Source organism: Flavobacterium adhaerens, assembly GCF_040045115.1.
Lineage (GTDB): Bacteria > Bacteroidota > Bacteroidia > Flavobacteriales > Flavobacteriaceae > Flavobacterium > Flavobacterium adhaerens.
Genome location: NZ_JBDLZX010000001.1, coordinates 534,850 through 619,633, shown reverse-complemented (window position 1 = coordinate 619,633; position 84,784 = coordinate 534,850). Strand labels below are relative to the sequence as shown.

Below are 84,784 nucleotides of genomic sequence, written 5' to 3'. Positions count from 1 at the left end.
AACGTTCTGCTTTCCCTCGGCTCCCCGGCCACGTGTACCCTTGCCTCGCTCGATTTCCTTACTGGCCACCGAAAAGTAACCCTCATCCAGTTCTATCATCCCTTCCAGTGTATACCTTGCATCCCGGTTGCCCATCGCCCTGCGGAGTTTGTGTACCATCGCCCATACCGGTTCGTAACGCTTCAATCCTAATTGCTTCTGGAGTTCGTTGGTGGAGAATCCCTTTTTTGTGCAACTCATCAGGAACATCGTTTTGTACCACACCAGAAACGGCAGCTTGGAGCTCTCCATGATCGTACCGCTGCGCAACGAGGTGCGGAAACGGCAACCTTTGCATTCATAACTCCATTTACCCTGTAACCAATAATGGGAAGTGCCCCCGCATCGCTTGCAGACAACCCCTTCCTTATCACGCTGCTCCTTGAAATGCAAACGACAATCTTCCTCCGAACCGAAATGAGCCGTAAAACTGAATATGTTCATAATCCCTGCTTTTTGAGCGCTAATATACTAAAAATATTAGGTGTGTTTGCGGAGAATCAGATATTTAATTACAAAAACGATTACTATTTAAAAAAAATAATGAAATTTTCTTTCAATATGCTTTTTTGATTCTGTCCAAATCTCTTTTGGTATCTTGTTCCTTTAGCGATTCTCTTTTGTCATAGGTTTTTTTACCACGACAGAGGCCAATTTGTAGTTTTGCTAAGCCTTTTTCATTGGTAAATAATTTCAAAGGAACGATAGTGAGTCCTTTTGCTTGAACACTTCGAGCCAAACTTTTAAGTTCTCTTTTGTTCAAAAGCAATTTGCGTTCACTTCTGGATTTGTGGTTAAATTGATTTCCAAAACTATATTCCTCTATGTAGGTGTTTATTGCAAAAAGCTCACTGTTGCTATTGAATTCACAAAAACTTTCTGTAATATTTGCTTTTCCTAACCGAATAGATTTGATTTCTGTTCCAGCTAACACGATTCCAGCGGTGTAAGTTTCTAGGATTTCGTAATCAAAACGAGCTCTTTTATTAAGGATGTTGATGTTTTTTTGCATAATAAGGCAAATTTAGGAACTAATTAATGAAAGACCAATTGTTTTTTATAAAATACTATAAATTTGTACATATGAAAAAACAAGTTTCAAAAGATCCGCTTCACGGAATAACACTTCAAAAAATTGTTGAAAATTTAGTCGCTTTTTATGGTTTTGATACTTTGGGAGAACTTATTAAAATTAGATGTTTTAATATAAATCCAAGTGTAAAATCGAGTTTAACATTTTTGCGAAAAAATGAATGGGCTCGTAAGCAAGTTGAAGATTTATATGTAAAAACAATTCCAAAAATGAATTCAGAGAATTAAAAATTAAAACTGCACAATCGTTTTATAAACTTATTTGTTCAATTTTGAATAAATCAAAGTATTCAGAAAACGACCTTCGTAAAATTCATTTTCAAGCAAATGTGCTTCTTTTACAAAACCGTTTTTTTGCAATACTTTTTCAGAACCAATGTTTTCGGGATCCAAAACGGCTTCAATTGAATGTAATTTCATTTCGTCAAAACCATATTGAGCTACAGTTTGTAAAGCTTCTGAAATAATTCCTTTTCCATTAAACTCTGGAAAAAGCATATAACCAACTTCAGCTCTATAATGTTCTAATTTCATTCGATAATATCCAATAATCCCAATTACTTTTTCGGGCTCATCTAGAAAGGCTATCCCCCAATTAATGCCTGTTTTATTTTCAATCTTGTCATCAAAAACAGCAATAAGATCCAATGCTTCTTCTTCGTTTTTGAGAATAGGCCTCGGAATGTATTTCATCACTTGTAAGTTTGAACGTAAAGATAAAATAGTTTTGGCATCAATTTTAGTAAGTCTTCTTAATAGCAATCGTTTAGTTTTTAAAATAGGAAAAGGCAAAAAATTAACTTCTAGCATATTTTTTTGATTTTGATGGCTAAATAAACATTAGAAATCGTTTATAAAATTTCAATACTAAAAACGCTTTGAAAAACACTATTAGCTTCTAAAATTTGAATCCCTTCTTTATCTAAAAGTGTACCAGACTTAAGAACAGTGTCAGAATATCCAAACCATGGTTCTATACAAATAAAAGGAGCATTTGGTGGAGTCCAAATTCCTAAATCAGGAAAATTTGGATAATTTACCTTTAAAATGGGAATAGAATTTTCTAAAATGGTAATCGATTTAGATTGAATATTTTTTATAACCAAAGCATCATTTTCAAATAATTTGTAATTCAAATGTAATTGATCGTTGTCTAATTTTAAATTTGTTGTCTTATTTGAAATCAAACCATCTTCTAATAGAAAATAATCTAATGAATCCAAACGATCAAAGGCCAAACTGTAATTCTCAAAATTATTAGGTAAATTAAAAGCGGGATGAGCTCCTATAGAAAACGGCATTTTGTTATCCCCTTTATTATAAACTTTGTACTCTATTTTTAGGGTTTTATTTTCTAAAGTATAAATTAAATGCAAATCAAAATCAAATGGGTATTTGGCTTTAGTTTCCGATGTAGCAATCAACGAAAAAGTGGCGCTACTTTCTTGTTTATCTATTAATGAAAACTCCATTTCTCTAGCAAAACCATGTCGTGATAATTGATAGGTTTGGGTATCATAACAATAGGTGTTGTCTTTTAAGGTTCCGACAATAGGGAATAAAACAGGAGAATGTTTACCCCAAAATTCAGGATTTCCGTTCCAGATGTATTCTTTGTTTGTGTTATCTTTTAATGAGCACAATTCAGCTCCAAGATGTTTTATTTCGGCAGTTAAATTTTTGTTAGATAGGATTGTAGTCACAATATAAAAGTTTTTTTTGAAAGTTAAAAATAGTCACGTAAAGGTATTTTATTAATCTTATTTGAAGAAATAAAATAATAATTTAATTAAAGCAAAATTCAATCAAATTCTTATTTTTTTGATGGAATTCAATTTTTTTTCCATTAATTTGCTTGTAAGAGATAAGTTTTTTGAAATAAGCACAATGAATGTTTTCGATTTAGCGATTGTGTATTTTGTCTTATACTATTTAAAATTAAATATTTACTATATGAAAAACAATTGTTTTGCAGCCTTACTCCAAGTGGCTTTTTTAATGGTGTTCTGTATTTCATGGAGTCAAGAAACTTCAGCACCAGTATCGAAGTATAATTATCATGATGCTTTTGGTCCAATTTTTTATACAAAAGATGGTACTGCAACACGTTCTGCTAGTGGAGCACCGGGTCATGCTTATTGGCAAAATAGAGCTGATTATAAATTGACGGCAAAATTAAATGAAAATACAAACGAAATTGTTGGTAGTGGTATAGTAACTTATACGAATAATAGTAACGACAAAATGTCTTTTGTTTGGATGCATTTGGATCAAAATTTATTTAAATCCAATTCAAGAGGTAATGCATTAATACCGCTTGAAGGTAGTAGAAATGGGGCAAGAGGTGAAATTTTTGATGGAGGTCATAAAATCAAATCTGTCTCGATTGTTGCTACAACAAGCAAAGGCAAAACAGTTGAGAAAGAGGCTAAATATATCATTTCGGACACCAGAATGCAAATATTTCTTCCAGATGATTTGAAACCTAAAGGAGGAGTAGTCAAAATTAAAATTGATTTTTCATATATATCTCCAAAAGAAGGTTCTGATAGAACAGGTGTTTTAGATACCAAAAATGGTAAAATTTTCACTATCGCACAGTGGTATCCTCGTATGTGTGTTTATGATGATTTAAGAGGATGGAATACAAATCCGTATTTGGGAGCATCTGAGTTTTACTTAGAGTATGGGGATTTTGATGTTAGTATAACAGCGCCATCCAATCATATTGTGGTATGTTCAGGAGAGTTATTGAATGCAACTACTGTGTATTCAGCTACTGAACAGAAAAGACTTCTGGAAGCCAAACAGAGTGAAAAAACGGTAATGATTCGTACTGCAGAAGAAGTTGCTGCCAATGCATCAAAAATGGTAACTACAGTGAAAACTTGGCGTTTTAAAATGAAAAATGCAAGAGACGTTTCTTGGGCATCATCAGCTGCATTTATTTTGGACGGTGCTAGGATAAATTTGCCAAGTGGAGCAAAAACATTGGCTTTATCTGCATATCCAGTTGAAAGTGCTGGAAATGAAGCTTGGGGACGTTCTACTGAATATACCAAAGCTTCTATCGAAAATTATTCTAAAAGATGGTTCGAATATCCTTATCCAGTAGCAACAAATGTGGCAGGGAATGAAGGCGGAATGGAATATCCCGGAATTGTTTTTTGTGGCTGGGAATCTAAAGGTGAAGATTTATGGGGTGTAACGGATCATGAGTTTGGACACGGATGGTTTCCAATGATTGTGGGATCGAATGAGCGTTTATTTGGATGGATGGATGAAGGTTTTAATACTTTTATCAATTCTATAAGTTCAGATGAATTCAATAATGGAGAATACAAAAGTAAAGTAATGGATATGCATAAAAATGCAGATTATTTTACAAATCCAAAGACAGAACCCGTGATGAGTTCACCAGATAATATGAAAGAAAAAAACATTGGTCTTTTGTGTTATTTCAAACCGGGTAGCGGGCTAACTATGTTAAGAGAGCAGATTTTAGGGCCTGAACGTTTTGATTTTGCATTTAAGACTTATATCGAGCGTTGGGCATTTAAACATCCTGCTCCAGATGATTTTTTTAGAACAATGGAAAATGTAGCTGGTGAAGATTTGAGTTGGTTTTGGAGAGGATGGTTTATAAACAATTGGAGATTGGATCAAGGTGTAAACTCTGTTAAATATGTAAAAAATGATCCAAGCAACGGTGCTGTAATTACTATCGAGAATTTTGAAAAAATGCCAATGCCAGTCATTATGGATGTGAAGACTAAAAGCGGAAAAGTAACTCGTGTAACTTTGCCAGTCGAAATTTGGCAGCGTAATAACGATTGGTCTTTCAAAGTAAATACGACAGAAGAAATTGAAAGCGTTGTAATTGATCCAGCTCATGTGTTTCCAGATGTAAATGAGAGCAATAATACTTGGAAATCGGGTAGTGGAACAGTAGAGAAAGATGTTATTTTAGATGGATATTTAGGAAAGTTCTCTACAACTAAAGCTCCGTTGAAAATTGAATTCACAGAAAAAAATAGTGTTCTTTTTGCAGAAATAACCGATTATCCAAAATTTAGTCTTACTATGATCGGAAATGATAAATTTGAATCTAAAGAAGCTGGAGTAATCTTCGAATTCAATGAGGCTAAAAATGCCTTTGATATGATTATTAGTGATAATCAAAAAATCCCTTTTACAAGAGATAAGTAGAACAATTTATATAGATAAAAAATGGCTGTTTCAGAAAAGAAACAGCCATTTTTTTTTATCAGTTTAATAAAATTTACTCAGGTATTTGTTGACTTAAACAATGAAGTGTTCCAAATCCCCAAATAAAATCAGTCGCACTAATACCAATAATTTCTCTATCAGGAAAACATTCAGATAGAATATTTAGAGCAACACGATCATTAGAATCATTAAATGTTGGGACTAATACACAGTTATTTAAAATTAAAAAATTTGCATAACTAGCAGGTAAACGCAATCCATCAAAATCTATGCGTTTTGGCATGGGTAAAGTAACAATTATTGGAGATTTACCATCCTCAAGTTTTGCATTTTGCAGCCTTTTTAAATTATCTTGTAAAGGCTTGTAATTACTATCATTAGGATCTAATTCTACTATAGTAACAATTGTATCTTCGTTAATGAAACGACACAAATCATCTATGTGACCGTGGGTATCATCCCCTTCGATTCCGTCACCTAACCAAATTACGTTTGTAACTCCTAAATATTCCTTGAAAACAGCTTCGTAATCTTCTTTGGTAAAATTTTCGTTTCTCACCTGAATCGTTGGGTGCATTAAACACTCTTCAGAAGTTAACAAAGTTCCTCTTCCGTTTACATCAATTGCACCGCCTTCAACAATAACTGGTTTTCCTTTGTACATTACTTGAGTTACAGGAATATTTAAAAATTCTCCGACTTTTGCAGGAACATGTTTGTCTAAATTGATGTTTTTGTATTTGGCCCAACCGTTAAAATTAAAATTCAATGCTTCTCTAGTGGCACCTCTTTTTACAATAATTGGTCCAGAATCGCGCATCCAACTACGATTGGTTTTATGGATAATGAATGAAACCTGTCCCATTTTTACATGAGCCATTTCTAGCATTTCATTCACTTTTTCTTTTTGATTTTCATCGGCAACTACTAAGAAAACCTGTTCGTAAGTTGCTACTTTTTTGATGAATTCTACAAATGCCCATTGTACGGCTTCATATTTTCCAGGCCAATCTTTTCCATTATGCGGAAAACACAATAAAATCCCTTGTTGTTTTTCCCATTCTGCAGGAAATCTTCTGCTGTTTGTATTCATGCTTAATCTATTGCTCTTTTAGTAATATCCCCAAAAGCATCCACTCTTCTGTCTCTAAAGAAAGGCCAGTTCTGACGAACATTCTCTTGTAAATCCAAGTCAACTTCGGCAATTAAGATTTCTTCTTTATCGTGAGATGCTTGCGCTAAAATTTCACCTTGTGGACCTGCAATAAATGATGACCCCCAAAACTGAATTCCTGCGGTATCTGGCAAATATTGTTCTAAACCAATACGGTTGGCAGCAGCTACATAAACACCATTTGCAACGGCATGACCTTTCATAACATTCATCCAAGCACCGTGTTGGTTTTCACCATATTGTTCTTTTTCTAATGGGTGCCATCCAATAGCAGTAGGGTAGAATAACACATCAGCTCCTTGCAAAGCTGTTAATCGTGCAGCTTCTGGATACCATTGATCCCAACAAATAAGAGTTCCAATTTTACCTTTTTGAGTAGGAAATGCTTTGAAACCTAAGTCTCCAGGTGTAAAATAGAATTTTTCATAAAAAGCGGGATCATCTGGAATATGCATTTTACGATACAAACCAGCCTCTGAACCATCGGTATCAATGATGTAAGCGCTATTATGGTAAATTCCAGCCATTCTTTTTTCAAAGAAGGGAACAATGATTACAACTCCTAATTCTTTTGCTAACTCGCTAAAAGCAACAAATGAAGTACTGTATAATGGTTCTGCCAATGCAAAATTTTCTACATCTTCACTTTGACAAAAATAATGACTGCTATATAGCTCAGGTAACGAAATCACCTCTGCTCCTTGACTTGCTGCATCGCGTACCCAAGAAATGCATTTTTTAAGGTTATTTTCAGCTACATCATTAAGATTTAACTGAATAACGGCTATTTTGTATTTTTTCTTTGACATGTTAAAAAAATTAGACTGCAAAATTAGTTATTTTAAGGAGAGTTGAAGCATTGGTTTTTGGATTTTTTAACTAATATTGAATATAAAATATTAAATAAAAAGCCTTCAAAAGGGTTAACTTTTATAGGCTCTTTATTATTTGAATATTTTTGTGATGCGATTCCTTATTTTAATTAACAACTTTAAGGCTAAATGTACCGCTAGTGGAATTCCAAATTCGTAGCCATAACAATACTGTTGCTTCTGTTCCTCTAGAACCTACAATATCACCCAAATCAAGAATGCTCTCATCTTTCCATCCAATTTCTTTCAATAATTTTTTTACTGTGGTTTTGGCTTCTTCATCATTACCACAAATGAAATTAGTATGATCACCATCTTTAAGCATGGAAGGAAACACCATTAGTGTGCTCCACATTGTATTTAGAGTTTTTACCACTTTGGTAAAAGGGAATTTTTTTTGAATTTCTTCTCCCAATGAATTGGTATTACAAAGTTCAGGAATAAGGCTAATTGGAGCTCCATGACTAGTATCAACAGGAATAGAAATATCAATTAGAATTTTATTTTCAATTCCACTTTTTGCTGATTGTAAAGCTGCTATTGAAAATTCTCCTCGAACACAATTAAAAATAATTTCTCCAAAATTTGCTGCTTCTTCAAAAGTTCCCAGAGCAACATTTTTCTCATACTTATTTACAAATTCCAGGCCTTTTTCATTTGTATTTGTTTGTGAGCCCAACATGATTTGGTGTCCTAATTCGATTAATTTTGAAGCTATTGTTTTTCCAACAGCTCCAGTCCCTAAAATTGCTATTCTCATTTTGCTGAATTTTAATGGTTATGGTGAAATATAAAATTAAATAATTAAAGTTTAATTTTTAACTATTAGAATGACAAAATATTGTGCTTGTTTTAGCAATATTTAAATGTTGTTTATCTTGATTTTGATGGGGTTTTTAGCAAAGTTTGAGATTTAAAATTATAATTGAATTAACATTTTAGGTTTCAATGAAAGAGATGTTTATGGTTATTTTTGTGTAAATTAAAGAACAATATGAAAAGACCGATACCTATATCTCTATTAGAGTTAGCCATAATCACACAAGACAGCAACGCTACCGAAACGATGCAAAAAACCAAAGAATTGGCTCATCTAGCTGATGATTTGGGTTATAAAAGATTTTGGTTAGCCGAACATCATAATATGGCTCATGTAGCGAGTACAGCAACGGTAGTTTTGATTGGGTATATTGCCAGTTTGACAAAAAATATTAGAGTAGGATCGGGTGGGATTATGTTGCCAAACCATTCTCCTTTGATTGTTGCAGAGCAGTTTGGAACTTTGGCAACTTTATACCCAAATAGAATTGAATTAGGATTAGGAAGAGCTCCTGGAACCGATTCGTTAACGGCTCAAGCGATACGAAAGGATTTTTTTGAGGAATCGCAAAAATTCCCAAAGAATGTGTCTGCATTGCAAGAATATTTTTCTGTAGAAAATGAGAATGCAAAAGTTCGTGCATTTCCAGCAGAAGGGACTAATGTTCCAATCTGGATTTTGGGATCTAGTATGGATAGTGCTACACTAGCTGCTGCCTATGGATTGCCTTATGCTTTTGCTGGACATTTTGCTCCTAGACAAATGTTTCAGGCTTTTGAGTTTTATAGAGAAAATTTTAAACCCTCTCAATATCTAAACGAACCCAAAACCTTAGCTTGTGTCAATGTGATTGCAGCTGATACTGATAATGAAGCAGAGATTTTATCAACCAGTATGTATCAAATGTTTCTAAATTTGGTTCAAAATAATAGAAAACCACTTCAACCACCAGTTGAATCTTTGTCGGATTTTATGAATGAAATGAGTGAGGAAGCTCGTTTTCATGTAAATCAGATGACGGCCGGTTCTTTTATCGGAAGCAAAGAAACATTAATTAAGGAATTAAAAGATTTTATAAATCTATCTAAAATTGACGAATTGATGATTAGCTGCCCTATTTTTGATCATCAAGAGAAATTGAAAAATTTGAAATTGATTAAAGAAGTAATGGAAGAGATTTAATTTTTTCTCCAAATTTAATTTAAATTAAAATAGTAAATCCAATCATAAGCTTCATTTTCGAAACACATGATTGGATTTTATCATTAAATCTTCTATTATCTTTAACGTTATTTTTTAGGTTTTTTTACCATTCTTTCAACTGTATCAATTTTGTTTTGCAACAAATAGCTAGCCATTAACTTTTCTATTAATTCCTCTTTTGTGAGATGATGAAATATTGTTTTGATTTTAGTTTTCAACTCAGCATCAACTTCATGGTTGGGTTTGGTTTTGAAGATTTGTTTAGCCCACAAAAGCATATTATTTTCTTCAATACTTGTTTCAGTTGGTTTGTCGTATTTAATGAATTTAATACCTAATTCTCTTTCAAAATCATCAATTTCGACTACTTCTTCTGGTTGTAAAACAGTTAAAGAAAGTCCTTTGGCTCCAGCTCTTGCAGTTCTACCGCTTCGATGTACATACGTTTCATATACATCTGGCAGATGGTAATTGACTATGTAAGAAATTTCTTTTACATCTATTCCTCTAGCAGCCAAATCGGTAGCAACCAAAATATTAATATGTCCTTCACGGAACTGATTCATGATTCGGTCCCGAATTCCTTGCGATAAACTTCCGTGCAAAGCACCAGAAGAAAATTTATTTATAGCTAGATTTTTTGCTAATTTGTTTACTGCTGCTTTGGTTTTGCAGAAAATGATTCCTCGTTCCCCTTCTTTAGAATTCAAAAAATGCATCAAAACATCCAATTTTTCAATTGGTTCTACAACAATATAATTATGATCAATTCCTTGATTTCCTACAGTTTCCATGCTAGCGCTTACCTGAACAACATTTTTATTCAAATAATTTTGGATTAACTGCTTGATTGTTCCAGGCATTGTGGCCGAAAACAAAAAGGTTCTGTATTTTTTGGGCAATTCGGCAATAATTTCGTCTAATCCTTCTTTAAGAATTGAAACCATTTCGTCTGCTTCATCAAGAATTAAAAACTTTGTATCTTTTGTATTGATGGATTGACGTTGCATCAAATCTATTAATCGACCTGGAGTTGCAACGACAATATGTATTGGCGATTTTAATCTTTCTATTTGAGGTTTAATTGGAACACCCCCACAAATAGAAGCGATAGAAACTTCTGGAAGATATTTGGCAAAATTCTCTAAATTATTAAAAATTTGTTGACCTAATTCTCTGGTAGGAACCAAAATTACGGCTTGTATGCTTTGCAACTTTGGGTCTATCAGTTGTAAAATTGGCAGTCCAAAAGCAGCTGTTTTCCCAGTACCTGTTTTGGCAAGTCCAACTACATCAGAATTATTCGATAATAGTATCGGAATAATTGCTTGTTGAATTTCTGTCGGATTAACAATTCCCATTTCGGTAATCGCTTTTAGTAAAAGTTCTGAAACTCCTAAATCTGAGAATTGTTTTGACATAATTTTTTGTTTTTTATTGATTAACAAATGCTGTAAACTGTTTCTTTTTAATCAGCTTCGTTCATGATTTTTTCACGATATTTTTTCCCAATTAACAAAGTCAACCTTTGTTTGTAATCATCTAAAAGCCATTCTCTATAGTTTTTACTACATTGGCTAAGACATTTTGAAAAACGTTTAACACGATCTTCGATATCAGCTTCCAATTCTTTTGAAAGTGCTTTGGCTTCAAACAATTCTTCAGTATTATCTACACACATTGCTGCGTGTTGATCGATAGATTTGTCTAAAACTACTTTAGATCTAAGATTTTGAGCTATAGCAAGTTTGTGCTCTTCATCTACATCAAAAGTTACATCAGCTGTTTTGCTGAATTTGGCCCTCAACTCTGGAGGCATACTATATTTGAAGTGCATTTCTATTTCATTATCATCGCGCAAATTCTCTAAATAGAATTCTGGAGATTTAAAAATATGTTGCCAATTTACAGGGTCACTCCAAAGACCAAAACGAGCCGCATTATTTCCTAAATCGATTACTGTAAATTCGTCTTTTCCTGGTAATTTTCGTGAGCCACGTCCAATCATTTGAAAATATAAAGTTAATGACTTTGTTGCTCGATTTAATATAATGGTTTCAACAGTTGGCTCATCAAAACCTGTGGTAAGAATCCCTACCGAAGTAAGAATAGCATCTGGGGTATGTTTGAACCAATGAAGAATTTCTTTTCGCTCTTCGGTGCTACTCGTATTGTCAAGGTGTCGAATACCATAACCCGCTTCTCTAAAAGTTTCATAAACATATAAAGAAGTATTGATACCATTATTGAAAATTAATGTTTTTTTGCCCAAAGATTTCTCTGTGTATGCATGCAATAATTTTTCTTGCATGACCAGATTGGTGTACAAGTCATCTGAAGATTTTACTGTGTAATCCCCATTAATACCAACTTTCAGCGAGGTCAAACCTACGTCATAACTATAAGTTGTGGCTCTTGCCAAAAATCCATTTTCGATTAACGAATTAATGGTATCCCCAACAATCAATTCATCGTAACTTTGATGCATTGGCAATTTGATATTGGAACTCAATGGAGTTGCTGTAACCCCAAGAATAAAGGCATTTTTGAAAGATTTTAATAGTTTTCTAAATGAATTGTAGTGCGCTTCATCTATAATAACCAAACCAATATTGTCTAAATGTAATTTTTCGTCATTGATACGGTTTTTTAGAGTTTCAACCATAGCTACAAAACAAGAATAATCGTTTTGATCGGGAAGCTCTTTTACTTTACTGTTGATAATTTTGTTTTTAACATCAAATCCTTTCAACATTTTTGAAGTCTGCTTACACAACTCGATACGATGCGTTAATACAACCACTTTTTTATCGTGTTGTGATAAATATCGACGAACTATTTCAGAAAAAATTACTGTCTTTCCTCCACCTGTAGGCAATTGATATAGCAAATGATGCTGAGGAGGAGCATTGTCTATACGATCAAATATAGCATCAATATCTCCTTGCTGATAAGCGTATAACTCTTTTCTAGTTTCATTTTCTATTTCTAAACTCTCTTTATGCATCTTGTATTTTTGGATTTTTGCAAAAATACGCCTAAAAAACAGTTATCAAGTCTTTTTTTTTTAAATTATTGCTTGGAATTGAACTAAAATTATTTTTAACGTTGATTTTTAATCTTCTAAAAGAGTTATACTGACCTTAAAATCGTAATGATTTTTCCATTTTTGATCTAAAGTCTCTTGAAAAATGGCCAATATTCGGTTTTTAAACTCTCCTATAATACCTTTTGTAATGATGAAATTTAATGCTTGATCGAAAGAATTGTGCATACTTTTATAAAACAAATCCTGTTTGATAAAATTTTCAGAGGCAAAAGTTTGGGCAATTTCGATATTATAAAGCATCACATCTGCAATCACAAAAGGATCTACGCCCAAGAGAATAAAATGTTTGATGTATTTTTGAGCTACAGAGCGTCTCATTTTGGGTTTCTTCTTTTTCCCTTTGGCTTGAATTGGAAAATATTCATGTGAAATTTTGAGCTTGCATTCCTTCAATAAAGCATCTTCTTTTGGATTAAAAACAAAATCATAATACACTTTTACGGGACTGAATTTGTCATACAATTCTAGAATTTGTTCTTCTAATTGCTGCTTGTTCAGTTCGTTCAAATATTTTTTTAGATCTCGTTTGCTCATTGGTTCAAAAAATTATAAATACAAAAGTAATTTCTTTATTTGGCAATACCACAATTACCAATGTTATTACTTAATTTTGCTCGAGTATTAGTTTCTTTTACAACTTATACATTTTTTATTTATCATTTATTTATTCATTTTTTCTCATGTTAAAAATTTTTAAAGTTACCGCTATTTTAGAAGGAATCTCTTATTTAGTTTTAATGGCAAACATGCTCTTTCTCAAATCAAACAATCCAGAACTTTATCATATTATCGTGAAGCCATTTGGTTACGCTCACGGTATATTATTTATCGGATATATTGTATTGGCATTCTTGCTAAAAAGCCCTCAAAAATGGGATTTAAAAACATTTGGTATCATATTAATCGCTTCCTTAATACCATTTGGAACTTTTTATATCGAGAAAAAATATTTGTAGAAAATGGATAAAGCCATACACACACTTTTTACATTCCTTTATCCTATTTTTAGGGATTGGGGAATAAACCAGACGATTGCAACTTATATGAGTTTAATTTTAAACTCAATTTTGTTGTGTATTTTGGTGTATGGTTTGTATAAGCTCTTTCGATATTTATTGGTTCGGATTTTAATAGCGACTTCGCGAAATACCAAAACCAGATTCGATGATTTGTTGGTAAGAAACAAAACTGCAACATATTTGTCGTATCTATTTCCTTTGTTTTTTGTTGTAAAATCGGTTCCTGTTGTTTTGGATAAGTTTGAATATTGGGAAAATATTTTCGGACAAGGAGTGAGAGCTTATCTGATATTGATGATTTTATGGATAATTCGAAGTGTTTTCAGTGCGCTACGTGATTATTTAAAATTAATTCCAAGATACAGTGATAAGCCAATCGATAGTTTTATTCAAGTAATAATGATTGTGCTTTGGATGATTGGTTTAACATTTGTTGTTGCTAAATTATTTGGTATAGATCAAAAAGAGTTGCTTACAATTTTAGGAGCTGTTTCGGCAATTATCATACTGGTTTTCAGAGATACTATTCTTGGTTTTGTGGCCAGTGTTCAGGTTGCTATAAACGATATGGTTCGAATAGGTGACTGGATAACTATGGAAAAATATGGTGCCGACGGAGATGTAATCGAAATTAATTTGGCTACCGTAAAAGTTAGAAATTTCGACAACACTACTACGACAATCCCAACCTATAGTTTGAGTTCGGACTCTTTTCAGAACTGGAGAGGAATGCTTAATTCTAAAGGAAGACGTATCAAAAGACACATTTTGATCAAAGCATCAAGTATTCGTTTTTTGGAAGCTGAAGAATTACTCAATTTGAAAAAAATTGAACTTTTGAGTGATTATATTGATACTCGAAAAACGGAGATAGACAATTACAATCTTACCCATGAAATTGACAAAAGTATTGCTATAAATGGGCGAAACATAACAAACCTAGGTTTGTTTCGCAAATACATTATTCAATATCTAAATCAAAATTCTAGCTTAAATAAAGAAATGACAATGATGTGCAGACAATTGCAACCTACACCTTATGGAATTCCTTTAGAAGTTTATACATTTTCCAAAGACAAACGCTTTGAAAACTACGAATATATAATGGCCGATATATTTGATCATATTATTTCGTCAGTTCCTTATTTTGATTTGGAAATTTTTTCAATGCCATCAGAATTGGATGTAAAAAAATAAAACATTCTTTGTTATTGATCTGTTTTCGAATCAATAAGAAAGAACGTTTCTTTTTAAATCTCTTAATTTATCCTGTTTTTTACGTACTCAATTTCGGTTTTTCCGTGTGCTTTTGGCTTTCCATCTTCGCCTAAATTGACCATAACAGTCTCATCAATAGTAATAATGGTTTCTCGGGTCATCATATTACGAGCTTCACATTTTAGCACTAATGAGGTGTGTCCGAATTTAACAACATCTATTCCAATTTCGACGATATCACCTTGTCTAGCAGAACTCCTAAAATTGATTTCGGACATGTGCTTGGTCACAATTCTAGGATTTTCTAATTGTACAATCGAGTATAAAGCTAATTCTTCGTCTAACCAAGCTAATAATTTGCCTCCAAACAAAGAACCATTCGGGTTTAAGTCTTCCGGCTTTACCCATTTTCTAGTATGAAATCTCATTTTTTGTTAATTTTATAATGCAAAATTAAAGCATTACTAAGAGTAAATTTCATATTTTTAATAAAAAAAACAAATGGACGATAGAGATAAATTAATCAGAGAAATTCGTGGAGAATCTTTTGGAGACATCAATATTCAATCCTTATCCGAAGAATTATTCCAGAATGAAGTAATTAGGCCAATTATAAAATTACAGAATGATTTGTTTATAGCATCATTTCTAAATTTCATTAGTAAATACAAAAGAGATTTTTATACCAAATCCATTGAAAACAAATTATTGATAATTGAAAATGCGATTCAAAAAGACATCAAATTTAGAAATTCGCTTAAAGGAATGATAATTGCCTTGTTTACAACCGAAGAATACGGACTATATATTAAAAACTCATCTAGTCTAAATAAAAGAATGATGAATTTAGTTATAGAAAGTTTAAAAAATCAAGTTCAATTATTTGATAATCAACAATTAGCTTGATATAAAAAGATTCGATAAAATATTTCTTAAAACGGCCATTAAAGCAAGTAGATGGCTTTTTTTTATTAAAATCAGACGTAAATTATTTAAATTGGTTCTAATTATTTACGCTAATTTAACTTGTTAATATTTTCGTAAAATATTCTTAATCTAAAAGTCATTATTTGAATAATATCTGTTAACTCTTTCACGATTTTAACATCATAGTTTTGTTGAAAAATAAAAAAAATATAAACTATGAAATTTAATTATTTAAAAACAGCAGGTCTATTATCTGTATTAAGTTTAGCTACATTCAGCTGTCAAAATGATGACAACAATTCTAATGAACCAAATGCTACTATTGATTTTGACAATGTTTCTTCAGTTCCAGCATTGGTTGTTGCCAAAGAAGGATTTGAAAACTTAAAAATTACAGCAATGATCAGTAGTCCTGATGTTTTATCTGGGTCACCTAGTTTTGTCTATGGAGCACAACCTGATGGAGCTGGATTTATGAAAGATCCAAATAGTGATGGTTATATTATGATTACCAATCACGAAATTCTTCAATCGGTATCAAGAGTTTATTTTGATAAAACGTTAAAAGCGACTAAAGGAGAATACATTTTGGATGGAACAGGAGGGATGACAAGATTGTGTTCTGCAACTTTAGCAACTCCAGAAATTCATGGTTTTTCAATGTTTTTAACTGCTGGAGAAAGTGGTGAAGAAAGTATGGTTCACGGAATTGATCCGCTAGGTTTGGTAACAGATAAAAGCAGAAAAGACAGAATTTTGCCTGCATTAGGAAAAGCTAGTATGGAAAACGCTGTGCCACTTCCTAAAGAAGCTTATCCTGGTAAAACAGTTATTTTAATCGGAGAAGATCAATCATACGGAACTTCACACGCAAGTGCTGGTCAGGTTATTATGTATGTGAGTAATACGGTTGGAGATTTGGCAAACGGTAAATTATATGCGTTGAAAAGAAATGACGGAAATCAAGTAGAAACTTCAATGAATATAGGAAGTTCTTTTGACGTGTCTTTCGTTGAAATTCCTAATGCTAAAAATATAACAGGAGCCGAAATCAATACAACGGTAAATAGTTTAGGTGCTATCCGTTTTTCTAGAGTAGAAGATGTTGATTACCGAAAAGGTTCTGCAAAAAACAACCGCGAAGTTTATTTTACAGCAACTGGTCAGGCAACAAACAATGCTCCTGTAGAAGGATATACAATGTGGGGTAGAGTATATAAATTGGTTCTAAACGATACCAATCCATTGGTTGGTAAATTAGAATTAGTAGTTGAAGGCGATTCTACTCCAGGAACTGGAATCATCAATCCAGATAATCTTTGCGTAACCGAAAACTATGTGTACATTCAAGAAGATGGTGACTCATTTTATGCTGATGCTAAACACGATTCATACATTTGGCAATACAATATTGCTACAAAAGCCAATAAACCTTGGTTAACAATGAATCATAAAAGAGAAGATGCAACTTGGAACGAAACGTACAACACACTTGGAGGAACAATGAAATTGGGAAGCTGGGAATATGGCGCAATGCAAGATATCTCAGATGTGATTGGAGTACCAAATACTTTCCTTGTAAATATCCATCCGCATACTTGGCAAAAAGACACTTTCCAATTTGCAGATGGTAGTAAAGTAAGCTCTAATAAAGAAGGTGGACAAACTGTAATTATCAGAAATGTTCAAAAATAATTTTTGAAATTCAATCCATAGAGGCTGTCTAAAAAGCATAATCTTGTCAAGCTGAACTTGTTTCAGCTTCTATAAATGCTTAATTATTTGACTGTTTTAGATTCCGAAATAAATACGGAATGACAAAACAAGACTTTTTGGATAGCCTCTTTGTTTTTTAAGTATCTAAATAAAAGAATGAAATTGTTTACACATAATTGGAATAAAAAAATAGCATTCTTCCTTGGTTTTACGATAGTGATTCTGATTGCAGGTTGTGAGAAAGAATATACAGAAGTAACTGTACAGCAGGAACTTATTACTGATATTCAGAAATTAAATCAAAAGGTAATTGATTTAAAAAAAATAGTTGAACAAAATAATATCGAAAAAGAAATACAACAATCCTTTAATGAAGCTCGATTAGAGTATAAAAAAATTGAATGGGCTGTTGAATATTTTGCACCAAATCCTGCCCGATTCATTAATGGTCCTGCCTTAGATGAATTAGAAGTCGCCGAAAATACTTTTTTCCCTCCAAAGGGTTTTCAAGTTATCGAAGAATTAATTTACCCTAATTTTTCTGTTGATAATAAAGAAGAATTAATCAGAGAAATTAAAATTTTAAGTGGGACTTTAAAACAAGTAGAACGACATTTTAGTGCTATCACGATTTCAAATTCACACATTATCGATGCTTCAAAGATGGAAGTCAATCGAATTATGGCACTCGGAATTACAGGTTTTGATTCGCCTATTGCTTTTCAATCCATTCCTGAAGCAAGTGTAAGTTTGGGTTCACTGCAAAATTTAATTGCTAAGGTAAAATTTGAGAATACGGAATCGGATAAATGCAAAAAAGAAATCGCCGAAATTATAAAAAAAGCAAAAGAATTTTGTTCTAAAAATACTGATTTTAAAGAATTTGATAGGCTTTATTTTATTAAAAACTTTACAATTCCGTTGAGTAAAAAGCTGCTTGCTTTTCAAAAAATCAACAAAATTGAAAACACTAATAGAAACACAGTTGTCAATCCAAATTCAGAATCCATTTTTAATAAAAATGCTTTTAATGTAAACGCATTTATTCCTTCAGATGAATATCAATTCTCCGAAAACAAAGCCACTTTAGGAAGACTGTTGTTTTATGAAAACTCTCTTTCGGATAACAACAATAGAAGCTGTTCGTCTTGCCACGATCCGAAAAAAGCATTTACTGATGGATTGAAAACCAATCAATCTTTAACTGGGATAAACTTGAATAGAAACACACCTACTTTGACTTACGCTTCGTTACAAAATGCCCAATTCTGGGATATGCGACAATTGGATTTAGAAAAACAGAGTTTAGATGTGATTCAAAATAAAGATGAAATGCACGGAAATATTACTAAAGCAATTGCTGTTTTGAATAAAGATGAAAAATATCAAAAGCTGTTTAAAAAAGCATTTCCAAAATCCAAAAAAATAGAAGAATGGCAAATCCAAAATGCGCTGGCGAGTTACATTCGTTCGTTGAATGCGTTTGATAGTAAATTCGATAACTTCATGCGAGGAGATTCGGATGATTTTACTTCAGAAGAAAAACTGGGTTTCAATATTTTTGCTGGAAAATCCAAATGTGCAACTTGTCATTTCATTCCTTTGTTTAATGGAACTGTTCCGCCAAGTTATCAAAAAACGGAGCAAGAAGTCATTGGTACCCCAAAAGATAAAAACGGAAAAAAAATCAGTCCTGATTTAGGACGTTATTTACAATATGAAATGCCACAATTAAAAAACGCTTTCAAAACTCCATCATTAAGAAATGTTGCTGTCACGGCTCCCTATATGCACAATGGAGTATTTTCAACTTTAGAAGAAGTTATAGATTTTTATAATAGAGGAGGAGGAGTTGGTTTAGGAATTCATGTTGAAAACCAGACATTACCTTCAGATGAATTAGAATTAACACCAAAAGAAACTAAAGCTTTAGTTGCCTTTATGAAAACCTTGACGGATAAAGAATATCAATAATTGCTATTAAAAACTATCTTTTATTTTTAAATTTTCAGCCTTACTCCAAAACAAACCTCGTTATAATTGTTTTAAACGAGGTTTGTTTTTATAATTTGTTGGTTAAGTTTATAAAAAAACTACCGCATTTCATTTTAGTTCACAGCTATCCGAAAGTTTTACATAATGATATAAAAAATGTCTGCAGCCCTTATAAACAGGGTGCGACATATAAATTATTCCTGAAAATAATCTAGTGTCTGTCTTTTATTGGCTTTGCTATTTTGATATACATGTCCTGTTATGGATTGTTGTAAAAATCTATTGACTTTTTTAGGCTAGCGTAAACAGATAATACGTTAGTTTTTAGTAACACTTTTGGCAGAAATTTCACTTTTTAAAGTATTCTGAGCAACTTACAATTCATCATATATAAGTCCTCTAAAGAATAATCATCTGTTTTTTTAATTATAATATTTGTAAAAAAGAGTATTAATCTTTTAATATATGTTTAAAAAGAATTATTGTCTGATTTTTGGTTAATTTTAAAATAATTCGTCTTTTATTTTCAAATTTGCAGGGTAAAAAAACTAAACCTAATCATCAAATGAAAGCGAACATATCAGAAGATTTAAGAATAAACGAAAAGCAGGATATTGAAAATAGCCAAAGTACCATCAAGCATGATTTTACGTTCACATTAAAGAGCACTCGTTTAGATGAAAACTATCATCCCACAGGTGGAACTCGTCTGACTACCAATTTTGCCAACTTGGCCAGAGGAGAGAATCGCCAGCAAAACTTACGAAATGCTTTAAATATGATTAACAATCGATTCAATGCATTGGCTCATTTGGATAATCCAAAAGGTGATCGTTACCTTGTTGAACTTGAAATCATGACAGTAACATTAAATATTGACCATAAGAATGGTGTTGACAATCTACCGATGATTGAAGTTTTAAAAACGAATATTTTTGACCATAAAACGAACCAGTATATAGATGGTGTTGCCGGAAATAATTATTCTTCTTACGTAAGAGATTATGATTTCAGTGTTTTATTGATTGATTACAATAAGGATAAACCTAGTTTTAGTGTTCCTGAAAATTATGGTGATTTACATGGTAAACTTTATAAGTGTTTTGTGGCTTCAGACACTTACAAAGAGCACTTTAAGATGTCACCTATCATTTGTCTAAGTGTATCGAGCAACAAAACTTATACTCGCACTGAGTATCAACATCCGGTTCTAGGTTTTGAATACCTACAGGATCAATATTCTCTTACAGATGAATATTTTGCTAAAATGGGCTTAAAAGTTCGTTTTTTCATGCCTGAGAACAGTGTGGCACCGATGGCTTTTTATCATTCAGGAGATCTACTTACAGATTACACTGATTTAGGACTAATCAGTTCCATCAGCACGATGGAAACTTTCCAGAAGATTTATCGCCCTGAAATTTACAATGCCAATTCAGTGGCTGCGAAAATCTATCAACCTAGTCTTAAACACGAAGATTATTCACTGACTCGCGTAGAATATGACCGTGTAGAGCGCAGCCGACTAGCTACTGAACAAGGTAAATATTGTGAAGAGTATTTCATCAAACCGTACAAGGATATTCTTGAGGAGTGGTCTGCTAATTTTGATCTTTAATTAACATAACTTAAAACTAATATATAATGAGTAAAATAGTATTACCAACCTCAATTGTTGGAAGTTTACCTAAACCTGCCTGGTTGGCACCACCCGAAAAACTTTGGTCACCTTGGAAATTAGAAGGCGATCAGTTAGTGGAAGGAAAACAAGATGCTTTGCGTATCGCATTGCAAGAACAAGAATTATCAGGCTTGGATATCATTTGTGATGGTGAACAAACACGTCAGCATTTCGTAACCACTTTTATTGAACATTTAACGGGAGTAGATTTTGAAAATCGTAAAACGGTGAGAATTCGTAACCGTTATGATGCGAGCGTTCCTATGGTTGTAGGTGATGTTGCCCGTCAAAAAGCTGTTTTTGTTGAGGATGCAAAATTTTTACGCAAACAAACTAATAAGCCAATAAAATGGGCATTACCTGGCCCGCTGACAATGGTAGATACGTTATACGATAGCCATTATAAAAGTCGTGAAAAATTGGCTTGGGAATTTGCAAAAGCACTAAATGAAGAAGCAAGAGAACTGCAAGATGCTGGAGTAGATATCATCCAGTTTGATGAACCTGCGTTTAATGTATTCTTTGATGAAGTAAATGACTGGGGAATGGCAACATTAGAAAAAGCCATTGAAGGTTTAAAATGCCAAACCGCAGTGCATATTTGTTACGGTTATGGCATACAAGCTAATAATGACTGGAAAAAGACATTAGGTTCAGAGTGGCGTCAATACGAAGAAATTTTTCCTAAAATCAAAAAATCTAAAATTGATATCGTATCCTTAGAATGTCACAACTCCAATGTGCCTTTAAATTTAATGGAGCTTGTTCGCGGTAAAAAAGTAATGGTTGGAGCTATTGATGTAGCAAGTAACACTATTGAAACACCCGAAGAAGTAGCAAATACACTGCGCAAAGCTCTTGAGTTTGTTGATGCCGAAAATCTTTACCCTTCTACAAACTGTGGTATGGCTCCTTTGTCTCGAGAAGTAGCAAGAGGTAAGCTAAGTGCTTTAAGTGCAGGTGCGGCAATTATACGCACAGAACTTGCTATTTAGCTCTTTAAGGATTAAGTTAAATTGATTGCTGATTTTTGATTGCTTCGCCAGTTCGCTATCGGCTCTTGTAGCGATTTTTGATTTCAGATGTAAAAACTCCTAAAATACACAAACTAAGTATTTAGCCAAATCGAATCTGAAATCAAAAATCGTTAATTTTCAATACAAAATTTTAGATAATATTATGCTTCTTTTCTTCGGGCCATTTTCTGAGCGATGATGCTGGCGGCAATCAATTGCAGGGCATGGTAAAGCATTAGTGGTAACAAGATAATTCCCGTAATCGTACTGTGTTGAAAGAGTACTTTAGACATAACTGTACCGTGCACCAATGATTTTTTAGACCCACAAAATAAAACCGTAATTCTATCTTCTTCTGAAAATCCTAACAAGCGACTTAGTAGTCCGACACAAAAGAATACTGCAAAAAATAAGGCCATCATTCCAACGGCTAGCCCCAAAAGTTCAAGGGCGGTGAAGCCTTCAAAAAGATTTTCTGAGAAGGACTTACAAAACGAAGTGTAAATTATGGTAAGAATAATTGCTTGATCGAACTGTTTGAGTTGTTTTTTATAGTTTTCGGCAATGGTACCAAAACGGGAGTTAAGACTTATACCAATAATAACAGGCAACAGGACTTGAAGGATTAACTTTATGACAATTTCAGAAACATCAAAATCACCTGTTGCAGAAGCAATGAATAACCCAGCCCACAGCGGTGTAACCACAACTCCTATCAAACTGGAAATACTTGCGTTGAAAATGGCAGCCGGAATATTCCCCTTGGCAATGGAAATCATAACCACTGAAGAAGAAACTGTAGAAGGTAAAGCTGCCAGAAAAAATATACCCAACCAAAGTAACTCGAAGTCGGTATTGATAAATAAAGGACGAGACGCTAGAACAATAAGAGGAAAAAATAAAAAGGTTGTCAACTGAACCACAATGTGCATTTTCCAGTTAGAAAGCCCGGCCTTTAGTTTCTCAACACTCAATCGCAGACCATAAAAAAAGAAAATCAACGATACGCCATAATTGGCAATCTCTTCTAGCGAAATAGGTTCTTTGATCATTCCTGGCTGTGGCAAAAAATAAGCTAACAAAATCATGGTAGCTATCATTAACAGGAAACCGTCGAAACCTACTTTATTTAATACTTCTAATAACTTTTTCAAAGCTCTTGTTTTTTAAAATTTTTATGCTGCAAAAATAAGTTTTGTAGGTCGTTAAATCTTCTATTGGGTTAAAAAAAGGGTTTTGTGTTGTTTTTTTTTATATTTGAAGATAAATATTCTTTATTGTAAATTAATTCAGCATTTTTAAAGTAAAATATTCTATGGAACAGATAGACGAAATAGATCTTAAGTTATTAAATATACTTCACGATAATTCTAAATACACGGTAAAAGAACTTGCCAAGATGGTAAATCTTTCGGCATCACCAGTTTTTGAGCGAATAAAAAGATTAGAAAACAACGGTTATATCAAGAAATATATAGCCCTGCTCGATGCAGAAAAACTAAACAGGGGGTTCATCGTTTTTTGTAATATCAAACTGAAACAGCATGATCGTAATATTGGGAATCAGTTTGTTAGTGACATTATGAAAATAGACGAAATTGTGGAGTGTTACAATATCTCAGGAGATTACGATTTTTTGATGAAAGTTTCTGCCAAAGACATGAAACATTATCAGGATTTTGTTTTTAATAAATTAGGATCAGTTGAAAGTATAGGGAGCACCCAAAGTACCTTTGTTATGGCGGAGATAAAAAATTTGTACGGATAGTTTGAAAAGCTTGCTTATTTGTAACAAAAAAAAAAAGAGACAACTATTTGCTAGTTGTCTCTTTAAGTGACGTTTAGTTCACAATTTACAAATCATTTTATGAACGATTTAAAGAAATTAGCTTATTTTCAAGTGAATTTGTAAGATAATTATTTTAAAAGTTTGTTGATAAGCGGTTTGTATGTATCGTAAGGGTTAAATGTTAAAAATCGTTAATTCAGTAATAGATGTGATTTCTGTCATAATAACTTATAGATTTAAGTTGAAGAGAGCGAAAAAAAATGTCATCAGTAAATTTAAATTATTATTCTTAAAATTTTATAATCAAAATTTGTATATGATAATCTATTGTCCATTAGAAATTATTCAATTTAGCAACATTTTTTATCTTGCTGAATTGGTGGACATGGCACAGTTCCATAACTGCAATATACACAGCAATCACCTTGATTTGGTTTAAGAGTTTGTTTGCAGTTCTCACATTCGTAAAAAAATTGGCATGCATCAGTTGGCATAGTTTCTTCTTTACTGTGGGAGCAAAGGGGGCAGGTTATTATTGATTGTAGAACGATTTTCATTTTAATTTTTTGTTAGTTACTGTATAGCCTGTTGAATTTATTGCTTTTTCAATTTCATTAATAGTAGTTTTGGAATTATCAAATTCTACAATTGCGTTACCATTAGTATAATTTACATTTGAATTTATTATTCCAATCAATTTATTCACTTCGTGATTCACGTGTTTTTCACAGCTGGCACAAGTCATTCCGCTTATTCTAAACTCAGCTTTTTGAGTGCTGGTCTTTTTCACGACCAAGACTTTCTTTTCTGTATTTGGATAAAAAATGCTTGAGTAGTAAGGAAACGAAAGCATGAGGGCTGCAATTACTGTAATTATTCCTAAAAACATTTTTGAATTAACGAATTTAGGATTTTCTTCTCTATCGCAGTTACAGTCTATCAGCTTTTTAGTTTTCAGCTTTTGATACCAAGATAAACCAATAATTATAACAGTCAGGCCGATGAAATAAGGCCTCATTGGTTCAAGCCATGAAAAAGCAGAAGCAATCCCGCTTGTTCCGGCAACTAATGCTAATATGGGAGTAATGCAGCACAATGAAGCAGCTAATGCTGTGAAAAATCCGGCTCCGATCATTTTATTCTCTGTTTTCATATTTTTTCTAAAATTTCATTTTGTGCTAAAATTTCGAAGAAAGGTTTCAGCATTTTTTCATATTCCTTTGTCAATGAATAGAAAATGGTCTGCGCTTCCCGTTTAGTTTCAATAAGTTTTCTGTCTTTTAGTTTCCGTAAGTGCTGTGAAATTGCAGAAATACTCATTTCAAGAATATCACTTATGTCACAGACACAGAGCTGTTTTTCTTCATAAAGTAAAAAGAGAATTCTTAATCTCACATTATTGCCAGCCAATTCAAGCCCACTTGATAAATAGTCAAATGAGGTATTGAGTTCTGATACTCTGTCTTTACAGCGGATTATTTGTTTAATATCTGCTTGCTGTCGTATACAAATTATATCTTCCATAATGCAAATTTATACTTTTTGCTTATTTAAGCAAATGCTAAAATACAAAATAATTGAATTAAAATTTTGAATGATTCCTGCCCATAAAAAAAGACAACTTTTTGAGTTGTCTTTTAAACAGTAAAGCGAAATATTACTTTTTGCAATCTTTCGGAGCACAAGTTCCCGAATCGTCACTACAGCAATGCGTAGAACATTTTTCAGTGCAGTTTTTCTTTGCATCAGTTTTTGATAAGTTCGCATAAGCGAAGATACTTCCAGCAGACAATACCAATGCTGCAAGAGTAATGTACATTTTGTTTTTCATAATTTTAATTTTAATGATTAATACTACTTAAGACGCACTAATCTAAAAATGATGCAGGCTTTGCTGATTTTTTTTTTTTTTAACAGCCTGAATTTTCTATATATGAAGTTTTCAAAAATGATTCGGTGTTATCAGCATTTTCCTCCGCTGCATGATTTTTTAGAGGTAACGTTCATAATATTTCCACGGCGGTCTAATTCAATACTGCAGCAATCCAGAAGCATTTCCTTTAATTTGGATCTGCCTCTTTGCACTCTAGAACGGATGGAAGGGTAGGCAAGGCTGTATTTTTCAGTTAAGTCTTTCTGTTTAATTCCATGTATTTCGCTATCCATGATAATGTCCCGATAGTCTTCCGGCAGCCGCTCAATGAATTTTATTAAACAGCAGTCCAGACTTTCCGAAGTATCAAAATCTGTTTCATGCATAATCTTTTGCATCATACATTCGGTCAGCTCTGATTTCTTATGATTGGAATCTTTTCGGTAATAATCAATAATGGAATTTCTTGTGATTGTGAAAATCCAGCTTTTTAGTTTGCCTTCGTCGGTAAGTGATCCTAAATTCTCGTTTATCTTTATAAAAACTTCCTGCAAAACATCGGATGCATCGTCGGTATCATTTATACGAGCCTTTATATATCTGCCCAAGATGATATAAAACTGATTGTGAATAGTATTTATTTCCAAATTTCTTATTGTTTACAGCGGCAATGAACTTTAAATATGATTTGAAATTTTTCCATCCCCACTTTTAAAAAATCGATTTAAAGACTCGAAGCTCAGTTTGAATAAAATCTTTTTCTGAACCAGAATGCAAGGTTTACGAGTGCTATAAGAGCAGGCACTTCTACCAGAGGACCTATAACTCCTGCAAATGCCTGGCCGCTTTTTATTCCAAACACGCCGATTGCCACGGCAATGGCAAGCTCGAAATTATTGCCAGTTGCCGTAAAAGCTATAGACGCAGACTTTGAATAGTCAGCCCCAAAATATTTTCCAGTGAAAAAACTGATGATAAACATTAAAGTAAAGTAAATCACAAGCGGTATTGCAATACGCACAACATCCATAGGGATCTGAACAATAAGTTCTCCTTTCAGGCTGAACATTACAATAATTGTAAAGAGCAATGAAATAAGTGTAATTGGCGAGATAAACGGCACGTACTTATTCTCAAACCATTCAGAACCTTTTAAAGCTATCAAAGCATAACGGCTTATGATTCCAAGAGCAAATGGAATACCTAGATAGATACCGACGCTCTCGGCAATCTGTCCAATGCTGATATTGACTTCAAAACCATCATATCCAAAATAGGGAGGGAGGATGGTTATAAAAATGTAAGCGTATACACTGTAAAGCAGCACCTGAAAAATACTGTTAAGGGCAATTAATCCTGCTGCATATTCACGGTTTCCGTCTGCTAAATCGTTCCATACCACAACCATTGCAATACAGCGTGCCAAACCGATCAGGATCACTCCAATCATGTATTCAGGATATCCGTTCAAAAACAGGAGTGCTAATAAAAACATTAAGACAGGGCCTACAATCCAGTTCAGGAATAAGGAGGCTCCTAATACTTTGGTATTTTTAAACACCTGTCCCATCTGCTCGTATTTTACTTTTGCAAGAGGCGGGTACATCATCAGGATAAGTCCTATTGCCAATGGAATATTTGTTGTTCCGCTGGAGAAAGAATTGATGAAGTCTCCGCTGGAAGGAATAAAGTACCCTATTGCCACGCCTAGTGCCATAGCAAGGAAAATCCACAGGGTCAAGAAGCGGTCAAGGAAGCCTAGTTTTTTGCGTCCGACGGCTGGTGTACAGTTATTTGCTGACATTTTATTTTTTTATTTGTGAGAATACGTAAAACATTTCAGTTCCTATCTGCAGGCTTCGCTCCAGATAAGTTCCTTTTTGCTGAGGCGTTCCGTCTGAAATCTTTGGATCTTCAAAGGTTATCGGTATTCTTTTCTCGGCGCCTGCTATAAAAGGGCAACCGCCGTCGGCCTGTGAGCAGGTCATTATTGCTGCAAATCCGCTTTCAGGATTGAAATCATCATCATAGGTTTTGGAAAAACCGATGACAGGAAGTTCATCAGCTGAATATTTTATGGAATAAACAGGGTTTGATCCCTCTGAAAGCGTTTTGATCTTAAATCCTGAATCCCCTAAAGTCTCCGCTGCCATTGGGAAAAGGGCAGTAGCCTCGGTTCCTCCTGAATAGCATGAGACGTTTTTGATATCGTAGTATGCAGCCGCAGTCTGCGCCCATACCTGCGAGAGATGGCTTCTTCTGGAATTGTGTGTGCAGATTAGGTTTAGTCTGGTTTCCAGCTTACTGTCCACTTTATCCTGAATAAAGTCTATTAATGGCTGCAGGACTGCTTTGCGATCTTCGGAGATCTGCTTAAAATCAAATGATTTAACGGTATTCTCAATTTGTGAATATAACATAGTTTTTTGGCTGTAAAGTCTTATTAATTATCTTTTTAATGATTAGCAGCATCCTCCGCCCGGAGTGCATGAAGAAGCATTATCAGCATTTAACTGAGATAGTTTTACTTTTGGCTTGTCAGATGGAATACCGCACTGTTCCTGAGCAAGGCAGGCTGTCTGTTTATTAAGCAGAGTGAAGTTTTTGCCGTTAAAATCCAAATCGTATTTACCGATAGTGTTGTTCTGGTATTCCACTTCAATTTCATTGTCTTCAATTCCAAGAACTTTTTCTGAAAGTTCGATTATGTGGATCAGCTTCTGTGGTTTAAGCCTGTGCTCGTAGTCGTTGGCATCCCAAAGCTGAAAATTTACAACAGTTTCTTTTCTAACTGTTCCTCCGCAGTCAATGAAGTTTTTGGTAACAAGACCCACTTCTGTTACGTGGAAATATTCCGGTACAAATGTTCCGTCCGGCAGTTCAAAATTTACAGCTTCTACTGTTTTAAGCACTTCTTTAATTTCTGAAAGTTTCATAATTTCTTATATTTAGTTATACTATATTTTTATTAAATAATAAGGGAGCTTCTTCTTTCAAGAAGCGCAGTATCTCTCCAGGTACCATTTTGTTTTCCGATTTTCTCCCTTGTTCCAAGTATCCTGAAACCTGCTTTTTCATGAATGCGGAGACTTGCCGTGTTCTCAGGAAAGATCCCTGCCTGAAGCGTCCAGATTCCTTCTGCTTCGCTTTGTCTGACAAGTTCATTTAAAAGGGTTAGCCCGATTCCTTTTCCTGAATGTGCGGGATCCACATATACGCTTACTTCTGCTACCCCTGCATAAACGCAGCGGGAAGAAACAGGGGTAAGGGCAGCCCAGCCAATCACCTTGCCATCTTCCTGCATTGTAATTCTGCAGGATGCCAGATGTGAATTGTCCCAGTCTTCCCATGAAGGGGCGCTGGTCTGGAAAGTGGCATTGCCGGTATCTATCCCTTTTTGGTAAATTATTTTTACCTGATCCCAATCTTTGGCCGAAAGTTTTCTGATTTCCATATCCTTTTAAATTAACAGCATTCGCTTTTCTTTTTGGCAAGATGATCTGATATGTGCTGAAAGAAACCTTTTATTTTTTCAAGTCCAGATTCATTGATGCAGTAGCAGATAGAATTTCCTTCGATGCTCCCTTTAATCAAGCCTGCATTTTTCAATTCTTTCAAATGCTGTGAAACCGTCGGCTGTGAAAGGGGAAGTTCATTTACAATATCCCCGCAGATGCAGGCATCTACTTTTAATAAATATTCCATAATTGCAATACGCGCAGGATGGCCTAGTGCTTTGGCTAAAACAGCCAGCTCGTTCTGGCTTTCTGTAAAGTGATCTGTTTTTGTTGCTCCCATCGTTTTATATTTATATTGCAATATTACGATATAAAATTTAATTATCATGCAGTTGAATAAGAAAATTTTCTAAAAGTGCGTTTGTGTGTTTTGCAACATATTGTATATCATATATATATGAAATAAAAAAGACCTTGGAATACCACTCCAAGGTCTCTGAAAATATGGCAATCTTTAGGCGTAATTCCGTAGTCCGAAAAATTGACTGCCACTGTATTTCGCTTTAAATTTTTATCTTTATTCCTGCATTCACAACAAATCCGTCCAGAGGAGCATAGATATCTTTGAAAACAGGATTTGAAATAGGACCTGTATATATGCTTCCAAATTTAGTTTGCCGGGTATCAGTAAAATTTTCAAAATTGGCATAAAGGGAAAAATTTTCCCAAAGCCTTTCTGCCATAAAGCCAAAAATCCAGTAAGCTGTTCCGGTCGTGCCATCACTTAATTTTTGATTGCTGTAATAGTAAGCTTCTAAACCAGCTTTCCATTTATCTTCAACTTCATACATTAAAACATTATTTAATCTGTGTTTTGCGGTAAGAGGATTTTCGGATTTTACTCCATTTGCATTTATAGAAGCATCAGTGAAGGTATACCCCAGAAATAATTTAAAATCTTTATATCCTAATTTCACATTTGTTTCAGTTCCTTTAGTATCCAAATATCCATTAACATTTGCAAACTGATAAAGGTCATCAGGAAGAGAATTTAATATAAGAGGATTATCAACATTCGTGTAGAAAAATAACTGATTCCATGATAAGGAAAGGTCATTGGTAATTTTAGTTTTATAGTTTATATCAAAGTTAACACCGTAGCTTTTTTCAAGTTTATTGAAATCGCTGTTAATAGGCAATACATTTCGATATTGGATGCGTTCGCTTTCTTCTGTAAAAATCGTTGGTGTTTTGTAGCCTAGGCCTCCTCCAATTCTGGATGTAAGCTTAGAATTGAATTTAAATAATGCCGAAATTCTCGGAAGGAGAGAATATCCGTAATCAATTACATAATCACTTCTGAGGCCTGTTTCAATTTCCAGCCATTCTTTTGCTTTTACGGTGTTCTGAAGGAAAGCCCCATATGTTATCTGATTATAATTTCTTAACGGAAAAGCGGTTGGACTGTTTTCAGTAAAGCTGTCCGTATATAAATTTACACCAGCAGCCCATTGAGCAATTTTGCCGTTTTTAGAATAACTGATTTCAGAAAAGGTACTATTCTGCAGACCATCAAATACATAATCAGGAATGGTGATGACACGGCTGAAATTATTAAAACTGTTTTTAATTGTAACCGATTCCTGCTCATTAAATTTATGTGTCAGGGAAAATTGCGTGCTTATTCTCTGTGTTTTATTCTTTTCGAAATAACTGTCAGGATATTTACTTTGATCTTTGATGTACTCAATATTTCCGCCTAAACGGTTTTCAAAAACGGTATTGATGCCGAAATTAAGTTTGGTATTTTCATTAAAATTGACAAAAAGTTTAGGGTTAAAATTAAAACGCTCAAATTTAGGAATAGCTGTAAGCTGTATATGAGCGGGATCATAAGGAGCGTTGCGATCGTGGGAAGCAAAGACAGTTAATCCAATTTTATCAAACTGCTGAGAATAAAATCCATTTATATCCAGTCCAAGAGCTGAAGTTCCATTAATTAAAAATCGCAGCTCCCTTTCTTCGGTCGGGGTTTTAGAAACAAGATTTACTAAACCAGCGATTGCTCCTCCACCGTAAAGAGTAGAGGCGGAACCTTTGATTATTTCAACCTGCTTTAAATCTAATGGAGGAGTCTGCAGTAACCCAAGTCCGCTTGACGCGCCAGAGTATAAAGGAAAACCGTCTTTTAGAATCTGGGTATATCTTCCGTCTAAGCCTTGAATCCTGATGGAAGAATTTCCTGAAGTTGCAGAAGTCTGCTGGGTCTGAATTCCGGTACTTTCATTAAGCATCATACGAATGTCTCCGGGTTTCATATTGGCTTTTTCTTCCAGCTCTTCTCCGGCAATGAATTCAACTCTGGTTGGAATATTGCTGATGGTTCTGGTACCTCTTGTTGAAGTAACAATAATTTCTTCCATTTCTTCAGCCTCTTCTTCCTCGCTCTGCAATTTTATTTCTATAAGACTGACAGTTGAAGGTACTTTAAAAAGCGTTTTATTTGGGGCAAATCCTTCTATTGAAATGGATAATGTGTAATCTCCATCTTTTAAATTTTCAATAATGATGTTGCCATCATTACCAGATAAGATAACGGAATTGGTTTCTTCAATTTTTGCTGAAGCACCTTTTACAGCTTCATTATTATCAGCATTCTTTATATGAAAAGTAATTTTATTCTGTGCCTGCGCAGTGCCAATAGATGTTATTGCCACAATCAGTAAAATATATTTGAGCATTTAGATTTTTCTTAATGGTTAATAGACATAATAGCCTTACATGATTAAAGAATCATGCAAAATAACACTGTTTTTAGACTAAGAAATTTTGGGAGGCTGCCAGATTTTGCAGATGAATGAAGAATCAACAAATTTATTGTAAGTTGGTGTTGGCGAAACATCGTGCAGAATAAATTCTAATTTTTCAGTAATAACTGCAGAGTTAAAATTTATTGTAAACCCCACACAAGTCCCGCAGGAATAAAAGGGGGAGCATTTTCCATTGCAGTCATTACCGCAGTCATGTGAATCATTACCGCAGTTTTTCTCTACTGTGCATTTTGAGTGTTTCACTAATGCAGAGCATGGTACTGTTGAAAGGAACAGTACTATAAACGATATTATTGTTGTCAATGCTTTCACACTGCGAATTTAAATATAAATTATGATTAAAAATATATTTTTATTATAGTCATTCTCCAAGCAAATGCATTAAAAAATACTTTAATTTAAGTGCTTTTTTTTAAGTGTCTTTAAATTTAGGGCATTAAAATTATACGAGACCATAAGATAGCTCCAAAGAGCCAGCTTATTTTCATCTTGTATTTTTGGCAGGTACTGCATAGCCCCTGATGACTTATAAAATGAAAAGGCATAATTTATTTCTATTTCTCTGACAGGCATGTATTTTATTGAAAAATCATTTTCAAACCCAAGAAACTTTGACATTTCCTGACCTGAATTATTTAAAAGGGGATATTGGGTGTAAAATAAGTGAAAATCGGAGCGAAGTGTTAATTTATTGTTTAGCGGAATTGTTGTAAACAAATAAGGATTTACCAACCCTTTTCCATTAACATCATTTGGAAAACGTGTAAATACATTCATGTTTCCATTGAATTTCCATGTAACCCCATACAATACATCAAAATCCCCAGACCTGCTGCTAGACAATTTAGATTTGCTTCCGCTAATTATTTCAGCACCTAAACGCCAGGTAGATTTTAACAGCGACAATTTAATCTCAGGCTGAAAATAGTACGCCAATAATTTTTGACCTTTAACATTACGGCCAAACTGCAGATAGGAATTTAGGGTATAATACCATTGCTTATTTCTAAAATCTATCCGGCCACCCATCGTTGCACGAGTATATAGTTGCTGCGAATTTGCGTTCTCTAAAAAATCAACTGCATTTAATGAGTTAAATGAAAATCCTTTACTAGTATTGTAAATAAGGCTATTTGCCAGCAGATATTTATATTTATTGGAAGCTACAGGTGAATAGGCCGGCTCAAATCCAGTATTGTAATCTCTGGTAAATAAAAAGAAAAAGTCATTAGAGAGATGTTTTGAATATTTCATTATTCGGATTCCTTCATGAGCTCTTCCTTGCTGTGCCCAGGGCGCATCAGAGAACAGTCTGCCATTATCTAATAAAATGCTTTGCCTTCCTAATCGTACATTTAACGATTTAAATTTAGTTTCAAAATACAACTGAGAAAAATTGATGCTTTCTACTTTGGAGGCCCTGTTGTTTTGGTCCCAAAGATGAATTTCCTGCAAATCAGATTTTATTAGCCATTTTTCTCTTGCATACTGCATAGAAAACCTATTTCTCTGCGTGATGTAAAAATAAGGATCGGCAGAGTCGTTTGGAGGCAGTACATAATTTGAAGTGTACTCGGCTCGTGGCCTTATTTCTATGTTCATTAAAAACTGCTGAGATATGGTGTCTTTTTCCTGAGCACTTAATTGAATGATAAATAAAAAGAGAAAAAACAGTAGGTGTTTTTTTTTTGCTGCCGTTTTAATTATCATACTTCTTATATCCTATAGAATTAGTATGTAAAAGTAATAATTGTAATTTTATTTCCAATATTCTTTCTCAATGTCTTATTGTTAATTTACTAAGTATTTTGTTAAAATAATTTTTAAAGATTGTTTTAATTCTTGAAGCGGCATATTTAAAGCATACTATCACAAATCCTCATCTTACTATAAAAAGAAGGATCTGTTTTATAGTCTAATAAAAGAATGCCAATCTTTAATTTAAGATTGGCATTCTTTAATTGATAAATAAAGTTGTGATATCAGCGGCACCTTCTAATGATCGAGTGTCGGTTTAATCCATTGTAATGTATATTTTTATATTCTAATCAGACAACATTAATAATTTAAAATAAAACCGGCGCCAAAGCCCATATCGCTGTCATAGTGGGAAGAAAGAGAACCCCATCTGGTGATTATATACCGTAGTCCTGCCATATATTCCTTGTCGGTGTTCCACATCAAATTCATTCTTAGCCTTTTGGAAACTGGAATGTCCTTACGTTCAAACTGTAATCTGACTTTACCGTCCGTAAAAACTTCAGCCTGTGCAACTATTAGCATGGGAAGGGTGTAATTGACCCCTAAACTTGCTACGGCACGTTTATCTTTAGTATTGTTTTGTCCAAAAAGGTTTCTTTCTTGTACATCTTCTCCCATTTTTCGATATCTCCAGTCAAATCCGACAAATGGCATTAACCATTGCATTTTTCCAATATATCGTCCAATATGCGTCTCGGTTTCATAACCATGCATCTCATTATATCCTAATCTCCATTCGGTTCCAATACTCCAGCGCGTACTTTGATACATTGCTTCACCATCATTTCCATTGGTTGCAAAGTCGTTCTCTGCCATAAAATGGAATTTTCTGTCATCGGCAAATAATTTTCGTTGTGCTAATTTAGGATCTGGTATTTCAGGATTGGCAGGTTGATTTTCATAGGTAAAAACCCTTCCCATTCCGCTCATCATATGGTACAAAATATGACAGTGAAAAAACCAGTCTCCCTCTACATTGGCATTAAACTCCAAAGTATCGGTTTCCATCGGCATTATATCAATCACATTTTTTAATGGTGCATATTCTCCCTGTCCGTTAAGGACCCTGAAATCATGCCCATGCAGGTGCATTGGATGGCGCATCATAGAATTATTATGCAAAATGATTCGTACATTTTCACCTTTTTTGATTAATATTTTATCTGATTCAGAAACTACTTTATTGTCCAGACTCCATACATATCGATTCATATTACCGGTCAGCTCAAATTTTAATTCTTTTACCGGGGCATTTTCAGGAAGTGTTGTTTTGGTTGGGGATTTTAGCATTGCATAGTTCAGGGTGGTAATATCTGAAAGCGCATTGGCGTCGTATTGTTCGGCACCCATTTTCATACCGTCCATCTCCATATTTTTTTTTGGTTTTAGCGCACCAGTAATTTCAGGATACATTACTACATTCATATCCATTTTATTGAGGCTCATGCTCATTCCCATATCATCCAGATCACCATTCATTTTCATCATGCCATTCATCATTTTCATTCCTTCAAAGTATTTGAGTTTAGGCAGTGGTGCTGCGAGTTGTTTAATTCCGCCGCCAATGTACAGGGAGGTAGATTTTGTTCGGTCCTCTGATGTTGCCAAAAATTCATAAGCGGTTTTATCTGCAGGTATGGTTACAATTATATCATAGGTTTCAGAAACTGCAATAATTAAACGATCTACATCAACCGGCTCTACGTCATTGCCGTCATTGGCAACAACTGTAATTTTTCCACCAGCGTAGGTCAGCCAGAAATAGGTTGATGCACCGCCATTGGCAACTCGCAGCCGGACTTTATCACCTGCTTTAAATTGGGAAAGCTGACTTTCACTTTTTCCATTAATCAAAAATTTGTCGTAATATACATCACTGACATCCATGGCATTCATACGTTTCCATTCATTTTTAATTTTGTCCTTAAAATATCCTTGTCTTACCGCTTCTGCATAGCTTTGCGTTGTTCCTTTCTTAATAGCAAACCAGTCTGATGCATTATGCAGCAGACGGTGTACATTTTCAGGTTTCATATCTGTCCATTCGCTCAGTACTATCGGAACAGTCGGCAGATCATCTATTCCTTTTCGGAAAGTTGGAGCATCGGTTTTTTTATTCATAATAAAAGAACCGTACATGCCAATTTGTTCTTGAAGTTCAGTGTGGCTGTGGTACCAGTGTGTGCCATGCTGAATAATAGGAAAAGTATACAGATGTGTCGTGTGCGGCTTAATTGGCATTTGTGTCAAGTTTGGCACACCATCATACTTATTGGGTAAGAATAAACCGTGCCAGTGCAGAGAAGTGTCTTCATTGAGTTCATTATGGACATAGATTTCAGCAATATCCCCTTCTGTGAAGGTCAGGGTAGGCATGGGTATTTGCCCATTAACAGCTATAGCTCTTTTGGGTTTTCCTGTAAAATTTACAATGGTATCTCTTACATAAAGATCATACCGGACTACACGAGGCTGTGGGTTATTTTCTCCAGCTGCTTTTTGAGTGTTTATATCATTGCTGCTGCCCTTTACTGGCGCTTCCTGTTGGCTGGCTTGCTTTTTGGAAACCTGTTTTTCATTGTCCTTATGGGATGATGCTTCTTTTTGTTTTTTTGTTTTTTCCGGTACTAGTTTCATGCCGCATTTTGGACAGTTTCCCGGTTTGGATTCGTGAATTTCAGGATGTATGGGACAGGTGTAAGTAGAAGACTTTGACTCTTCTGTGGGCTGTTTTTTATCCATCTCCATTCCTTTCATATCCTGGGCTTGGATTATGGCAGGGAAAATTATAACGATGAGCATTGTCAGTATATTTTTCATCTTTCTTTTTTTACAGATTGTCATTCTATTATTTTTTTTCCATTTCATTCAATTTGGCTTTCATTTGTGCAATTTCTGCTTGTTGCGCTTTTATAATGTTTTTTGCCAGCTGGCTTGTTTCCGGATCCTGAAGAACAGTTTTTTGGGCCATCAGTATTGCCGCTGCATGATGTGGTATCATTGATTTTAAGAATTGTTTGTCATCAACTGCTGCTTGCTGCCTGATGCAGGAAAAAAAAATCACTAGAGCAAGACTCCCAGCGGCAAGTATTACCTTGTTCCACATTTTATTCATATACATACTGCGCATTACCATAATCTCTATAATAAGCATTGGCATAGTCATAAGTGCTGCCATGTAAAACTGATTTAGATTTGGCATTACATTATCAAATACATCAACCATCGAATACATCAGCACATACATGGAAATAAATGATAGTGCAGCCATAAGGGCTAATTTTTTGTACATTTCTGAGTTTAACTCTTCTGAATGCTTAGTTGTATGTTCGCTTTTCATAATTTTTTATTTAAATTCATCGATTTACCCTGAACAAAGAAAGCTGAGAGATAGTAGCTTAAGAAGGTACAGGGGACATTATGTATGCTCTTAATATATCAATATGGCTTACTTAATTATTTTTAGCTAACAACTCCAATTCTGCGACCTGGTTTTTCAATTTCTCCACACTTTTCATTTTTTTCTGTTCTGCAATAGCTAATGCTTTCTTGGCGGCTTCTACGGCACCAGAATAGTCTTTTAGTTCTACAGATAGTTTTTGCCTTAAAGCCGGATAATAAAAATTCTCACGATCAAGTTTTTCTGCCTCCATCAGCCAGGATATTGCCTGGGTATTGGCTCTCCCGGTTATGGAATAATAATTTGCTGCCTGAAACAACAAACCGGCATTTTGACTTTTCTCCCTAACGAGATGCTTATCTATCAAGGCTAGTATTTCTTGGTCAGCTTTGCTTTTGATTGGAATTTTAACCAGGGTATTTTCCCATGCTATCTTCAGGAAACCTTCGCCTTTGCTGTTGATGTCATTTAGTTCTATAGTAAATGTCTCATAGAAGTTATCCGTTTTTTCTGCAGGAACTACAAAACGCATGATGTCCTTTTTTTCATCATAGCCTGTATCCCCGTGCAAGGCAGTATCAGTATTTATAATGATGGTCCACTGATTTTCTGATGGAATTGAGAATATAGAATAGGTACCAGCTTTTAAAATAGTATCTCCAAAAGTGATATCTTCATTAGTGCTTATTGTTGTACAATCGCTGGCACCTGTGCGCCAGAGTTTGCCAAAGGGCACCAGTTCACCAAATATTTTCCGCCCTCTGACAAAAGGTCTGCTGTAAGCCATTTTGACTGTTGAGCTTCCGATCTCTTGTTGAAAAGAGGCTGACGGACTTGCGGGAGGGAGTTTAATTTGAACTTTTTCCTGTGCAGAAAGAGATAATGATTGCAGGAGAATAAAGCTTATTAGAATTATTTTTTTCATAGAATTTTTAATTTTTAATTTTAAATTGATTTGGCTATTTTTTCCATTATCGAATGGTCGCTGCCAAATTTGCATATAGCATCACAATTGGCTCTTAATTCGGAAAAAAGAATATACTTTATGTTCATTCTTGAGTTTTTTATGGCGGGTCTATTTAGTTGGAGTATCACATCTTTTTCGCGGTTATTGGGTATAATTATGTAAAAAACTTCCTGTCCGCTGGAAATACTGAAATAAAGATCAGACAGGCGCAGTATGCCGGAATAGATACTGGTGCTTTTTTCTACTTCAAAGGCGCCTATGATTTTGTTTGTGCCTTTCTCGAACCAGAGTACATCAATAAGCCTGATAGTGTTTTGAGTGTCTTTATCGGTGGGCAGCTCAGGGAATTTCGCTAGTGATATAAAAGAAAAATTTTGGCCATTAAATGATTTACTTTTATCATTATTTGCCGGTGTAACATCAAAACCAAGAGAAATGCCAATTTTTAATAGGTGATATTGCATTTCGCTGTGAAGATTTTCTTCGAGCCTTTCTTCGAGTATTTCTTTTTGCCGCTTGTGAATGTTTTTCTCGAACCTTGAACGTTCCGCCTCGCTCAGATATTCATCGCTGCCGATTAGCATTTTCTGGGTCCCAATTTCAAAACACAATCCAGCAATGGCGCCAAGGTCATTTGAAAGCTGTGATTTATGCAGGAGATTAGTCTGGATAACAGTTTCTCTTATTTTTAAATATTCGGTCCAGCTGCCTAATTTTTTTTTGTCTTTAAAAAGAAAATTAAACCCGTTGACAATGGCAGTGTTAAACGGAGGGAACCAGGTTGGGTGCATGAAATACAAAATACTGGCTACTGCCGGCCCTAGGCCCTTAATTTTTAATTGATCAAGTTTTACAATTTCCTTCAGCACCTGTTCCTCAGATTTTGCATTGATGCAGTTTTCAAGGAACTGACCAAAAGCTGATTTATTGTTTTGATTTTCATAGATGTCAGGTATGCGCAATTTGGGTTTCCAATAAAACGGATGGGAAACGCCTACAAAAATTTGTTTCTGTTCTGCAATGCAGCTCAGAACAAATTCCAAACTGCTTCCTTTGAAATCGTTGGGGAAGGTTTGGTTTTTAATATCTTCAATAACTTGTAAGACACCGCGTCTGATAGTACGAAAAGCCTTTAATCTTTGGTCGTTATCTATAAACCAGGTATTATAGACACTTTCGCTGTCATTTTTATACTGCTCAATAATTTGTGCCAGATTGGTCATTTGTATGCTAAATTATATGTTATTTAGAGTTTTAAACTTCTTAAACGCAAGGCATTGACAATTACTGAAACAGAACTGAAACTCATGGCCAGGGCGGCAATCATGGGCGAAAGCAATATTCCGAAAAACGGATATAAAACTCCAGCTGCAACGGGAACCCCTAATACGTTGTATATAAAAGCAAAGAATAGATTTTGTCTGATGTTGCTCATTACAGCGTGGCTCAGGTTTTTTGCTTTGACAATTCCTTGCAAATCCCCTTTTACCAAAGTAATCCTGGCACTTTCTATGGCAGCATCTGTTCCTGTTCCCATCGCAATTCCGATATCTGATTGTGCCAAAGCAGGCGCATCATTTATACCGTCTCCTGCCATAGCAACAATTTTTCCTTCAGCTTGCAATTTCTCGATTACTTTTAATTTATCCTCCGGTAAGCAGCCTGCTTGAAAAGAAGTCAAATGAAGCTCTTCGGCAACAGCCTTGGCAGTATTTATATTATCTCCGGTAAGCATGATTACTTCAACTCCCTGACGCATTAATTCTTTTATGGCAGCGGCACTGGTTACTTTTATGGCATCGGTTATCGTTACAAATCCCACTGCGTTTTTATCCAAGGCGATGTAAGAAACTGTCTTTCCTAATTTTTGTTCGGCAATAATTTTCTCTTCTATGTCAGCAGAAACAGTGACGCCTGCGTGCTGCATTAATTTTTTATTTCCTAATGCGGTCTTTTTACCGTTAGCAGTCCCAATAACGCCTTTTCCTGCGATGTTTTCAAAATCATCGACTTTTGTCAAAGGAACATTTTTCGCTTTTGCAAATTTCACTACGGCTTGCGCCAGAGGATGCTCGCTGTACTGATTTAAAGACGCTATGTATTGCAGCAGTTCATCTTCTGAATATTGCAGCGCTACAATTTTTTCTACCGAAGGTTTGCCTTGGGTAATTGTTCCTGTTTTATCGGTAATCAGAACATTTACTTTGTTCATTTTTTCCAAAGCTTCGGCATTTTTTATCAGAATTCCCGATTGTGCTCCTTTACCAACCCCTACCATTACTGACATGGGTGTTGCTAAACCTAATGCACAAGGGCAGGCAATTATCAATACTGCAATAGCGTTGATAAAGCCGTAAACCATTGCCGGTTCCGGACCAAATTTTGTCCAGATGAAAAAAGTAAGAAGAGAAATTATAACAACAATCGGTACAAAATATTTAGCGATACTGTCTGCTAGTTTCTGAATTGGCGCTTTGGAACGGCTTGCATTATTGACCATTTGTATAATTTGTGAAAGAAGGGTTTCCGAACCTACTTTTTCTGCAATCATAACAAATGATTTGTTCCCATTGATAGTTCCTGATGATACCATATCTCCCATTTTTTTATCCACAGGAATTGGTTCGCCGGTAATCATCGATTCGTCTATTGTACTTTCACCATCATTTATCTTCCCATCGACAGGAATTTTGTCGCCGGGTTTGACGCGTAATAAATCACCTTTTTTGATATCGTGGATTGAGATTACCTGATCGCGGCCATCAATTACCAAGGTAGCTTGGGTAGGAGCCAGTTTTAATAATTCTTTTATAGCACCACTGGTTTGGCTGTGCGCCCTGGCTTCAAGTAACTGTCCTAACAAAACCAAAGTTAGAATAACTGTTGTAGCCTCGAAGTATAGAAGCACCGTTCCGTGTTCGGTCTTGAATTCGCTTGGAAAAATATCTGGAAAAAAAATACCGGCCAAACTAAATATAAATGCCACTCCTGTACCAATACCGATAAGGGTAAACATATTGAGATTCCAAGTAATTATTGATTTCCATGCTCGCACAAAAAATATCCTGCAGGCATAAAAAACCACAGGAAGAGACAAAACAAGTTGTACCCAGTTCCATTTAGAGGCATCCATTAGTTGAAGTAAAGGATTGTTGTGCACCATTTCTATCATTGCGATGGCAAAAATGGGAACAGTAAATACTACCGCTATTTTCATTTTCTTAACCAAATCCTTGTAAATTCTCTGGTCTTGGCTTTCACTTGGCTGCAGCGGCACCAGATCCATCCCGCAAATAGGGCATGAACCCGGCGAATCGGCTATAACTTCCGGATGCATTGGACATGTATACTGCTGAACCTGGGCAGCAGCTGGTTCTTGCACCAAATGCATTCCACATACAGGACAATCTCCTGCTTTATCATACATTTTATCTCCTTCACAATGCATCGGGCAATAGTATTTACCACCCGCATGATTATGTGCAACGGCTGTCGTTTTATGATCATCTTTGCGGGTATCATCCTTAGCAGTGCTACAGCATGACTTTTCCGCTTTTTTTTCATCCGAATGGGGCACATGAGCCATTTCAATGGTGTACTTTCCAACCGCAGTCAATGCTTCCTGGAGCTCTTGGACAGCAATATGTTTTTCCATTGTTATGGTTGCTAATGGAGGATCTAAAGTGACTTTTGCCTTTATTCCCTCTACGGCATTTAGCGTTTTTTCTACTTTTGTACGACATCCATCGCAAGTCATCCCCGAAATTGTATAGGTGTGTGTCATAAGGTTATTTTTTACAGTTTTGATGCGTTATTTTTTTGAACCTATTTTGAACCAATTGTTTAACACTAAAAAATAATCTTAGATTCTGATTATTTAATTATTTCTTTAACCTCGCCGCACTTGAGCATTTTTTCTCCAAAGTAGGGATTTCGTACTTCCTTGGTAGAACTGATCCATACTGCTCCTTTGTTGCCGAAAGCCATTGGACAGTATTCCACGTATAGCTCAGCGTCAGCCATTCCTGTTTTTTTCAGCAGGCTGACCAGTTCATTACTTAGATCAGAATAAGCAGCTCGCTGCTTATCGATATCTGGAGCTGAAACGATTGCTGCTGCATCTGCTGCAAGATTGCTGCTGCTGCGGATTTCCAGTGCTCCCGCCTCAATTGCATTGGCCGCCAGTTTTGCTTCCGCGACATTATCTTTGGCAAGGGCTGCTGTTAAATGGACATAATGGCTGTATATGGCGTTTAAAATATCGTCATTTATCTTCACTATGGATTCCTTTGGAATTACTACAGAAGTTTTGTTTTCAGGCGGAACCTCTTTCTTTTTGTTTTCACTGTTGCCGCAGGCAGTAAGTAAGAAGATTATTGATATTGGAATTCCGATTTTTATTAATTTTTTCATTGTCTGTGTGATTGATTATTACATTTTCATTCCTGACATGGGGTTCTTGCCTTTTTTTAATATAAATTCACTGTAAAGGAGATAGGCACCGGATGCAACGACGATATCTCCTTTTTTTAAGCCGCTGGTAATTTCGACTTCACTGAAGGTTTCTGAACCAATGGTAACCATTCTAGGCTGATATTTGCCTTTTTCGATTTCAATCCAGACATGTGTGCCGCTGCCGTCTCTGATTACCGCATCAACAGGCAGGGTCAGCTTCATTTTTTGCTCTGAGGAAGGAAGCAAAACAATCGCCTGCTGACCTGCCTGCCATTGGTTATTTGAATTGGCGATGGTACCGCGCAGCTGTATTGTCTGTTTGCTTGCCTGCAGGGCAGGATTTATAAAGTCGACCGTCATCGTTTGGGGCTGATCTTCATAACCTGGAACTATGACTTTCACTTTTCGGCCTGCTTTAATTTTACCAGCATCTGCGGGATAGACATCAGCTTCGACCCATAGGCGATTGTAATCTTCCAGTTTCATAATGGAAGCTCCTTCCGTAACATATTGGCCTTCTGTTATGGATATTTCTGCCACTATTCCTGAATCTGGAGCGTAGTAAACAACATAGGGTGATGCTTTTTGTTTTTTGAACAATTCATTAAGCTGCGCTTCAGACTGCCCATACAAGAGCAGTTTTTGTTTTGCAGCATTTTTTATCTGGGCAAAACGTCTGTCCTCAGAAAAGCTTGCAGCCTGTGCTGTGGCAAGGAGGTACTCCTGCTGAAGGGCTGAAAGCTGCTCTGAATATATTCTGTATAAGGGCTGGCCTTTTCGAATCGGAACCCCGGTTTCTTTTATATACAACTCTACAATCCTTCCTTCGACACGACTTGAGATGTAAATGGTCTGCTCGGGGTCAGTAACCAGACGTCCGTTGAGACGGGAAGAATTTGAAAATTCATTTTCCCTGGCAGTTATTGTAGTGAGATTGGCTAATGCCTGCTGGCTGGGACCCAAGGTTAGAAAGTCCTGTGCGTTGTTTTTTTCGAAGGGCACTAAATCCATGCCACAGATCGGGCATGAGCCGGGGCCATCTTTTACAATTTGCGGATGCATGGGACAGGTATAAGTTTGAGCTTTTTGCTGACTGACCTTTTTTTCTTCTTTTTGGGCACACGCTGCAAATAGAAGCGGAAAAACCATTGCAATGAGCAAAATAGTACGAATTAATATTTTATTGTTCATAGCCTATTTTTTTATTTATGTTCTGAAACTGTCTTGATAAAACTCTCACTGTCTATCATGTAGGCAGCATTACTGGCAATATCCCAATCACTTATGTCTTGATCGATTAGCACCATTCCATCAGCATTGTTTTTCGTTTTAACTTCTCGGGGAACAAACACGTCCTGCTCTTTTTTGAAAACAATGGACTTATTTCCCAAATTAAGAACGGCACTTTGCGGAAGCCACCAGCCTTTACTGACAATTGGAATGGCAGCAGTAACTAATTTGCCGGTCTGAAATTTGTTATCCTGCAAATAAATACGTGCTATGGTAAAGTTGCCTCCCTCTTTAAAGACGGGCTGAATAAGTCCGATGGTGCCGCTATACACGGTTTGCTTATCTGACGGTTCATAAAACACCAATTTTTGTCCTTTTTTAACCCGGGATGCCACCGATGGATCAAAAGCAAATTCGGCGATAAGGTTTTTGTTGGTATAAATTGTAAAAAGGGATTGTCCCGCACCAATATATTGCCCTTCTCTCAGGATAACAGCTGGTGCTGCAGGGGAAGATGCACTGCTGGCTGACGCTGCATTGCCACTTGAACCCATTGCGCCCATACCATCATCTGACGCGGCGCTTTGAGAAGAAGCCGCCGGAGCTGCTGCAGACGCGTTTGCCGCTGCACTGTTGTCCAAGATGTATCCGGAGGCGTTACTGTAAACCGGGATGCGATAGGAAATTTTAGCTGTTTTTAATACCTGTTGGATCTGTTTTTGCTGCATGCCTAACAAAGACAGCCTTTCTTTTGCTTTTTGAAGCATTGGATTGTGGGGGTCAGATTGATAAATAAACAACAATTCTCTTTGCGCGGCAGCCAGATCAGGTGAATAGATTTCCATGATCAACTGTCCTTTTTTTACGGGCTGATAATTGTACTTAATCAGCAGGCGTTCGATCCTCCCGCTTACCCTGCTGGAAATACTGGTCTGGCCGCGGCTGTCGTAGGTAATAATTCCTTGTACCTGCATGGAGATTATTTTAGTCCCTTTCTCAGGTTTTATGACAGATATATTAGAAACGACCTGTTCATTGACTGGTTTTATAAGGTGTTTCAGGCTGCTGTCTATAGCTGTTTCCGTACCAGGGGTATGTCTTGGAACCAATTCCATACCGCATATCGGGCAGCTGCCTGGCTTATCCAGAATAACCTCGGGATGCATTGGACAAGTATATTTCTGATTTGCACTATGCTGATGCACTGGCTTACTGTTATGCTCGGTTTTATTGTTACAGGCTGTCAATACTAATATAGAAACCAATGACAATGCTGCCAACTTAGCGATATAGTTCTTTTTCATAATCGACAATCATTTGATATAGTTTTAATTTTTCATCCAATAAGTTATTCTGCAGCATATTTAAAGCTTCCCAGGAATCAATTACTACAGGAATCTGCAGTTTGTTTTCCTGATAGTTCAGAAAGTTTACATCCAAGGATTTTTGCATAGAAGGGATTATTTTTGTTTCGAGGCCCTGAATCTTTTTTTGCATGGTCAGTATTTCATATTGCATGCCATACAGCATCCCCTGGGTTTCCTGCAGCATGGCAGATTTCTCTTTCTGCATTGCCTGTACATTATACTGCATTGCCTTGACATCTGATTTATACATTTTTGATGACCACGGAGCAATTGGAATGGACACCATCGCCATTGCAGAATAGGCTTTAGGCATCATTTTATCAAATGAATTCATATGGTCAAACTGAAATTTGAAAGAAGGATTTTTTTCAGCTTTCATTGCCTCTATGCTCAATTGCATTGATTCAATTCCGGCATTCATTTTTTTGATGTCTCCGCGTGCGGCAGCTATGCTTGTGGTATCGTGAAGAGCGGGATTAAAGACCGGAACAGCGGTTGTGTCTATCGAAAAATCGGCATTCCCGGGCTGGTTCATCAAACTGTTAAGCCAGGCCCTTGCTTTGGCTATTTCACCTTCCTGCATGCGGATCATATTTTTATTTTCTTCGAGCCGGGCATCAATCTTATACACATTGCCCAATTGAGACTGATTGTAGGGATACCTTACTTCCTCAATTTTCTTCATGGTAATCATAATTTTTTCGTTCCGATCCAAGACTTTGATGCGCTGTTCGGCCACCATCCAGCTGTAGTAGAGCTGTTTGGCTTTCGCCTTATAATCGTTAAGGGTAACAGCACGGGTAGCATTCTCAATATTTCCCTGGGACTGGATGAATTTTTTCTTTTTGTTTAATTTTCCGAAATTTGGGATATCCTGTTCAACTCTGAACATTAAAGATCCTTTGTCGCGGTCATCCATAACTTCCTGAAAAGGATAGGGCGTCATAAATGTCCCGACACCCACCATTGGCGCCATCCATGCCGTAGCGGCATCGGCGCTGTATTTGAACCCTTCTGCCTTTAAGTTATAACTCTGCAGCAGCACGTTTTTTTTATCAATCCTCTGAAGGATCGTATCAAGAGACAAGACCTGTTTGGTCTGGCTCAATAGCTGTAATGGCAGCAAAAGCAATAGTACTGCCAGTATTTTAATGTTTGACATCATGTACTTCAAGTTTTCCATATTTTCGTAATTCATATTCTTTAGACATTAGGAAAATAAGCGGGGTTACTAATAAGATATGTACGGCAGAGGTAAATACCCCGCCAATCATAGGCAATACAATTGGCTTCATTACATCCATTCCAACGCCATTAGACCATAGGACGGGAACCAGTCCAAATAATGAAACGCAGACTGTCATTAGTTTTGGACGAAGCCGTTTTGCGGCGCCATGCACCACATATTCCCTGAGATCCTCTTTTGTGATTGTTTCACTTGAATTTCCTTTGGCCCTGATGAGCTGCTCCATTGCATCATTGAGATAAATGACCATCACTATTCCGGTTTCGACAGCAATTCCGAACAGGGCAATAAATCCAACTGCTACAGCCACTGATAGATTGACATCCCAGAAAAAGATTATATAGGCACCTCCAATTAAAGCAAAAGGCACTGTTATAAGGCTCAGGAAGGCTTCTCTGAGAGAGTTAAAAGCAAAATAGAGAGAGAAGAAAATAACAAGCAATACGATTGGGGCAATGATTTTAAGGGTCTTTTCTCCGCTGATCAGGTTTTCATATTGTCCGCTCCATTCTATAAAGTACCCTTGTGGGAGTATTTCTTTGGCATTTTCTAATTTTTTCATGGCTTCCTGAACAGTTCCTCCCATATCACGGTCGCGGATATTGAACATAACGGCCCCGCGCAGGAGCGCATTTTCTGAACTGATCATAGGAGGGCCGTCTACAAACTTAATATCAGCAACAGCAGAAAGGGGAACCTCTCCAAAGGTTGGGGACTGCAAGGGGATACGTTTGATGCGTTCCACACTGTTTCTATAGTCCTGAGCCATACGCACACTGATTGAGAAACGTCTTCGCCCTTCAACTGTATTGCCAATAGATGCACCGCCTAAAGCAAATTCCACGGTTTGGTTTACATCATCCACGGTTAATCCATACCGGGCCAGTTCCGGGCGATTGACATTTACATCTAGATATTTGCCGCCGGTTATAGGATCCACAAATAAGTCGGAAACCCCTGGCGTTCCCTCTAATGCCATTTTTACTTTCTCAGATACACGTGCAATGGTGTCGAGGTTTTGTCCATAGACCTTAATTCCCACGTCGGTACGAATACCTGTTGCAAGCATGTTGATACGGTTGATAATTGGCTGTGTCCAGCCGTTTACTACGCCCGGAATCTGAAGTTTGGTATCAAGCTCCTTAATAATATCTTTTTTATCAATTCCTTCACGCCACTGTGATTTTGGTTTGAGCAATATTATGGTCTCAATCATGCTCATTGGGGAATTATCCGTAGCTGTGTTTGCCCTTCCGGCTTTTCCCAGTACGCTTTCTACTTCAGGAACCGATTTTATTATTTTATCCTGTACCTGCAAGATGCGCTTAATTTCTCCATTCGAGATATCAGGCAGCGTGACAGGCATAAACAAGATGCTCTGCTCATCAAGGGGCGGGACGAACTCTGTTCCAAGGCGCATCAACAATGGAATGGAAATCAACAAAGCCAAGATGTTAACCGTCAGGGTTGTTTTTCTCCATTTGAGAACCCATCTTATAATGGGCTCATATCCTTTTTCAAGAAAACGATTAACGGGATGGGAATCGGTAGGCCTGAATTTTCCTTTCATAAAAAAAGAAATCAGTACCGGTGCCAGCGTAAGTACAAGCAGTGCATCCACAACCAATATGAAGGTTTTTGTGTAGGCCAGGGGATGGAATAATTTCCCTTCCTGACCGCTAAGCATAAATACAGGCAGGAAAGAAGTGATTATAATAACAGTGGCAAAGAATACGCCGCGAGAAACCTGCTTGCTGCTTTTCTCAATTATTTGTATTCTTTCCTCTTCGGATATCCACTGTGGCTTTTTGCGAAATATATTTTTAATTCTTTTCATCTCGGTTTGTTTCATTTTTTTGTTCGGACTGCCATTGGGCGTAACGCTGTGATAGATGCTGATAAGCATTCTCGCTCATTATAATTCCATTATCGACAATAACACCAATAGCCAAAGCAATACCCGTTAATGACATTATATTGGATGAGATACCAAAAGCATTAAGCAGTATGAAACTTGCTGCAATTGTAATTGGGATCTGGATGATAATACTTAACGCACTGCGCCAGTGAAAAAGAAAAATAATAACGATAAGGGATACTACGAGCATCTCTTCAATCAAAGTTCGTTTAACCGAATCAATAGATTCTTTTATCAGATGCCCCCGATCGTATACAATGTTGAATTTTACTCCTTTGGGTAGCCCTTTGGCAACTTCCTTCATCTTTTCTTTGACATTATCAATAACGGCATCTGCGTTTTCACCGTAACGCATAACCACTATACCTCCAACGGCTTCACCTGTGCCATTATGGTCAAAGATGCCTAATCGGGTTTCCCCGCTCATCTGGACAGTTCCTATATCGCTTACTTTTACAGGAATGCCATTCTGGTTTTTCAGCGGGATATCCTCGATCTCCTTAATGGATTTAAGATAACCGGATGTCTTAATGATGTAGCCGATATCACTCATGTCGAATTTTCTTCCGCCGCTTTCATTGTTATTGGCACGCACGGCGCCTATGACCTCCGGGACAGACAGCTTGTAATACAGCAGTTTGTTTGGATCAAGTGTAACCTGATATTCTTTCTGGAATCCTCCAAAAGAGGCAATTTCACTTACTCCCGGAACATTCTGCAGAGCAAACTTCACGTACCAGTCCTGCAGGGCCCTTTGTTCTCCCAGATCAATACCTGGAGCATCAAGGGTATACCATAGTATATGACCAACCCCGGTTCCGTCAGGCCCCAACTGTGGGGCAACTCCTTTGGGCAGGGTGCTGCTAATAGTACTGAGCCTTTCCAGCACTCTTGATCTTGCCCAGTATACATCGACATCATCCTCAAAAATGACATAGATAAAACTCATGCCAAACATGGAAGCTGCCCTTACATATTTAATTTGAGGCAATCCCTGAAGGTTTGTTACCAAGGGGTAGGTGATCTGGTCTTCAACGAGCTGTGGAGCACGTCCCATCCATTCTGTAAAAACGATTACCTGATTTTCAGATAAGTCGGGTATAGCATCGATGGGATTTTTTTGAATAGAGATAATACCCCAAACAAATATTCCTGCGGATAATAGTAATATGATGAACCGGTTACGCAGGGACCATTCTATTAATTTGTGTACCATAGGTTTAATTTATTTTAGAAAGACTATCATTTACTTTTTCAATCCAGCTTATAAGCTGCTCTTTTTGAACAGCTGTCAATACTGCATTTTTATGGATTAATGTGTAAGAAGGCAATGGCATCTCGTTTGCTTTTATCTGCTTTGAAATCCGGTCTAATTTATTCTGCTGCTTTCTTTTGGAATAGTTTCCCCATTGGCTGAAATTCAAATTTTCTTTTCCTTCTTTTATGTGTCCTTCCATAAGGGTACGCGCTGGCTGGATGTAGGAGTACCATGGATATTGTGTGTTGTCGCTGTGGCAATCATAACAGGAGGTTTCAAGAATCGCTTGTACATTTTTGGGAATGGGATATACTTTTGAAATGTGAATTGGTAAAACCTGCCCGTAATCGGAATTTCGGGCAGGCTGATACAATTGCATCAGTAGAAAAATAATTAACCCAGTAAAAAGAATCTTTCTGGTGAACCGCTTCATTTTACAATTGCTTTTTCATTGAACCGCAGGTAAGCATCTTAGAACCATAATATGGGTTTTTTATCTCTTTTGTCTCACTGACCCAGATGGCCCCTTTCCCGCCGTCATACATTGGGCAATAGTCCTGATATAATGTTTTTGAAGTTCCGAAAACCATGATCACATCATTCATGTCTTTACTCAACAGGGCGAAATGCTCTCTTTGGTGTTCGATATTACCGCCATTGGCCCCGATATGTTCGGCATGTTCTTTGGCGTCATCTGCAATATCGAGATAATCTGCTTTTATTTTAGCATCTATTAAATCTGGATTTACCTTGTTAAAGGCTGCATGCAGTGCTTTTCCGGCATCTGCTGCTCCTTTTGTGTCATCTTTTGTTAATGCATTTTTAAGCGCCAGGTAATTGTTTACAATTTCATCTGCAGAAAATGGTGCACTGGCTTGGCTAGTTTTTATTTCTGCACCTTTTTGAGTAGTTTGTTTTACAGGCTCTGTTAATTCCATTCCGCATTTGGAACATTTGTCTCCTTTTTTTCCCGTAATTTCAGGATGCATAGAACAGGCGTACAATTCCGTGTCATTCTGGGTTACAGCAGCAGCATCGGGAGCTGTGACTTCTTTGTTTTTTGAATTGCATGCTGTAAGTACAGCTGCCATTACAATTGTCGAGATAATTAATTTTTTCATTTTTTTAGTTTTATTATTTACAAAATATCATTCTGTCCAACACTTTTTGTTAGATAGCCTTATTTGATTGTTTCTATTGTCGAACCGCAGCTAAGCATCTGCGAACCGTAATACGGATTTCTGATCCCGCTTTCTTTGCTCAGCCAATTTGCATCAACCATTGGGCAGTGGTTGTGATAAACCGGCTGTGGCTGATCGGTAGTTTTTATAAGATCGTAAGTGTTTTTGGATAGGCTTTTAAAGGATTCTCTTTGTTTTTTGATATCCTGGCTTTCGGAAATGTTTTTTGCATCTGCAGCCAGACTTTTCATTACATTCATCCATGCAGTGTGTTCTTTTGGCTTTAGGTTATCCATTTTAACAGCATTGACCGCAGCAAGAAGCTCTTTGGATTTCACGCTGGCAGTTTTAGCATCCGTTTTCACTAAAGCATCTTTTAGATCAAAATAGCTGTCGAAAATTGCTTTAAAAGGACTGTTCTCTTGTGCATCAGAAGGAATTGCGGCTGCATGCTGCGAATGATCCATTTTGTCCATATCCAATTTCTTTATTGGGGCCGTCATATTTGTTCTTTCATACTGGCAGCATTGCGGAAGTTTTGCATAGGCGTCGGCAGGAGCTAAGAACTGGTCGCTGTCATATCCGGCTAAGGCAATTCGTTTTAGGACCTCGTCCTGATTTGTTTTCTTCTCATCGTAGGTAATGGCCGCTATTTTGGTGTTTTGGTCCCAGTTTACCGAAACGATATTTTTGATGTTTCCTGCTTTTTCAATAGCAGTCTTGCACATTAGACAATTACCGTAAATTTTAGCATTTACAGTTTTTGCATTTTTTACAGGTGCGCCAAACACTATGACTGACAGCAATAGAGCAATTGCCATCAATCCTTTTTGAATTGATTTCATTTTAAAATGTATTTGATAGTGAAAATGATGCTTTTGAGAAATAATTGTGCATACAAGGCGTATAGAACAATATTCTACAAAAGCGAAAAATTAAAAAAATGAGGCAGATAGGCTTCCTTTTTTGACACACTTATGGCTGTCAAAAAAGGTATTTAGCTTATTTTAGGGATAAGCCAGATAGAGTAGAAACCCGATAAAATCGATGTTTCTGAATTATAGAATGTCTGTTTTTCAGAAAAAAGGCAGATAGAAGTATTTTTGAATTCCGGGTAGGTTAAAAAAACAATTCCCCCGCTGCAAACTGAAACGCAGCCGCAAGTGCGATGCCCGCATTTTCCGCCACAGCCTTCATGATTTCCCTTTTTTGAATGACAGCTGTTTTCTGAACAGTCATCATGATGGGCTGCATTAGCTTCCTTTTTGCAGGAAACTTCCTTAGAAAGATTTCCACATGCAAAACTTGCCATCGGCATCAAAAAGAGGCCTAAGGTAACAATTAATATGATGTGAAGTCTTTTCATGAAAAGTAAAAATATGAAACAAATATAATTATATAAATTTACTAATAATTAAAATTAATGTTAAAAGTGTTAAATTTGAAACCCATTTTCTTACTAACTTTTACATGAAGCAGCAAAAGATCCTTTGGATTTCCGTCGTGGATGTCTGCGGGAAGACCGCTTTCAAAAGCTAACAGATAAAATGGAAAAAGTTTCCGGCTGTAAAAAACGTGGGAAAAAATCAAGGATACGGTGCAGCCATTACCGAATGCTCTAATTCGGCACCGGGACATATTGCAAAAGTTTCAAAGAAACTTCAATGCGGTGTAGAACGATAAATTCTGGGCTCATATGAAGACCTGATTCTTTTTTCTGGAATGCTGAGCAATATTGTAAATCGTCAGCAAAAAGTGGACATTTTAGTTATATAATTTAAGATAGTGTTTTCAAAAAAAATGTAATTTTAATTATGGGAACACCAAAGAAAAAATCCGCAGAATCTTTTGTGAAAGACATTCGTAACAATACACGTCGTATTTTCACTGCAGAACAAAAGATTTTAATAGTTATGGAAGCATTACGTGCCGAAATTTCTATAGCTGAGTTATGTAGAAAACACAGCATTAACCAATCTCAATTTTACAAATGGAATAAAGAATTCCTTGAAGCAGGTAAAAAGCGCTTATCTGGCGATGTAACTCGTGAAGCCACCAGTGATGAAGTTATTGAATTAAAGAGAGAAAACGCTCGGTTAAAAGAAATGGTTGCCGACTTAGTTTTACGCTACGATATTGTAAAAAAAAGTTTGGATATGATCGATTAGCACAGAAATTCAAACGTTATATGAGATTAACTGCTACTGAAAAACACGAGATAATTCAGCAAGTTACACGCAGTGAATTAGGAGTAAAACGCACCCTGGAAGAATATGGAATTTCTCGCAGTACGTTTTACAAATGGTACCAAAGTTATCTTGAACAAGGGTTTGATGGTTTAAAACAGGGTATGATTCTTTATTGAAAATAATGGTAGAAATTATTGAAGAAGAAAACATTTTAAATTTTAATAGTATAGATGTTTTTTTACCTTTTTTAAATAAATGTAAAAATATTAAGGTAAATGATACAGTTAGATTTCCGTTTAATAACAAAGGGAAAAGAATTTTGTATTTGGAAATGAGTTTGGCAATTTATCCACCAATTAATGATAATGATAGCAGGGTGAAAGAATTAAATATTTTAAATAAGAATGAATAAAATGTAATGGATTTTAGATGGTGTTAAAAAAGTTGAATTATTTACAACTTTACAAATGAATTATAAAATCTTGTTTTTGTATATTAATTGAGGCTACATTTTTGCTAAACTTTTAATTTGTAGATAAATGTAAAGGGGGTAACAATAGGGGTAATACAAATGGTATTAAATGGCAATATTAGGTAATTATTAAAAATAAAAAAACCTCGGGATTACCGAGGTTTTCTTGTCTTTGAAGACTCATTGTATGTCTTATGTTGTGACCTCGACAGGATTCAAACCTGTAACCTTCTGAGCCGTAATCAGATGCGCTATTCAGTTGCGCCACGAGGCCTTTTTTTGTATAACAAGTGTTATCTTGTTTGCGGGTGCAAATATAGGAATAAATATGTATTCTGCAAGCATCTATTGGTATAAAAATGTAAAAAAAAACATTTTAAAAAATAGATCAGTGATTATCAATGCTTTTAGAGGAAAAATAATTTTGTTAAAAAATAGGATGGTGTGTTGGGATTACTAGGTCTTTTGTGAAAATGTTAAAAAAAGAACAAGCGGAATACTTTTTTGTTGTTCTAATCGTGTGTGGTAATTTGGAATCAGATTAAAGTGCTCTCGAAGTAACATAATAGCGATATGCTAAAATAGCCAATTGCCACTTTTTGGCTTTGGTGACATCTAGTCCCTGTTTGGTAAAGCTTGGTAAAACTATTTTGTTGATTTTGGCTAAAATTTTGAACATGATTTAATTTTTTTTCAAATATATAAAAAAAGACAATCTGGCTACAGACTGTCTTTTTGTATTTTAAACTCTTTTATTTTCTGGATTCTTCTAAGTGTTTTCCATACTCTTCCATCTGTTTGGAATACTCTTCCATTTGTTTTGAGTATTCTTCCATTTGTTTATCAAAGTCAGCCATTTGCTTGTCGAAAACTTCTATTTGTGGTTGGAGTTTTTCCATTTTGGCTTCAAATTCATCCATCCTTTTTTCAAATTCTTTCCAGGCTTTTGGATCTCCGTTTGGACCTCCTCTTGGTGGAGTTGGTGCTTTTGGCCAAACAGGATGTTTTGGTGTTTTAAATGTTTTAACTGGAGGTACTGGGTGTACTGGAGCTGCAGGTAAATTTTGAGTATTATAATTTCCGTTTCGGGTTATGATTCGAATGGTTTTACCTTCTTTATTAACATCAACCGATTCTATATTGTGTTGATTTATAACGTTTAAATCATTTGCATCTACTTTTTTATCGTTAATATAGATTTCATTTTCGTTAAGAATTTTAACGTGTTTGTTTGTGAAAATTCTAATTTCTTTATTGTCGTCGTTTTTGATAACATTTATACTAGCTATTTCTTTAGGATCTAATTTTTTCATTTCGGTTTTATCCGATTCTTTATCATCAATAAAAACTTTTGTTTCGTCTGATATATTGATGTTTGGAGCTGAGTCATTCGAGATAATGATTTCTTTTCTATGATTTGGTCTGTTGTTTTCAGTAAATTCAACAGTAGTATTTCCATCAGAATCTTTTTTGATGACAATTGCAAATGACTGAATGGTGTTCGAACTTTTGATAGCTCTTTTTTGAGACAATTCATTGTCTTTTTTTATTTTAACAGTTATAGCGGTCAATTCGTTATTAGAATTTCTTTTGGTTCCAGAAAAACGAACTTCGATTCCGTATTGGCTTTTAATGGCATTCATGGTTTCTTCGAGTTCTGCTTCGCTAGTGTTTTTGTTGATTTGATATACATCAATATCTTTTGATTTAGAAATTGTAATTGATTTTTCTGTTGATAGTGGATGATTTTTTTCTTTTGCAATGACTTCTATTTGAAATAAAAAGACAAAAGCAACTAAAACAGGAATTACCAATAGGTATTTCCAGGAATTTGATTTTTTTGATTGATTTTTGTTTAACATAACGATTCGTTTTTTGATTAATGATTGATAAAAATGATTGGTAATAACAGCACAATTTTCATGTGTTGTAATTTTTAAAAGCGTAAGTTGATAGGCCTTTTTATCAGATATATTTTTTAAGGCTTCGCTATCGGCGATGAATTCTAGATTTTGTAAAATAGCTTTTTGATATAACCAAATGAATGGATTGAACCAAAATAATATGCAAAATACACGTGTGATTAAGACGTCTATTGTATGGTATTGTTCGCTGTGTACTTTTTCATGTTCCAAAATACTTTGCATTTCAGATGTGCTATATAAGGAAGAGTTATAAACTATGGTATTGAAATAGGAGAAAGGAGCAATATTTTCATTAGTATCAATGAATCTAAAATCGGCTTGTCGTTTTCCCTTTTTGTCTTTAAGTACAGAGTTTAGACTATAAAAATCTAGGGCAAATTTTATGATAAATATCAAAAAACCTATACTGTAAATACCGAGCATTATATAGTCCCAATTGATTTTAAATGATTCTTCTTCTATAGAAGTTGCTGGAACTTTGGGCCAATCGAAATTAGTAGGTGTCGGTTCTACCCAAACAATAGTGGTGAAAAATAACCAAGGCAAAATTACGGATGTGAATAGTCCAGCTAAAAGAAACCAACGATTTGCTGTAAAGAAAGTTTCTTTTCGCAGTAATAAAAAATAGGCTGTAAAGAACAACGCTATTAGTCCGCTGGATTTTGCTATATATAGGAATAGTGTTTCCATATCTGATTACTTTTGTTCAATCATATTTAGAATTTCTCGAAGTTCATCGGCGGTGATTTTTTCTTCTTTGGCAAAAAAGGATACCATATTTTTATACGAACTGTTGAAGTAATTATCAATTGCTGTATTCATAAATCCTTTTCGATAATCTTCGATACTTATAATTGGGAAATATTGATGTGTGTTACCGAAAGCATTGTGACTCACATATCCTTTTTCTTCAAGATTTCGAACAATGGTCGATAGTGTGTTATAATGCGGTTGTTCTTCGGTGATTTCGGCCATAATTTCTTTTACGAATGCTTTTTTGAGCTTCCATAAAATATGCATGATTTCTTCTTCTTTGTTGGTTAACTTTTGCATCTTGCTCTTTGTTTTTTTTATAAGCCAAATGTATAACTATATTTTTAGTTAACAAACTATAGATATAGTTATTTAACTATTTTTTTAGTTTTTAAAAGTTTTTTAGAAAAAATTATTTCAATGTGAGTCGGTGTTTTTAGTTGGTAATTTACTGAAAAACAGTAGTCTGTGTTTGATTTTGAAATTAATTTTTGAAACTTGATTTTTCGGTTTTTACTGCGTGAGTGATAGGAGCAAGCTACCATCGTAGCGCGGATAGCACGACCCCGATAAAAAGATGGCTTTGTGCACATGCAGTGAGGTAAGCCATTTTTTTATCGGGGGCACGCCCAAAGAAAAAGGAGAAGTAATTATTTTTTTTCGTTGTGTATCATTTTATTGAGCCAAATACAACAAAGCAGCGAGAGCAGTCCGAGGCTTCCCATAATAAACCAATTGATTTGATAGCCAAAGCGGGCAATGATATCCAGTCCCGTTTTGGAACTTGCAATGTGGGCTAAGCTGAAACTCATCGTATAGAGCCCCATATAATTGCCTTCTTGTCCTTTTGGAGCACGGCTAAGTGCTATTGCATTTGTAAAAGGAAAAGCAAATATTTCGCCAAATGTGAGTAATATAATGCTTAGTACTAGGATGAATGACCAAGAATCTAATAAAAGTATGTAATATCCAGTAGCGATGCATAAAGAGCCGTAACTAATTATTTTGACTTTGTTTGTTTTTTTTCGTTCCAAACGGCTAACAATGGGCATTTCGAAAAGGAAAACCATTAATCCATTGAGGGAAAGTAGCATTCCAGTTTGAAATTCGGTTAGTCCAAATTTTTCATTATGATACAAAGGAATGGTTGTAAATATTTGAAAAAAGACCATGACACTCACAAAGCTAATGAAGAGTAATAGCCAAAAAGGTTGGTCTTTATAAACCGATGGTGTTTTTGTATTATTCGCTTCATGTACAGCCTGAAGAGGTCTTTTTTTCTCTTTGATAAAAGATGAAAAGATTAAAATAGCTACGATACAAGTGATTCCATCAACCCAAAATAAACCTTGATATCCGATTCCGAGTATGATTAAGCCTCCTAAACTTGGCCCTGCTGCAAAACCAAGATTTACAGCTAGTCTAACTAGTGACAAGGCTCTAACTCTGTTTTCGGGTTTTGCATAGAGACTGAGTGAAACAAACATTGCTGGGCGAAACATATCTGAAATAGCCATTATTACAAACATCGCTATACATAATCCCCAAAAAGTTGTGATGTATTGGAGTAAAACAAAAAGGATTCCGCTTGTAAAAAGACTAAAAATCATGATTTTATAGAAACCGATTTTGTCGCTCAATTTTCCTCCAATCCAAGAACCTAACATAGATCCTAGTCCAAATGCAACCATAATCCATCCTACTTGGCCGTAAGTGAATTGCAAATCTTCTTTTAAATATTTGGACAAAAAGGGAAGAACCATTGTTCCAGCTCTATTGATAAAAGTAATTAATGCCAATATCCAGACTTCACGAGTGAAACCTTTGAAATTATTGATGTAACGACGAAGAGCGGTTCTAAGCATGAGTAAATTTTGTAGTTACAAAGCTATAAGTTTTTTGGGGTTTAATGAAATTGTTTATGGTTGTTTAAAGTTTAAAATTGTTTAAAGTTTGAGGTTGTTTTTATATAACTTATAAATTTTGTGGCTTTTATAACTTTAAACTATTTTTGCAGAAAAATTTAATTCTATGCGAGTTGTATTCGTTTTTATTGTATCGGCAGTATTTAATCTTGGTTGGTGTCAAGAAAAATTTGATGCAACTGTAGTCGAAAAATTTCAAAAAGACCTCAATGCAGAATATGCTGATGCAAAGACCAGCCCCTTGATGGCAGAGGACTTAGCACATTTTAATTCGTTAGATTTTTATCCCATAAACCCAAAGGCTTTTGTTGTTGCAAAATTCATCCGCACCAAAAATGAAAAACCCTTTGAGATGAAGACTTCTACTGATCGAAGACCTGTTTATATAAAATATGGTGAAGCTCATTTTGAATTTGAGGGAAAACAGTTGAAATTAAATATTTACCGAAATATTGAGCTCTCTAAAAAGGAAGAATACAAAGATTACTTGTTTTTGCCTTTTTCAGATTTAACTACTGGAAAAGAAAGTTATATAGGAGGTAAATACATTGATTTAAGAATACCAAAAGGAGATACAATTGTTATTGATTTTAATATGTCTTACAACCCTTATTGTGCTTATAATTTCAAGTATTCTTGTCCGAAAGTGCCTTTGGAGAATGATTTAGCTGTTGCAATCAAAGCTGGAGTAAAAAAAATTCATGACTAATGGATTTTTTTAATTTGCATACACATCAATTTACGAATCAGGAAACAATTTTGGAACTTGTAAATCAGTATCCAAACGAGTTTGACGTTTCGATTCCTTATTATTCAATAGGGATTCATCCTTGGTATATCAATGAAGAAAGATTGAATGATGATTTGCAAATCATTGTAAATAAATTACAGAATCATAATTGTTTGGCAATTGGAGAATGTGGATTGGACAAGAGAATTGAAGTTCCAATTGCAGTACAGGAAAAGGTTTTTGAAACGCAATTAATGTTGGCACAAAAAAACAATAAGCCAGTAGTGATACATTGTGTGGCTGCTTTTCAGGAAGTAATTACTATCAAAAAAAGATTAAAAATTACGGTACCGATGATTATTCATGGTTTTTCAAAAAATAGTCAAGTAGCCAAAGAATTAATCAATAACGGATTTTATATATCGTTTGGGAAATATTTATTGCAAAATCCCGAAATGGAAACTGTTTTCAAAACCATTCCTGATAACCGGTTTTTTTTGGAAACAGATACTATATCCGAAAGTATTGAAGCTGTTTATGCATTAGCAGCTCAATATAAAGACACAACTATCGAGAATTTGAAAACCACTCTAAATGATAATTTTAAAAGGGTTTTCGAATTGAATATACTATAAAACATTAAAACTTTAAACAAAAAAATATGGCAGAGTGGACAGAAAGAGCCGAATTATTATTTAAAAAAGAAGGATTGCAAAAATTACAAAATGCTCATGTAATGGTTGTGGGGCTTGGAGGTGTTGGATCTTTTGCAGCCGAATTTTTGGCCAGAGCAGGCGTAGGAACAATGACAATTGTTGATGGAGATGTTGTGGATATCACCAATATCAATAGACAGTTGCCAGCTTTACATTCAACAGTTGGAGAGCCTAAAGTGACTATCGTTGGTGATCGTTTAATGGATATTAATCCTGAACTAAATTTGATTCGAATCAAAGAATTTCTTTCTCCAGAACGTGCTTTTGAAATTACAACCAAAGAGCATGATTATGTTTTGGACTGTATTGATAGTATTACTCCAAAACTGAATCTTATTGTGGGCGCTAAGAAAAAAGGAGTGAAAGTAATCTCGAATATGGGAGCTGGAGGAAAAATGATTGCCAGCAAAGTAATGGTAAGAGATATTGCTAAAACCGATGTGTGCCCATTGGCAAAAGTGGTTCGAAAACGTCTTAAAAAAATGGGAGTGAGTAGAGGAGTTAAGGCTGTATTCTCTACTGAAAAACCAGACGAAGAAAGTGTAAAAAGAACAGACGGTACAAACTTTAAAAAATCATTTTACGGAACAAACAGTTATATGCCAGGTTTATTTGGTTTGCATGCTGCCGAAACTGTAATTAGACATTTGCTTAAAAAAGAAGATTAGTTTAAGATTTGAGATTTAAACTGTATTAGGTAACTTCAAACTTTAAACAATATCAAACAACTTTAAAACAATTTACAAACCCAATAATACTCACTTTTATAGAGACTTAGAATAAAAAAATGATACAAACAGTAATTTTTGATATGGATGGTGTGATTGTTGACACTGAATTAGTGCACCGTTATGCCTATTACAAACAATTTGGAGAACTTAATATCGAAGTGCCTGAGGAAATGTACACTTCGTTTACAGGATTATCAACTCGAAACACTTTTCAGCTATTAAAAGATCATTTTGGGTTGGCACAAGAGGTTGAAGATTTAATTCAACGAAAGCGCTCTATTTTTAATGATGCTTTTGATAGTAAAGAAGATTTGACTTTGTTAGAAGGAGTCGAAAATTTAATCAAAGATTTTCATCAAAACGGGATGCAATTAATTGTTGCTTCATCGGCTTCAAAGGTTACAATTAATAGGGTTTTTACACGTTTTAATTTGCATCAGTATTTTTCACATATTGTAAGTGGAGAAGATTTTCCGAAGTCAAAACCACATCCTGCCATATTTTTGCATGCCGCCTCTTTATCGATAGCACCAAAAGAAAATTGTATCGTAATTGAGGACAGTACCAACGGTGTAAAGGCGGCAAAAGCAGCTGATATTTTTTGTGTGGGCTATAATAGTTTTCATTCGAAAGATCAGGATTTATCATTGGCAGATGTTGTAATCGATCACTTTAATGAGTTGAATTACGAAATAGTCTCTCAATATTAGATTTTGAATTAAGGAAAAATTAACAACAATGGTTTGTTGAATTTGTAAATTTGATAATGAAACAAAAAAAACAGGAATAAACATGAATTTTTCTTTGTTTGACAAACAAATGAAGTGATTGATGTGAATTGCCTAAAACCAATAAAAATAAACTTGTATGAAAAAGATTCTTATTGCTTTCGTTTTTATGATTGCACCACTATTTGCCGAAGCCCAACTAAAAACACCTCAAGCTAGTCCGAAATCAACTGTTTTTCAAACTGTTGGGTTAACAGATGTTGAGATTATTTATTGCAGACCTGCTGCTAGAGGGAGAACAGTATTTGGTAATTTAGTCCCTTTTGGCAAAATTTGGAGAACTGGAGCCAACGAAAACACCACTATTTCTTTTAGTGAAGATGTTGTAATAGATGGTAAAACTTTGCCTAAAGGAAAATATTCGGTATATACTGTTCCTAAAATTGAAAATTGGGAAGTAATATTTTATTCAACAACAAATAATTGGGGAAATCCAGAGACATGGGATGAATCAAAAGTTGTTTTGAGAACAAATGTAAAAGAAGAAGCAATGCAAAAAGCTGTGGAATCTTTTACAATAGGAATAGGGAACTTAACTGCTGATTCAGCTACTTTAGATATGGCTTGGGAAAATTCATCTGTTTCTATGCATTTTTCAGTACCAACTCAAAAAGAGGTAATGGCGAATATCGAAAAGGTATTGGCTGGTCCAACTTCTGCAGATTATTTTTCGGCTGCACAATATTTATATCAGTCTAATGGCGATAATGTGAAAGCTACAACCTATATGGATAAAGCAATGGAATTGAGTACCGAAAAACCGTATTGGTACACCCGATTAAAATCGTTGATACAAGCTCGTGGTGGCGATAAAAAAGGAGCAATTGAAACTGCTAATATTTCACTTGCTGCGGCAGAGTTAGCCAAAAACCAAGATTATGTAAAAATGAATAAAGAAAGCATTGCAGAGTGGAGCAGAAAGTAATTTTCAATAAAATAGAATGATAAAAAAGACCCATTATTGATTTAATGGGTCTTTTTTATAACATGTAAAGCCTAATTTTTGCAATTAATTGTTTGGTTTAGGATCGTTAAAGGTTTCAACACCAGAAGCATATTTGTATTTTTTTAGCTTTTATGCTTTTCGTTATTCTGTTAAGGTGATAGAACTTACAGATTCCTCATCCTTAGAAATATAATTTTGAAGAAATATTGATAGTAGAATTGTTAGCAAGGCACCAATAAAATTCAACCATAAATACCCCAGTTTTTCACTTCCGCTAGGATAGATAAAGATGGCAAAATAATAGATAATAAAAATGGTAATTTGGCTTATTACTGCACTATAAAAAATAGCATTGCCACGTATTTTTTGGATATAAAAACCAACCAAGAAAATTCCCAAAACCGTTCCGTAAAATATCGATCCAATAATATTTACTAATTGAATTAAATTTTCAAAAAGGGTTGCGATACATGCAAAACCAATAGCAATTATACCCCACATCAATGTAAAAAGTCTCGAAGCATTAAGGTAATGTTTGTCGGATTTCTCTTCTTTGATATTGCGTTTGTAGATATCGATAGCAGTTGTAGAGGCCAATGCATTGAGACCAGAAGCTGTAGAGGACATGGCTGCCGAAATGATTACGGCAAGCAATAATCCAATTAACCCTTTTGGTAAATAGTGAAGTATAAAATAGAAAAAAACATAATCTTTATCATTTGTTTCGGCTCTTTTATCTGCCTTTGAAATGATTTCTCTAGCCTGTGCTCTCAGTTCTTTTTCCTTTAAGGCCAAATCTACTAGCTCTTTTCGAAGCGTAGGGTTGTCGTAATCTTGGTTAAGTTGATCTATATATAATAGATTAACTACTTTTTCGTCTTCGGATATATTGTCTAATTTCTTTTGAAGGGCTTGGTATTCTTCTTTGTATTGAGAATTTTCGACGATTGTTTTATTGTTTGGATTGAAGTTTATTGGAGTTCCGTTAAATTGAAAAAACACGAAAACCATAACACCAGTCAATAAAATCAGAAATTGCATAGGTACTTTTAAAAGACCATTCATAATCAATCCCATTTGACTTTCTCGAACAGACTTTCCAGATAAATATCTTCCAACCTGAGATTGATCTGTACCAAAATAGGCCAACGCCAAGAAAAAACCACCAGTTATTCCGCTCCAAAATGTATATTTTTCTTCCAAATCAAATGAGAAATCAACAATATTCATCTTCTGGTTGGCACCAGCAATGTGCATTGCACTGTTAAGGGTCATATCGTTGGGCAAATAATCAAAAATTAAAAAAAAGGTAATGACCATTCCAGCCAAAATAACAAACATTTGTTGCTTTTGAGTGACATTTACAGCCTTTGTTCCTCCAGAGAAGGTGTAAATAATAACAGAAATACCAATAATAATATTTGTAAATGTCAAATCCCAACCCAATAAAGCCGATAGTATTATAGAAGGAGCATAAATAGTAATTCCGGTTCCGAGTCCTCGTTGAATTAAAAATAGAATAGCGGCTAGAGATCGTGTTTTTAGATCAAATCTCTTCTCTAAATATTCATATGCTGTATAGACTTTGTATTTATGGAAAATAGGTATAAAAGTCACGCAGATTACGATCATGGCAATAGGTAATCCAAAATAGAATTGAACAAACCCCATTCCGTCATGATAAGCCTGCCCTGGCGTGGATAGAAATGTAATTGCACTGGCTTGCGTGGCCATTACCGAAAGTCCAACTGTAAACCAAGGTGTTTCATTGTTTCCTAAAATATATTCTTCTACATTTTTACTGCCACGTGTTTTCCAAGCGCCGTAAATTACTATAAATAAAAGTGTTATGATTAGTACAATCCAGTCAAATAATTGCATAGTCTAAGAGTATAATTTCATAATTAAATAAAAAACAATGATAAACAAAGCATTGGCAATCAATACTAAGGTGTAGCTTTTGGACCAAATTTTAGGATCTTTCGGTTTCATGTTTTCTGTTTTATGGTTTTATATTTTGATCGGGAATCGTTGTAGATGATTTAATTGAAATCATATTTGAAAGTAATTTATAGGCTCCCGAAACGCCTTCTGGTAATTCTCTAAAAAAGCTTAATCCAGTATAAATGTAATTTCCTTTTCCATAAGGAGCAATTAATAAAGCTCCCACTTTTGCAGATTCACCTTTATCGTGTGAGGATATGATAGGAGTGAAGACTTTGTCAAAATCTCTAGGATAATACAAACCTTGTTCTTGTTTCCATCCTTTAAAATCATTTTCAGATATAGTATTTGGATAGTTCAAAACGGGATGGTTAGGGGCTAGGAATTTAACATCGGCATTTTCTTCAGTAACTCGGTCGTTTGAAATTTTTAACGGATAAGGAGCAATATTAGAAGTGACCAAATCACCAGCGGTATTGTATTGTGAGATCATTGTTTTGCCGCTTTTTACAAAATCAAATAAAATGTCTTGTTTGTACGCTAATGTTTTCAGGGTGTTGTAAGCGCGAATTCCAGTCATTACAACATCAAAAGATTCTAATTTCTCTGGTGTAATTTCTTCTGGTTTTACAAGAGTTACTTTGTATCCCATTTGGGTTAAGCTTTGGGGGACTTCATCACCGGCTCCCATAATGTAGGCAATTTTTTCTTGATTAGTTTTCAAATCGATTCGGATGCATTTTATTTCCGAAGTTTTCAAGACTTGTTGTTTGGTAATATGATCATAATTGATAATAGTTTGTTCTTTATCATAAGCAACATTGTCAATTGTAGCAATACTTTTTGCAAAAACTTCGCTCATTTGAGTAGGAGGTGTAACTTCAAAATACACGGTTTGCTCCATACCTTTTTTGTCCAACTGAAAAGGAATAGATTCTGGAGTAACTTTCCATTCTTTTGGTAAATCTAATTTTAAATTTCCGTTTGTATTATTTTTTCCAGCCTTGATATTAATCCCGATATATTTTGGTTTAGAATTTGGGAAAAGCAATACCTTGTCTTGGATTGAGGTTGTTACCACTGGTACAATATCCAGGAAGTTATAGACTTCACCTTTTACATCATCGTTGTATTTGTACACGACAGTTCGCTCAAATGGGATTTCTACATTGTCTATTTTTAGGTTAAAAATTACTTTTACTTCTCGAATAATGTCTGGAATTCCAATGTTCTGTTGGTTGGCAACCGTATATAGCCCTACAGTTCCTTTGTCTTTTAGCCAATATGGCTGAGTGTAGTTTAGAGATTCAGGTATGTGTATGTTAAGTGAATAGTTTTGTACTAAATTGTTTTTTAGTTCAGTATTTAATACAGTAGTTTTAGAATCGGGTAGCATGGTAACACTTAGTAATTCTATCTTAGTTTTACTTCTGTTAATGGCTTCCAAAGTTAGTTTTATTTCACTATTGAGCGTAGTTTCTTGTGTGTCTGAAACGGCTTCCAAGAATAAACCAGAACAATCGGTGATTATTTTTTTTATTTCTTCGGATTTGATAGTTTTCCAATGATTTTCATTCAGTTCTTGAATCATTGAATATGCTTTTAATAAGCTTGGGATACTTGCCGATGGATTTTTAAAATCATAACCATCAATGATAGTATTTATCAAATCTCCGATAGGTTTTCCTCCTTTTATTCGATTCCAGCTGGTGTCTATTCCGTCAAAAAGAGTGTTTTTGTTTTGCAAAGGTTCTCCTTTCAAAAATTCTAAATATTCATGATCTTCTCCACGAGAACCGGTGCTTCCAAAACCTTGTGATTTGTGACTACTACGACTTAAGGCAGCAATTTCTTGATTGGATTTTCCGATTGTCGCATAATAAACGCCAGTTGGTAGAGCAATTAGATTAGATTTATTAGCAGCTTCAAATTTTTCTTTACTGCCATAAAACCACCATGAAGTATTAAAAAATACTCTTTTGGGTTGCCAAGGTTGTACCATTTGCAATTGCTCAGGAAAAGCTGTTGCTGAATGGGCTAAATCAAATCCTTCCAAACTCAACATTGCTGATGCGGTATGGTGTCCGTGTGTAGTACCTGGAGTTCTATGGTTAAAACGATTAATAATTACGTCGGGTTGAAATTTTCGGATTACCCAAACTAAATCCGAAAGCACTTTTTCTTTGTCCCAAATTTGTAAAGTTTCCTCTGGATTTTTGGAATATCCAAAATCATTAGCTCTAGAAAAAAATTGTTCTCCGCCATCAATTTTTCTAGCTTCAAGAAGTTCTTGTGTACGGATAACGCCTAATAATTCTCTTAATTGTGGACCAATTAAATTCTGACCGCCATCACCTCTGGTCAATGATAAATAACCTGTTCTAGCATGAATTTCATTGGCCATATAAGATATTAATCGGGTGTTTTCGTCATCAGGATGAGCTGCAATATAAAGTACAGTTCCTAGAAAATTAAGTTTCTGAATTTGATTGTATATTTCTGCCGATGTTGGTTTTTGTGGTTTTTGTGCATGGGCAATTTGTACTGAAAGAACGAAAAGGATAAAAGATTTTAAAAGAAGCTTTCGCATAGAACTTTTTTTTAATGAATTGAACAAATTGGTTCAGTTTCAAAAATAGTAATTTAATAAGGGGGGATTTATATATTACTCTAAAATTTATGTTAATGTTTAAAGGTTTAGGTTGAATATTATAATGTTTTAAGCCTAAAATAATTGTTTTTTTCTTCAAAAAATAACCTTATTATAGCTAATTAATTAAAAATATAGTGCTAAATTTGAGAATATCGGTTATCGATTTTTGATTGACCTATTTAACCCCCTTTTATCTAGATTTACCTGTATAAAATGAATAGACTCTACAAAGAAGATATCTTGAAGAATGGTTTTGAGCAAACCATTATCAACCAACGAAATGATTACGAAGGCAAAGTAACCGCTACTTTAATCAGGAAACTTAGTCCGTTTGTATCCTCCAAGGCCATTTTGTATGTACACGGGTTTAATGATTATTTTTTTCAAGAAGTTTTGGCCGATGAATTTTTAAGGAATGGATATAATTTCTATGCTTTGGATTTGAGAAAATACGGAAGATCTATTTTGAAAAATCATCGTCCTAATAATATGAGATCGTTGACTGAATATTATGATGATATCGATAAAGCATTAGCTATAATGAACGAAGAGGGGAATCAGAATGTAGCGTTGTATGGACACTCTACTGGAGGGTTGATTATTACTTTGTATGCTTCCGATCGAAAAGAAGACGAATTGTTTGACGAATTGATTTGTAATAGCCCTTTTTATGATTTTAATGTCCCTTGGATTCAAAAGAAAACGATTATTCCGCTACTTTCTTTATTAGGGAAACTAAATCCTAATTTGTCTTTACCGATTGGTTTTTCTAAGTTTTATGGAAAAAGCTTGCATAAAAGCGATTTTGGCGAATGGGAATATAATTTGCTATGGAAACCCCATAGTGCTCCTACTATAAATGCTGGTTGGGTCAATGCTATTTATCAAGGTCACCAAAAGATTTCTAACGGGATTTCTATTGATAAACCAATACTGATATTGCATTCATTAGAATCCGTTTATCCAAAAAAATGGGATAATATTATGTTTGAAGGGGATGCGATTTTAAATGTAAAAGACATAATAGAAAAATCTAGATTTATAGAATCACCGAAGAAAGAAGTTGTAGGTTTTAAAGGAGCCATGCATGATTTAATTTTGTCAAAAAAATCAGTTCGGGAAAAGGTTTTTAAGAACATCTTCGGATGGTTAAATGTAAGTGTAAAAAAAACAGCTACTTATTAAGTAGCTGTTTTTGGTTTTAGTCTCTTCCTTTGTGTTTGTCATTTTTATGATGACCATTATGATTTCCGTTATTATGGTGATCGTGGCGATCATGGTCATGATCGTGGTTGTTATGGCGATCATTTCTGTTATAATCTCTTCTGCATTTTTGAGGTTTTCCTTTGTATCCTTTATAGTATTTTACTTTATGAGAATTGAAATACACATAAGGTGTTTTACCTCTATAGTTGGTTAAAACTACTTTGTACCCATTGTATAAGTCATAATTTCTGCAATAACTAGGTAGTCTTTTTGCACGTATCCATTTGTTTTGTCCGTAATAAATAAACTCTGCAAGTCTAATGTCATAATAAACTTGGATGTCTGGCAAATAATAATACTGCATATTATCATAACCAACTGGGCCCCATTCTGGAGGAGAGGCAATGATAACTTTTGGTTTTTCAACAACCACAACTGGGGGAGGAGGAGTGCCAATATTAACATTGACAGATACTTGTGCTTGCATTGAGCTTGCTGCAATAATTGCTAGTCCTGTAAATAATTTAATAGTTTTCATGATATAAATTTTAGATTTAGGTTAATATTAAGTCGAGTTAATCTGTAAACTCTGTTTCGGGAACTGATGGCTTTTTTAAGACCGTTATTCCTTTTTGAAAAAATAAATTGTTTGGATAAATAATTGTTTCTCCGTTATTCGTTTTTAATGTTACGTGAAAGGCTCCTATGTCTTTTATTTCGCCTTCTTCCAAATAGTCTTTATCGTGTATGATTATAGAATCACCTATTTTGAAAGGGAATGAAAAAAATAAAATTATGCCTGATGTTATATTGCTTAAAATAGACCATTGTGCAAACATTGCCACACCAATAACAGTAGCGATAGAGGATATAGTTATAAAAATGTCTTTTGCCTGTACTCCCCAAATTAATATCAAGGTTATTGATGCTAATATGGTGATGAGAACATTAATATATTTTATAACCAAATTGGTTCTTCTTTCAATGATTTCGCTCGTTTTAGCATATTTCTTTACTATTTTTGAAACAACAGCACGGGCTAAAAAAACAATCAATAACAGGATACCTGTACTAATTTCTTCTCGGATGTATTGATTAAAAAAGTCCATTTGTTACAAATTGTTTAAATAAGCATATACTTTGTCTGTTGGCATTCCCATTACGTTGGCATAAGATCCTTCTATTTTTGAAACCCCAATGAAACCGATCCACTCTTGAATTCCATAAGCTCCTGCTTTGTCGTACGGTTTGTATTTTTCTAAATAATAAAGAATAGATTCGTCACTTAACGCTGCAAAGGTCACTTTTGTTGTTTCGCATATTGTATTTATTGTTTTATTTGTTTTAAAGCAAACCGATGTTATGACCTCGTGTGTGCTATTTGATAATGATTTTAAAATTGTAAAAGCATCTTGATGATCCTTTGGCTTTCCTAAAGGACAATTATTGTGCCAAACAATAGTATCACTTGTGACCAAAATATCATTTTGCTCTAATTCTCCGTCAAAAGCATTGGCTTTCAGTATAGAAAGATAATTGGTGATTTCTTCTTTTTTTAGTTCTGGAGGGAAAATTTCTGCTATTTCTTTTAGGCGAATCTCAAAATCAAGATCTAAATCTTTAAAAAATTGTTGCCTTCTTGGCGATCCAGAAGCTAATATGATATTGTAATTTTTGAGTTTTTCTTTAAGCATAATGAAGTATATTATAAGTAACTATTGCGATAGAAAATAATCCAAAGAGTATAATTAGTTTCAAAACTGAGCTTAAATGATGAAATTCTTTACTCTTTTTGGCATCGGCCATTTTTATAATAAAATAAATAAAAGGAGCTACTATAAATAATAAGGTATAAATCGTGGCTAAATGCAAATTGTTATCGAAGAAATAGGTTTTCATATACAATACGACCATTACCAATGGAATTGTGCTTAGCCCAAGAACAATTTTGGATGTTCTACTTATCCCTAATGCAATGGGTAATGTGTTCATTCCTTGGTTGTAATCACCATTTACATCTTCTAAATCTTTAACAATTTCACGTAAAAAATTTATAATGAAAGCAAATAATGCATAGTCCAAAAGTATCGAAAATAGATCGGCAACTGCTTGTCTGTTCTCTACAGTGATTATTGGTAAAAGATCAAAAAGGCCAATAATAATTACACTAAAAGCCAATAGAAGTGCAACTACGACATTTCCAATCAAAAACATTTGTTTTAAACTTGTTGCGTATAGGTACAGTGTTGCTGAAATGATAATGAAAATGGACGCAAAAACAGGCTTACCAATTAGATTGGATAAATAAAAACCGATTCCAACTCCTAAAATGGTAACCAAAAAATAAAGGTTGTAGGCCAATGTTTCGGTAATACTTTTGCCAACAACAACTTGATTGGGTTTGTTACTGTTGTCTGTGGCCTGATCCATAATATTGTTAATGATATATCCTCCAGCTGCAATTGCCAGTGTTGCCAAAACTAGTAATATATATTGCCAGTTATTAAGTGCTAATGGAATGTTTTGAAAACTCAAAAAACCATATCTAAAAAGGAACTGCATTAAAGCCAGCATTAGAAGGTTTTGATAGCGTATTAGCTTAAGAAATTTCATAATAAGAATTCAGTATTCAGTTTTTTTTAGTGTTTAAATTGGTGAATTGTATTTTTAATGTTTAGAGTTTTGATTTTCAATACTTATGCCGTCTTATTGCATTGTCTTTTTTAATTGAATACTAAAACCTGATAACTAATTAATCGTGTTTTCCATCAAAATAAGCCATCCATTTGCCTTGCACTTTCATCACTTGTTCGATTACATCTCGAACAGCTCCTTTTCCGCCGTTTTTATGCGAAATATATCTAGAAATGCGTTTGATTTCTGGACTAGCATCTTGTGGACAACTTGGTAGTCCTACTAATTTCATCACGTGGTAATCTGGAATGTCATCACCCATATATAGTACCTGTTCAGGATTTATGGTATAAGCTTCTGTGTATTCATAAAAAGTTTTTACTTTGTCTGGCGTTCCTAGATGGATGTCTGAAACACCCAGATTTTTAAGTCTAATTCTTACTCCTTCGTTGCTTCCTCCCGAAATAATGCAAACGTTATAACCGCTGTCAATCGCTGCTTTTAACGCAAAACCATCTCGTATATTCATTGAGCGTAACATTTCACCTTCATTGGTAACCAGAACAGATCCGTCGGTGAGTACTCCATCTACGTCAAAAACAAACGTAGTAATTTCATTCATTATTTCTTTATAGCTTTTTGCCATGATTTTGTATTGATTGTGTTAGTATTTTGTAAATAGTTTTTTGATATTCTTCGGATAAAAATTGTTCATGTGCATTGATGGTAGCAACATCATTTCGTTTTGCTGGCCCAGTTTGTGCTTCTTTTGGCGAAAGCGTTTCTATTTTTTGAGCAGTTTCTAGAATTAAAGGTTTTAAAATATTAAAAGGAATATTGTTATCATAACAGATTTCACTTCCAATTTGATACAAATGATTTGTAAAATTATTAACAAAAACCGCTGCTACATGTAACGCTTTTCGTTGTTGAGAATCTATTTTATAAATATTATCTGAGATTGAACCTGCTACTTTTTCGAGTAATTCATAATCATTTTCGATTTCAGCTTCCAAACAAAATGGTATTCTTTTAAAATCTACTGTTTTTCCTTTGGTAAAAGTTTGCAAGGGATACAAAACTCCTTTTCTGTTTTTAGTATCTAATACTGAAATCGGAGTACTTCCAGAAGTGTGTACCACAAAACGATTTTGAAACGGTAATTGTTTAGAAACTGTAGATATGGCATCATCAGAAACGGCAATAATGTATAAATCAGCGTCTAATAGCGTGTTCCAATTATGGGTTATTTTGTTGGTATTTAGGTTTTTATGAAGTTGTTTTTGACTTCTGGAAAATACCTGAACAATCTCTATTGATTTACTTTTTGAGAAAGCATCAATCAAATGTTGAGCAACATTTCCAGACCCAATAATTGTAATTTTTATCATAACACAAAATTAACAAAAAAAATGAGTTGCCGAATCCAAAGTTGTATTGTAGGATATAATAATTATCGCTATTATTTTTTAATTAATGTTTAAAAAAAGGGAGTAGTTTTTGGTTTTAATTAACAATTATATGTTAAAACAAGTGAGTGATTTTAAGTATTTTTGCGACACTTTATACAAACGAAATTTGTTCTCTTATGGATAAAAAAATATTTTCTTTTCTTTTTTCTACCCGATTAATGGCTGTTTTGTTCCTAGCATTTGCGATAGCAATGGGAGTTGGAACTTTTGTTGAAAGTAAATACAATACTGATACAGCAAGGATTTGGATTTATAACACTTGGTGGTTTGAAGCCATAATGGTTGTTTTTGTGATTAATTTCTTCGGGAATATAAAACGTTATCAATTACTTAAAAAAGAAAAGTGGGCATCATTACTACTTCATTTGTCTTTTATTTTTATAATTGGAGGTGCTTTTGTAACTCGTTATATTAGTTTTGAAGGAATAATGCCTATACGCGAGGGAGCTATCGAAAATAAATTCTATTCAGATAAAACCTTTTTGACTCTTTTTGTTGATGGTGAACATCAAGGTGAAATGAAGCGTCGTGTTTTTGAAAAACCAGTTTTGTTGTCACCAGTTACCGATAATGATTTTACAATGAAAGGCGATTTTTCTGGAAACAACTTTGAAGTTCATTATGAAAATTATATCATGGGAGCCAAGGAGTTTGTTAAGCCTGACCCAAAAGGAAATTTGTATCTTAAATTAGTCGAAGCTGGAGGGGGTGGTCGTGAAGAGCATTTCTTGAAATCGGGTGAAGTACAAAATATTCACAATGTTCTTTTTGCATTGAATCATTTTACAGAAGGCGCTATCAATATTAATACTACGGGTGCAGAATATACGATTCAAATGCCATTTGAAGGGAACTATATGCGTATGGCCGATAAAAAGCAAGGTAAAGTTGTTAAGGAGATTGTACAGCCATTAATGATGCGTTCCTTATATAGTATTGGCGATATTCGTTTTGTTTTCCCAGAACCAGCAGTTACTGGTGTGATTGCTTATGAATCGAATAATGATTACAAGGCAAAAAGCCATGAAGATGCATTGACCGTGAAAGTGATTGCCAACGGAAAAGAAGAAACAGTTACTTTATTAGGTTCTAAAGGTAGAACAGGTGAACCTAAAACTGTAAAAATAGGGGAGATTGAATATTCATTCTTCTTTGGTAGTAAAGCTTATGAATTGCCTTTCAAAGTTAGATTGAATGATTTTATAGCTCAAAAGTATCCAGGGACTGAGAAAAGCTATTCTTCTTTTGAAAGTCAGGTTACCGTAATTGATTCTGTTAAACCATTTGATGCTAGAATTTATATGAACCATGTCTTGGATCACGAAGGATACCGTTTTTTCCAGGCTTCTTTTGACCCAGACGAAAAAGGAACTGTTTTGTCGGTTAATCATGATTATTGGGGAACCAATATTACTTATCTAGGGTATTTATTGTTATATATTAGTATGATTGCTGTATTGTTTGTAAAAGATTCTCGTTTTGCAGAATTGAAAAGAAAATTGAATGCTATCAAAAAGAAAAAAGCAAAATTATTGACTGTTTTAGTTTTATTATTCAGTATTTCAAGCTTTGCTCAAGATCATAATCACGATCACGATCACAATCACAATCATGATCATAACCACGATCACGCAACAGAAGCACAAGCCGAAACTACTCCTCATGTTCGTGTAAAACCTACTCAGCAACAATTAGATTCCTTAATTACCACCTTTACGGTATCTAAAGAACATGCTTCAAAATTTGGGCGATTGATTATTCAAGATGCAGGAGGAAGGATGAAACCGATTAATACTTTTTCGTCAGAGTTATTGCGTAAAGTAAGTCATTCGGATACTTATAAGGGAATGAATTCGGATCAGGTATTTTTGTCGATGACACAAAGTGCTCAGTTGTGGATTGAGGTTCCGTTGATTTATATCAAATCAGGAAATGACAGTATTCGTAAAATTATCGGAATTGATCCAAAAGATAAATTCGCTCCTTTTATTGCTTTTTTTGACGAAAAGGGAAATTATAAATTGTCACCTTATTTGGATGCTGCTTATAAAGCTGCCAATCCAAATCAATTTGAAAAGGATTTTGTTGAAACGGATAAAAAAGTAAACTTGATGGAATCGGCGTTGAGTGGTAGTATCTTGAAAATTTTTCCAATACCGAATGATGCAAATCACAAATGGGTTTCATTTTTAGAACTTGGGAGTGCTGGTTTAAAAGGAATGGATTCTACTTATACCAAAAGTATTTTACCTCTTTATTTCGGAACATTATCTCACGCTATTCAGTCTAAAAACTACAAAACAGCTGATGAGTTATTGGGAAGCATAGATGGTTTTCAAAAGAAATTTGGTGCAAAAGTAAGACCATCTGAGGATAAAATTGATTTAGAAATCGCTTACAATAAATATGATTTACTTCAAAAGTTATCTTATTGGTATCTTTTTGCAGCAATTTTGATGTTTGCATTCACTATTATTCAAATATTCAAGGACACTAAAGTAATTCGCATTTTAGTTAACATCATGCATATTACTATTGCAATATTATTTTTATTGCATACTATAACATTAGGAGCGCGTTGGTATATTTCGGGACACGCACCTTGGAGTAATGCTTATGAGTCTATTGTATATGTAGCTTGGTCAACAATGTTATTTGGGTTGATATTTGATATAAAATCGAAACTTACTGTCGCTTCGGCTGCATTTGTAACCTCGATGATACTTATGGCGGCATATATGAATTGGATAGATCCAGAGATTGCTAATTTACAACCGGTTCTTAATTCGTATTGGTTAATGATTCACGTAGCAGTTATTGTAGGAAGTTATGGACCAACTGCTTTAGGAATGATTTTAGGTTTTGTTTCGCTTCTTTTAATCTTGTGTACAACAGAAAAGAATAAAGAAAAAATGGCTTTAAATATAAAAGAACTGACATATATCAACGAAATGGTTTTGACTATTGGTTTGATTATGTTGACTATTGGAAACTTCCTTGGCGGACAATGGGCTAATGAAAGTTGGGGTCGTTATTGGGGATGGGATCCTAAAGAAACTTGGGCGTTAATCAGTATTATGATATATGCTTTTGTGATTCATGCTCGTTTTGTTCCAGCATTGAGAGGAAAATGGTTCTTTAATCTAATGAGTATGTTCGCTTTTGTATCTATTTTATTTACCTATTTTGGAGTTAATTTTCACTTGGTAGGATTGCATTCTTATGCTAGTGGTGAAGCACATTCATTAAGCTGGATTTGGTATTCATTAGGGGCAATTTCACTAATTGGAGCTGTAACTTATCCAAAATACATTAAATTCTATAAAAAGAAATAATTTTTTTGAGCATCTTAAAAATACAGAATGAGTCAATCTTACAGGTTGGCTCTTTTTTGTTCCTAAAATTTTTAAAACGAAATTATAACGAACTTATAAAAAAGAGATAGTATTGTTAAATAGTTATAAAGTATTGATTGTTAATGGTTTGATTTTGTTTTTGGTATGGTATTTGAACCGCTGATGACAATAACATTGATCTAAAAACTTTGAAAAGTTGTGATTATTTTCATAGTTTGATTACGGTTGGTTAGTTAATAAAGTAAAGAATCAATGTTGTTTTAATTACAATTAGTTTTAAGATGCTCCATTAGGGGCATCTTTTTTTGAGGACATAAAGGATAAAAAAATTTTTTGTTTTTTTGCAAAAAAAAGCAGTTTTAGAAAACTAAAACTGCCTAGATTGTAAAAATTATTTTTGCTAATTATTTTTGTCTTCACTCAGTGACCAACTAAAACATGCTCCTCCTTTTCTGTCAGGTCTTGCTCCTTTTGCATTTGCAAAGCACAAGCTTGTAGCATTTGGATCTACGTTTAAATAGCGATGATTAGCTAATGACATTAACATAATATCGCCTTTAAGCATGTCTTCCCATTGAAAAGTTGATGCTTCTCCTTGGTCTTTTGCTTCAATTCGGACTTCGCCTAAACCTCCATCACCTTTAATAGTAACAAAACCACCAGTAGCTACAGATTGTAATGCAATTCGGCCATTGCCACGATCTAATACTCTAAATTGGCTGGCTTTGTCTTCGGTAAATTTACTATTTGCTTCTACTGGACGAACAAAATTTCTCCAACCGACCAAAACAGTTGCATCGGCTAGACTTGTAAGTGTGATGGTTTTATTATAGGGAATGGGTTTGGTAAGCCCTTTTGCACGAGGTTCTAAAACTTCAAATGAATTAAAATCAGCATAACCACCTTCGTTTCCTTTTGTATTGAAATTGAATAAGGTATAACGAATTCCTTGGAAAGTTCTCAATTGGTAAGGCATTACGATTGCTCCGCCAATTTGTTCAAAATTAATACCATCAAAACTATAACTTAGATAGCCTAGGTCTTTATCAAAATTACAATATGCTCTAAGCCAAATGGTTTTTTTGTTTGTCGCAATATCAATTTTCTTGTCTTCTTGTTGATTGTAGAATTGTAAAAAATGCTCTTTTTTATTTTTTACAACCCCAATCCAAGCATAAGGTAAGTTCAATAGTGCTAGTCCAGCGATGTCTCCTTCTTGAAGTTTTGCAATATCAACTTCGGTAGTAGCATATGATTCAGGTCCCATTGCTCTTTGCGTCAATGAATTTTTGGCTTCCCAAAAGCTTTTAGCAGGAAGTGAGTGCAAACGCAAGTAACCTTTTCGTTCTTTCAAAGACCATTTACTCTCTACTGGAACATGATTCCATTGCCAAGCATTTTTTAAAGTAGAGGAATTGAAATCATCATCGTGGTCAAAAGTAGCTTTTCGTTCACTAGAAAATCCCGTATTTGGTTTTACCCAAGTTCTTGGGGAACGTGTCAGGTTTCCTTCTAATCCGAAGTATGGCCAACCGTCTTTCCATGTTACAGGTGAAAGATTCGTTATTCTACCAATTGAGTTATAATCCATCATTGACCATCCCCACCATTCGCCAGTTTGAGTTTGCACAATTCCGCCTTGATGCATTGGAGTACAACCCGCATAATTTTCTGGATAGGTTGTTATTGGAAACGGTGGGCCTTTTCTAGTGTCTATAACTCTTGGTCCCTGACCCACACCAAAGTTTTCCTCTACACTCATATTGTTTACTTCATACGGACCATAAGGATTATCAGCACGAAGACAAACTTGATAGCATATAGGGTCATAATTAGTGTTGGTGATATAATACTTGCCATTTATTTTATAAATATGACTTCCTTCACCAGCACCACTGCCAGCAGGAATTATTACTTTTTCTGATCCTGGTACAATATCCATTAGGTCATCGGTAAGTTGTACCATTTTGACTTCATTGTATCCAGATACTGCATAAATTTTTCCATCATCATCAAAAAGAACAGTCAAATCATGCAAATCTGCTCTCATGACTTGGTGTTTCCAAGGACCTGCAGGGTTTGTTGCTGAATAAATCTGTGTCCCATGTCCGTTTACATTCGAAAAAATGTAAAAAGTTCCCTTATTGTATCGAATACAAGGAGCCCAAATACCTTGACCGTAAAAATCACGACCGTTTTCTAGCCTTGCTTCTGGACCAACATTTATTCGTTCTGCAGCATAGGTGAGTAGTTTCCAGTTTACAAGATCTTTTGAATGAAGTACTGGTAAACCGGGCATGGTATGCATAGTTGTCCCTGTTAAATAATAATCATCTCCAACACGAATCAAGTCTGGATCAGAGAATTCTTCGTAGAATAGAGGGTTGGTAAAAGTTCCGTTTCCATTATCTGATATCCAAGTGTCTTTATAGGATTCTGGAACAGGTTGTACTAATTGCTGAGAATAGCCATGGCTAACAAAAAGAGTCATTAAGGTAAAAAGAGTGTTCTTTACAATCTTTTGGTACAATTTTCTTTTTCTTAATCGGTTTGTTTTTTGATTGTTTGTCATTTCAATTCTAACTTAAATTAAATAGATTTTTCAAATCTCGTTCTTATTTTTTGGATTACAAAAAGAAAAGTGTAAAAAATACACTAAAAAATATTTTATTTCTACTATGTCAGTAAAACCTCTCTAAATTGATGTGCTATATTATTTTTTTAATTCACAAAAATTATATAATAGTGTATGAATTAGGTTGATAATTCTTTTTTAACTTCTAATTGTTTAGTCGTGTGTGATGAGCTGTTGTTTGTTTAAGTTTTTTGTAACTAGTAGTTTATGTGTTGTAAGTTTTGATTCTTATTGTTAATAAAAAGTTAAATAATAGTACTATGTGATACATATTACCTTTTAAAAGGTATATCTTTGTATAAGATATTATTATATCAAATAACAATCATCAATCAAAAATCAAACATTATGAAAAAATCAATCATTTATTTAGGAGTTGCATTAATCACAACTGCAAATGTAAGCTTGGCATCAAATACAAGTTTTTGTGTCAATAATTTAGAAAATATCAAAAATTACGATGATATTTCGCCATTGAATATCGCTATTAGTAAAGGTGATATTGTGTCAGTTAAAAAATTTTTAGATTACGGTTCGGATGTTAATGAAAAATCTAATGGATTGACTCCTTTGATGTACGCAGCCCGTTACAATAAAGTCGAAATCATCAAACTGTTATTGTCAAAAGGAGCTCGTCTGAATGAGAAAGATGAAAAAGGATTTACAGCTTTAAAACATGCAGAAATTTCCAATGCAACAGAAGCAGCCCAATTTTTGAAACAACAATAATAGTAAGAAAGAGCTACTTTACATGAAGTAGCTCTTTTTTAGATAGTAATTTAAAAAAAAAAACAATTATGAAAAATTCAGTTTTAATTATAGGAATTGTTATAGCGTTGTCATCTAATATTTGTTTGGCAATGCATATAGATAGTTTGTCATTGAAGGTTTTTCAAAAAACTATTCTTTCAAATGATACTCTCAAAACACAATCTGGAGGAGATGATATTGATGAAAACATTTTACCTTCGGATGAAATAGAAATTTTTTACCCAGAAACGGTCATTCAGTATCAACCAATAGCTATAGAAGATGTAATTTATGAAGGGGATAAAATAACCGAAAATACTGTTTCAGACGAATTGGAGTTTATGTTTTATGAAGAATCGATGAGACAAATTATAACACAATCCGAATTGATTATTGATAGTTCTGTTTCAAATGCTGTTTTTCCACTTTTTAGTGAAAGAACAATACATGACGAAATAACCGATCTGGAATTGATTATTGAAAGTGAACAAAGGAACAATGAACATCCTTTAGATTTTAAAATTATCAATAGAAAACCATCACTTAGTCATTCACTTGCTACGGAAAAAATGGTAAATATGGATTAGAGGTTAGGGAAATTTGAAAAAAAAAAGCATCACTATGAAGCGCATAATGATGCTTTTTTTTGTTTAATAACTGGTGTCATCCAGTTTTACTTTTCCGTTGAATGTTTTATATAAAAAGAAAAAGTAAGCAATAAGTAGGGGAGCACCGATGGCTACAATTGTTAGCATTATTCCTAATGATTTCTGAGAAGATGCCGCATTGTAAATGGTTACATTGAACTTGGGATCAATTGTAGAAATTAATAATGTTGGGTACAAATGCAAGGCTACTAAAATCAATAAAAAAGACATAGTTAGTGATGAGAACACCAAGGCCAACATATATCTTTCTTTTGAAACGAGTCTTGGAACATTGGCTACAGCCAAAAATGAAATTACAGGTACAATAAAATAAATGGGGTTGGCTCTAAAGTTCTCAGTTACTTCTGGAATAAAAATTAAAGTATATAAAGTTGTGATTCCAAAACTGATGATAAAGAATATCATTCCTTTTTGCAGTAAAAAGGTTAATCTTAAATGTAATCTTCCTTCGGTTTTTAATAAAAGATAAATAGCACCTTGAGTCATAAAAATGGATAAAGTTGTAAAACCAACCATTATGGCATAAGGATTTAAAAAATAGAAGAAACTTTCGTCTTGAAAACTAAAATTGGGTCCCAAAGCAAAGCCTTGCAAAATATTGGCCAAAATAATTCCGAGCAAAAAAGCAATCAATGTGCTAGAAACACAGTAAGTGATGTCCCAACTTTTTCTCCACCATGTCATTTCTTCGATGCTTCTAAATTTGATAGCAGCTGCTCGGAGTACATTTAGCATCAAAAAAAGCATAAAAGGAACATACATTGCCGACAACATTGTTGCGTACATAACCGGAAAACCAGCAAATAATGCTCCACCACCAATAATTAACCAAACTTGATTCGCATCCCAAACTGGTGCTATTGCATTTATGGCAATTCTTCTGCTCAAATCTTTTCTAAAAAATAAATGCCATGCACCAGCACCAAAATCAAAACCTTCTAAAATGGCATAACCTGAAAATAATAACCCGATTACCAAATACCATAATGTTGGATAGTCTATACCTAAAAAAGTTTCCATAAATATTAAAAAGTTTTAAAGGTTACAGTTGTTTGCGAATCATCATAAGGACCGTGTTTTATTTTTTTATTAATAGAATACAGAAATAAAACAAAAAGTAGAGAATATACAATTGTGAAAATAATCAGTGAAAACACAATTTGATTGGCAGATACTTCTTGAGAAAAAGCATCGCTAGTTCGTAAGTGACCATAAACAACCCATGGTTGTCTTCCCATTTCGGCGGCAAACCAACCGGCTTGATTGGCAATTTGAGGTAAAATCACCGAAAATGAAAATAGCCACATGAGCCATTTTGTTTCAAATAATTTACCTTTTTTCCATAAATAACTAGCGTATAATGTTAATCCGATTAAAGCCATTCCTATAGCTATCATAATATGATAAAACTGAAAAACAGCATTAACCTGACTAGGTCTGTCTTCAACAGGAAAATCATTTAATCCTTTTACTGGCGCATCAAAATCTTGATGCAATAAGAAAGATAAACCACCCGGAATGTCAATTCCTGTTACGGTTTGTTTTTCTTTATCAACCCAACCCACAAGATATAGGTCAGCTGCTTTGTTTTTTTCAAAATGGCCTTCCATAGCGGCTAATTTGGCAGGTTGGTTTACAGCAACCCCATCAGCACTACTATGTCCAGAAATTAGTTGTGTTAGAGAGAAAATGGTTGCTACTGTTAAGGAAATTTTGAACGCTTTTTGAGATATTTCTACATAACGTCCTTTTCTAATATAATAGGCATGCACGCTTAACACCAAAAAAGCTCCAGCCAAAATTGCACCTTGCCAAGTATGTATGATTCTATCGACACTTGAAGGATTGAAAACCATAGCCCAAAAATCGGTTACTTCTGCTCGGGCATTTAATCCTTCGCCTACAATATGGTATCCTGCTGGTGTTTGTTGCCATGAGTTTGCTACAACTATCCAAACTGCCGAAAACATAGAGCCCAAAAATACTCCTAAAGCCGAAATGAAATGAACCCAAGGCTTTACACGATTCCATCCAAAAAGTAATATCCCTAAAAATGTACTTTCTAGACCAAAAGCAAACAGTCCTTCTGCAGCCAATGCACTTCCGAAAATATCGCCCACATAACGCGAATAAACAGCCCAGTTGGTACCAAACTCAAACTCCATTATAATTCCAGTGGCGACTCCAATTCCAAATGTTACGGCAAATATTTTGATCCAAAAACGAGTCAGAATTTCGTAATCTTTATTTCCAGTTTTAAGATAAAGGCCTTCCATGATTACCATTATCAATCCAATCCCAATACTAAGAGGAGGATAGATGTAATGAAAAGCTATGGTAAAGGCAAATTGTATTCGAGAGAGTATTTCTACATCCATGGGGGTAATTTTTTAAGTCTGTGTAAATTTACAACAGTATCAAAAAAAAAGCACCATTTATATGGCGCTTATTTTGATTATTTGAAATAGGAAAAAGTTTCTTTGTTTTCTATTTTAAGCAAAGTTTCATAAATCAGCTTGATAACATTTTCTACGTCTTCGCGGTGTACCATTTCGACTGTAGTATGCATGTAACGCAATGGGAGCGAAATCAGTGCCGAAGCAACTCCTCCATTACTATAAGCAAACGCATCAGTATCAGTTCCAGTAGCACGTGAAGTAGCATGACGTTGAAAAGGAATATTTTTTTCTTCGGCTGTATCAACAATCAAATCTCGTAATTTATTTTGTACTGCAGGAGCATAAGCTACCACAGGGCCTTTACCCATTTTTAGATCACCTTCTACTTTTTTGTCAATCATTGGGGTTGTCGTATCGTGACAAACATCTGTAACAATTGCTACGTTGGGTTTGATGTTTTGTGTAATCATTTCGGCACCCCTAAGACCAATTTCTTCTTGAACTGAGTTGACAATGTATAAACCGAAAGGAAGCTTTTTGTTGTTTTCTTTTAATAAACGAGCAACTTCGGCAATCATGAATCCTCCCATTCTGTTATCTATTGCACGGCAAACAAATTTATTTTCGTTCATAATCATAAACTCGTCAGGATATGTAATAACACAACCTACATGAACTCCCATTGCTTCAACCTCTTCTTTGGTTTCGCAACCCAAATCAATAAAGATGTTACTAATTTTTGGAGTTTCTTCCTTGTCACGCATTCTAGTATGTATGGCTGGCCATCCAAAAACCCCTTTTACAATTCCTTTTTTGGTGTGGATATTTACTCTTTTGGAAGGAGCAATTAAATGATCTGAACCACCATTACGAATGACATAAACTAAACCATCATCTGTAATATAATTAACATACCAAGCAATTTCGTCGGCATGACCTTCTATGACCACTTTGTAAGGTGCGTCTGGGTTTATAACTCCTACAGCAGTTCCGTAAGTGTCTGTTATAAAAGTGTCAACATAAGGTTTTAGATAATCCATCCAAATCTTTTGGCCTTCACTTTCATAGCCTGTTGGAGAGGCATTGTTTAAATATTTTTCTAAAAAAGCTATCGATGAAGTATTCAGTATTTTTTCGGTATTCATAGTAAATTTATTTTTGGCTAATTTAAAAATTTGTCTTTGATAGTTCTATATTTAATGTATATTTTTGTTCAAAAATATTCATCTATGAAACATTATAAAATATTGTTTTTCTTCTTTTTTATTACTATTTCATTGTATGCTCAAGTGCCTCAAAAAGAGGGTGTTCCTATGGGATACATACTTACTGAAGCCGATAGTATTTTTGGGGATACAATTGTCTTACCAGAATTGGTAATCGACACTCATCCAATGAGTGAGGAAGATAAAAAGCAATTTTTATTACTTCAAAGAAGAGTGTATGCTACTTATCCGTATGCCAGAATTGCTGCTGAACGATTAACCGCATTAAATAGAGGTATGGATAAATTTAGTAATAATAGAGATAAGAAAAGATATTTCAAAATTGTAGAAGATTACTTGACCAACGAGTTTGAAGCACGCTTGAAAAAACTTTCCAAAAAACAAGGGCAAATTTTGGTGAAATTGATTGATAGGCAAACAGGATCTTCGACTTATGATTTAATTAAAAATCTTAAAAGTGGCTGGAAAGCCTTTTGGTCTAATACTACTGCTGGTGTTTTTAATATTGATTTAAAAATGAAATACCGCCCTTTTGAAGTCAATGAGGATTATTTGATAGAAACTATATTGGTTAGAGGTTTTGAATCTGGAAGACTTCGCAAACAAGATGCTGCTAAACCAATCGATTACGAAAAACTAGACGAAACTTGGGTCAAAAAATAATACAAACTTTTTTAGTTAAAATCTCTTGATAATATTCAGGAGATTTTTTTGCCTGTGTTATTTTTTGATTTTTACAGGAATATTAAACTCGTCCTTTTAAAGAGTTGAAAACCCAAGCAATCGCCCAAAATCCAATGCCAACCGTTGCAAATCCCCAACCCGAAACATCTCTGTATTTAAAGAATCCCAGACCAATTAACAAGAATCCCATAAAAACCATTATAAAAGTAGCCCAGCCTAAAATTGTATTTTTATTCATTCCCATAATAGTAAAATTTGTGTTGAAGACTGTAAATATCGGGATTTTTTTGGTTTAAAATTATCAATCTTGATATAAGATTACAGCGCTTCTAGCAGGAATTACAACCGGTTGATTTTTTAAGGTTGTTATACCGTTTGTATTGATTATATCGCCATTGCAAACCATTTTCCAAGTCCCTTCCAAAATTTGTTCGGTTTCTTTTGAATCTCCATTAAAATAAACTCTAATGTTTTTCCAACGATCTCCATTTGCGTAATTTTTTAACGTATATCCAATAAGTAGCGGTGAATCAGTTGGTAGAAACTCTAAATGTTCTTGAATCATCTTTTCTGTTGCCATTTTGAATGCTGGATGATTTTTGCGCAGCTCAAGAAGATTTTTATAATATTGAAATAAGTTGTTGTTTTCGTGTTTCCAATTCCAATCTATTTTGTTGATGCTGTCGGGTGACTTATAGGAATTTTCAACTCCACTTTTGGTACGCTTCATATCAACTCCCATATGTAAAAATGGAATGCTTTGCGAGGTTAAAATGATTGTATTAGCCAATTTACCCATTTGCACTAATTCTTTTTCAGTAGCATTCGGATTAGCAATTTTCAATTTATCATACAAGGTGTTATTGTCGTGACATGAAACGTAACCAATTACTTTTGTTGGGGAATCCGAATAAGGAAATTGTGCATACCCTCTTTTGGAATCATAATTGATTTGCGGATGATTTGTAGCTGCTACAATTCCGAATTGTAGTACATCTTTATAATTTGGATTTCCACTTACAAACCCTTTTTCAGTAACATTAGACCAATGTCCTTTTGTAGCATCTCTTATATCGTCAGAAAAAACGGCAATTTTGTTTAGTTTTTTTACATTGTTCTTTAGAGCTCTTTTTTCAA

The 84,784-nt window shown here is 34.7% G+C and carries 81 protein-coding genes, 1 tRNA gene and 1 pseudogene (1 of these 83 cut by a window edge); 24 read left to right on the top strand and 59 right to left on the bottom strand.

Going from position 1 to position 84,784, the window contains the following annotated elements; genetic code table 11:
- Positions 1 to 483: pseudogene (locus tag ABEB18_RS02690) on the bottom strand (IS1595-like element ISBbi1 family transposase); the annotation flags it as partial.
- A 112-nt stretch (positions 484 to 595) separates the two neighbouring features.
- Positions 596 to 1,051 (bottom strand): SsrA-binding protein SmpB, encoded by a 456-nt coding sequence (smpB, locus tag ABEB18_RS02685; protein WP_348797469.1) that lies wholly within the window; start codon positions 1,049 to 1,051, stop codon positions 596 to 598.
- Positions 1,052 to 1,122: 71 nt separating this feature from the next.
- Here smpB and ABEB18_RS02680 point away from each other — a divergent pair, with 71 nt between their 5' ends.
- Positions 1,123 to 1,359 (top strand): VF530 family protein, encoded by a 237-nt coding sequence (locus ABEB18_RS02680; protein WP_348797468.1) that lies wholly within the window; start codon positions 1,123 to 1,125, stop codon positions 1,357 to 1,359.
- A gap of 30 nt (positions 1,360 to 1,389) precedes the next feature.
- Here the strand turns inward: ABEB18_RS02680 and ABEB18_RS02675 are convergent, their stop codons facing one another.
- Entirely contained in the window at positions 1,390 to 1,941 is a 552-nt protein-coding gene (locus ABEB18_RS02675; protein ID WP_348797467.1) for a GNAT family N-acetyltransferase, read from the bottom strand.
- A gap of 41 nt (positions 1,942 to 1,982) precedes the next feature.
- Positions 1,983 to 2,834, bottom strand: a complete 852-nt coding sequence (locus ABEB18_RS02670) for an aldose 1-epimerase family protein (RefSeq protein WP_348797466.1) — start codon at positions 2,832 to 2,834, stop codon at positions 1,983 to 1,985.
- Between the two features lie 250 nt (positions 2,835 to 3,084).
- Here ABEB18_RS02670 and ABEB18_RS02665 point away from each other — a divergent pair, with 250 nt between their 5' ends.
- Positions 3,085 to 5,340, top strand: coding sequence for a M1 family metallopeptidase (locus tag ABEB18_RS02665; RefSeq protein WP_348797465.1), 2,256 nt, complete (start codon positions 3,085 to 3,087; stop codon positions 5,338 to 5,340).
- 73 nt (positions 5,341 to 5,413) lie between these two features.
- On the opposite strand, the gene ABEB18_RS02660 is transcribed toward ABEB18_RS02665, so the two are convergent.
- The 3 genes from ABEB18_RS02660 to ABEB18_RS02650 form a co-directional block, all read right to left on the bottom strand.
- Complete coding sequence (locus ABEB18_RS02660; protein WP_348797464.1) at positions 5,414 to 6,454, bottom strand: agmatine deiminase family protein; 1,041 nt, start codon at positions 6,452 to 6,454, stop codon at positions 5,414 to 5,416.
- 2 nt (positions 6,455 to 6,456) lie between these two features.
- The gene (locus ABEB18_RS02655) at positions 6,457 to 7,344 is read right to left on the bottom strand and encodes a carbon-nitrogen hydrolase (protein WP_348797463.1); all 888 of its coding nucleotides are present in this window, start codon (positions 7,342 to 7,344) and stop codon (positions 6,457 to 6,459) included.
- Between the two features lie 169 nt (positions 7,345 to 7,513).
- Entirely contained in the window at positions 7,514 to 8,167 is a 654-nt protein-coding gene (locus ABEB18_RS02650; RefSeq protein WP_348797462.1) for an NADPH-dependent F420 reductase, read from the bottom strand.
- A 234-nt stretch (positions 8,168 to 8,401) separates the two neighbouring features.
- On the opposite strand from ABEB18_RS02650, the gene ABEB18_RS02645 reads away from it, so the two are divergent.
- On the top strand, positions 8,402 to 9,409 hold the full coding sequence (locus ABEB18_RS02645; protein WP_348797460.1) for an LLM class flavin-dependent oxidoreductase: 1,008 nt from the start codon (positions 8,402 to 8,404) through the stop codon (positions 9,407 to 9,409).
- A gap of 107 nt (positions 9,410 to 9,516) precedes the next feature.
- Here ABEB18_RS02645 and ABEB18_RS02640 read toward each other — a convergent pair whose 3' ends face one another.
- The 3 genes from ABEB18_RS02640 to ABEB18_RS02630 all read right to left on the bottom strand — a co-directional run bounded on the left by ABEB18_RS02640 (position 9,517) and on the right by ABEB18_RS02630 (position 13,073).
- Positions 9,517 to 10,851: a DEAD/DEAH box helicase gene (locus tag ABEB18_RS02640; protein WP_348797459.1), complete on the bottom strand. Its 1,335-nt coding sequence runs from the start codon at positions 10,849 to 10,851 to the stop codon at positions 9,517 to 9,519.
- A 47-nt stretch (positions 10,852 to 10,898) separates the two neighbouring features.
- The gene (locus ABEB18_RS02635) at positions 10,899 to 12,437 is read right to left on the bottom strand and encodes a DEAD/DEAH box helicase (protein ID WP_348797458.1); all 1,539 of its coding nucleotides are present in this window, start codon (positions 12,435 to 12,437) and stop codon (positions 10,899 to 10,901) included.
- 108 nt (positions 12,438 to 12,545) lie between these two features.
- A complete protein-coding gene (locus ABEB18_RS02630; RefSeq protein WP_348797457.1) occupies positions 12,546 to 13,073 on the bottom strand; it encodes a DUF6155 family protein in 528 nt (175 codons plus the stop codon).
- A 146-nt stretch (positions 13,074 to 13,219) separates the two neighbouring features.
- Here ABEB18_RS02630 and ABEB18_RS02625 point away from each other — a divergent pair, with 146 nt between their 5' ends.
- A complete protein-coding gene (locus tag ABEB18_RS02625; protein WP_348797456.1) occupies positions 13,220 to 13,495 on the top strand; it encodes a DUF3817 domain-containing protein in 276 nt (91 codons plus the stop codon).
- 3 nt (positions 13,496 to 13,498) lie between these two features.
- A complete protein-coding gene (locus ABEB18_RS02620) occupies positions 13,499 to 14,755 on the top strand; it encodes a mechanosensitive ion channel family protein (protein ID WP_348797455.1) in 1,257 nt (418 codons plus the stop codon).
- Between the two features lie 62 nt (positions 14,756 to 14,817).
- On the opposite strand, the gene ABEB18_RS02615 is transcribed toward ABEB18_RS02620, so the two are convergent.
- Positions 14,818 to 15,204 (bottom strand): acyl-CoA thioesterase, encoded by a 387-nt coding sequence (locus ABEB18_RS02615; protein WP_348797454.1) that lies wholly within the window; start codon positions 15,202 to 15,204, stop codon positions 14,818 to 14,820.
- A gap of 73 nt (positions 15,205 to 15,277) precedes the next feature.
- On the opposite strand from ABEB18_RS02615, the gene ABEB18_RS02610 reads away from it, so the two are divergent.
- The 5 genes from ABEB18_RS02610 (at position 15,278) to ABEB18_RS02590 (ending at position 22,090) form a co-directional block, all read left to right on the top strand.
- Positions 15,278 to 15,682, top strand: a complete 405-nt coding sequence (locus tag ABEB18_RS02610; RefSeq protein ID WP_348797452.1) for a glyoxalase — start codon at positions 15,278 to 15,280, stop codon at positions 15,680 to 15,682.
- A gap of 237 nt (positions 15,683 to 15,919) precedes the next feature.
- Positions 15,920 to 17,398, top strand: coding sequence for an alkaline phosphatase PhoX (locus ABEB18_RS02605; RefSeq protein WP_348797451.1), 1,479 nt, complete (start codon positions 15,920 to 15,922; stop codon positions 17,396 to 17,398).
- 177 nt (positions 17,399 to 17,575) lie between these two features.
- Entirely contained in the window at positions 17,576 to 19,393 is a 1,818-nt protein-coding gene (locus ABEB18_RS02600; protein ID WP_348797450.1) for a cytochrome-c peroxidase, read from the top strand.
- A 586-nt stretch (positions 19,394 to 19,979) separates the two neighbouring features.
- The gene (locus ABEB18_RS02595; protein ID WP_348797449.1) at positions 19,980 to 21,032 is read left to right on the top strand and encodes a DUF1852 domain-containing protein; all 1,053 of its coding nucleotides are present in this window, start codon (positions 19,980 to 19,982) and stop codon (positions 21,030 to 21,032) included.
- A 26-nt stretch (positions 21,033 to 21,058) separates the two neighbouring features.
- A complete protein-coding gene (locus tag ABEB18_RS02590; protein WP_348797448.1) occupies positions 21,059 to 22,090 on the top strand; it encodes a methionine synthase in 1,032 nt (343 codons plus the stop codon).
- Between the two features lie 182 nt (positions 22,091 to 22,272).
- Here ABEB18_RS02590 and ABEB18_RS02585 read toward each other — a convergent pair whose 3' ends face one another.
- Positions 22,273 to 23,265, bottom strand: coding sequence for a bile acid:sodium symporter family protein (locus ABEB18_RS02585; RefSeq protein ID WP_348797447.1), 993 nt, complete (start codon positions 23,263 to 23,265; stop codon positions 22,273 to 22,275).
- 161 nt (positions 23,266 to 23,426) lie between these two features.
- Between ABEB18_RS02585 and ABEB18_RS02580 the strand changes: the two genes are divergently transcribed.
- Entirely contained in the window at positions 23,427 to 23,879 is a 453-nt protein-coding gene (locus tag ABEB18_RS02580) for an Lrp/AsnC family transcriptional regulator (protein ID WP_348797446.1), read from the top strand.
- Positions 23,880 to 24,250: 371 nt separating this feature from the next.
- Here the strand turns inward: ABEB18_RS02580 and ABEB18_RS02575 are convergent, their stop codons facing one another.
- From ABEB18_RS02575 to ABEB18_RS02440, 28 genes are all read right to left on the bottom strand, one after another.
- Positions 24,251 to 24,457, bottom strand: coding sequence for a GDCCVxC domain-containing (seleno)protein (locus ABEB18_RS02575; protein WP_012025078.1), 207 nt, complete (start codon positions 24,455 to 24,457; stop codon positions 24,251 to 24,253).
- The gene (merTP, locus tag ABEB18_RS02570) at positions 24,454 to 25,053 is read right to left on the bottom strand and encodes a mercuric transport protein MerTP (RefSeq protein WP_072953533.1); all 600 of its coding nucleotides are present in this window, start codon (positions 25,051 to 25,053) and stop codon (positions 24,454 to 24,456) included. Before merTP ends, ABEB18_RS02575 begins: the two co-directional genes overlap by 4 nt.
- Positions 25,050 to 25,424, bottom strand: coding sequence for an ArsR/SmtB family transcription factor (locus ABEB18_RS02565; protein ID WP_008463711.1), 375 nt, complete (start codon positions 25,422 to 25,424; stop codon positions 25,050 to 25,052). The genes merTP and ABEB18_RS02565 overlap by 4 nt, the downstream gene beginning before the upstream one ends.
- Before the next feature lie 133 nt (positions 25,425 to 25,557).
- Positions 25,558 to 25,731: a hypothetical protein gene (locus ABEB18_RS02560; RefSeq protein WP_157498527.1), complete on the bottom strand. Its 174-nt coding sequence runs from the start codon at positions 25,729 to 25,731 to the stop codon at positions 25,558 to 25,560.
- A gap of 131 nt (positions 25,732 to 25,862) precedes the next feature.
- On the bottom strand, positions 25,863 to 26,420 hold the full coding sequence (gene sigZ / locus ABEB18_RS02555) for an RNA polymerase sigma factor SigZ (RefSeq protein ID WP_348797445.1): 558 nt from the start codon (positions 26,418 to 26,420) through the stop codon (positions 25,863 to 25,865).
- Between the two features lie 92 nt (positions 26,421 to 26,512).
- Positions 26,513 to 27,577: an ACR3 family arsenite efflux transporter gene (gene arsB, locus ABEB18_RS02550; RefSeq protein WP_348797444.1), complete on the bottom strand. Its 1,065-nt coding sequence runs from the start codon at positions 27,575 to 27,577 to the stop codon at positions 26,513 to 26,515.
- A gap of 1 nt (position 27,578) precedes the next feature.
- Positions 27,579 to 28,193, bottom strand: a complete 615-nt coding sequence (locus tag ABEB18_RS02545) for an arsenate-mycothiol transferase ArsC (RefSeq protein WP_348797443.1) — start codon at positions 28,191 to 28,193, stop codon at positions 27,579 to 27,581.
- A gap of 42 nt (positions 28,194 to 28,235) precedes the next feature.
- Positions 28,236 to 28,709 (bottom strand): DUF6428 family protein, encoded by a 474-nt coding sequence (locus ABEB18_RS02540; protein WP_348797442.1) that lies wholly within the window; start codon positions 28,707 to 28,709, stop codon positions 28,236 to 28,238.
- A gap of 32 nt (positions 28,710 to 28,741) precedes the next feature.
- Positions 28,742 to 29,227 (bottom strand): GNAT family N-acetyltransferase, encoded by a 486-nt coding sequence (locus ABEB18_RS02535; protein ID WP_115887032.1) that lies wholly within the window; start codon positions 29,225 to 29,227, stop codon positions 28,742 to 28,744.
- A gap of 11 nt (positions 29,228 to 29,238) precedes the next feature.
- Positions 29,239 to 29,571, bottom strand: a complete 333-nt coding sequence (locus tag ABEB18_RS02530; protein WP_348797441.1) for an ArsR/SmtB family transcription factor — start codon at positions 29,569 to 29,571, stop codon at positions 29,239 to 29,241.
- A 223-nt stretch (positions 29,572 to 29,794) separates the two neighbouring features.
- On the bottom strand, positions 29,795 to 31,972 hold the full coding sequence (locus tag ABEB18_RS02525) for a TonB-dependent receptor (RefSeq protein WP_348797439.1): 2,178 nt from the start codon (positions 31,970 to 31,972) through the stop codon (positions 29,795 to 29,797).
- A 78-nt stretch (positions 31,973 to 32,050) separates the two neighbouring features.
- Positions 32,051 to 32,374, bottom strand: coding sequence for a DUF6660 family protein (locus ABEB18_RS02520; RefSeq protein WP_348797438.1), 324 nt, complete (start codon positions 32,372 to 32,374; stop codon positions 32,051 to 32,053).
- Positions 32,375 to 32,455: 81 nt separating this feature from the next.
- Positions 32,456 to 33,664, bottom strand: a complete 1,209-nt coding sequence (locus ABEB18_RS02515) for a hypothetical protein (RefSeq protein WP_144213033.1) — start codon at positions 33,662 to 33,664, stop codon at positions 32,456 to 32,458.
- A 456-nt stretch (positions 33,665 to 34,120) separates the two neighbouring features.
- Positions 34,121 to 36,643 carry a multicopper oxidase domain-containing protein gene (locus ABEB18_RS02510; RefSeq protein ID WP_348797473.1) on the bottom strand — a complete coding sequence of 841 codons (2,523 nt, stop codon included), beginning with the start codon at positions 36,641 to 36,643 and terminating at the stop codon, positions 34,121 to 34,123.
- A gap of 28 nt (positions 36,644 to 36,671) precedes the next feature.
- Complete coding sequence (locus tag ABEB18_RS02505) at positions 36,672 to 37,163, bottom strand: DUF305 domain-containing protein (protein ID WP_348797437.1); 492 nt, start codon at positions 37,161 to 37,163, stop codon at positions 36,672 to 36,674.
- A 112-nt stretch (positions 37,164 to 37,275) separates the two neighbouring features.
- Positions 37,276 to 38,148, bottom strand: a complete 873-nt coding sequence (locus ABEB18_RS02500) for a DUF2911 domain-containing protein (protein ID WP_348797435.1) — start codon at positions 38,146 to 38,148, stop codon at positions 37,276 to 37,278.
- A 20-nt stretch (positions 38,149 to 38,168) separates the two neighbouring features.
- The gene (locus ABEB18_RS02495; RefSeq protein WP_348797434.1) at positions 38,169 to 39,413 is read right to left on the bottom strand and encodes a type II restriction enzyme NmeDI-related protein; all 1,245 of its coding nucleotides are present in this window, start codon (positions 39,411 to 39,413) and stop codon (positions 38,169 to 38,171) included.
- 23 nt (positions 39,414 to 39,436) lie between these two features.
- The gene (locus ABEB18_RS02490; RefSeq protein ID WP_348797433.1) at positions 39,437 to 41,974 is read right to left on the bottom strand and encodes a heavy metal translocating P-type ATPase; all 2,538 of its coding nucleotides are present in this window, start codon (positions 41,972 to 41,974) and stop codon (positions 39,437 to 39,439) included.
- Between the two features lie 89 nt (positions 41,975 to 42,063).
- A complete protein-coding gene (locus ABEB18_RS02485) occupies positions 42,064 to 42,603 on the bottom strand; it encodes a DUF3347 domain-containing protein (protein ID WP_115887041.1) in 540 nt (179 codons plus the stop codon).
- A gap of 18 nt (positions 42,604 to 42,621) precedes the next feature.
- Positions 42,622 to 43,836: an efflux RND transporter periplasmic adaptor subunit gene (locus tag ABEB18_RS02480; protein ID WP_348797432.1), complete on the bottom strand. Its 1,215-nt coding sequence runs from the start codon at positions 43,834 to 43,836 to the stop codon at positions 42,622 to 42,624.
- An 11-nt stretch (positions 43,837 to 43,847) separates the two neighbouring features.
- Positions 43,848 to 45,179, bottom strand: a complete 1,332-nt coding sequence (locus ABEB18_RS02475) for a heavy metal-binding domain-containing protein (protein ID WP_115887043.1) — start codon at positions 45,177 to 45,179, stop codon at positions 43,848 to 43,850.
- A complete protein-coding gene (locus tag ABEB18_RS02470; protein ID WP_223678188.1) occupies positions 45,157 to 46,407 on the bottom strand; it encodes a TolC family protein in 1,251 nt (416 codons plus the stop codon). Before ABEB18_RS02470 ends, ABEB18_RS02475 begins: the two co-directional genes overlap by 23 nt.
- Entirely contained in the window at positions 46,391 to 48,340 is a 1,950-nt protein-coding gene (locus ABEB18_RS02465; protein ID WP_244201556.1) for an efflux RND transporter permease subunit, read from the bottom strand. The genes ABEB18_RS02470 and ABEB18_RS02465 overlap by 17 nt, the downstream gene beginning before the upstream one ends.
- Positions 48,312 to 49,622: an efflux RND transporter permease subunit gene (locus ABEB18_RS02460; protein ID WP_115887044.1), complete on the bottom strand. Its 1,311-nt coding sequence runs from the start codon at positions 49,620 to 49,622 to the stop codon at positions 48,312 to 48,314. Before ABEB18_RS02460 ends, ABEB18_RS02465 begins: the two co-directional genes overlap by 29 nt.
- Before the next feature lie 4 nt (positions 49,623 to 49,626).
- Positions 49,627 to 50,097 carry a heme-binding domain-containing protein gene (locus ABEB18_RS02455; protein WP_115887045.1) on the bottom strand — a complete coding sequence of 157 codons (471 nt, stop codon included), beginning with the start codon at positions 50,095 to 50,097 and terminating at the stop codon, positions 49,627 to 49,629.
- A gap of 1 nt (position 50,098) precedes the next feature.
- Positions 50,099 to 50,785, bottom strand: a complete 687-nt coding sequence (locus tag ABEB18_RS02450; protein WP_115887046.1) for a DUF3347 domain-containing protein — start codon at positions 50,783 to 50,785, stop codon at positions 50,099 to 50,101.
- 59 nt (positions 50,786 to 50,844) lie between these two features.
- On the bottom strand, positions 50,845 to 51,690 hold the full coding sequence (locus tag ABEB18_RS02445) for a DUF3347 domain-containing protein (protein ID WP_348797430.1): 846 nt from the start codon (positions 51,688 to 51,690) through the stop codon (positions 50,845 to 50,847).
- Between the two features lie 274 nt (positions 51,691 to 51,964).
- A complete protein-coding gene (locus ABEB18_RS02440; protein ID WP_260850235.1) occupies positions 51,965 to 52,099 on the bottom strand; it encodes a hypothetical protein in 135 nt (44 codons plus the stop codon).
- A 560-nt stretch (positions 52,100 to 52,659) separates the two neighbouring features.
- Between ABEB18_RS02440 and ABEB18_RS02435 the strand changes: the two genes are divergently transcribed.
- From ABEB18_RS02435 to ABEB18_RS02430, 3 genes are read left to right on the top strand one after another with little or no spacing between them, the layout of a single operon-like run.
- A complete protein-coding gene (locus tag ABEB18_RS02435; RefSeq protein ID WP_348797429.1) occupies positions 52,660 to 53,013 on the top strand; it encodes a transposase in 354 nt (117 codons plus the stop codon).
- 20 nt (positions 53,014 to 53,033) lie between these two features.
- The gene (locus tag ABEB18_RS17455; protein WP_369077085.1) at positions 53,034 to 53,210 is read left to right on the top strand and encodes a helix-turn-helix domain-containing protein; all 177 of its coding nucleotides are present in this window, start codon (positions 53,034 to 53,036) and stop codon (positions 53,208 to 53,210) included.
- Positions 53,211 to 53,215: 5 nt separating this feature from the next.
- A complete protein-coding gene (locus tag ABEB18_RS02430; RefSeq protein ID WP_348797427.1) occupies positions 53,216 to 53,446 on the top strand; it encodes a hypothetical protein in 231 nt (76 codons plus the stop codon).
- Positions 53,447 to 53,706: 260 nt separating this feature from the next.
- On the opposite strand, the gene ABEB18_RS02425 is transcribed toward ABEB18_RS02430, so the two are convergent.
- The 5 genes from ABEB18_RS02425 to ABEB18_RS02405 all read right to left on the bottom strand — a co-directional run bounded on the left by ABEB18_RS02425 (position 53,707) and on the right by ABEB18_RS02405 (position 58,049).
- Positions 53,707 to 53,780, bottom strand: a tRNA-Arg gene (locus tag ABEB18_RS02425).
- Positions 53,781 to 54,047: 267 nt separating this feature from the next.
- Positions 54,048 to 54,185, bottom strand: a complete 138-nt coding sequence (locus ABEB18_RS02420) for an SsrA-binding protein (protein ID WP_348797425.1) — start codon at positions 54,183 to 54,185, stop codon at positions 54,048 to 54,050.
- 73 nt (positions 54,186 to 54,258) lie between these two features.
- Positions 54,259 to 56,121, bottom strand: a complete 1,863-nt coding sequence (locus tag ABEB18_RS02415; RefSeq protein WP_348797424.1) for a M56 family metallopeptidase — start codon at positions 56,119 to 56,121, stop codon at positions 54,259 to 54,261.
- Between the two features lie 6 nt (positions 56,122 to 56,127).
- Positions 56,128 to 56,484, bottom strand: a complete 357-nt coding sequence (locus ABEB18_RS02410) for a BlaI/MecI/CopY family transcriptional regulator (RefSeq protein WP_348797423.1) — start codon at positions 56,482 to 56,484, stop codon at positions 56,128 to 56,130.
- Between the two features lie 350 nt (positions 56,485 to 56,834).
- Positions 56,835 to 58,049: an MDR family MFS transporter gene (locus ABEB18_RS02405; RefSeq protein ID WP_348797422.1), complete on the bottom strand. Its 1,215-nt coding sequence runs from the start codon at positions 58,047 to 58,049 to the stop codon at positions 56,835 to 56,837.
- A gap of 166 nt (positions 58,050 to 58,215) precedes the next feature.
- On the opposite strand from ABEB18_RS02405, the gene ABEB18_RS02400 reads away from it, so the two are divergent.
- The 5 genes from ABEB18_RS02400 to ABEB18_RS02380 all read left to right on the top strand — a co-directional run bounded on the left by ABEB18_RS02400 (position 58,216) and on the right by ABEB18_RS02380 (position 61,999).
- The gene (locus ABEB18_RS02400; RefSeq protein WP_348797421.1) at positions 58,216 to 58,818 is read left to right on the top strand and encodes a DUF1684 domain-containing protein; all 603 of its coding nucleotides are present in this window, start codon (positions 58,216 to 58,218) and stop codon (positions 58,816 to 58,818) included.
- The gene (locus ABEB18_RS02395; RefSeq protein WP_348797420.1) at positions 58,818 to 59,474 is read left to right on the top strand and encodes a TatD family hydrolase; all 657 of its coding nucleotides are present in this window, start codon (positions 58,818 to 58,820) and stop codon (positions 59,472 to 59,474) included. Before ABEB18_RS02400 ends, ABEB18_RS02395 begins: the two co-directional genes overlap by 1 nt.
- A 26-nt stretch (positions 59,475 to 59,500) precedes the next feature.
- On the top strand, positions 59,501 to 60,223 hold the full coding sequence (locus ABEB18_RS02390) for a tRNA threonylcarbamoyladenosine dehydratase (RefSeq protein WP_348797419.1): 723 nt from the start codon (positions 59,501 to 59,503) through the stop codon (positions 60,221 to 60,223).
- Between the two features lie 119 nt (positions 60,224 to 60,342).
- On the top strand, positions 60,343 to 60,996 hold the full coding sequence (locus ABEB18_RS02385) for an HAD family hydrolase (RefSeq protein WP_348797418.1): 654 nt from the start codon (positions 60,343 to 60,345) through the stop codon (positions 60,994 to 60,996).
- A 157-nt stretch (positions 60,997 to 61,153) separates the two neighbouring features.
- Positions 61,154 to 61,999 carry a DUF2911 domain-containing protein gene (locus ABEB18_RS02380; RefSeq protein ID WP_348797417.1) on the top strand — a complete coding sequence of 282 codons (846 nt, stop codon included), beginning with the start codon at positions 61,154 to 61,156 and terminating at the stop codon, positions 61,997 to 61,999.
- 162 nt (positions 62,000 to 62,161) lie between these two features.
- Here ABEB18_RS02380 and ABEB18_RS02375 read toward each other — a convergent pair whose 3' ends face one another.
- Both ABEB18_RS02375 and ABEB18_RS02370 read right to left on the bottom strand, forming a co-directional pair.
- Positions 62,162 to 63,901 (bottom strand): sodium:solute symporter family protein, encoded by a 1,740-nt coding sequence (locus ABEB18_RS02375; RefSeq protein ID WP_348797416.1) that lies wholly within the window; start codon positions 63,899 to 63,901, stop codon positions 62,162 to 62,164.
- Between the two features lie 121 nt (positions 63,902 to 64,022).
- Complete coding sequence (locus tag ABEB18_RS02370) at positions 64,023 to 66,554, bottom strand: PIG-L family deacetylase (protein WP_348797415.1); 2,532 nt, start codon at positions 66,552 to 66,554, stop codon at positions 64,023 to 64,025.
- 276 nt (positions 66,555 to 66,830) lie between these two features.
- Between ABEB18_RS02370 and ABEB18_RS02365 the strand changes: the two genes are divergently transcribed.
- Positions 66,831 to 67,802 (top strand): alpha/beta hydrolase, encoded by a 972-nt coding sequence (locus ABEB18_RS02365; protein WP_348797414.1) that lies wholly within the window; start codon positions 66,831 to 66,833, stop codon positions 67,800 to 67,802.
- Between the two features lie 16 nt (positions 67,803 to 67,818).
- Here the strand turns inward: ABEB18_RS02365 and ABEB18_RS02360 are convergent, their stop codons facing one another.
- The 6 genes from ABEB18_RS02360 to ABEB18_RS02335 all read right to left on the bottom strand — a co-directional run bounded on the left by ABEB18_RS02360 (position 67,819) and on the right by ABEB18_RS02335 (position 71,848).
- Positions 67,819 to 68,361 (bottom strand): hypothetical protein, encoded by a 543-nt coding sequence (locus ABEB18_RS02360; protein ID WP_348797412.1) that lies wholly within the window; start codon positions 68,359 to 68,361, stop codon positions 67,819 to 67,821.
- Positions 68,362 to 68,398: 37 nt separating this feature from the next.
- The gene (locus ABEB18_RS02355; RefSeq protein WP_348797410.1) at positions 68,399 to 68,932 is read right to left on the bottom strand and encodes a mechanosensitive ion channel domain-containing protein; all 534 of its coding nucleotides are present in this window, start codon (positions 68,930 to 68,932) and stop codon (positions 68,399 to 68,401) included.
- 3 nt (positions 68,933 to 68,935) lie between these two features.
- Entirely contained in the window at positions 68,936 to 69,517 is a 582-nt protein-coding gene (locus ABEB18_RS02350) for a Maf family nucleotide pyrophosphatase (protein ID WP_348797409.1), read from the bottom strand.
- Positions 69,510 to 70,436 (bottom strand): geranylgeranylglycerol-phosphate geranylgeranyltransferase, encoded by a 927-nt coding sequence (locus tag ABEB18_RS02345; protein ID WP_348797408.1) that lies wholly within the window; start codon positions 70,434 to 70,436, stop codon positions 69,510 to 69,512. The genes ABEB18_RS02350 and ABEB18_RS02345 overlap by 8 nt, the downstream gene beginning before the upstream one ends.
- Positions 70,437 to 70,575: 139 nt before the next feature.
- Positions 70,576 to 71,103, bottom strand: a complete 528-nt coding sequence (locus ABEB18_RS02340) for a KdsC family phosphatase (RefSeq protein WP_348797407.1) — start codon at positions 71,101 to 71,103, stop codon at positions 70,576 to 70,578.
- Positions 71,087 to 71,848 (bottom strand): Rossmann-like and DUF2520 domain-containing protein, encoded by a 762-nt coding sequence (locus ABEB18_RS02335; RefSeq protein WP_348797406.1) that lies wholly within the window; start codon positions 71,846 to 71,848, stop codon positions 71,087 to 71,089. The genes ABEB18_RS02340 and ABEB18_RS02335 overlap by 17 nt, the downstream gene beginning before the upstream one ends.
- A gap of 197 nt (positions 71,849 to 72,045) precedes the next feature.
- Here ABEB18_RS02335 and ABEB18_RS02330 point away from each other — a divergent pair, with 197 nt between their 5' ends.
- Positions 72,046 to 75,264 (top strand): cytochrome c biogenesis protein, encoded by a 3,219-nt coding sequence (locus ABEB18_RS02330; protein ID WP_348797405.1) that lies wholly within the window; start codon positions 72,046 to 72,048, stop codon positions 75,262 to 75,264.
- A gap of 421 nt (positions 75,265 to 75,685) precedes the next feature.
- On the opposite strand, the gene ABEB18_RS02325 is transcribed toward ABEB18_RS02330, so the two are convergent.
- Entirely contained in the window at positions 75,686 to 77,857 is a 2,172-nt protein-coding gene (locus ABEB18_RS02325) for a family 43 glycosylhydrolase (protein WP_348797404.1), read from the bottom strand.
- 411 nt (positions 77,858 to 78,268) lie between these two features.
- On the opposite strand from ABEB18_RS02325, the gene ABEB18_RS02320 reads away from it, so the two are divergent.
- Entirely contained in the window at positions 78,269 to 78,649 is a 381-nt protein-coding gene (locus ABEB18_RS02320; protein ID WP_348797403.1) for an ankyrin repeat domain-containing protein, read from the top strand.
- Positions 78,650 to 78,717: 68 nt separating this feature from the next.
- Complete coding sequence (locus tag ABEB18_RS02315; RefSeq protein WP_348797402.1) at positions 78,718 to 79,257, top strand: hypothetical protein; 540 nt, start codon at positions 78,718 to 78,720, stop codon at positions 79,255 to 79,257.
- Between the two features lie 63 nt (positions 79,258 to 79,320).
- Here the strand turns inward: ABEB18_RS02315 and cydB are convergent, their stop codons facing one another.
- The 3 genes from cydB to ABEB18_RS02300 form a co-directional block, all read right to left on the bottom strand.
- Positions 79,321 to 80,358 (bottom strand): cytochrome d ubiquinol oxidase subunit II, encoded by a 1,038-nt coding sequence (cydB, locus tag ABEB18_RS02310; RefSeq protein WP_348797400.1) that lies wholly within the window; start codon positions 80,356 to 80,358, stop codon positions 79,321 to 79,323.
- Positions 80,359 to 80,363: 5 nt separating this feature from the next.
- Positions 80,364 to 81,716: a cytochrome ubiquinol oxidase subunit I gene (locus tag ABEB18_RS02305; protein ID WP_348797399.1), complete on the bottom strand. Its 1,353-nt coding sequence runs from the start codon at positions 81,714 to 81,716 to the stop codon at positions 80,364 to 80,366.
- A gap of 77 nt (positions 81,717 to 81,793) precedes the next feature.
- Positions 81,794 to 82,882, bottom strand: coding sequence for a M42 family metallopeptidase (locus ABEB18_RS02300; protein ID WP_348797398.1), 1,089 nt, complete (start codon positions 82,880 to 82,882; stop codon positions 81,794 to 81,796).
- A gap of 84 nt (positions 82,883 to 82,966) precedes the next feature.
- Between ABEB18_RS02300 and ABEB18_RS02295 the strand changes: the two genes are divergently transcribed.
- The gene (locus ABEB18_RS02295; RefSeq protein ID WP_348797397.1) at positions 82,967 to 83,626 is read left to right on the top strand and encodes a DUF4294 domain-containing protein; all 660 of its coding nucleotides are present in this window, start codon (positions 82,967 to 82,969) and stop codon (positions 83,624 to 83,626) included.
- An 82-nt stretch (positions 83,627 to 83,708) separates the two neighbouring features.
- Here the strand turns inward: ABEB18_RS02295 and ABEB18_RS02290 are convergent, their stop codons facing one another.
- Both ABEB18_RS02290 and pulA read right to left on the bottom strand, forming a co-directional pair.
- A complete protein-coding gene (locus ABEB18_RS02290; protein ID WP_348797396.1) occupies positions 83,709 to 83,891 on the bottom strand; it encodes a CAL67264 family membrane protein in 183 nt (60 codons plus the stop codon).
- Between the two features lie 57 nt (positions 83,892 to 83,948).
- On the bottom strand, positions 83,949 to 84,784 hold the final stretch of the coding sequence (pulA, locus tag ABEB18_RS02285) for a type I pullulanase (RefSeq protein WP_348797395.1). It continues 1,186 nt past the right edge of the window; only the last 836 of its 2,022 coding nucleotides appear in the window; its start codon lies off the right edge, out of view; the stop codon is at positions 83,949 to 83,951.

Bases quoted from the DNA above. Each gene is read 5' to 3' on its own strand.
- ABEB18_RS02360 (WP_348797412.1), bottom strand. From the start codon at position 68,361: ATGAAAACTATTAAATTATTTACAGGACTAGCAATTATTGCAGCAAGC.
- ABEB18_RS02455 (WP_115887045.1), bottom strand. From the start codon at position 50,097: ATGAAGCGGTTCACCAGAAAGATTCTTTTTACTGGGTTAATTATTTTT.
- ABEB18_RS02385 (WP_348797418.1), top strand. From the start codon at position 60,343: ATGATACAAACAGTAATTTTTGATATGGATGGTGTGATTGTTGACACT.
- ABEB18_RS02545 (WP_348797443.1), bottom strand. From the start codon at position 28,193: ATGTTATATTCACAAATTGAGAATACCGTTAAATCATTTGATTTTAAG.
- ABEB18_RS02615 (WP_348797454.1), bottom strand. From the start codon at position 15,204: ATGAGATTTCATACTAGAAAATGGGTAAAGCCGGAAGACTTAAACCCG.
- ABEB18_RS02480 (WP_348797432.1), bottom strand. From the start codon at position 43,836: ATGAACAATAAAATATTAATTCGTACTATTTTGCTCATTGCAATGGTT.
- ABEB18_RS02420 (WP_348797425.1), bottom strand. From the start codon at position 54,185: ATGTTCAAAATTTTAGCCAAAATCAACAAAATAGTTTTACCAAGCTTT.
- ABEB18_RS02350 (WP_348797409.1), bottom strand. From the start codon at position 69,517: ATGCTTAAAGAAAAACTCAAAAATTACAATATCATATTAGCTTCTGGA.
- ABEB18_RS02415 (WP_348797424.1), bottom strand. From the start codon at position 56,121: ATGGAAACACTATTCCTATATATAGCAAAATCCAGCGGACTAATAGCG.
- ABEB18_RS02315 (WP_348797402.1), top strand. From the start codon at position 78,718: ATGAAAAATTCAGTTTTAATTATAGGAATTGTTATAGCGTTGTCATCT.
- ABEB18_RS02540 (WP_348797442.1), bottom strand. From the start codon at position 28,709: ATGAAACTTTCAGAAATTAAAGAAGTGCTTAAAACAGTAGAAGCTGTA.
- ABEB18_RS02505 (WP_348797437.1), bottom strand. From the start codon at position 37,163: ATGAAAAGCGAACATACAACTAAGCATTCAGAAGAGTTAAACTCAGAA.
- ABEB18_RS02680 (WP_348797468.1), top strand. From the start codon at position 1,123: ATGAAAAAACAAGTTTCAAAAGATCCGCTTCACGGAATAACACTTCAA.
- ABEB18_RS02295 (WP_348797397.1), top strand. From the start codon at position 82,967: ATGAAACATTATAAAATATTGTTTTTCTTCTTTTTTATTACTATTTCA.
- ABEB18_RS02625 (WP_348797456.1), top strand. From the start codon at position 13,220: ATGTTAAAAATTTTTAAAGTTACCGCTATTTTAGAAGGAATCTCTTAT.
- ABEB18_RS02320 (WP_348797403.1), top strand. From the start codon at position 78,269: ATGAAAAAATCAATCATTTATTTAGGAGTTGCATTAATCACAACTGCA.
- ABEB18_RS02345 (WP_348797408.1), bottom strand. From the start codon at position 70,436: ATGAAATTTCTTAAGCTAATACGCTATCAAAACCTTCTAATGCTGGCT.
- ABEB18_RS02610 (WP_348797452.1), top strand. From the start codon at position 15,278: ATGGACGATAGAGATAAATTAATCAGAGAAATTCGTGGAGAATCTTTT.
- ABEB18_RS02400 (WP_348797421.1), top strand. From the start codon at position 58,216: ATGCGAGTTGTATTCGTTTTTATTGTATCGGCAGTATTTAATCTTGGT.
- ABEB18_RS02370 (WP_348797415.1), bottom strand. From the start codon at position 66,554: ATGCGAAAGCTTCTTTTAAAATCTTTTATCCTTTTCGTTCTTTCAGTA.
- merTP (WP_072953533.1), bottom strand. From the start codon at position 25,053: ATGAAAACAGAGAATAAAATGATCGGAGCCGGATTTTTCACAGCATTA.
- ABEB18_RS02330 (WP_348797405.1), top strand. From the start codon at position 72,046: ATGGATAAAAAAATATTTTCTTTTCTTTTTTCTACCCGATTAATGGCT.
- arsB (WP_348797444.1), bottom strand. From the start codon at position 27,577: ATGTCAGCAAATAACTGTACACCAGCCGTCGGACGCAAAAAACTAGGC.
- ABEB18_RS02630 (WP_348797457.1), bottom strand. From the start codon at position 13,073: ATGAGCAAACGAGATCTAAAAAAATATTTGAACGAACTGAACAAGCAG.
- ABEB18_RS02645 (WP_348797460.1), top strand. From the start codon at position 8,402: ATGAAAAGACCGATACCTATATCTCTATTAGAGTTAGCCATAATCACA.
- ABEB18_RS02665 (WP_348797465.1), top strand. From the start codon at position 3,085: ATGAAAAACAATTGTTTTGCAGCCTTACTCCAAGTGGCTTTTTTAATG.
- ABEB18_RS02410 (WP_348797423.1), bottom strand. From the start codon at position 56,484: ATGCAAAAGTTAACCAACAAAGAAGAAGAAATCATGCATATTTTATGG.
- ABEB18_RS02575 (WP_012025078.1), bottom strand. From the start codon at position 24,457: ATGAAAATCGTTCTACAATCAATAATAACCTGCCCCCTTTGCTCCCAC.
- ABEB18_RS02560 (WP_157498527.1), bottom strand. From the start codon at position 25,731: ATGAAAAACAAAATGTACATTACTCTTGCAGCATTGGTATTGTCTGCT.
- ABEB18_RS02580 (WP_348797446.1), top strand. From the start codon at position 23,427: ATGGAACAGATAGACGAAATAGATCTTAAGTTATTAAATATACTTCAC.
- ABEB18_RS02525 (WP_348797439.1), bottom strand. From the start codon at position 31,972: ATGCTCAAATATATTTTACTGATTGTGGCAATAACATCTATTGGCACT.
- ABEB18_RS02365 (WP_348797414.1), top strand. From the start codon at position 66,831: ATGAATAGACTCTACAAAGAAGATATCTTGAAGAATGGTTTTGAGCAA.
- ABEB18_RS02430 (WP_348797427.1), top strand. From the start codon at position 53,216: ATGGTAGAAATTATTGAAGAAGAAAACATTTTAAATTTTAATAGTATA.
- ABEB18_RS02600 (WP_348797450.1), top strand. From the start codon at position 17,576: ATGAAATTGTTTACACATAATTGGAATAAAAAAATAGCATTCTTCCTT.
- ABEB18_RS02655 (WP_348797463.1), bottom strand. From the start codon at position 7,344: ATGTCAAAGAAAAAATACAAAATAGCCGTTATTCAGTTAAATCTTAAT.
- ABEB18_RS02300 (WP_348797398.1), bottom strand. From the start codon at position 82,882: ATGAATACCGAAAAAATACTGAATACTTCATCGATAGCTTTTTTAGAA.
- ABEB18_RS02475 (WP_115887043.1), bottom strand. From the start codon at position 45,179: ATGAAAAAGAACTATATCGCTAAGTTGGCAGCATTGTCATTGGTTTCT.
- ABEB18_RS02290 (WP_348797396.1), bottom strand. From the start codon at position 83,891: ATGGGAATGAATAAAAATACAATTTTAGGCTGGGCTACTTTTATAATG.
- ABEB18_RS02395 (WP_348797420.1), top strand. From the start codon at position 58,818: ATGGATTTTTTTAATTTGCATACACATCAATTTACGAATCAGGAAACA.
- ABEB18_RS02660 (WP_348797464.1), bottom strand. From the start codon at position 6,454: ATGAATACAAACAGCAGAAGATTTCCTGCAGAATGGGAAAAACAACAA.
- ABEB18_RS02535 (WP_115887032.1), bottom strand. From the start codon at position 29,227: ATGGAAATCAGAAAACTTTCGGCCAAAGATTGGGATCAGGTAAAAATA.
- ABEB18_RS02640 (WP_348797459.1), bottom strand. From the start codon at position 10,851: ATGTCAAAACAATTCTCAGATTTAGGAGTTTCAGAACTTTTACTAAAA.
- ABEB18_RS02495 (WP_348797434.1), bottom strand. From the start codon at position 39,413: ATGACCAATCTGGCACAAATTATTGAGCAGTATAAAAATGACAGCGAA.
- ABEB18_RS02335 (WP_348797406.1), bottom strand. From the start codon at position 71,848: ATGATAAAAATTACAATTATTGGGTCTGGAAATGTTGCTCAACATTTG.
- ABEB18_RS02595 (WP_348797449.1), top strand. From the start codon at position 19,980: ATGAAAGCGAACATATCAGAAGATTTAAGAATAAACGAAAAGCAGGAT.
- ABEB18_RS02530 (WP_348797441.1), bottom strand. From the start codon at position 29,571: ATGGGAGCAACAAAAACAGATCACTTTACAGAAAGCCAGAACGAGCTG.
- ABEB18_RS02450 (WP_115887046.1), bottom strand. From the start codon at position 50,785: ATGAAAAAATTAATTATCTCGACAATTGTAATGGCAGCTGTACTTACA.
- ABEB18_RS02485 (WP_115887041.1), bottom strand. From the start codon at position 42,603: ATGAAAAAATTAATAAAAATCGGAATTCCAATATCAATAATCTTCTTA.
- ABEB18_RS02635 (WP_348797458.1), bottom strand. From the start codon at position 12,437: ATGCATAAAGAGAGTTTAGAAATAGAAAATGAAACTAGAAAAGAGTTA.
- ABEB18_RS02620 (WP_348797455.1), top strand. From the start codon at position 13,499: ATGGATAAAGCCATACACACACTTTTTACATTCCTTTATCCTATTTTT.
- ABEB18_RS02470 (WP_223678188.1), bottom strand. From the start codon at position 46,407: ATGATGTCAAACATTAAAATACTGGCAGTACTATTGCTTTTGCTGCCA.
- ABEB18_RS02510 (WP_348797473.1), bottom strand. From the start codon at position 36,643: ATGAAAAATATACTGACAATGCTCATCGTTATAATTTTCCCTGCCATA.
- ABEB18_RS02435 (WP_348797429.1), top strand. From the start codon at position 52,660: ATGGGAACACCAAAGAAAAAATCCGCAGAATCTTTTGTGAAAGACATT.
- ABEB18_RS02515 (WP_144213033.1), bottom strand. From the start codon at position 33,664: ATGAACATAGAAATAAGGCCACGAGCCGAGTACACTTCAAATTATGTA.
- ABEB18_RS02390 (WP_348797419.1), top strand. From the start codon at position 59,501: ATGGCAGAGTGGACAGAAAGAGCCGAATTATTATTTAAAAAAGAAGGA.
- cydB (WP_348797400.1), bottom strand. From the start codon at position 80,358: ATGGAAACTTTTTTAGGTATAGACTATCCAACATTATGGTATTTGGTA.
- ABEB18_RS02490 (WP_348797433.1), bottom strand. From the start codon at position 41,974: ATGACACACACCTATACAATTTCGGGGATGACTTGCGATGGATGTCGT.
- ABEB18_RS02380 (WP_348797417.1), top strand. From the start codon at position 61,154: ATGAAAAAGATTCTTATTGCTTTCGTTTTTATGATTGCACCACTATTT.
- ABEB18_RS17455 (WP_369077085.1), top strand. From the start codon at position 53,034: ATGAGATTAACTGCTACTGAAAAACACGAGATAATTCAGCAAGTTACA.
- ABEB18_RS02305 (WP_348797399.1), bottom strand. From the start codon at position 81,716: ATGGATGTAGAAATACTCTCTCGAATACAATTTGCCTTTACCATAGCT.
- ABEB18_RS02650 (WP_348797462.1), bottom strand. From the start codon at position 8,167: ATGAGAATAGCAATTTTAGGGACTGGAGCTGTTGGAAAAACAATAGCT.
- ABEB18_RS02605 (WP_348797451.1), top strand. From the start codon at position 15,920: ATGAAATTTAATTATTTAAAAACAGCAGGTCTATTATCTGTATTAAGT.
- ABEB18_RS02355 (WP_348797410.1), bottom strand. From the start codon at position 68,932: ATGGACTTTTTTAATCAATACATCCGAGAAGAAATTAGTACAGGTATC.
- ABEB18_RS02675 (WP_348797467.1), bottom strand. From the start codon at position 1,941: ATGCTAGAAGTTAATTTTTTGCCTTTTCCTATTTTAAAAACTAAACGA.
- ABEB18_RS02565 (WP_008463711.1), bottom strand. From the start codon at position 25,424: ATGGAAGATATAATTTGTATACGACAGCAAGCAGATATTAAACAAATA.
- smpB (WP_348797469.1), bottom strand. From the start codon at position 1,051: ATGCAAAAAAACATCAACATCCTTAATAAAAGAGCTCGTTTTGATTAC.
- ABEB18_RS02325 (WP_348797404.1), bottom strand. From the start codon at position 77,857: ATGACAAACAATCAAAAAACAAACCGATTAAGAAAAAGAAAATTGTAC.
- ABEB18_RS02375 (WP_348797416.1), bottom strand. From the start codon at position 63,901: ATGCAATTATTTGACTGGATTGTACTAATCATAACACTTTTATTTATA.
- ABEB18_RS02440 (WP_260850235.1), bottom strand. From the start codon at position 52,099: ATGCAGCCCATCATGATGACTGTTCAGAAAACAGCTGTCATTCAAAAA.
- ABEB18_RS02590 (WP_348797448.1), top strand. From the start codon at position 21,059: ATGAGTAAAATAGTATTACCAACCTCAATTGTTGGAAGTTTACCTAAA.
- ABEB18_RS02460 (WP_115887044.1), bottom strand. From the start codon at position 49,622: ATGGTACACAAATTAATAGAATGGTCCCTGCGTAACCGGTTCATCATA.
- ABEB18_RS02340 (WP_348797407.1), bottom strand. From the start codon at position 71,103: ATGGCAAAAAGCTATAAAGAAATAATGAATGAAATTACTACGTTTGTT.
- ABEB18_RS02465 (WP_244201556.1), bottom strand. From the start codon at position 48,340: ATGAAACAAACCGAGATGAAAAGAATTAAAAATATATTTCGCAAAAAG.
- ABEB18_RS02405 (WP_348797422.1), bottom strand. From the start codon at position 58,049: ATGCTTAGAACCGCTCTTCGTCGTTACATCAATAATTTCAAAGGTTTC.
- ABEB18_RS02445 (WP_348797430.1), bottom strand. From the start codon at position 51,690: ATGAAATCAATTCAAAAAGGATTGATGGCAATTGCTCTATTGCTGTCA.
- ABEB18_RS02500 (WP_348797435.1), bottom strand. From the start codon at position 38,148: ATGAAAAAAATAATTCTAATAAGCTTTATTCTCCTGCAATCATTATCT.